This window comes from Erythrobacter sp. W36, assembly GCF_057364935.1.
The window spans coordinates 1,663,278-1,778,620 of sequence record NZ_CP200281.1 but is presented as its reverse complement, the minus strand read 5'-3'; the positions used below and the strand labels follow the sequence as shown (position 1 = coordinate 1,778,620).

Below are 115,343 nucleotides of genomic sequence, written 5' to 3'. Positions count from 1 at the left end.
CAACACTCCAAAAGGCATACAAGGATGCGCTGGCGACTGGCGAGGTGCAATACTGCATCCCTGTCTTGATGGCGATGCTGGAGCAAGCGTGGCTGACCGACTCTGAAGATCTCGCCGCCCAAGCGGTAAGCGGTTTGGACAGGATCGAGCCGTCGTGTTTCAGTCTGTGGGCGCGCGCTGAATACAATTTCTGGTGCGATCTAACCGGGGCATCTCCCAAGCATACCGATCATGAGGACGAGACACCTTTCGGATCAGCCATCCGGGGTGACTATTCTGAGGCCGGCATGCAGTTCGCGAGGCTTGGTGCGGATTATCTTGCCAATGTCTGCTTTGGTCTGTCGAATAGCGTGGAGACAGTGTCCGCGGGGCTGGCGGCGCTCAGTCGGCAAGGTGCAAAGGGCGCGACCACGCGATTAATTGATTTGCTTGAGCTCCGGGGCATCGCGCGTGAGGATATTACCTTGCCGCGCGGTCCCTACAGTGCGGCTCGCGAGAACGCATTTGGCTTAACGGCCAAGGAAATGATCGTTCTTGAACACCTAGCCAAGGGACTTAGCAACGCTCAGATCGCTGAGGAAATGTCCCGCTCACAGCGCACAGTTGAACATCACGTCTCTGCTATTCTGCAGAAACTCGAGGTGGAAAATCGGCTCGGCGTATTGTTGAAGTTGCGCGACGAGCCGTGGATCGTTGGTGAAACCGAATGAAGGTTTAAGCCATCCCCTAAAGCGTCCGCGGCTGCCCCATGAAATTTGGGTAGTGCGTTTCCCAAGAATGGGTAGCCGCCCCGATGACGCATCCAGCTGCGCCAATATCCTGATCTCCGCCACTCTTGGAATGGCATGAAAACGCGAATGCCGTGTTTTGGGGGAGACCGAAATGAAAATGATGCTCCGTGCTGCTTTATCTTTGGCCATCGCTGTGCCCACTGCCACGCCCGCCTGCGCTCAAGAGATCCCGCCGCTAAATCGCGAACGGTTTGAAAGCTCAATGCATGACCGACTGCGCGGCAACACGGTGGGCTATGCCTTCGCGCTGACTGGGCCAGTTAACATTCTGGCCGAGGGAGCAGATGGTTGGGCCCAGAAGCCCGGCGATGGCAATGTCCGCATGACGGTTCGGACGGCAAGTCATATCGGCTCCGTCAGCAAGCTGATTAGCGGCACAGGACTGCTATACTTGCTGCGCGAAAAGCCGATAGCCAATGGCACCGTAAACCAACAGCTTGATACGCCGGTTTCTGATCTGCTGCCCCAAAAAATGAAGCAGGCTTACAGGGCTCGTCTTGCTGGGATGACCCTGCGCACGCTGCTCATGCACAAATCGGGCCTCAACCGTGCACCAGGTGATGTCGGCTATTGTGACGGCGGAGCGCCAATTCCTGATGGGTGGGTCAACATAGATTATGGTCTGTCGCGCGGCGCGCAAGCGCCGGGCACCAACCGCAAGTACGACAATTGCAACATCTCGGTGCTGCGCTTCATCATCCCTCGCATAGCGTTTCCGGATCAGGCCGCCTCCATCGACCAGGCCCATGCAGGCAAGTCCGGCGCAGCATATGGCAAGGCAGTCGAGCCAGCTTACCGGTTTCTCTACACGACATTCATGTACACGCAGTTCTTCAACATTGTTTTTCGCGGCCCCATCCCAACCTGCAATCCAGCGCGAGACCGCGGCCCAGACAAATTTGCGAAATATTACTCATCGCTCGGCGATCAGGTCGGCGGCTTTGTTCAGCCGGAAACCTGCAATCCGCAGGGCAGCTATTACATGAGCGCTCGCCAGCTCGCGCGGTTCGCCCGGCAGATGGGCTTCACCAACACACTAGTCGGACGGCGCATTCGGAAGCGCATGATCGCGCCCGATGACATTGACGACCGGTTGGTGTTCAATCGGATCATTAGCGACACGACTTTCCTCACGGAAACAGGGAAACGCAACTGGGTCTATCACGGAGGATCGTTCCGAGGCGCATCGGCGGTTGTCATTAAACTGCCCGGTAGGCGCTATGGCGTGGCGATTTCGAACAGTGACGAAATCTCCTCAGGCGACCTCGCACAAGCACTGTTCAACGCCTACGTGGCCGCCACCAAAAACGCGCCGCGGCGCACCAACCGCTGAAACAGTCCCGCATGCCAACACGCAATTCGCGCTCCGTGAAAAAGGAATTCGCTATGACAATTCGATCGAAACTACGCGCTCGCACACAGGCCATACTTGGGTCGCTCATGCTCGCCGCATTGGCCGGGCCCGTGCAAGCGGAGGGCTACCTGCAACCCTTTATCGATGGGCGTAACAATCTCCACCGCAACATCGCAGGCAATGATCTCGATGCATTCGCCACTACCCTGCGTGAAAGCGGCCGCATCGCAATCGATATCGAGATGGAAAATATCGCCGAATGTACGAGCCTCAACAAACGGTGCCTGCGCTTTCACCTCGTCTCGGCGCCCAATCCTGACAGACGCGGCTGGGATCTTGTGGGAGGCGTGCCAAAAGACGCCTACAACGATCTTTGGCGTACCAATCGCGATAGAGATTACCGCCCGACTGACATCGAAGCGCTAACCAAACACGTCTCCAATCCAGGAGGCCGGGGCGGCGCGCATAAAGTCTATTACGCGGGGCTCTGGGTCGAGAACCGGGAGAACTTGGCTTGGGCATCATTTACGGAGATCGAGCGAAGCCGATTTGACCGGGAGTTCCGGGAGCGGGTCCGCAATGGGTCGATGGTATTGGTCGATCACCAGGCTAGCGGATTTAGCAACCAGAGAGTTGCAGCGATATTTGTGCGCCCGCGCGCCGAACATCGAACATCACGTTGGAAACCCACGCAGGCTGAGTATTCGGCCGATGCCGCCCGCGTCTTCGGACCCGGAGGCGGATGGCCGCTTTATATGAAACCGGGATCCCGGTTCGACATGACATTGCGGCAGGACGGCGTTCGCCAAGCGCGCGTCTTCACGGCTCTGAACGATCAGCAACTGGCGAACCGCCTTACCCGGGCGCGCAGGGACGGCTTTCAATTGGTCGATATCGAGCGAAACGGTAGCAAGTGGCTGGCAGTTTTCGTGCGACGTCGCGCAGAATAGTGGTCGCTTCGTTGAGAGCCACGTGACCAAGACCCGCGACAAAGAAGATCGCCATGCAGCTCATGCGAAAGTGTTGAAACGGCATGACTCTCCGGCGTAGATCACCACCGATTGGCTGCGACCTTACAAGGCTGCGATACGCGAGTTAGGAAAGACCGGAAAGCACGAGGTGAGGCGCTGGGCCAACAAAATAGCGGAGATTTCAGACCTAGCTTGCCAGCGAGGATAGGGAGTTATGCTTTTTAGTTCCGACAGATGAAGTCGCTAAAGAAACTCGCTTCAGTTCACGCAAACGTCCACAATCACCTCAAAGCCCAAAGCCACTCAGCGTATGGGAAACCTACAAGACCTTCCGTTCAGTCGCTTTGGCTGAATGATAGAATTTTTGGCCTGAGAACTTGCTGGGTAGGAAGAAGCTGTGGCCATGAGAGATAAGTTGCGATTAGACTAGCAGCATAGCTAATAGGCATTCGCACTTGTGCGTCATCGTCCTATTGCGTCCAGTGGCCGCTTCGAACGTGTACCCAGTTTGCGATCTTGGAACCGCTCAAAAATGTGGTACGTCGGACCAATTGCAATTTTAGCTTTGGGGCATTCATTCGCATGACAGGACAAGGTCAGCAGGTAGCGGTCAGTCAAACACAGGCCGCTCCGCCGAAGGTTGAATATTCGCTTTCGGGCGGGCTGCTGGCGCGATTGGCGGGCATGAAGGCCTCGCTGTCTTTCACTTCGTATCAGTCGGGCTTTCTCTACATGCTTGGCGTGGGGCCGCAGGGAGGGGCGCAATTGCATCAATCGGGGATGCCCAAGCCGATGGGCCTGTGCGCTGATGGGCCAGATAGCCTTGTTCTGTCCGCCGGGGCGCAAATCATTCGGTTTGAAAATGTGCTCAGCGAAGAACAGCGCATCAATCAGGTCTATGACGCCTGCTTTATGCCGCGCACCCAGCATGTCACAGGACAGCTTGATGCGCATGATGTTGGGGTGGACAGAGATGGCAGGATCGTGTTCGTCAACACGCGCTACAATTGCCTTGCGACTATTTCGCCGCGCCACTCGTTTAAGGAAATCTGGCGTCCGTCCTTCATAACCGATCTGGTCGATGAAGACCGCTGTCACCTCAATGGTCTTGCCATGCGAGATGGCAAGGCCGCCTTCGTTACCGCAGTGTCTAAATCGAACACGATTGATGGCTGGCGCGATCGCCGCGCGGATGGCGGCGTGGTGATTGATGTCGAGAAGAACGAGATCATTTGCGAAGGGCTTTCAATGCCGCATTCGCCGCGCTGGCACGATGGCAAATTGTGGGTGCTGAACGCTGGCACGGGTGAGTTTGGATATGTCGAAAAGCCGAAGGGCAAGGCCAAGATGGGCAAATTTAAGGCGCTCACATTCTGCCCCGGTTTCCTGCGCGGTTTGGCGTTTCACGGCGGGTTTGCCTTCGTTGGTTTGTCCCGTCCGCGCTATAAGAGATTTGAAGGGTTGGAACTCGACCAGCGGCTGAAAGACGCCGACAGCGAGCCATGGTGCGGCGTTCAGGTGATTGATCTAAAGTCGGGCGCCTGTGTCGATTGGTTCCGGATCGATGGGGATATTGGCGAGCTGTACGATGTCGAGCTGATCGAGGGCTATTCCTGCCCGATGACTGTCTCGCCCAGCTCGCCGGATGCAGGCACGCTGATTACGATCGAGGAAGGCGCCTAGCCCAGTTGACTGAGCACATCTGACCACGCGATTTAGTGAAATCCGTTTGCGCTTAGGATCGCCTGGACGACCGGGCGAACTTGATCGCCCATGAAGGGATTGGCGCGCTCAATCCCTGAGATGGTGACGGTCGGAAAGATACTGCGGATCTTATCAGCGATCTCGGCCGCTTCCTGTTTGTCTCCTGCGAGGAAGACCGCGCAAAGGGCAGTGACCATGATCATCAGGTCTTCATGCGGCACACTTTGCGCGCGCCGCCCCCATTCTGCGGCGGCCTGAATGTCGCCGAGATTGAATTGAGCAATCGCATGCGCCGCATAGGTGCTGTAGCGCATCGGATCGCGCGGGCTCAGCGCCAACGCGAGTTCGCCGTGTTTCATCGCCTCTTCATACGGGCCTGCAAAGGCGTGATGCGCTGCAACCTGCGTGTGGCCCATGGCATAGCTGGGTGAAAGATCAATCGCGCGTTCCAGCCATTCGGGCGCTTGATCACGCTGGGTGCTGAGCGATAGCGCTTTGCCCATCGCCAGATTAGCGGACGGGTCATCCGGATCGGCATCGACGGCCGCCTCCGCCGACTGGCGCATCAATTGCGGGGCGTCGCCTGGATCATGCAAGGTGCGTTGGAGCAGTAGCCACCAATAGGTGTGAGACAGCCCGGCGTGCGCCCGCGCGAAGTCTGGGTCGATGGAAACGGCGCGGGTGAAATAAGCCTGCGCGCGCTCGATATTGTTGATGCCCCGGCGATAGAGCAGCGATGAGCCCATGTGAAAGGCCTGCCATGCGGTCAGGTCTTTAGGCGCGGCAATCCTTAGTCTTTCCGCTTCATTACGCGGGATTTGCCGCTCAACCTCGTGCACAACGCGTCCGACGGCATGCTCCCGGATTTCGTGGACTGCGCGCGGATCAAACTCGAAGCGTTCCGACCACACGACGCTGTCATCGCGCGTATCGGACAGCTCAATCGCAACCACCAGCCTGTCTCCGCCCAGCTCGATCGAGCCGCTGACGCAGTAATCGACGCTCAGCGCCTTGCGCAGTTTGGATGGGGCGATGTTGCCATTGCCGAACTGAAAGCTGGTGCCCCGCGCAATCACGCGCAGCATATGCAGGCGGGCCAGCGCAGAGATAATGTCGTCCGGCAGCGCCTCGGCAAAGGAAGCGTTGGGCGAGCGTCCATCGCCGATGATCCGAAACGGCAGGACAGCAATCGATGGCTTCTCACCAATCAGTTCTGAGCGAGGCTCGCCGCTTTCGACGGTGGCAATGGGTGCCCGAACCGCCGCCTGCTGACGCACCATCTCCACTTCGGGGATGAGGCGCCATCCCTTGGCGTGGACGGTGGCGATAATCTGCCTCGGCTTGGCCGTATCGTTCAGGGCCGCGCGCAAGGTCTTAATCTGGCTTAGCAGCGCAGCGTTGGAAACTTGCCGTCCCTGCCACAGACTATCCACTATGACCGCTTTGGTCAGGAGCTGGCCCACGCCTTCTTGAAGGAACAGATAGAGCAGTTCCTTCGTCATCGGCTGCAAAGGGATTTCCGCGCCGTTCGTGTCTGTCAGTTCAAACCGATCGCTGTCATAGGCGAAGACGCCAAATCTGTAGATCAAACTGCTTTCCTCCCACAGCAATTCGGTGTGTCACTAGATCGTCTGTCGAAAGCTCGCAATTATCCTATTTCCGCTGCGTAAATGACATGTTACCTCGTGTAACCAGTAAGGGCGAAGTCAAAACGGGGTTTTTTGGGGGCAAGCTTGAGAGGAAGCGGCTCCGCACCTACCCCCAGACTGACTCGAATTGCGGCCTGAGGGGGCCTGGTGGGGCAATATGACTGATTTTGTGCGTAACGTTGGCGGCGAAGCTATCACTGACATCACCAGTGAGAATGAGCAGACCCGGCGCAGCTGGCTTGGTTTTGGCATGGTGCGCGGTGGGCGAATGACCAAATATCAGGGGAAGGCCGCAAGCTATTCCCCGCATCAGGGTTGGGCCCAGATGCTTCCCACCCCCGCACATGCTGCCGAGCCATCGTCATCAGTAGCAAGCGGTCTGGGATGGGCAAAGGCGCTACTTGGCCTGACGGTTGCCCCAATAGCGCTGATCGCATCGGGCGGACCGGCGCTGGCACAGGATGCATGTATTGAGGTTTCTCCCGGAGTTTTTGAATGCCAGGACAATGGCGCTCCTGCCGCGACGCAGCAGGATATATCCGGCTTCAATGCGATCATTACGATTGAAGATGGATTTGAGGTTGATGCCACTGGCGTCAACGTAAGTGGGCTTAATATTTTTGAATTTGGCGGCGATTTATCGGTTTCTCAAAGCGGTGGGACCAGCACCATAAATGGTGAACTGCGTGGCATCTACGCTGCGAATTTTGCACCCACGGGTTCAACGTCGATCACAACCGGCGGGAATGTGAGCGGTACGACTGATCGGGGTATTTTGGCTCGGAACAGCAATGCTACCGATTCGCTGACTATTGATAGCAGCGCTGGAGCTGTGTCGGGAGGGACAGATGGTATCTTTGCGAGAAATGAAGGATATGGTGTGCTGTCGATCACCGCGGCCGGTGTTGATGGCGCGGCAGATGACGGGATTTATGCTATCAATTTGGGCAGTGACCTGACGATTGATAGCAGTGCTGGCGCTGTATCCGGAGGGATGCAGGGGATTTCCGCGACCAATATTGGTTCTGGCACGCTCCGCATAACTGTTGATCAGGTGATGGGCGGTGTGGGCATTGATAGCGATGCGACAAGCGACGATACCATCATCACGCTTGCCTCTACCGCAACAGTTACCGGTTCGACTGGATACGGCATTGACGCGCGGTCAACCGGCGGTGCGATTACGGTGCAGGGCAGCTCCGGCGACGTCGTGGGCGCGACCGATGGCATGTATGTGCGATCCATGGGCGGCGAAATCAACGTCGACACTCTCGACAGTGTGACCGGCAATGCGGGCGACGGTCTCGATCTCGCCTCTGCTGGCGGCGCGATCAGCGTCAATGCGGCTAATGCAGTGCTCGGCACCGGCGGCGATGGCATTCGGGCGGATAGCGATGGCGGCGATATTACTATCACCGGCAATGGTCTGGTCGGCGGAATTGAGGGCACGGCGGGCGATGGTATTCGCGCTGATGCAAGAGGCGGCGCAGGCGGCGCAATCACTATCACCGGCAATGGTGACATCACCGGATCGGCCAATGGAATTTTTGCTGAGGCTGATGGTGCGGCTGGCCTGACCATCGATAGCGTTTCAAGCACCGTCGAAGGCGGCGATGACGGTATCATTGCCAACAATTATGGCGGCGTTCTGTCGATGACGACCGGCGATGTAGTGGGCACGGTGACCGATGGGATTGCGACCTATAACGCAGCGTCCGCCACCGATATGGTGATCGACACCAGCGGTGGCTCTGTCTTTGGCGGCGCGGTGGGGATTGATGCTGAGCACAATGGCACGGGTACCTCCACCATCATCGTGGGCACGGTCACTGGCGGCCGGACGGGCATCAACAATGTAACGAACAGCACAGGCGCAACGACAATCACGCTTGCCGCGGGAGCGGTGGTAACCGGTCAGAGCGCAGAAGGTATCCGCTCGCGTTCGGGCGGCGCATTCACTGTTCGCGGTTCTTCTGGCGATGTGGTTGGCGCGACCGATGGCATGTATCTGCGCACTGGCGGGGCGGATATCACCGTTGATAATCTCGACAGTGTGACCGGCCAAAACGGCGATGGCCTCGACCTTGGTTCAGCGGGCGGCGCGATCAATGTCAATGCGGTGGATACGGTGCTTGGCACCGGCGGCAATGGCATTCTGGCCGATAGCGATGGCGGCGATATCACCATCACCGGCAACGGCCTCGTCGGCGGGATTGAAGGCACGGCGGGTAGTGGCATCAATGCCGACAGCGATGGCGGCGATATTGCGATTACCGGCAATGGCGATGTCAGCGGCAGTAACTATGGCATTTTTGCGCGCTCGGCCTTTGCGGGGTCGATCACAATCGACACCAGCACGGGCAGCGTCACCAGCGGAATCCGCAACGGCATTCGTGCACAGACCCTTGGCAGTGGTGCGCTCTCCATCACAACCGCTGATGTGACGAGTAACGGCGCCGAAGGCATTTTTGCGCGCAACGATGGCACAGACCTGACGATCGACACCAGCGCGGGTAGAGTGACGGGCGTCCGTGGCATCTTTGCGTCCAACATCGGATCGGGCGCGCTTTTGCTCACCACGGCGGATGTGACCGGGAACAATGATGCCGGAATCCTTGCGGTCAACTCTGGCGCGAGTTTGACGATCGACAGTAGCGCCGGAAGCGTCAGCGGCGAAATCAGAGGTATTGATACGCGCAATTTTGGATCGGGCGTGCTTTCGCTGACTACGGCGGATGTGACTGGTGTCAGCTCTAATGGCATTTATGCGGTCAACGCTGGCATGGACGCCGACCTGATAATTGACAGCAGCGCGGGCAGCGTCAGCGGCGCAACGGGGAAGGACTCTTTAAACCGTCGTCTTTCGGGTCTCTTTGTTGATCAGCTAAGCGCTGGTACGCTCAACATTACGGTCGATCAGGTCCGTGGCGGCATTGGCATTGATGTTGATGCGACAACGGGCGATACCACGATCACGCTGGCTTCGACCGCTGTTGTCACCGGTCTGGTTGAAGCCGGGATCGATGCGCGGTCCACCGGCGGTGCGATTACCGTTCAAGGCAGCTCTGGCGATGTCGTGGGCGCAACCGATGGCATGTATGTTCGCTCAGCGGGTGGCGACATTACCGTTGATACGCTCGACAGTGTGACCGGCCAAAACGGCGACGGTCTCGATCTCGCCTCCACTGGCGGCGCGATCACGGTCAATGCGGTGGATACGGTGCTCGGTACCGGCGGCTTTGGCATTCGGGCCGATAGCGATGGCGGCGATATTACGATCACCGGCAGCGGGCTGGTCGGCGGGATTGAGGGCACGGCAGGTAGCGGCATTTACGCCAATGCCACTGGCGGCGTAGGCGGCGCGATCGCCATCACCGGCAATGGCGACGTTACCGGCAGTAACTCCGGCATTAATGCTCTCACCGATGGCGCGGGTTCGATCACGATTGACGCCAGTACAGGCAGCGTCAGCGGCGGCGGTGGCATAGTTGCGACCAACAACGGGGCGGGTGCACTTTCGCTGACCACGGCAGATGTGACGGGTACCAATTCTTTTGGCATCAATGCGCGCAATTTAGGCATGGACCTGACGATTGATAGCAGTGCGGGCAGCGTCTCTGCTGACAGCTTCGGTATTGGTGCGACCAACTTAGGAACAGGCGCGCTTTCGCTGACCACAGCGGACGTGACTGGGAGCAATAGCTCCGGAATCGCTGCGTTTAATACTGGCACGGACCTGACAATCGACACCAGCGCGGGCAGTGTTACCGGGGCGACAGCAACGCCCTTTCTCGGACCAACTTTCTCCGGCATCTACGCTAATCAGCAAGGCACTGGCTCGCTCAACATTACGGTCGATCGGGTCAGCGGCGGCGTAGGAATTGACACCTATGCAAGGGCGGGCGCGACCACCATCACTTTGGCACCGACCGCAGCCATCACCGGGCTGACGGGCGTCGGGATCGATGCGAGGTCGACCGGCGGTGCGATTACCGTTCAAGGCTCCTCTGGCGATGTCGTGGGCGCAACCGATGGGATGTATGTGCGCTCTGCGGGCGGCGACATCACGGTTGATACTCTCGACAGCGTTACCGGCAATGCGGGCGATGGCCTCGACCTTGGTTCGGCGGGCGGCGGGATCAATGTGCATGCGGTTGATGCAGTGCTCGGCACCGGCGACAATGGCATTCTGGCCGACAGCGATGGCGGCGATATTACGATCACCGGCAGCGGGTTGGTCGGCGGGATTGAGGGCACGGCAAGTAGCGGCATTTACGCCAATGCCGCGGGCGGTGCAGGCGGCGCGATCACTATCACTGGCAATGGCGATGTCAGTGGCAGTAATTACGGCATTAGTGCTCGCACCGATGGTGCGGGTTCGATCACTATTGACACCAGCACGGGCAGCGTGACTGGCAATACCCGCGGCATTGGCGTATTTAATAGCGGCAACGGCGCGCTTTCGATCACCACGGCCGATGTGACCGGGAGCAATGACACCGGAATCCTTGCGTTCAACTTTGGTACGAGTATTACGATCGACAGCAGTGCGGGCGGTGTCAGCGGTAACTCCTTTGGCATTTTGGCGACCAATAGAGGCCCCGGCGCGCTTTCGCTGACCACAGCGGACGTTACAGGCACGAGATATGACGCGATCTATGCCAACAATTACGGTACGGACACCGACCTGACGATTGACAGCAGCGCGGGCAGCGTCAGCGGGGAACAGGGACGGACCTCTCGGGTCGCCGCATTTCGGGCATCCGCGCAAATCAGCGAACCACTGGAAGCCTCAATATCACAGTCGATGAAGTCAGCGGCGGTGTTGGTATCGACGCCAATGCAACTACTGGCGCGACGACCATTACGCTTGGCTCAACCGCTGTTGTGACCGGTCTGGTCGAAGCCGGGATCGACGCGCAGTCCACCGGCGGTGCGATCACAGTTCAAGGCAGCTCCGGCGATGTCGTGGGCGCGACCGATGGTATGTATGTGCGCTCCATGGGCGGCGATATTGCGGTCGACACTCTCGATAGTGTGACTGGCAATGCGGGCGACGGTCTCGATCTCGCCTCTGCTGGCGGCGCGATCACGGTGAATGCGGTTGATACTATCGTTGGAACGACCTTGGGTATTAGGGCCGATAGCGACGGCGGCGACATTACCATCACCGGCAATGGTCTGGTCGGCGGGATCGAAGGGACCACAGGTCTTGGCATCTTAGCGCAGGCGGTTGGTGGACCCGGCGGGAACATCCTTATCGCTGGCAATGGCGACATTCGCGGCGGTGGCATCACTGCCATCACCAATGGTGCAGGTTCGATCAACATCGACACCAGCACCGGGAGCGTTGCCGGCGATATCTCTGCGAACAACATGGGCTCGGGCGCCCTATCGGTGACCACGGCGGATGTCACGGGCAACGCAACGAACGGCATTAGCGCGCGCACCCTTGGCACTGGCCTTACAATCGACAGCAGCGCGGGCAGCGTAAGCGGCCGCGAGCGAGGTATTGAAGCGAGCAACAATGGGTCAGGCGCGCTTTCGATAACGACGGCGGCCGTAGCGGGGAGCAATTTTGAGGGTATTCTTGCTCTTAACGGGGCCTTGGCCACTGATCTGACCATCGACAGCAGCGCGGGAGATGTCAGCGGCGCTAGTGGGGGCATACTCGCGGTCAATCAGGGGACTGGTGCGCTTTCGGTGACCACAGCCGACGTCACGGGCACCAATTCCCAAGGCATCACTGCACGCAACTATGGGACAGACCTCAGTATTGATAGCAGCGCAGGCAGCGTCAGCGGCGCAAGTCGTGGCATTTATGCGCGTCAAGGCGGCACCGGCGATCTAACGATCACTGCGAATGCAGTGAGCGGGACGGATTACGGTATTGTTACCCGGCAGTATGGTGCCGGTGCTCAGTCGATAAACGTGTCCGGCGATGTCACTGCGACAGCCAATGCCGGTATCTTTGCCAACACCAATGGCAGCGGGCTGACAATCACCACTCAGAGTCAGGTGTCAGGCCTCAACACTGGCATTGATGCTAGAAACAATGGCACTGGTGCGCTCACCATAAACGCGAATATTGTGACGGGCACTAACTCCGCTGGGATATTCGCCCGCAATGGCTACAACGGGGCTGGCATTGTTGCCGGCACTGATTTGACCATCACTTCCAGCGGTGCAGTGACCGGTGCGCAAGGCATCTACGCCTCCAACAATGGCACTGGCGCGCTTACCATCACAACTGCCGATGTAACGGGCACGACTGGTGACGGCATCTTTGCTCAGAGCAATGCCTCGGCAAGCGGCGACTTGACGATCAACACTCTTGGCGGCGTTGTCGAAGGCGCCACAGAAGGAATAGACGCGCGCAATTACGGGACCGGTTCCGTAATGGTGACAAGCGCCAGTGTTAGCGCTGGTCAATATGACGGCATTCAAGTGATCAATGCAGTGACTGGCGACGGCGTGTCGGTCGATGCGACCGCAGGGCTAGTGAGCGGCGCGGTTGAGGGCATCGATGTTCGCCAGTCCGGCGCTGGATTGGTTTCCGTGGCCACTGGCGATGTCACTGGTGCATCCAGTGACGGCATCTTGGTTGTCTCAACAGCCACTGCCACGGGCGACATCGAGGTCAACTCCAGCGCAGGCTCCGTCTATGGCGCGACCGAAGGCATTGATGTGCGCAATGACGGCAGCGGGGCGGTCTCTGTTACCAGCGCTGACGTTACTGGCGGCCAATATGACGGTATCTTGGTCGTCAATGGAACGAACGGCGGTGCGGTTTCAATTGATAGCTCTGGTGGAGCGATCAACGGCACAACGGACGGCATTGATCTGCGAAACAATGGCACGGGTGCGGCCTCGATTGTCACGGGACGCACAGTGACGGGCGGCGTCAATGGCGTTCTTGCATTCAACTATGCGGGTGCGACAGATTTGACTGTCGACTCAAGCCTTGGTGCGGTGACCGGCGGCAATGCTGGGGTCTTCGCGGTGAATCAGGGTTCAGGCTCTATCGCAATTACCACGGCCGATATCGAGGCGACTGCCGGAAACGGGATTGTTGCAAGCAACAGTGCTGCTGGTGCTAACCTTGCCATAAATACAACTGCGGGATCGGTATTGGGCGCCAATATTGGTATCAATGCAGGCAATTCGGGCAGCGGTTCGCTTTCCATTGTCACAGCTAATGTGACTGGCAACGGCTTTGATGCGGTGTCTGCCAGCAATTCCGGCACAGACCTTACGATCAACACGAGCCTTGGTGCGATTGCAGGCGATAATCGCGGGGTTCAGGCGGTAAATTCCGGCACCGGGATATTGGCGATTACGACAAGCGACGTCTCAGGCCGCTTGGGTAGCGGCATTGAGGCGCTGGCTTTGGGTGCGGATCTGAATATCGACAGCTCAGCCGGAGCCGTGACTGGTGGTACTCAGGGCATTTCAGCCTTGCAATTCGGAACAGGCAATCTGACGATTATCAGTGCCGATGTTACTGGAGCTAATGGCGCCGGGGTTCAGGCGACGACAAGCCCAACGGCTCAAGCACTTTCGATCGATACAACTGCCGGCAGTGTTAGCGGCACTACGAGCGGGATTTACGCCAATCACTACGGCTCCGGCACACTCGCGATCACAGTCGATGACGTTACCGGCGGCACCAATGGTATCGCGGCGCGGGCGGCCACTGGCGCAACGGTCATTACGCTAGCCTCTACTGCAGATGTCGTTGGCACGAATGCACAGGGCATTGTGGCAGGCTCGACCGGTGCGGCGGCAAACATCACGGTTCAGGGCAGCTCTGGTAATGTCACCGGCGGTACCGATGGCATTGATCTCGACACGATGGGCGCGGATATTCTCGTTCAAAACCTCGACAGCGTGACCGGCAATGCAGGCGATGGCGTGGACCTCGCCTCGGCAGGGGGCGCAATCGACGTAAGCGGGGTGGATGCGATCCTCGGCACCGGGGGCAATGGCATTTACGCTTACAGCTTGGGCGGCGATGTCTCGATCCAGGATGTTGGCACCATTGGCGGTGTGAGCGGAACGGCTGGAGCGGGCATTCTGGTCGATACACGCTTTGGTACGGGCACGGGCGGCGTCGATATCGGCACGAGCGGGGCCATTGGCGACATCACTGGCTCTACCGAAGCCATTTTCGTGCGCGGCGGCGGTACGGGTGCGATCGCCATCGACAGCGCTGGCGGAACCGTAACTGGTGGTGACAATGGCATTCGGATATCCGGCGGCCAAGGGCAGGTATCAATCACCAGTGGCGATGCGAACGGAATTGCGCGCACGGGTGTTTACGCGCGTACCTATGGCACTGATCTGACGATTGACACCAGCGCAGGGACGGCAACCGGCGGTCTTTATGGCATCTATGCTCGCAATGCTGGTGCTGGCTCTACGACGGTAACAACCGGAAATGTCGAGGGCACGAATGGTGCCGGGATCCGCGCGATAGGGGCGGCAACGTCTACTGACTTTGCAATAGACAGCACAGGCGGATTCGTAACCGGCGGCCAAAATGGCATTACGGCCAGCCATGGCGGTACTGGCTCGCTTGCGATCGCCACCGCTGATGTGACTGGCACGAGCAATATTGGCATCTTCGCCAGCACGTCGGCCACGACGACAGATCTGACGATCGACAGCTCAGGCGGCGATATCACCAGCGGCAGCCGGGGTATCAGCGCAAGCCATAATGGTAGCGGTAATCTGCTGATCAATGCGCGCGGTGTAACCAGTGACGATTCTGGCATTTTTGCTTCCAATGATGGTGCCACGCTAGCGATCTCGGTGTCAGGCGCCGTGTCCGCTCTCAACACCGGTATCGAGGCGCTCAACTACGGCACGGGTGCGCTCAGTATTGATGCGAATGCGGTGACTGGCACAGGCCGGGCCGGAATTATCGCCGCCAACGCTGCGACCGGCACCGTTCTGTCGGTAAGCGCGGCAGGCGCGGTGGAAGGCGGCATTGGCATCAGCGCGACCAACAGCGGCGCGGGTTCGCTGTCGATTACTGGCGCTGATGTGACCGGCACAAGCAGTTTGGGGATTTTTGCCTCGAACTCGGCCTCCGGGTCAGACCTCACAATTGACACCAGTGCGGGCGACGTTTCAGCTGCCACGACCGGGATCTACGCGCGCCAGGATGGTGCCGGGGTTCTTGATATCAGCGCAGATGGCGTCACGAGTTCTGACTTTGGCATCTTAACCCGGCAGACGGGCGTTGGGGCGCAGACAATTACAGCAGCGGGCGACGTCATATCGAGCGCGAGTACGGCCATCAGCGCAACTGGCACTGGCGATAGCCTGTCGATCACCACTGCTGCACTGGTCTCTGGAGACACAGGCGGCATCATTGCGCAGAACGATGGCACGGGTGCGCTGACGATCAGCGCAAATGAAGTGACCAGTGCAAATGGGACTGCGATTAACGCGCGCAATGGCAGCTTCAGTACCGCTGCAGGCACCGATTTGACTGTCCTCGCGACCGGGCCTGTCACAGGTGCATCTGGCATCCTTGCTACAAACGCGGGGACAGGTGATCTCTCGATTACAGCTGCAGATGTGACGGCGATGGCCAACACCGGCGTCTACGCCAGAAACCTTGCATCGGCTGCGAATATCACAATCGATACAAGCGGCGGCGCTGTTGATGCTGAACGGTCGGGCATAGTCGCAGTCAATGATGGCAGCGGATCGTTGATGATCACAACTAGTGATGTCGCCGGAAACAGCAACTTCGGCATTTATGGCCGCAGCTCTGGCACAGATCTAACTATCAACAGCGCAGCCGGCAGCGTCCTTGGCGGCAGCGCTTATTACGGAGCAATTTTTGCCAGCAACACTGGCACGGGCGCGCTCACCATCACCGCGGCTGATGTGACAGGCACGGGCGGCGACGGTGTGACCGCGTTCAACACGGGCACCGATCTGACGATTGATAGCAGCGCGGGCACAGTGAACGCCGCTGGCAATGGCATTCGCGCCACCAACGAGGGCAGCGGCGCTTTGAGTATCGCGGCGGCGAACGTCACGGCCATGAATGGTGACGGCATCAATGCCTCTGCTGAGGGAACGGACCTCACAATCGATACCGCAACCGGCACGGTCATGGCCGGGGCCAACGGGATCATCGCCGAGAACACAGGCTCTGGGACAACGTCGATTTCCGTCGGTACGGTCATGGGTCTTGCCGGCGCCGGTATCAGCGCGACCAACGGTGCGAACACCACCGGACTTAGCATTACGACATCTGGCACGGTGACGGGTTCGACCATTGGTGTTTACGCCAATAACAGCGGAGCCGGTCCCAACACGATCATCAACACCGGCGTCATCACAGCAACAACCGGCGAGGCTATCCGCGCCATTGGCGCGGCGGCTGATATCGCCAACATTGGTCAATTGCTCGGCTTTGTGTCGGTGGACAGCGGCGATGATGTGCTCACCAACTCCGGCACATTCCTGGCTGAAGGTGACAGCGATTTTGCTGCGGGCAACGACTTGCTGACCAACAGCGGTATGTTCGCTGTCAGCACGCTTGGTCCAGTGTCTTTGCTGGGCCTTGAGAGTTTCGCGAACATCGGCACAGTGTCTCTGGTCGATGGCGCGCTCGGCAATAGCCTCACAATCGAAGGCGATTTTGCTGGTTCCGGCGATTCATCGCTGGCGTTGGATGTCGATTTTGAGGCGGGGACCTCTGATGTGCTGTTTGTTGGCGGGGCAGCGAGCGGATTGACCACTATCGCGCTCAACCCGACCGGTGGATTGCCAACAACCCTGCTCGACGACATCTTGGTTGTTGATGCAGGGGCTGGCAGCGCGGATGGAGCGTTCGCATTGCCGGGCGGACGTCAGATCATCGGTTTGTTGCAATTCGATGTGGTGTTCGACGCTGACCTTAACGATTATCTCTTGGCCAGCGCCCCGTCGCAGGCGGTCTTCCAGACCGGCAATATCGCCGAGGGAACCCGCAATTTGTGGGTCCCATCAGCGGACGCTCTGAGCCAGCACCTCAGCAACCGACGCACGGGCAACCGCGCCGACGGCGGATATCTTGGCGGTGGAGGCGATCGGACGATTGAGGCCTGGTTCACCGGCGTCGGCAGCCAGTTTAGTCATGACCGCTCTTTCACGACGACCTTCAACATGATCTCGACCGATATCGACATTAGCTATGATCAGGACTTCTTCGGCTTCCAGGCCGGCGTTGACTTCGGCAATGATGTCTTCCGCTATGGTGTGACCAGCGGCTATCTCAGCAGCACGCAAAACTTTGTCAGTCTGGCAGATCGGATCGACTACCAAGTCATCAATATCGGGGCTTACTTTGCGATCGATACGGGTCCGTTCTACGCCAATGCTCTGGCCAAATATGACGATGTGAATGGCAATTTCACCAGCACATCAGGCTTGTTTGGAGCAGACATTGACGGTTCCGCTTTCGGCCTGCGCGGAGAGCTCGGCGCTTTGCTCGGCGATCGCAGCGGCTTCTTCGTTGAGCCCAGCGCTGGGCTGTCTTTCACCACATCAAGCGTGTCGGACTTCGACACCGATCAAGGCGCGTTCCAATTCAATGAAGGCGACTCTCTGCTCGGGAACATCGGGGCAAGGATCGGCAGCGGGCTGGACTTCGGTGAGACGTCAGGCGCGGTCTATGTCGGCGCGCGCTATGTCCACGAATTTGAGGGCGATGACAGCGTAACCTTCCTGAGCGGCACGCAAAGTATCGACTTCGATAACGGACCGGTTGAAGACTATGCCCAGCTGTCCGCTGGACTTGCCATCGGCGACAGTGATGACGCGGTCAGCGGAACATTCGAAGGCCAGGTGATCACTGGCAGCACTGTCGAGGGATACGGCGCAAGCGTGAACGTTCGATTCAAGTTCTGAGCGGGCGTTTTCGTAAAGACTGACCCGCCAGATTTGCAATGCTTGGCGGCTAACCTATGATTGCGCCACGCGCAGGGGCCCTTTTGTTTCGAATTTGGTCGGGCCCGCGCTTGGGAGACAATTATCCATAACGACACCGTCAGCGACGCGAGCGCGTCAGCCAGCGCGCCGATTGCGCCACCACTTGTTGATCTGCCAATTAAGACACACGATCGCGGTTTCTACGACGGCTTCAGCCGGGCGGTAACGATCCCGTCAAAGATTATCGTCTCCTTGATCATCATGTGGGCGATTTTCTTCCCGGCAAAGGCGCTCGCCACTCTGGGGGCGGCTAACACGTCGATCATTGCGCTGTTTGGCGGCTGGTACATCTATCTGGTTGCGGCCTTAGTCGTGGTCTGCACCGTGTTAGCGCTGATCCCGCAATCGGGCAGTTTGCGGCTCGGCGCGCCGGACGAGAAGCCAGAATTCTCGCGTTTCTCCTGGTTCGCCATGCTGTTTGGGGCTGGCATCGGCATTGGAATGCTGACCTTCTCCACTGGAGAACCGCTGGCACACTTTGCCAACAATCCAGACATTATACGCGGTGATATTGAGCCGCTGTCAGCCGAAGCGGTGCGGCCTGCCTATCTCTACACCTTCCTTCATTGGGGCTTTGGTGCGTGGTGCACCTATGCGCTGGTGGGCCTTGGCATTGCCTATGTCGCGCACCGGCGTGACCTGCCGCTGACTATTCGCTCCAGTCTTGCTCCCTTGTTCGGCAAGGTCATGTCAGGCCCGGCAGGTCATATCGTCGATGTTGTCGCGGTGGTCGCGACCATCCTGGGGGTGGCCTACACGCTTGGCTTTGGTGTCGAGCAGTTTGTGGCGGGGCTCTACCGAATTGGCATGGGTGACTGGTTGATGACGGCTTAGCGACGACGGCGCGCTGGCGGCATCAAATGCCGGGATCATCACCGCCCTATTGGTATTGGTCGGTGCTTCGACGGTCAGTGCTTTGTCTGGCGTTGGACGCGGGATCAAATGGCTTTCCAACCTCAATATGGGGCTGTCTTTCGCGCTCTTGGCGCTGTTCGCGACTGTTGGGTCTGGCCTGTATGGATTGAAACTGCTGGGCGTTGCGACGTGGGATTATGTCATCACATTGCCGCAGCAATCGCTCGCGCGCTTCATCTCCGATGGCAGCGAAGTGGGTGACGCGTTGGTCTCTTGGCAGCTGGGCTGGTCCGTTTCCTATTGGGCGTGGTGGATTGCCTTTGCTCCGTTTGTCGGCATGTTTATCGCGCGGATTTCGCGGGGCCGAACACTGCGCGAATATGTGCTCGGCGTGGCGATAGTGCCTTCGCTGATGTGCTTTGTATGGATGGCATTGGTGGGTGGCACAGCCATCGATCTGGAACTGAGCGGCGCAGCGGATGGAGCCATTCTTGCGGCTCCCATGGCGGATCAGCTCTACGCCACCTTGGCTGCGATGCTGGGTGATGGAGCCGCGTTGATCGTGTCAGGCCTGGTCGTCGTGCTGCTGATGACATACCTGATCACCTCGGCTGACAGCGCTATCCTGATCGTCAACACGATCAACGGTGCAGGCGAAGATGAAGGATCGCGCCGTTACCACATCTTCTTTTGGGGTATTGCGCTGGCGTTCGTCGTTGGATCCATGCTGATCCTCGGCGGGATCGAGGCGATCCGCATCACCATGATCATCGGCGCATTGCCGTTCTCATTTGTGGTTCTGTTGATGATGATCTCGATCGTGAAGGCGATCGTTTTTGACGTTGTGCGTAAACATCACGGCGTGCCCACTACTGCAGAAGCGTGCGAGGAATGGAATGAGAAAGTAATGGCAAAAGAATAACTTGCCTTATAGACCGATCGGAATCAAGAGTAAATCGATCGATATTTGCCATAACTTAAAAAAATCGAGTATAGAAGTGCAGTATAGATCTAAGAAATTGAGAATAAAAAACTTAAAACTATAAGTACGCAGTTCTTATTTCATAAAATTCATTCTATATTTGACCATGTTGTTATTTTGCAACATGGCGTTTCTAAGTCCTGAAAATTTAACCGCTAGCTGTGGCCGAGCTTTGGATCGCTTGTTACCAGCCCCCTCAAGAGCGCGAAGTCTTTCTGACTGCGCTATTTTACTGACTCAGCGGCCCATCCGGGCATCGCGGGTCACCTGATGTCTATAGGGGACAAGCATAATGGTTAAGTTCGCAAGGCGCGCCTCAGTGAGCGCGCTGGCAATTGCTGTCGCATCACCGGCGGTCGCACAAGATGCACCGGCAGGCGAAGCGGAAGAAGCGCGCGGCGGGGTTCCAACGATTGTTGTAACCGCGCAAAAGCGCAGTGAAGATCTGCAGGATGTGCCGGTATCGGTCTCCGCTATCGGTGAAGAGCAGCTCGATGAGCTGAACATCGATACTTTTGAAGATTATCTGGATCAGTTGCCGACGGTCACCGCTCGACGGCAGTGGCCCGGGCCAAAGCACGATCTACATTCGCGGTCTTGCATCAACCACGCCAAACCTCTCGGTTGCTGGTGTCGCAGGCCTCGCTCCAAACGTGGCGCTCTATCTCGACGAGCAACCGCTTGCACAGCCTGGCCGCAACCTCGACGTTTACGCCGCTGACCTTGAGCGCATCGAAGTGCTCTCTGGCCCGCAAGGCACTCTCTTCGGTGCGAGCTCGCAGGCAGGCGTCGTCCGTTTGATCACCAACAAGCCTGACCTCAGCGGCTTTGACGCTGGGTTTTCTGGCGGCGTGTCTTTCACCAAAGGTGGCGAAGCGAGCTACAAGGCCGAGGCGATGGTCAACGTGCCAGTGACCGATACGTTTGCTTTGCGCGGCGTGGTCTTCCTTGATGACCAAGGCGGTTATATCGACAACGTCGCGGGCACTCGCAATGTCAGCGAAAGCGCGCGTTTCCGTCCATCGGGAACGGTCCGCTCAAACGGTGTTCCGGTTAATGCCAATCGCGGCGGTTTCCAAGCAGGCGCCGATCTGTCGGCTGTCACCTTCATCGATGCTGACAATGCTGGCCTGGTCGAAGACAATTTCAACGACACCCAATATTCCGGCTTCCGCGCGAGTGCGTTGTGGGAAGTGACGCCTGACTGGAAAGTCACATTGTCGCATACGCGCCAGAGCGTTGAATCCGATGGCGTGTTCTTTGCCGACCCAGAGCTGGGCCTCGACAATCTCGAAATTCAGCGTTTCGAAGATGATCGCCTAGAAGACAATTTCTCGAACACGAGCTGGACGGTCGAAGGCCGCTTGGCGATGCTCGATATCGTTTACACCGGTGCTTACACCGACCGTGAGACAGAGCAGCGGGTCGACTATTCCGACTATCTGTTCGTTGGTCAGTACCTGCCGTATTACATCTGTGATGGCTCGGTCAGCTACCCTGGTGCAGCCGCACCAAGCGGAACGTGCCAGGCGCCAAACCTGTTTGTCACCTCAGACAGCAACACCACCGTGTTTACGCAAGAACTGCGCTTTAGCACTCCAGCGGAAAACCGCTGGCGCGTGACGGCGGGCGGGTTTTATTCCGATCTTGAGCTGCAAGAGCGCAACGACTTTGCCTATCCAGGCAATGTTCTGGCTCAGCCATTTGGTCCATTTGCACCGAACTTCCCGCAAGCCGGCTTTATCTCTGAAGAAGGTCCGTTCCCAGCGAGCACGATCTTCCGCAACGATATTCGCAGGACCGATGAGCAGTTTGGCATCTTTGGCGAGGCCAGCTTTGACCTCGTCCCAGACCTGCTGACCGCGACATTCGGCGCGCGCTATTATGATGTCGAAGTTGATTTCGAAGGCAGCGCCAACGGCTCGTTCTGTAACTCAGGCGCAGCCGAAGACGCGAACGCATTCGGCACCAATATCAACGATCTGTATGATGGCGACGGACAGTTCACCTTCATCGGTTCTTGCAACGCTGCACTTCGTCAAACCTTCACTCTGGGCGATAGCATTGCCGAAATCGAAGCCGCGGGCCTTAGCACCGCGCAAGCAACGCAAGTGTTCAACGCGCTTCAAGCGCCAGACGTCGCCAAGACCAGCGGCACCATCTTCAAAGGCACACTGACCGTGACGCCGAACGAAGACATGCTGTTCTATGCGACCTATTCGGAAGGCTTCCGTCCTGGCTTGCTCAACCGTCCCGGCGGTGCGCAAGGCGCCAATGGCTTTACGGTCCCGTTTGAGCTCGAGACCGATGAAGTTCAGAACTATGAATTCGGTTGGAAGCTTGACTTGGTCGACGGCCAGCTGCGTTTCAACGGCAGCGCGTTCTATGTCGACATCAGCAATCTCCAGACGACGATTTTTGATCCGAGCATCACCAATCTGTTCTTCTCAGACAATGCCGCCAATGCAGAGATTTATGGCTTGGAGGCGGACTTCACCGTCGCTCCATACGCAACGCCCGGTCTGACAATTGCTGGTGCTTTCTCGGTGCTCGACACCGAAATCACTGAGGTTCTCACACCGACAAATGACGTGCTTGCCGGGACAAACCTGGCATTCGCGCCATCATTCCAAGGCAATTTGCGGGTCCGCTACGAATGGGATCTCAATGACACTTTGGGCGCTTACATTCAGCCTCAAGTGAGCCATTCGGCATCCAAGCTGACCGACATTATCGAGATCAACAAGCTTGAGCTCGACAGCTACACATTGGTTGATCTGGCGGCGGGCGTGACTTCCGACAATTGGAAGTTTGAGATCTATGGTGAGAACCTGTTCGATGAGCGCGCCGAGATTTCCGGCAACTTCATCAATGACCGGGCTCGCATCACCACCAATCGTCCACTGACGGTCGGAATGCGGATCTCCTACGACTATTGATCTGACATAATCAGCAAGACAATGCGGCGGGAATGGATCTTGGTGGGTTCATTTCCGCCGCTTTGCTTTTGGGCTCTGGGCTTATGCGGACAGGATTTGTAAGGCGGTGAAATGGCGACACGCGAAGAGCTGCTGAAAACCGCGCAAGAAGCGCTGCAACAGGGCCGCTTTGAAGAAGGGTTGGCGCACGCAAACTCAGTGCTTGCTGACAAGCACGAAGATGGCGACGCGCTGTACGTGGCCGCTGTTGCATGCCGATATCTTGGGCGCTTGGATGATGCAGCGAACCATTTGAGGCAGCTGCATGCCGCCATGCCGGAATATGGCCGGGCCTGGCAGGAAGAGGGGCATTTGGCGCTTGCTCGCGGGCAGAACGAAACTGCGCTTGCCGCCTTTGCCCGCGCCACTCGGTTTAACCCGGCGCTTGAGGCCAGTTGGCGCGAACAAGCACGCATCGCCAGCGGGGCAGGACGCGCTGCCGAGGCTGCCGCTGCGAGCGCTCAGCAGCAAAGGCTCGCCACACTGCCGCGCGAGCTGATTGCGGTTACCAATCATTTGGCGGAAGGGCGCGTGCTACGCGCGGAAGAGATCTGCCGATATTTCCTGCGTTCCAATCCGCGCAATGTTGAGGGGATGCGTCTGCTCGCCAAGATCGGGCTGGAGCTGGGCATTCTGGATGATGCGGAGTTCTTGCTCGAAAGTGCGGTCACGTTTGAGCCGGACAATATCCAGCTGCGGTTGGATTATGTCGACGTGCTGCGCCGTCGGCAAAAGTTTGAGCGCGCGCGGGAAGAAGCGGAGGCGCTCCACGCCAGTGACTCTGACAATCCGCTGTTCCAATCGCGGCTCGCCATTGAAAGCATGCAGACGGGCGATTTTGACCGCGCCTTTGAGCTGTTCGAAGCGGTGCTCGCCAAGCTCCCTCAAGACCCGGCTACGCTGACCAGCATGGGCCATGCTCTAAAGACCAAAGGGCGCAGTGAAGACGCGATTTCGCGATACCGCGCAGCCATTGCGGCGAAGGGTGACCACGGCGATGCCTATTACGCGCTCGCCAATTTGAAGACTTACCGTTTCAGTGATGATGAGCTCAACGCGATGAGCGATCAGGTCGCACGCCCGGACCTCGCTTTTATGGACCGGGTGCATTTATCTTTCGCTCTGGGCAAAGCGCATGAGGATCGCGGTGAATACCAAGAAAGCTTTGCCGCCTATGCGCAGGGCAATGACCTGAAACGCGCGCAAACCCGTTACAGCGCCGATGCGATGACCGCCGAGCTGGCGAAGCAGCGCGAGCTGTGCGCGGCAGAGTTGTTTGAGAAACATGCGAGCGCTTACCACGATGCGCCAGACCCGATCTTTATCCTTGGTCTGCCGCGCGCCGGATCAACCTTGCTCGAGCAAATCCTGGCCAGCCACAGTCAGGTTGATGGGACGCTGGAGCTGCCGGATATCCTCGCGCTCGCGCACCGGCTGCGCGGCCGCAAGGCTGGGCAATCGCTCTATCCAGCTGTGCTGCATGATTTGAGCGGTGAGCAATTGGCGAAGTTTGGCGAGGAATTCATCACCAACACCCGCGTTCACCGGCAAGGCGCACCGTTCTTCATCGACAAGATGCCTAACAATTTTCGGCATATTGGCCTGATCCATCTGATCCTGCCCAATGCCAAGATCATTGATGCGCGGCGCGATCCGATGGATTGCTGTTTCTCTGGCTTTAAGCAGCTGTTCGCTGAGGGGCAGGAGTTCACCTATGGCCTGACAGAGGTTGGGCGCTATTACTCCGACTACGTCGAGCTAATGGACCATTGGGACACGGTACTGCCAGGCAGGGTTCTGCGCGTTCAGCACGAGGATGTTCTCGATGATCTCGAAGGGCAAACGCGGCGTATGCTCGAATATTTGGGGCTGCCGTTTGAGGAGGCCTGCCTCGACTTTCACAAGACAGATCGCGCCGTGCGCACAGCCAGCAGCGAGCAGGTTCGCCAGCCAATCAACCGCAAAGGGCAGGGGGCCTGGAAGCCGTTTGAGCCCTACCTTGGCGACCTAAAAAGCGCCCTAGGAAAGGCGTAGACGATTACGCGGCTGCGGGTTTGGCAGCTAGCGTTTGAGCCGCTTCGGCGGATTTCAGAAATTCCACAAAGTCGGCCCAATCCATCGGTTTGCCGATTTCCCAGCCTTGCACATAGTCACAGCCGAACTCGGCGAGAGCCTCGATTGTCGCTGCGTCTTCAACGCCCTCTGCGACAATGTCGAACGAGAGCGCATGCGCCAGATCGATGGTGGATTGGACCATGATCCTGTCCGCGCGGTTGGCGACGAGATCGCGTACGAAACTCTGATCGAGCTTGATCTCTTGCGCGGGGAAGCCCTGCAGATAGTTGAGGGTTGCCTGACCCGTCCCATAGTCATCGATGGAAATGCGTGCACCGGCATCGGTAAGGCGCCTTAGTGTAGTCTTAGCCAGCTCTGGATCAGCCAGCGGTGCGCTCTCTGTTACTTCTAAGGTGATGCCAGATGCGCCTTTGCGATGCGCCTCCTCCATCATCGCGATTGCGCTATCGACGAAGGCGGCATCGGAGAGCAATTGCGCGGAAATGTTGACGGCCAATTGCACTGGCCGCCCGGCTTCATTGGCCTCGCGGCTGCGCTCCAGCGCCTTGGCGAGGACAAACTTCGTGAGGTCACTGACCTGGCCTTTAGTCTCCAAAATCGGGATGAAGTCAGCGGGTGAAATACGCCCCAAAGTCGGGCTGTCCCAGCGCACAAGGCATTCTGCGCCGTAGATTGCCCTGTCAGAAAGCCGCATTTTCGGTTGGAAGACAACGTGGATCGCATCGGTTTCCATCGCGTCGTCGAGTTCACCCAGAATTTGCTGCTGGAATTGCGCCTCATCCTGAAGGCCTAGCGCGCTGGTAGACCAGTCAATGCCGCGCCGGCAGGGCATATTCCGCCGCCGTCACAGCATCTGCGATGGAGCCTTGCGAGCTGCCGAAGAAAGCCTTGATCTTCAGCCGCTTCTCATCGAGATCAAATGGCGCCGCGAAGGAGGATTGCACCGACGCAAAGTGCTCTTCGAGCGCATCTGCGTGATCTTTCGGGACAAACCAGGCGAACATCGCGCGATCAAGTCGGTAAACCTGCTCTGACGCGGCGAGCGACGACAGCCGCTTGGCAATCTTGCGTTCGATGCGCGGGAGATCGGAACCAGAGACAATTGCCTCAATCTGCTCAAAGTCATCAATTCTCGCAACCGCAATCGCCCGGTTTGGTTGATCGGCAAGCTCAACTTCCAGCGCGCGGCGGTTCGGAAGACCGGATGCCCCATCCGTGCGCCGCGCACGGCGCAGGTTGAGCGCTGATGTGATCAGTCTGTGCAGTCCTACGAATGCGCCAAGCAAGATCATGATTGGGAAAAGTTGGATGTAGGGAAGCGCGAATTGATCAAAAGCGAGCGCGATGCCAGCGATCGTTGCTCCGATAACAACAGCGCCAAAGGCCACGCGAGAACGCCCTCTGGAAAGCGTGCGAAGCATGACCGCCAGAGCCATTGCAGCAATGGTCAGAGGCAGCCACGGTCCGCTGTCGCTGCGCATGCGATTTTGCAGCAAGGTTTCAGCCGCTTGCGCTTGGATCACGACACCGGGTCGAACCCCGAATAGGGCGGTTGGATAGCGGTCACCCAGCTCAATCGCTGTCGCGCCCACCATGATGCGTTTGCCGAATACCTGTTCGCGCGCGACTTTTCCCTCGAGCAAATCGACAAAGGAAATGCGCGCGATAGTGTCGGGATCGATCGCTTGGTCGACGCGGAAATACTGATCGATACGCCCATGTTCTTCTGCAACCATGCTGGCGATGGATGGGCGCGGGACGTCATTGGTAGAAACGCCGTAAGGGTAGAATTCAATGCGCCCATCAGCGTTTGGAAGCACATTGACGGCTGAGAGGAATGCGTGCTCACGAAACTCGGGCAGCGGCAAGGCCTCTGTGACATTCTCGCCGTCTTCGCCTTCCTTCGCCCGGTTTTCTTGGCGGAAGGTTGGTAGGACGACGGATCCACCCAGTTTTTTAAGCGCGCTTGCGAAAAGCGCGTCTTGCTCAGGTGATGAGCGCGACGAGAAATCGACATCGAAGGCGATTTGTTCGGCGCCCAATCGGTCCAACTCTAAAATGGCATCGGCATAGAAGCGCCGCGGCCAAGGCCATTGGTCGAGTGCCTGGATAGAGCGTCCGTCGATTTCGAGGACAACAATTTCACCGGATGCTTCGCTGATGCGTAGTTGGTCGCGGTTGTCGCGCAGCGTTTCTTCTGCGTTACTCGACAGCCCGCTCAGTATTGCGAACGATGCGATGAACAATGCAATCACAAAGGCAATCGCACGCGCGGCATTGCCCTGCATTGTGACCGAGGCATTGGCTAGCCGCACGCAAATACTCCAATTGGGCGGCTGAATGCCGCTCAGAAGTGAATGCGTATAATCAGAAAGGGTTTAAGCGAGGTTTCACTCGCGTTTGCCGGGAAAATCAGAGCTTTGGAGAGGTAAACGCCAATGCGGCTGGCTTAGTCGTTATTGCCTCGACCTTGACCAGGTCCGTTGCCGCCATCGCCACCCTCACCACGCTCGCCGCCTTCATCCGCGTCGTCGTCGTCATCGTCATCGTCATCGTCGCCGTTATTGCCTTGGCCGCGTCCGCGCTCGCCGCCTTCGCCGCCTTCACCGCGCTCTCCCGCATCGTCGTCATCGTCGTCATTGCCGCCCAGACCCAGGCCGAGGTCAGCACCAAGGTCGACTTCTTCGTTATCCGAGTCATCGTCTGGACCGCCAATGCCCGCATCGAGACCGACATCGTCACCATCGGAGCTGGGGCCGCCATTGCCGTTCCCATTGCCGTTGTTTCCGTTGCCGTTTCCGCCGCCGTTACCGTTGCCGATGCCATTGGCATTGCCATTGTTACCGCCAGAATTGCCGTTTCCGTTTCCGTTGCCAGGACCGTCGTCGTCGCTGTCGTCATTGTCTGAACCGAGGCCCAGATCTGCGCCAACGTCTACTTCTTCACTATCGGAATCATCAGCCGGGCCGCCCACGCCAGCATCGAGGCTTACGTCTTCGTCGGCGGCATCGTCTTCGGAGCCGTCATCGCCGGAGTCATCATCGCCTTCGCCAGCAGAACTTGCAGCGCCCATCCCTAGGTCAACGTCGTCATCGGAGCCGTCATCGTCGGAGTTAGGGCCGCCATTGCCGTTCCCATTTCCATTGTTCCCGTTACCGTTTCCGCTTCGGCGTTGTCATTGCCCATTCCATTGGCATTGCCATTGTTGCCGTCGGAATTGCCGTTGCCATTCTCGGCGCCAAGGTCCAGATCAATGTCGGTATCGGTCTCTTCTGCTGCTGGAGCCGCTTCGCTGCTATTGTCCTGAGTGACGAATTCGGTCGCCCCGCTCTCGCCATCTCCTGGTTCTGAGATGACAAAGTCCTGGACCGCGCTGCTTTCTGCTTCACTGCCGCTATCGATTATGTCGTCGTTTGCGCCTTCATAACTATCACCGTCTCCGCCAGACGCGGCGCCAATAGCGACCTGCAGTCCTGGAGCAGTCGCGCTCGCGCGGCCGGGGCCGTTTTGAGTGGTGGGTCCGGTCGCAACAGGCCCGGCGAATGGCCGATCACGGCTTACGTTGTCTGCTCTGGGCGCACGCTCAGAATTACCGCCAGCGCTGGCGATGCGTGTGGCTGGCTCTGCTGCTCGGCTGGCTCAGTGCGGGCACAAAACTTGGGTTGCCCCGCACGGTCGCTTCTTCCGCGCTGGGGCCATCGGGATCGTTCGAAATGACGATCAGATCACCGATCGCATCCGCTTCAACCAGCCCGACAAGGCCGGGGGTAAGCAGGGCTGCTTCCAGATCATCTCCGGTTGTGACTTCGACTGCACCTTCGGTTACCTGAACGCTGGTGCCATCATCGCCAACCGAGACATTGAACGTCGTGCCCTTGACCACAGCGGCCATGTACGGCGTCTCTACGCCAAAGTGCGGGGTGCTCTTCTTCTCGATCTTAAATAGCACATTGCCGAGATATTGGAAGATTTGCGTAACCGGACCGGCCTTTTCAGGCTCTGCAATGCGGATATGCGCCTTGGGCGAGACGACAAGGTATTCCTTGCCGCGCACCAATACAGCGCGGGCGCCCTTGCCGGTGCGGATCACATCGCCTTCGTTAAGGCGGCTGTCCTTGCGGGCTTGAATGACCTTGTCACCGCGCGTGATCGTGACCGACCCGCTGGCCTCTGAAACGCTCCAACCACTGCTGGCAATAGCGCTGGTGCTGGCCATCAAGGCGGCAACCAATATGGATTTCTTAGCAAGGCGGATCATTGGTTAGTCTCAAATAAGATTACAGTTCAGTGCAAGTATGCCTTTGAACCGCCGCCTCTAAAGGAGTGCTGAAGCGAGGTAGCTAACATTTCCCTAATTTCCCCTCGGGTAAGGGTTTATTAGCGCGCTACGGCTAGGCGCACGCCTCCATTCAGGAGGTTTCAATGCGTTTAACCAAGGCAGTTTTGTTGGGTGCATGTCTATGCATCACAGCGCCTGCGTTGAACGCGCAGGAGACCGCCAATCCGCCGCGGATCGCAATGCTCTCCGTTATGCAAAGCGGTGATGAAGTGCTGTACGGGCAGGGTGAGCAGCCCGCCGAAGAGCAACAAGCCAATCAAATCGGCGCGATTGTCATTCTCGGCAATGAGGCGATCGACGATGCGCGCTATCAAGCGGTCGTCGAGGGATTTTTTGGCGAAGAGCGCAGCGAAGAGGTGCTGGCTCAGCTGACCAAGCAGATCGCCGATCTCGCGAAAGAAGAGGGCTATGCCTATGTTAAGGCGGACGTGCTTGAGAATGACAATGGTTTTGGCGTCGTCCAGATCGCGGTCGATGAGGGCCGCGTCGATGCAATCGAGATCAATGGCTACGACAATGCTCAGGCTCGCCGAATTCTGAACCGCCTTCAGGGCCGACCGGTCAAGCAAAGCGATTTGGAAGCGGCACTGCTGCTGGTCACCGACATTCCTTCAGTGCGATTGAAGGACGCCAAGATCTCGCGCCGTGATGGCCGCGCCATTCTGGTCGTCAACCTTGATCAGCAAAAGGATCGCTATCAAATCCAGGCGGACAATTACGGCACGCGTTCGTTCGGTCCGTACCGCGCAGTAGCCTCCACCCGTCAGACCGATGTGCTCAACTCTTCGGATCAGCTTTACGCTGCCCTGCGGATCAATCCTGTCGATCCAGAAGAGTTGCTGTTTGTTTCCGGTTCTTACCGGGCACAGGTCAACAGCTCTGGCCTCACTGCAGGGATCAATGGCTCGATTGGCTCGACTTCGCCAGAGGGACCATTTGGTGACAGCGATGTAAACGGGGACTCGTTGAGGGCAGGCATATCGCTCGATCAACCGATCATCAGGTCGAAGGATAAGAGTCTGTGGGTCAATGGCAATGTTTCGTACATTGCAATCGAACAGGACGAGCTGGGGCAGATGCTGCGCGATGATACGATCGTTACCGCATCGATTGGCATCACAACGCAATGGGCGGTCGCTGGCGGACGCGTTCGCGCCGGGGCAAGCCATGTTCGCGGGCTTGGTATCTTGGGCGCAAGCAGGCGCGGTGATCCACTGGTCTCGCGCAGCGATGGCGACGGGGTCTTCTCCAAGGTGTCGTTCTGGGGCGATGCGCGTTTGCCGGTTGCTGGCCGCTTTGATGTCTATTTCGCAGCCGGGGGCCAGATTGCAGACCGTCCGCTGCTAGCCCCGCAAGAGATGGCGCTGGGCGGGCCGTTCCGCACGCGCGGATATGATTTCAGCGAAGTTCTTGGCGATGAAGGCGTCTATGGCCTGGCAGAACTGCGCTATCGCTTTGCGCCCGACAAATTACCTTTCGACTTTCTCCAGTTCTACGCCTTTCTCGATGGCGGCTACGTCACGGATATCGGCGCTGGCGTGGGAGAGGGCTCACTGTTCTCAGCCGGGCCAGGCGTGCGCGGCCGCATCGGACCGGTCGGTTTTGAGATCGAAGGCGGCTTCCCATTGGGCGGCAGCGCAGAGCGCGGCGATGACAACTCACCGGAGTTGAACGTGCGCGCCGGGATCAACTTCTGAGCGCACAACGCAGGCTTTCTTAAGCTGATCGGTTGATAATTGGCCGCTGCGTTCGCATCTGTAAGATATGGCTAAAGTCACAGTTTGGTTTGACGGGGCATGTCCGCTGTGCACCCGAGAGATTGCATTGATGCGGCGCATGGACACGTCCAAAGCGGTGGAGTTCGTCGATGTTTCGGGGGAACCGGGCGAGGCCGTCTGCCCAATCGATCAAGCGCAATTGCTCGCGCGGTTTCACGCCAGCGAAGACGGGCAGTTGCTTAGCGGCGCTGCCGCTTTCGCTGCAATGTGGCGCGCGATCCCGCTCTTCCGGCCGCTGGGCCTGCTCGCTCGCAACCGGGTTGTGCTCAGCATTCTGGAACGGCTTTATGTCCAGTTCTTGAAGGCGCGCCCGGCCTTACAGCGCTTTTTTGAGTAGAGCCGATCAAGCAAAAACCATTTGCTTCAAGCTCCTCTTCGCCCCAAGCTCGCGATCAAAGAATGATCGGGAGAGGGTTGAGCGATGAGCTATTTCGGAGCGATGCAGAACGAGATTTATAACGCCGGGCTGCAAGGCATTTTGCCCGAGTTTCCGGTTGATTTTGCGACGCTGGAAAAGCGCGCGCATGAAGCGCTTGGTCCGTCATTGACCAATTATGTCGCGGGCGGGTGCGGCGATGAGCACACACAAGACAGCAACTCATCCGCCTTTCATCATTGGGGCATGATCCCGCGCATGATGGTCGACGCGCAGGAGCGGGACCTCTCGATTGAGCTGTTCGGCATGAAGCTGCCAACCCCTCTGTTCATGGCGCCAATTGGGCTGACGGGAGAGGCGACGCAGGACAAGCATGGCGATATCGCTGCGGCGCAGGCGTCGGCTGCGACAGGCGTGCCGCTGTGCGCCTCGACGCTGGCGAATGACAGCATGGAGGATGTGCATAGCGCCTGCGGTGACACGCCAGGCTTCTTTCAGCTTTACACGCCGCGTCACAAAGGGCTCGCCGAGAGCCTGATTGGCCGGGCTGAGGCCGCTGGATACAAAGCTCTGGTGGTCACGCTCGACACATGGGTGACGGGCTGGCGACCGCGTGATCTCAACGCCTCTAACTTCCCGCAATTGCGCGGCAAGGTGCTGCACAATTACTTCTGCGATCCGGTGTTCCGTTCGCTGCTTGAAAAGCCGCCTGAAGAGGATCCCAAGACCGCGATCATGACTTGGGCTGCGACCTTTGGTCAGGTGCTGACCTGGGACGACATGAAATGGCTGAAATCGGTGACGAAGCTGCCGATTGTGCTGAAGGGCATTTGCCACCCGGATGACGCGAAGAAGGCCGTGGATACTGGCGCTGACGGGATCTACTGCTCCAATCACGGCGGTCGGCAGGCAAATGGCGGGATCGCAACAATCGACCTGCTCGAAGACGTGGTGCAGGCCTCTGGCGGCGTGCCGGTGCTGTTCGATAGCGGCATTCGCTCCGGCACAGATGTGGTGAAGGCTCTGGCCTTGGGCGCGACCGCTGTCGGTGTCGGCAGGCCTTACACTTATGGGCTGGCCCTGGGGGGCGCGAAGGGCGCAGAGTTTGTGCTGAGGTCGATCCTGGCCGAGGCAGACTTGCTGATGGCGGTGAACGGTTACCCAACTTTGGAGGCCGTTCGCGCGGCGGGGGCTCAGCGGGTTTAGACCGCCTTTTACCCGAGCTTAAGCAGCGTGACCGGCTGAGAAAGCCAGTTCTCGCAGTTATTTATGCGAAAAATACGACTCTGTTTCCAGATTATTAGGTGTTAGCCCTTAGACAGCTAAACATAGCGATTCGAGGCAATCGCCTCTTGGGGAAGCAGAAATGGAAATACCGACGATCAGGTCGAGTGGCCCAGATGCGATGGGCCGGACGGTTCAACTTCAAGACGAATATTCGCGCCGAGCGCGTTGGGGCCGGATCAAGCCGATGGAAAGCCACGGTCCAATGCGCCGCATTCTTTCGCGCATCGTTCCCATTCTCGACTGAGGCCAAACCGGCTGAGTTCAGCCCGCTTTGCCAACTGTGACGAGCTTCGTCTCCGTGTATCCGAGATAGCCTTCTACGCCGCTTTCTGAGCCAAATCCGCTGTCGCCGACGCCGCCAAATGGGGTTTCGGGTGAAGACACAGCCAGGTGGTTGATTGCCACCATTCCCGCGCGCAAATTTTGACCCAAGAAATGACTTTCATCCAGCGAGCTGGTGAAGGCATAGGCGGCTAAGCCATAGCGAAGTGCGTTGGCCGTCTCGACCGCATCTTCGAGCGTATCATAGGGCACAATCCCAGCGATCGGGCCGAACGGCTCTTCCGTCATCAGCCGGCTGTCCATGCTGGGGTTTGCCACCACTGTGGGCTGGTAGAAGAAGCCGCTGCCATCAATTGCAGCGCCTCCGGTTACGATTTCTCCTTTGCCGCCGCCAAGATCGCCGAGCGCATGCGCCATGGCCGGGACGCGGCGTTCATGCGCGAGCGGTCCCATTTCGACGCTTTCATCCGCGCCCGCATCGCCAACTTTGATCTGAGCAGCGCGGGCCGCAAATTCGCTGACGAACTTGTCGTACACGCCGCGCGCCACGAGGAAGCGCGTTGGCGATACGCACACTTGCCCAGCATTGCGGAATTTGCCCGCAACACAGGCGGCGAGACTGCGCTCGAAATCTGCGGTTTCGCTGATGATGACCGGTGCATGCCCGCCAAGCTCTGGCGTAAAGCGTTTCATGTTCTGCGCAGCGAGCGCGCCGAGATGTTTGCCGACCGCCGTTGAGCCAGTGAAGCTGATCTTGCGGGTGATTGGGGAGGCGATCAAATGCTCTGACACAGGGCCGGGATCACCGTAGACTAGGTTGATGACGCCCTTTGGCAGTCCGCCATCGACCAGTGCCTCGACGTGCATTTGCGCAGATGCCGGGGTGTCTTCGGCGGGTTTGAGGATCACCGAGCAGCCAGCAGCCAGCGCTCCGCCCAACTTGCGCGCTGCCAGGTTCACAGGGAAGTTCCATGGAGTCAGCAACACCGCTGGGCCGACTGGCATATGAAGCACTTGCTGAGACAAAAGGCCGTGATGGCGCGGCGGCACCAGACGGCCGCCTTGGCGCTTGGCCTCCTCAGCTAGAAAATCGATCACATCGCCAGAGACCACCACTTCGGGTAGCGCCTGTGCGCGCGGCTTGCCCATTTCAGCGGTGATGATATCGGCGATTTGCGGCGCGCGTTCGCGCAGGATTTCGGCGCCGCGGCGCAATATATTATAGCGCTCAATACCCGGCGTGTTGCTCCAGATTTTGAAGCCTTCATCAGCTGCTGCGAGCGCTGCATCAAGCTGCTCGGTCGAGGCCTTTGGACATTGGCCAAGCACCGACTCAGTGGCCGGATTGGTAACAGCCATCGTACCATCGCCGCCGTCCGTAACCCACTCGCCGCCGATCAGCATTTTGATTTGAGGATAGGCGGTCATAGCAATTCTCCAGGCTAATAAACGCGCGCCAATTGCTGCGCGGTGATGTGCGGGCGCAGTCTCACCAAACCCAGCGAAGGAAAGCAAGCATGTTTGTTTCGATTGTAACTTTGTTGCGCGTCGCCTAAGGTCGAGTCGAACCCAATGTACCCATATTCCCCCAGGAGTTCGGCATGCTTGTTGGCGTCCCTAAAGAAATCAAAACTCATGAATATCGTGTCGGTCTGACCCCAGAGGCGGCGCGTGAATACATTGCCGCTGGCCACCAAGTGCTTGTCGAAACCGGCGCGGGCCTAGGCATCAGCAAGGATGACGATGTCTACCGCGCTGCGGGCGCACAGATCGCGGCTGATGCCTCTGAAGTGTTCGCCAAAGCCGACATGATCGTGAAGGTCAAAGAGCCTCAGCCAAGCGAATGGGTGCAGCTGCGCGAGGGACAAATCCTCTTCACTTATCTGCACCTCGCGCCCGATCCCGATCAAGCGCGCGGCCTGATGGAAGCGGGCGTATCAGCGGTTGCTTATGAGACTGTGACCGACCGTCATGGCGGGCTGCCATTGCTTGCCCCGATGAGCGAAGTTGCTGGACGGCTTTCGATTGAAGCGGCCGGCATGGCTCTGCGCGCGAACAATGGCGGGCGCGGCACTTTGATGGGCGGCGTACCGGGCGTTCTGCCAGCGAAAGTGGTTGTGCTAGGCGGCGGCGTTGTTGGAACGCAGGCGGCCCGCATGGCCGTGGGCATGGGCGCGAATGTCGAGATTTTCGATCGCTCGCTACCTCGCATCCGCCAATTGGACGATATGTTCCAAGGGCGCGCGACGACGCGCTACTCCACCTCTTCCACGATCGAGCAAGCGATCACTGACGCGGACGTCGTGGTCGGCGCGGTCCTGATCCCCGGCGCCAGCGCGCCGCATTTGGTCACGCGCGAAATGCTGGGCCTGATGAAGAACCGCGCGGTTCTGGTGGATGTGGCGATCGACCAAGGCGGCGCGTTCGAAATGTCAAAGCCGACAACGCATGAGGCCCCGACCTATGAGGTTGATGGGATCATCCACTATTGCGTCGCCAATATGCCCGGCGCGGTGCCGCTCACCTCGAGCTATGCGCTCAACAATGCGACCCTGCCATTTGGCTTGGCGCTCGCGAATAAGGGCGTGGCTGCGTGCGAAGAAGACCCGCATCTCGCGCCTGGCCTTAATGTCCACCAGGGCAAGATCGTGAACCAAGCAGTGGCGGACAGCCTCGGTTTCTGACCCTAGCCTAGCTGACAGGTTCAGGCCGCCAGGATTTGACCTTTGCTGGCGGCGGCGAGGGCTTAAACTCGGTTTCGCTTAGTGCGGCGATGGCGCGCTCTCGGTCCGCTTCGGTGAAATCGCCCGAGGTGAGGCAGAACTCGACGGCATTGCCGCTCGGGTCGGTGGTGTAGATCGATTTGCACCAATTGTGGTCGATCTCAAACACGGCGAGGCCCGCCGCCTGCCACTTCTTGCGCCACGTGGTCAGTTCTTCGTCGGAACTGACTGAAAAGGCGTAGTGATTGGTCATTGGCGGCAGTTTCGCGGCCTTGTTGAGATCGAAGATATAGTCTTCTGCGCCGGGGCCATCGTGGAGCTCCCAAAACGCGATGAAGCAGCTGTCATCGCCGCCGATCCGATAGAAGAAATGCTTGCCCCAGCCGCCCGACATGATCGGGGCAACTTCGACTTTGACCAGCTCAAAACCCATCACACCTTCATAAAATTCGTGGGTCGCCTGCATGTCTTTCGCGGCGAGTGCGAGGTGGTGGTAGGGCATCAATCGTCCTCCGGTTTATCGACCATTGTCATGACGTCGGCGGAATTGCCATCGGGCGTGGGCACTTCGACCACGCGCTCCTCAACATCGTCATATTCCAGCCGCAGCGCGCGGCTCATCACGGCGTGCATCATATAGGTGCAGGTGATGTAGGTCAGCTCGAGGATTTCCTCGTCGCTCAATTGCGCTTTGAGGCTTGCGAACACGCCATCGGGCACGCGGCCATGCTGCAGCACGAGGGCATCGGTGTATGCGAGCACCGCGCGCTCCGCCGGACTGAAGCAATCGGCGACAGACCAAGCTGGGATCGCCTCAATCTGCTGTTCTGTCAGGCCGGCATCGCGGGAGGCCTTGCAATGCTGAGAGAAGACAAACTGCGAGCCGACCACATAGCCTGCGCGCGTCTGGCCCAGCTCGCGCAGCTTGGGGTCGATCTTGCGTTCAGGCGAGCGGTAGAACTGAAAGCCCTCGGTCGTGTGTTTGAAGGCATCGGGCACGATGTTGAACACCGTCCACCAATTGCCCGGTGTCCCAGTTGCGGTTCCCGGCTGCTCGACAGGATCGCGGTCACCGAACAGCAGATTGAAGATTTGATTGGCAAAGGGGTTTTCAGCCTCACGGCCAGCTTGTTTCAGACGGGGCATTGCCGGATGGTCTCCTGATAGCACCGCCCCTGTTCTAGACAGGATGAGGATTTGCTCAAGCGAGCGGCGCGCATGGAGTAGAGAGTTGCAAAAAACTGAACATATGCTGCCGCGAATCCGATGTTTATTCCGGATCAGAACGGGCATTTGAGCGTTGAGTAAAGGAAGCATGTCTGAACATGGTCGCAGCGCGCGGGGGAGACTCAGCTCCTCGGTTGCCAAGCGGCTCTACGGAAGTGGTAAATGAAACACCTGAACACCGCACCTTTGGTTCGCCAAGTGAACCTCGACGCAGAGCTGGATATCCATGTCGCGCCGGTCACAACCAGCGACAAGGTCGCCTTTGCCTTTGTCAAAATGCTGCGGTTCTTTGCCGATAAGTTCTTCGCCACCCGCTATGGCCACCGCGCCGTTGTGCTGGAGACGGTGGCGGCAGTGCCCGGAATGGTCGGCGGCCTGTGGCAGCACCTCAAGGCGCTGCGCTACATCCGCGATGATGAAGGCTGGATCCGCACTTTGCTGGAAGAGGCAGAGAACGAACGGATGCATCTGATGACCTTTATCAAGATCGCTGATCCGAACCGGTTTGAGCGTATGCTGATCATGGTAACTCAGCTGATCTTCTACAATTTCTATTTCTGGCTCTATCTGTTTGCGCCGCGCACGGCGCACCGGGTGGTGGCCTATTTCGAGGAAGAAGCGGTCTTCAGCTACACCCAATATCTCGCCGAGGTTGATGCTGGGCGGCATGAGAATGTGCCAGCCCCTCAGATTGCCATCGACTATTGGCAATTGCCGCAGGACGCGCGGCTGCGCGATGTGATTATCGCCGTTCGTGCGGACGAGGCGGAGCACCGCGACGTCAATCACGACTTTGTGACTGTGATCGACAACAAGCGCGCTGACTGATCTGCGCGCTTGACGCGGGCCCCGCGCTGGTGTTGCGTTTCTCTCGATTTGAATGAGAGAGACGCACCATGAAAACCAGAGCCGCCGTTGCATTTGAAGCCAAAAGGCCGCTTGAGATTGTCGAGCTGGATCTGGAAGGGCCGAAGGCGGGCGAGGTTCTGGTCGAGATTATGGCGACCGGGATTTGCCACACCGACGCCTACACTCTGGACGGGCTGGATAGCGAAGGTCTGTTCCCCAGCATCTTGGGCCATGAAGGCGCCGGGATTGTGCGAGAAGTTGGCGCAGGCGTGACCTCAGTTGTGCCCGGCGATCACGTCATCCCGCTCTACACGCCGGAATGCAGGCAGTGCAAAATGTGCCTGTCTGGCAAGACCAATCTGTGCAGCGCGATCCGTGAGACGCAGGGCAAGGGTCTGATGCCGGATGGCACTTCGCGGTTCAGTTATAAGGGCGAGACGATCTACCATTATATGGGTTGCTCGACGTTCTCTAACTTCACGGTTTTGCCAGAGATCGCCGTCGCCAAGATCCGCACCGACGCGCCGTTTGAAAGTGCGTGTTATGTCGGCTGCGGGGTGACGACAGGTGTGGGGGCGGTGACCAATACGGCTCAGGTGAAGCCCGGCGACAATGTCGTCGTGTTCGGCCTTGGCGGCATTGGCCTTAACGTGATCCAAGGCGCAAAGATGGCTGGCGCTGACCGGATTGTGGGCGTCGACCTAAACCCAGCGAAACGCGAGTGGGGCGAGAAGTTCGGCATGACCGATTTCGTGAACCCCAAAGAGACTTCTGACGTGGTTGGCCATCTGGTGGAAATGCTGGACGGCGGCGCGGACTATTCGTTTGATTGCACGGGCAATACCGAAGTCATGCGCCAAGCATTGGAATGCTGTCACAAGGGCTGGGGCACCAGCATCATCATCGGCGTAGCGGAAGCTGGCAAAGAGATCGCTACGCGTCCGTTTCAGCTGGTGACCGGGCGCAATTGGCGCGGCACGGCCTTTGGCGGGGCGAAGGGGCGGACCGATGTTCCCAAGATTGTCGACTGGTACATGCAGGGCAAGATTGCGATTGATCCGATGATCACTCACACCCTGTCACTGGAAGAGATCAACAAGGGTTTTGACCTGATGCACTCTGGCGAGAGCATCCGCAGCGTGGTGGTGTATTGATGGCAAGCGAAACCCCAAGCAAGATCAATCTGGCCGACAAGTTTGCGGGCTTCTCTGAGCATTGGGCGCCGCGTCTTGCCGCGCGTTACAATGGCAATGAGGTGCGCCTCGCAAAGGTTGATGGCGAGTTCCATTGGCACAAACATGACGACACCGATGAGCTGTTCCTGGTGGTCGAAGGCGCGCTTGAAATGGAGTTTCGAGATCGCACAGAGCACCTGTCCGCAGGGGAGATGATTGTCGTCCCGCGCGGCGTCGAACACCGTCCCTGCGCGCGGCAGGGCGAGGTCAAGCTGGTGATCATCGACGCCGAAGGCACGGCGAATACCGGCGATGAGGCAACGGCATTTACCCCGATCGAAGTTTGACGGTTTGAAAGAGCAGCGGCGGTGTTATCGCCGCGCTCTGAAGTAGGAAAGCGGCTTTAGACCGCCACGACGTTCTGCTCGATCGCGCCAAAGATCGAGTGGTTGTCTTTATCGCGCATTTCGATCTTCACGCTGTCGCCGCTTCGCATGAAGCGCGTTGTCGCCTCTCCATTTGCAATCGTTTCGATCATGCGGATTTCTGCGATGCAGCTGTAGCCAAGACCGCCTTCGGCAACCGGCTTGCCCGGGCCGCCATCTGCGCCCTTGTTGCTGACCGTGCCAGAGCCAACGATGGAGCTAGGCGCATAGGCTGCGGGTCTTGGCCGCATGGGCGACGAGCTGGGCTAGGTTGAAGGTTGCGTCCTTGGCTGCTTCCGCACGGCCAAACGCCTCGCCATTGTAATCGACCATCAAGGGCAGGTGAATGAGGCTGTCCGCCCATGCATCGCCCAGCTCGTCCGGTGTGACTGCAACCGGTGAGAACGCACTGGAAGGCTTGGATTGGAAGAAGCCAAAGCCCTTGGCAAGCTCGCCTGGGATCAGCCCGCGAAGGCTCACATCGTTCACCAGCATAATCAGCTTGATGTGACCGGCGGCATCTTCGGCTGACACGCCCATCGGTACATCATCGGTCACCACGGCGACCTCGCCCTCCATGTCGCAGCCCCAGGCTGGATCGCCCAGCGGGATGTTAGCGCGCGGCGGCAGGAAGCTGTCAGAGCCGCCCTGGTACATCAGCGGATCGGAGTAGAAGCTCTCTGGCACCTCGGCGCCGCGCGCTTTGCGCACGAGCTCAACGTGGTTGATGTAGGCGCTGCCATCGGCCCATTGGTAAGCGCGCGGCAGAGGCGAATGCGCCTCACGCTCGTGAAAGCGCTCGCACGGCACGGCCTGATGCTCAACATCGGTGGCGAGCACTTCCAATTGCGGGGCAATCCGTTCCCAATCGTCCAGCGCAGCCTGCATGGTCGGCGCGATGTATCCCGCCGCACAGCAGCGCGTCAGATCCTTCGACACAACGACCAATTTGCCATCGCGGGTGCCATCATTGAGCGTTGCTAGTTTCATGCGGAGTTCTCCGGGTTGTCGGGTTGATTGTCTGGGTGGGCACGCTGAAACGCGGGCAGGGCAAGGCACGCCGCCTCGATCTGAGCGATGTGCCCATGTGCATCGATATCGTATTTGAAGCGCCGAGCGTTGTAGACTTGCGGCAGCAGCACGGTCTCGAACAGGCCCGGCGCATCGAGCAGGAAGTCGCCCGTATCAAGCTGAGCCAGCCGCGCTTCGACTGGCGCCAACGTGCGCGCCAGCCAATGGCGATACCAGGTATCGATCGCGTCTTGCGATTGGCCATACTCGTTCTTGAGGTACTTCAAGATCGGCAGGTTGAGCGGCGCGTGCAGCTCTGTCGCTATGGCATAGGTCAGCTCGCGCACGGTGTAGCGCGCCTCAATATCGCGCGGCATCAGCGGCTTGAAAGGATAGGCCTCGTCCAGCCATTCGAGCAGCGCCATGCTCTGCGCGCGGTCGCGGCCATCAGCTTCCAGCATGGGCACAGAGGCGAACGGATTGCGGCTGGTGAATGCCTCGCCCTTTTGCTCAGAGGTGAGCAGGTTCACAGGCACATTCTCATAGCCGAGACCCTTCAGCTCCAGCGCGATGCGCAGGCGGTAGCTGGTTGAGCTGCGGAAGTAGCCGTAGAGCTTCATTGCGTCCTCGTCATTGCGAGCGGCGAAGCCGCGCGGCAATCCATTGACTGCAATTTTGGCGCAACTCGGACCATGGATCGCCGCGCTCCCTGCGGTCGCTCGCGATGACGCATCCTATTCATCCGAACGCCGCGATGCCGGTGACCGCGCGACCCAGGATGAGCGCATGGACATCATGCGTGCCCTCATAAGTGTTGACCGTCTCGAGGTTCACTGCGTGGCGGATCACCTGGTATTCTTCCGAAATGCCATTGCCGCCATGCATGTCGCGCGATTGGCGGGCGATGTCCAAAGCCTTGCCGACATTGTTGCGCTTGATGATGCTGATCATGTCGGGTGCAAAGCGCCCTTCGTCCATCAGGCGACCAACCCGCAGGCTCGATTGCAGGCCCATAGCGATGTCGGTCATCATGTCTGCCAGCTTCTTCTGAAACAGCTGGGTCGCGGCGAGCGGCTTGCCAAACTGCTTGCGATCAAGGCCGTATTGGCGCGCGGCATGCATGCAGAATTCCGCTGCGCCCATCGCGCCCCAGCTGATGCCGTAACGCGCGCGGTTGAGACAGCCGAACGGGCCCTTCAGGCCTTGCACATCGGGCAGAAGAGCGTCGGCGGGCAGCTTCACATCGTCCATCACGATCATGCCAGTGGTCGATGCGCGCAGGCTGATCTTGCCTTCGATCTTGGGCGCGGACAGCCCCTTCATCCCCTTCTCAAGCACGAAGCCGCGAATGCCGCCGCCATGCTCTTCGCTCTTCGCCCAAACAACGAACACGTCGGCAAAGGGCGAGTTTGATATCCAGGTTTTTGAGCCATTGATGACGTAACCATCGCCGTCCTTCTTCGCGACGGTCTTCATACCAGCAGGGTCGCTGCCTGCGTCTGGCTCTGTCAGGCCGAAGCAGCCGATGAGCTCGCCAGAGGAGAGGCCGGGCAGGTACTTGCGCCGCTGCTCCTCTGATCCATAGGCGTAGATCGGGTGCATCACGAGGCTCGACTGGACGCTCGCCATAGAGCGATAGCCGCTGTCCACGCGCTCAATCTCGCGCGCGATCAGGCCGTATGCGACATAGCTTGCGCCAACGCCGCCATATTCCTCTGGAATGGTCGCGCCGAGCAGCCCGGCCTGACCCATCAGCGGGAACAGTTCCGGCGCGGCGGTCTCATTGCGATAGGCCTCGATCACGCGCGGCTGCAGCTCGCTCTGCGCGAACGCATGGGCGCTGTCGCGGATCATCCGCTCGTCCTCGGTCAGCTGCGTTTCGAGATCGAAGGGGTCTTCCCAATTGAAGGGCGCCATTTCGGCCATTAGTTACTCCTGAAACCAGTTTCGAGTTCTCTTGCAGGCTTCATGTCGCCTTGCAAGCTTTGCGTTGCGCGCCCGCTGAGGTGGAACACATACGCTCTTTTCGAAAGTGTGACTTTTGAAAATTGCATCTGTTTATCAGATATTTGCAAGGGCTAATGTCCAACAAAGTGTGACTTTTGGCGATTTTGGTGTTCCAGCCCGGTGTTGAAGGGTGTGCCAACCTTAGATGCAATGCCGTTTGTAGGACAGCATGCGGCTGCATTTCTGCTCATACCGTCGGCCTGTTCGCGACCAGATCATCGACCACGCTTGGGTCGGCCAATGTCGAGGTATCGCCCAAGCTGCCCATATCATTCTCAGCGATCTTGCGCAGGATCCGCCGCATGATCTTGCCGCTGCGGGTCTTGGGCAGGCCGGGGGCAAATTGTAGTACATCAGGTGTCGCAATCGGGCCGATTTCCTTGCGCACCCATTGCACCAGCTCGCGCCGCAAATCCTCGCTGTCGTCGGTGCCCGCATTGGTGGTGACATAGGCGTAAATGCCTTGTCCCTTCACATCATGCGGCATGCCAACCACGGCGGCCTCAGCGACCAATGGGTGCTCGACCAGCGCGCTTTCCACCTCGGCGGTGCCCATGCGGTGGCCAGAGACATTGATCACATCATCGATCCGGCCCGTGATCCAGTAATAGCCATCTTCGTCGCGGCGGCAGCCATCGCCGCTGAAGTAATAGCCCGGATATTGGCTGAAATAGGTGTCAAAGAAGCGCTTGTGATCGCCGTAAACGGTGCGCATTTGCCCCGGCCAGCTGTCGGTAATCACCAGCGCGCCAGAGGCCGCGCCGTCCAGCAGAGTGCCTTTTTCCGCATCGACCAAAGCGGGCTGAACCCCGAACATTGGCGTGCTGGCGCTGCCGGGTTTCAGCGCGGTTGCGCCGGGCAGGGGGTGATCATCGCGCCCGCCGTCTCGGTCTGCCACCAGGTGTCGACTATCGGGCAGCGGCGCTCGCCTACGACGCGGTGATACCAGTCCCACGCCTCTGGATTGATCGGCTCACCAACTGAGGCGAGTAGCCGCAAAGAGGAGCGATCCGTCTTTGTCACATACTCATCGCCTTCGCGCATCAGCGCGCGCAGGGCGGTGGGCGCGGCGTAGAAAATCTCGACCTTGTGCTTGTCGATGACGTTCCAGAAGCGCGAGTGGTCGGGATAGTTCGGCACGCCTTCGAACATCACCTGCGTCGCGCCGTTCAGCAGCGGACCGTAGACGACATAGGAATGCCCGGTGACCCAGCCGACATCGGCGGCGCACCAATAGATTTGGCCCGGAGTGTAATCGAACACATATTCATGCGTCATGCTGGTCCACACGGCATAGCCGCCGGTTGTGTGCAGCACGCCCTTGGGCTTCCCAGTGGAGCCGGAGGTGTAGAGGATGAACAGCGGATCTTCTGCGTCCATCACCTCTGGCTCGCACTCATCGCTCGCTGCGGAAATGGCGTCATGCCACCAGATGTCGCGCCCTTCGGTGAAACCAACATCACCGCCGGTGTGCTTCAGCATAATGACGCGGCTGACATCGACCTTTTCCAAGGCCGCATCGACATTGGCTTTGAGCGGGACTTTCTTGCCGCCGCGCAGGCCTTCATCAGCGGTCAGGACAATGTCGGATTGGCAATCGGATATGCGGCCCGCCAGCGCATCTGGAGAGAACCCTGCAAACACGACCGAGTGCACCGCGCCGATCCGCGCACAGGCGAGCATCGCAATCGCTGCCTCTGGCACCATGGGCAGATAGATCGTGACCCGATCGCCTTTTTCGACGCCGTTTGATTTCAGCACATTGGCAAAACGACAAACCTCGCGGTGAAGTTCGCGGTAGGTGAGGGTGCGCCCCGGCGTGCTGGGATCATCCGGTTCCCATATGATCGCGGCGGTGTCGCCGCGCTCCGGCAAATGCCGGTCGAGCGCATTAGCGCAGATGTTGAGCTTCCCGCCCAGGAACCAGCCGATGCGAAAATCGGCCTCGTTATAGCTTACGTCTTTGACGGTTTCGAATGGCTGGATCCAGTCGATCCGCTGCGCTTCCTCGCGCCAGAACCCGTCAGGATCGCTGATCGAGCGGGCATAATGAGATTGGTATTTGGCTGCGTTGAACTTTGCGTTTGTCGCCCATTCGTCTGGCACAGGAAACAGGTCTTGGCTCACGTATCGCTCTCCGTCTTTTATGACGGGTAGGGATAAGCGAAGCGGAGGCGTGTGGGAAGCGCCGCGTGAGCGGATACGCGATTTGGCGCGATTATTGGTCTTCGAGAATCTTCACAACCGTGCGCAGCATTTCATTGGGCGGGCAGGGTTTCAGCAACGTCGTCGCCTCGGGAAAGCGCTCTTTCACTTCATCACGAGTAAACTGGCCAGAGTGGAAGATGATCGGCACGTCTTCATCGCGCAATTTCTGCGCGAGCGGATAGACGATGCCGTCATCCAATTGCACATCCAGGATTGCCAAGTCAGGCTTGTTCTTCTGAAAAGAGAGCATGGCTGAGGAGATATCGGTGTGCGGACCGGCCACTTCGAACCCGGCTTCTTGCACCGTTTCGCAGAGGTCAAAACCAACGATTCGCTCGTCTTCCGCGACCAAAATCCGTGCCTGAGTCATTGCCCTCTCCTATTTACATATTGCTATGTAACACAGTTTGGACAAATGTTTCTCATTTATTTCAACCGTTTTGGCCGAACTTGTCGGAAAAGCCCGCTTGATCGCCAGCGGCAAGCAGTTTTGCCTGCTCCACCCAGCTGTCCCGGCGGATGCGTCCTTTGAAGCGATCGAGCTGCGCATCGACCCGGTCGATATCGGCCTCATCCCAGCTGGCGATCTCGGCGAAAGTCGTCACGCCAAGCGTATTCAGCAACGCGGCGAGCTTCGGTCCAAGGCCCTTGATCTGGGTCAAATCATCCGCTGCACTAGAGGATGGCGCGGGAGCGGGTGCAGGCGATGGGGCGGGCGCAGGAGCAGGCTCAGGTTCCACGCCAGGAATATCGGCCTCCCCGGCGGGCTCGCTTGGTGCTTCGCCCAGAACTGGCGGAGCGGGATCTTCTTGGATCAGCGGTGCGACTGGCTCCGGCGCAGGCGTTGGTTCAGGGATGGGCGCTGGCTCGGGCTCCGGCTTCACTTCGGGCACCGGTACGCCTGTATCTTTGACCGCAGCCTTCGGCGCATCGATGAGCGCTTGATTGCGGGCCGTCGGCGCAGCGCCTTCATCCAGAACATCTTTCGTGTCTTTGCCGACAACCGATGCCTTGCGGTTCGCCGACAGCCAGAAAAACGCCAGCAGCAGCACGACAATCGCGACAATCAGAATGACGGGCCAATTGGCCTCAAAGAACTCAGGTGTCATCTCTCAATCCTATGAATTACCAGTTTGCCCGTGCGCCATAGCAGCGACGCTTCGCGCATTCCAAGCGGTCATCACAAGTTTTGAAAGATTGGTGCGCTTCAGCCGCCCACATTCTTGCGGAACAGCAGGCGGTCTTCCTCGCCAAATCCGCGGCGCCAGATGACCCACCCGAACGTCAGCAGGATCGCTGGGATACCGAACAACAGTTCGGCCCATTCCGGCAGCCATGTGGCCGCAGTGCCCACGACGACGGCGGGCGCGGCGGCCCAGACCAAGGCCCAGCGCCAATTGCTGACCGGGGCTTTCAATAGCTTCTTCAGCAGCAGCGCCTTAACCAGGCTCGCGCAGCCCAATGCGATCAGCAGCGCGAGCGCTGCACCGGCGGCTTTGAACGGCTCGGAAAATCCAAGGTGCTCGACCCCTTTGATAATCCCAATGGTGAGCGCGGCCTGCAGCGCGATTGTGCCGACCGAAATCAGCAGGTTCCGCTTGCGCGCAATATACACCAGAACGCTTTCCGATACGACCGCCATAGCCGCGGCAACCTCTGCGGCGAGCAGGAAGGCCAATGCGCCAGTGCCGCCAACATATTGCGGTCCGATGAGGCCCATTACGCCTTCGCCCGGTACGCCAAGCGCAAGGGCAATCGCGGCCTGAGCGGCGATGATCCAGAAACCAACTTGGCGCACTTGCGCAGCGATTGCGGCGTAGTTTTTGCTCTTCAGGTTCTTGGTAATGACCGGGCCCAGCACTGGCTCAAAGCTGGTCTTGAGTTTCTGCGGCAGGCTCGCGATCTGCTGAGCCATGTAATAGACCGCGACGGCGGCGGGCGAGGCGAAGAAGCCGAGGATGAAGATATCGACCCGGCGTGTGCCCCATTCGACAGCGTCTGCGCCCATCAGCGGCAGAGCGCGGGCGGTGACTTTCCACATGTAGCGCGGGCGCGGACGCCAACCGCTAGGCAATCCATAGCTGCGCAGGAAAGACCAGGCAGCGGTCAGCAGCGCGGCGTAAATCGAGCAGATAAACGCAAGCGCGAGGCCAGCCTCGCGGAATTCGAATATGCCATTGTAGAGCGGCAGGTAGAAGAACACGCCCGCCATGATCGATATCGTCCATGGTTCCACCACAGCGCGCGCGCGCACCGTGGTGGCGATGTCATATTTATAGGCTTGCGCGGCCAGCAGAATTTCCGTGAGCGCAAAGGCTGGGATCGCCGCGATCAGCCAGATGTCATATTCGCTGTTCATCCCGTTCGGGAACATCACGACCGGGAACATCCATAGGAACAGGCCGGCAAATGCAGAAAGGATCAGCGCAATCAGCATCCCGTCGAACACCAGGTTGACCTTGGCTCGCTCGGCCTCGGGGCCGTCGCCATCTGAGCCTTCGGTCAGACGCTGAGCCAGCCCGCGTTTTTCGCCGAGAGAACAAACCAGCCCGAGAATTTCGATCAGGACAAGCGCAGAAGCGAAGCGTCCGACCGCGTCAATTCCGTACAGCCGCCCAGCGATAAACAGGAAGGGCAGGCGGGCAACCAGCCGCAGGATGAAGCCAAAGAAATTGGTCCGACCGCCTTTGGCCAGCGCCTGCATATCGGCGTTGTCATCGCCGGGTGTGCTGGCTGCTCCGCTGGCTGGCGGCGAAGATGAGGCTGGGGGTAGGCTCAAGCCTGATGGTTCCTGTTCTCGCGTTCTTGCTCCGCCTTTAGCGGACGAGCGAGCAGGCTGGCGACTGCGGTGCGCGGGCTTTCCCCGGCGAGGATTGCGTTGACGGCGATCACGATGGGCATGGTGATGCCGCGTTCCTCGGCAAGACGCTTGAGAACCGGCGCGGTGTGCGCCCCTTCTGCAACGGTGCGGCGATCCGCCATCAGATCCGCGGCGGCCCCGCCTTCGCCAAGGGCCTTGCCGAGCGAGAAATTGCGGCTGGAGGTGGAGGAGCAAGTGAGCACCAGATCGCCCAGTCCGCACAGCCCGGCGAGCGTTTCAGCCTCTGCGCCCAGCGCCTCGCCAAACCGCAGCATTTCGGCATAGCCGCGCGCGATCAGGGCAGCGCGGGCATTCTGGCCCAGCGCCAGGCCGTCGACCACGCCGCAGGCAATCGCGAGCACGTTCTTGATTGCGCCGCCGATCTCTGCGCCGGTCACATCATGGGTGAAATAGGGGCGGAAGGATGGACGAGCGATTTCGGGTGAGAGGCGCTCCCACTGCGCATTGCCGCCGCCGCACGCGAGTGTGACCGCCGTGGGCAATCCGTCTGCGACCTCATGTGCGAAGGTGGGGCCGGATAGGACGGCGATGTCGCTGTCTGGACAGGCGGCTTTGGCAACCTCATTCATCAGCTGGCCTGTGCCCGCATCAATGCCTTTGGAGCACAGCACCAAGTCGCGCGGCGCCTTTGGCAATTGCGACAGAACCGCGCCGAGGTTTTGCGCCGGGGTCACCGCCAGGACTGTGTCCAGCTGAGCCAATTCGCCAAGATCATTGGTCGCGCGAATGCTGGGTGAAAGCGTTGCTGATGGCAGGTATAGCGCGTTGCGATGCTCTGAATTGATCGCATCGACCAAGTCCGCCTCATAGGCCCACAGCAGCACATCGCGCCCGTCGGTGCTGAGCATTTGCGCCAGAGCCGTGCCCCATGCGCCTGCGCCAATCACGCCAATCGTGGAAAGAGCCGTCATTATGCTTTCACTCCTGCGCCGCGCGCCTTTTCCGCCTCTGGATCAAGCGGCCAGCGCGGACGCGCCTTGAAATCGAGCGGATCAGATTGCTCCAGCGGCATGCGTTCGCACCCGGCCCAAGCGATCATCGCGGCGTTATCTGTACACAGCGCCAAGGGCGGCGCGGCAAAGCGCATGTGATGTTTATTGGCGAAGGCTTCAAGCGCAGACCGGATCGCAGTGTTGGCCGCAACGCCGCCGGCAACCACCAGGGCGGGGGGCGTTTCCAGGTCTTTGAGGGCGTGGTCTAGTCGGTCGATCAGGCAGTCGATTGCTGCCTGCTGGAAGCTCGCGGCAATGTCTTCGACCCGGTGCTCCGCGCTGTCATAGGCGCGCAAAACCGCGCTTTTGAGGCCAGCGAAGGAGAAATGCGGTTCCTTTGATCCCTTGAGCGGGCGGGGCAGAGTAACGGCGGAGGCATCGCCGCGTAGCGCGAGCTTTTCCACCTTCGGCCCACCGGGATAACCGAGGCCCAATATCTTGGCAGTCTTATCGAACGCCTCACCCAAGGCATCATCAATCGTGGTTGCAAGGCGGCGATATTCGCCAACGCCTTTCACCAGCAGGATTTGGCAATGCCCGCCCGATACGAGCAGCAGCAGATAAGGAAAGCTGAGTTCTGCATCGGCCAGGCGCGGGGAGAGTGCATGCCCCTCCAGATGATTGACCGCGATCAGCGGTTTGCCAGAGGCCATCGCCAGCGCCTTTGCACTGACCAGGCCGACCATCACTCCGCCGATCAGTCCGGGGCCAGCGGTGGCGGCAATCGCATCGACATCCTCCAGCGTCATATCCGCGTCCGCCATCACGGCCTCCAGCATTGGGGCAAGGCGCTCTGCATGCGCGCGGGCGGCAATCTCTGGCACGACCCCGCCATAGGGCGCGTGCTCCGCCTCTTGGCTGGCAATCCGCTGAGCAATGATTGTCCGGTCGCCGCGCACCACGGCAACCGCCGTCTCATCACAGCTGGATTCGATGCCTAGCACGGTCGGGTCGTCGGGTATGATTGACGGCAATTCACTCATGCGGCTTTTCCTTAGTCGCTTAGGTGGTTAGAGCAAGCATGCCTATGAGCCAGCCTAACGATCAGAGCAGCGCGGCAGATGCCGCAAACCCCATCAAGATGCGGCTTGGAACGCGCGAATCTCCGCTTGCGATGGCGCAGGCGTATGAGACGCGTCGGCGGCTGTGCGGGGCGCATGGCTGGAGCGAGGAACAGGTCGAATTGGTGCCGGTGCGTGCTAGCGGCGACAAGATCCAAGACCGCCCGCTGGCCGATATCGGCGGCAAAGCGCTGTGGACCAAAGAGCTCGATCAATGGCTAGGCGAGGGGCAGATCGATGCCGCGGTGCATTCGCTTAAAGATGTTGAGACGATCCGGCCTGATAACTTTGTAATGGCGGCGTTTTTGCCGCGTGCGGACCGCCGCGATGTGCTGATCGGGGCGAGCACTATTGCGGCGATCCCGCCGGGGTCCAAAGTGGGCACCAGCGCGCCGCGACGGGCTTCCCAATTGCTCAATCAACGCCCCGATCTTGAGGTGGTGATGTTTCGCGGGAATGTCGCGACCCGGCTGGCGAAACTGCAGGCGGGCGAGGCGGATGTGACCTTCCTCGCGGCAGCTGGATTGGAGCGTTTGGGCGAAACCGGCGTGGGCACTCCGCTGGAGACTGGCGATTGGATCCCGGCGGCCTCTCAGGGCGCGATTGGGATTGAGTGTGCGGCAGGTAATGAGGCCGCCTTGAAGGCTGTTGCTGCGATTGATCATGCGCAGACCCGCGCTGAAGTTTTGGCGGAGCGCGCGCTGCTGGAGGCTCTTGGCGGCACCTGTCACAGCCCGGTCGCGGTGCTGTGCGAGGCGGATGGAGACAGCATTTCCATGCGCGCCGCCCTGTTCAGCCCCGATGGTGCTGAACGTGTTGAGGGCGAGGCGCGCTTTGCGATTGGTGATGATGCTGCGGCAAAAGCGCTGGCGGCGGACCTGCTGTCATGCGCGGGGCCGGGCACACGTCCGCATTTTGGCGGCGCTGGCTAGGCCGGATGTGAGCCGCCCATGAGCGCCAAGACGATCATTGCGGTTCGGCCAGAGCCTGGACTGTCATCAACGCTTAGGTTGGGCGAGGAATCGGGCTTGCTCATTCAGGGCTTCGCGCTTTCTGAAGCAGAGCCAGTGACATGGGAAATGCCCGATATCGGCCAAATGCAGGCGTTGCTAGTCGGCAGCGCCAATGCCTTTCGTCATGGCGGTGGCAAGCTTAGCGAGCTCACACATTTGCCCGTTCATGCGGTGGGTCAGGCAACCGCGGAAGCTGCGCGTGATGCGGGTTTCAAGGTGGCGCTTTCTGGCGAGGGCGGTTTGCAACATGTGCTGGACACTGTTGCCGTCTCCCCGATCCATTACCTGCGCCTCGCAGGGGAGGAACGGGTCAGCCTAACGCCGCCCGAGGGCGTCACAATCACCGAAAAAGTGGTCTACCGGATGCATGAAATTGCAATGACCAATGAGCAGGCAAAGCTGTTGGCTGATCCCGCGATCGTGCTGCTTTATTCGGTGTCCTCAGCGCAGCATTTTTCCAAAGAATGCGACCGCTTAGGCCTCGACAAGTCTGGCATTTCGCTGGCTGCACTCGGCCCGCGTATTCTGGCTGCTGCTGGCTCCGGATGGGCCGATACCCGCGCTGCTCCGCGCCCCAGGGACGCCGAATTGCTGGCCATGGCGCAGGACATGTGGCAGTAGCGGCGTAAATACGTAAGCGGCTCAGCCCCCAGAACGGGCCGCGCACAACGGATCGCAGAACGGACTACAATGGAATCGAAATTCGGCAGTCGCCGCAAAAGCGGCTCAACCAAGGGAATAATGCTGGCCGCTCTGTTCTCCTTCGTCGCCGGAGGAGCCCTGATCGGCTACATCGTTTGGTACAATGCCAATAACGAAATCACAGCAGTAGAGGCGGCAGATGAGCCCGTCGCGGTTGCCAGCCCGGAAGAAACGCCGGGGCTGGAACTGCCCGCTCTACCCACGCCGACCACTGAGGAAAGCGAAGCGGCCATTGAAGAGCAGGTTGAGGCCGTTGAAGGTCTCGCTGAGCAGCAAGGCGGCCTTGATCAGCGTTTGGCAGCAGCGGAGCAGCGCCTTGCGCGGCTTGACCTGCAAGCGCAGGCGGCGGCTGGTAATGCGGCTCGGGCCGAGGGCCTGCTGATTGCCTTCGCGACGCGCCGCGCGATTGAACGCGGTGCAGAGCTGGGCTTTCTGGCCGATCAATTGCGTCTGCGCTTTGGCGATAACTGGCCCAATGCAGTGCGCACCATCATCTCATTTTCGCGCCGCCCAATCACGCTCGATCAATTGCTAGCGCGGCTTGAAGGGCTTGGCCCTGATCTGGCCGAGCCTGACGAGGTATCCTCCTGGGCTGACATTCGCCGCGAGTTCAGCGAATTGTTCGTAATCCGCCGCGAAGACACGCCGTCCCCTCAGCCAGAGCGCCGCTTGGACCGGGCCCGCCTGTTTCTGGAAAGCGGCCGGGTCGATGCAGCCATTGCCGAGGTGCAAAACCTGCCCGGCGCAGCAAGCGCAGAAAACTGGATCGCGGATGCGACCCGGTTCAGCAATGCGATGGATGCGCTCGACACGATTGAAACCGCCGCCGTGCTTGAGCCGCGCCGTCTGCGCGATGGCGCCGGCAATGCGGTGGAACAATTAAGCCCGGTTGAGGCGACCAGCGAAGATTAAGCGCGCAGCAGCTCTGGCAGTTCGCCGGAGACGCCGCGTGCCTCGTCCATAAACCAGTGTTTTAGCGCGCCGCTGCGCTGCACCCCGGCCATGCCCAATCGCCGCACGGCAGAGGCCGCTTTGCCCGGCACGCCGAACAATCGCGTCAGCCCATCGGTGGCGGTCGCGACCATAAAGGCATCAAGCCCGCGCCAGTTTTCATAGCGCATCAGGCTTTGATGATCGCCGGGATCAAGCCCGATCCGGCGCCCTTCTTCAAGCACCTCAACCAAAGTCGCGGCATCGCGCAGGCCAAGGTTGAGGCCCTGTCCGGCAATCGGGTGAATGCCATGCGCGGCATCGCCGACCAATGCCAGCCGCTCGCCGGTGATTTTAGCCGTGTGGTGAAAGCCCAATGGCCAGGATGAGCGCGCACCCGTGCTGGTGACCGCGCCAAACATTGCGCCCATGCGCTTTTCCAGCTCCGCCAGAAACGCGCGGTCGGACAATTTCAAAAAGCCTGCGGCGTCATCCTCGCTGATGGTCCACACTAGCGAGGATCGGTGGCGTCCTTGCTCGTCGTCCAGCATCGGCAGCAATGCGAATGGCCCGGCGGGATAGAATATCTCCCAAGCGACATTGTCATGCGGCTTTTCGTGCGTGAGCCCGGCGATGATCGCGCGGTGGCTGTATTCCCAATTCGCGACCACCAGCCCGGCCTCTGACCGGGTGGGGGAACTGCGCCCCTCGGCGGCCACCATCAGGCTGGCTTTCAGCTTTGTGTCATCGCTGAGCACCACGGCGACGCCAAATTCGCTGCGCTGCCGCTCGGCGATCTCTGCCTCGGACACCCAATTGATCAGCGGCTCTTTCGCCGCCGCCTCAAACATCGCTCGGCGCAGGCTGAGATTGGGCAGCATCCGCCCCAGCGACCCCTCGTGCGGCTCGGGTTGAAAGTCGATCCGCCCCGGCTTCATTTGGTCGGTGACGGCAATGCTGGCTATCGGACACGCCAAGGGCTCCAGTGTCTCCGCCAGGCCAATGTTGCGAAACAATTGCCAGCTGGCGGTCGAGATCGCGGTGGCGCGGTCGTCAAACCCTTCCTTCAGCAGGTCGTCGGGATTAGCGCGGTCGACGACATGGCTGGAGAAGCCCTTTCGCGCAGCGGTCAGCGCCAAGGTCATGCCGACCAGCCCGCCGCCAAGGATCAAAAGATCGCGCGTGTCATTCGTCATTCTGCCTGCCTCTATGAAACCTATGCCGCTTTGATTGCGAATAGTGTTCGACAGTCCTAGAGGTTCGACCGTGATAGACGCAAGAATGTTCCCGCTACCAAAGCTATGGTTTGCTGCACTGGTGCTTGCGCTGCTTGCATTTGCGGCTGCCGTCTCGCCTGCACACGCCCAAGATGGCGCGATCCCGGCAGAGGCGCGTTTTGGCGATGAGAACATCAGCGTGGAGCTGCGCGCGGACGGTCTGCCGACAGCGGGCGAGGAATGGCTGCTCGCCCTGAGGTTCACGCCGGATCCGAACAGCAATGAGGAATGGCACGGATATTGGTCCAACCCCGGTGATGCGGGGCAGGGTATGCAATTGCGGCTGAACCTGCCGGACGGCTGGGAGATGGGCGAGCCGCTCTATCCCGTGCCAGAGCGGTTTGTTCAGCAGCTGGTCGATACCGAGCTGATGAACCACATTTACAAGGGCGCTTACACGGTTCTGGTGCCGATCCGCGTGAGCGGCGCGGTCGACAACACCACCCGCGAGCCGATCACCGGCTTTGTCGAATATCTCGCCTGCACCGATAAAGTTTGCGTGCCGCAGGATGCGGTTTTGCGCGAAAGCCAAGGCGGCGATTTTGCTCGCTGGCGCGCAGAAATTGCGCCGCTGCTGGATGCCGAGGCTAGTTTTGCCGTTGAGGGCACGAACCTGCGCTTGGCGATACCGCTGCCTGCTGAGGTGAGCCTTAGCGATCCACATATTTTCATCGAGAACACGCAGCTGGTTCAATATTCGGTCGCGCAAAATTTCCGCCGCGATGGCGACATGGTGAGCGTTGAGATTACACTGTCCGACTGGGTGGAAGAGGGACAGCCTGCGGACGGCGTGAAAGGTATCTTGTCTTTCGGCAATGGCGCTGGGGTCAGGTTTGAAGCGAGTGAAGGTCAGGTCGCGCTCACGGGCGAGCGGATCGTCACGTCTTCCGCGCCGCAGACCCCGCCGCTCTGGACCCTCATCCTGGGCGCATTGGTGGGCGGGTTGATCCTCAACATCATGCCGTGCGTTTTCCCGATCCTCAGTCTTAAAGCGATCTCGCTTGCACGCGCTGGCGAGAGCGAGGCCAAGGCGCGCTCCGAGGGGCTCGCTTACACTGTTGGGGTCGTGCTGGCCTGCGTTGGGCTGGGCGCGGTGATGCTCCTGCTGCGGGCTGGCGGGGAGCAAGTGGGCTGGGCATTCCAGCTGCAAAGCCCCGGCGTTGTCATCGTGCTGCTGGTGCTCGCCAGCGTGATCACCGCGAATTTCGCAGGCGTCTTTGAGCTTCCCTCCATTTCGATCACGCGCGGCGGAGAGCCAGCCAGCGCTTTCGCCACAGGCCTTCTCGCGGCCTTCGCGGCGACCCCATGCACTGGGCCGTTTATGGCGGCGGCTTTGGGTGCGGCTCTGTTGCTGCCCGTGCCGCAGGCGCTGCTACTGTTTGCGATGCTGGGGCTGGGCTTGGCCTTGCCGTTCCTGCTGATCGGCTTTGTGCCTGCTCTTCGGCGAATGCTGCCCAAACCCGGCGCGTGGATGGAGCGTTTCCGCAGGATCATGGCGATCCCGATGGGGCTGACCGCGCTCGCGCTGATCTGGTTGACGGCGCGGCTGGGCGGGCAAGGCTTTGCGCTGTTCGCGCTGGTTGTCGTGTTCGGCCTGATTGTTGCTTTGCTGGTGGTTGGCCGCTTGCAGCGCGCGGGCAAAATGGCCTGGCCTGCCTTTGGCCTAATCGCCGCGCCGTTTGTGATCTTCGGAGCCTTCGCCTTACCCGCCAGCTTTGCCGCGCCCGTGACAAACCTCACCGAGGAATCGATCCACTCGCCTCAGGCTTACAGTGCGCAGGCACTGGCCGAAGCTCGTGCTAACGGGCAGCCGGTGTTCCTATGGTTCACCGCCGATTGGTGCGTGACTTGCAAAGTGAATGAGAGCGTCGCGATTGAGCGCGAGGCAACCCGCGAGGCGTTTGAAGCCGCTGGCGTGGTCACCATGGTCGGCGATTGGACACAGCGCGACGAGGCGATCACCATGTTCCTGTCAGAGCAAGGCGCGGCGGGCGTGCCGCTGTATCTATGGTACGAGTCGGGAGCGGAGGCGGAGCAATTGCCACAAGTGCTGACCCCAGATCTGCTTAAGGAGCGGGCTGAGCGGGCTCGCTAGTCTCTGACGCGGTTTCCTCGATAATCGCGTTATCAACCTCGCCCTCGAGCGGTTCCAACCGGCCGCCTCGGCAGCCAGTCACCAGATCAACCGGCAGCGGGCTGGGGTTGAGCGTCACCATGCCAGCACCCGGCACGGTCAGTGTCACTTCCTCTGGCCCGGTCAGCGGCTCCCAATCCTGATCAACCGCCGGGTCTTCGCCGCGCCACAAAAAGCCGGTGTTGGTCTCGATCGCATCGACCTTCATGCGGCCAATCTCATCATTGCCAACAAAGGCCAGGATCGCGCCCGCGCTCTCGTCCGCCGCGGCATAGCGGGTGACGCGCAGGTTCGGATCACCTTCAGTCTCAACGCATTCGAGCGATACCAAAGGCGCTTCGCCGGGCTTGCCATAGATGATCCGCCAAGGGGTCGCGCTCGCGGCCCAAACCGCGCCCTCGATATCTGGGGAGTCGAGCGGTTCAGAAGGGCCCCGCGGCATTTCGGCAGGCATATCGCGGGCAATATCCGCATCGGTCGGCGGCGGCTTGCACGCGGTAAGGAAAGCGCAGAATGCGGCAATGCCAGCCAAGGTACAGTATGGCTTCATCAAGCTTCTATCCGAGATAATCCGCACAAAGCTCTCCCCCAGAAAGCGAGCCGGTAACTTCGGCAAGAGAGTCTTCGTGAAACCCAGGTAAGGACGACCATGCATAGAATTTCTCGTTGGATGTCACTCTAATTGCCTCGAACTCGATCTCGTCCAGGAATTCTTTCTCCGAAAGTGAAGGTGAACCGTCTCGGTTCCGATCAAGAATCGCGTAGAACTCATCAAAGACAGCTGACTTTATTCGGTTTTCCCAATCTGGTTGGTTTTCCCATAGAACTCGCGCTTTGACCGCAAGTTTGGCAGCTTTCTCCATATCAGGCTCAGGGCTGCCCTCATACAATCCAAGTGTGATCTTTACCTTGTGCTTAGCCCCATAGACGGGTCATGTGAAATGAACCGCCTGAATAGCTGCGTATGTAACTAAAAGTACCAAGATATTCGTCGATTAACGTGATGGGATGGGTCTGATCGCGCTCGCTGATCCGATCCATTTTCCAATCGTGAATTAGGAAGTACAGGTTATCAAAATAGTGCCCGATAAAGGGGATATGGCGAAGTCTCGTCACGGCTTCCCGCCCATAAATTTCGCGCGTTTCTTGCCGTAGCGGGTCTTGCGCGTGCCGGGGCGGCCAGCGTCGGAGCGGCCAACCTTGGGGGCTTTCTTCTCGTCATCGGGTAGGCCCAGCTCGTCATTTTCGAGCCTGCGGATTTCGTCGCGCAGTCTGCCTGCTTCCTCAAATTCGAGGTTCGCGGCGGCATCGCGCATCCGTTTTTCAAGGTCTTCGATATAGGCGCGCAGGTTGTGGCCGACGAGATTGTTGACCTCTTCATCGCCGGTATCGACAGTCACGCCATCTTGAGCGGCGCTGTGCGCGACAATGTCGGCAATATCGCGCTTGATCGTTTGCGGCGTGATGCCGTGTTCTTCGTTGAAGGCGCGCTGCTTATCGCGGCGGCGCTCCGTCTCGGCCATGGCGCGTTCCATGCTGCCAGTGATCCGGTCGGCATAAAGGATAACCTTGCCATCGACATTGCGCGCGGCGCGGCCAATCGTCTGGATCAGCGAGGTCTCGCTGCGCAGGAACCCCTCTTTGTCAGCGTCCAAAATCGCAACCAGCCCGCATTCGGGAATGTCGAGCCCCTCACGCAGCAGGTTGATCCCGATCAGCACATCATAGACGCCGAGGCGCAGATCTCGGATCAGTTCAATCCGCTCCAGCGTCTCCACATCAGAGTGCATATAGCGCACGCGCACGCCCGCCTCGTGCATGAATTCGGTGAGGTCTTCTGCCATCCGTTTCGTCAGCGTGGTGACGAGCGTTCGGTAGCCTTTCTTGGCCACCGCTAGGCATTCCTGGATGCAGTCCTGAACTTGGTCCTCGACCGGGCGGATCTCGACTGGCGGATCGATCAGTCCGGTGGGGCGGATCACTTGTTCGGCGAAAACGCCGCCAGTTTGCTCCATTTCCCAGCCGCCGGGTGTCGCTGACACAGCAAAGGTTTGCGGGCGCATCGCGTCCCATTCGTTGAAGCGCAAAGGGCGGTTGTCGATGCAGCTCGGCAAGCGAAAACCGTGTTCAGCCAAAGTGATCTTGCGGCGGTGATCGCCTTTCGACATCGCGCCGATTTGCGGCACGGTCTGGTGGCTTTCATCGACAAACAACAGCGCGTTTTCCGGCAGATACTCAAACAAGGTGGGCGGCGGCTCACCCGGCAGGCGACCCGTGAGAAAGCGGGAATAGTTCTCAATCCCGGCGCAGCTGCCGGTCGCCGCAATCATCTCAAGGTCGAAATTGGTGCGCTGCTCCAGCCGCTGCGCCTCCAGCAATTGGCCTTCTTCCTGCAACTCAGCAAGCCGGTGCTCCAGCTCAAATTTGATCGCGGCAGCCGCCTGTTTCATGGTCGGGCCGGGCGTCACATAGTGCGAGTTTGCATAGACGCGAACCTTGTCGAGGTTTGCGCCTTTCTTGCCCGTCAGCGGATCAAATTCGGCGATCTCTTCGATCTCATCGCCAAAGAAGCTGATGCGCCAGGCCATGTCTTCATAATGCGAAGGATAAAGCTCCAGATTGTCGCCGCGCACGCGGAAAGTGCCGCGCTGAAAGGCGGCATCATTGCGCTTGTATTGAAGGGCGACGAGCTTGCGGATCAGTTCGCGCTGATCGACGGTCTCGTCCTTCTTGATGTCGAAAATCATCGCCGAATAGGTTTCCACCGAGCCGATACCATAGAGGCAGGAGACCGAAGCGACGATGATCACATCATCGCGTTCCAGCAAGGCGCGGGTGGCCGCATGGCGCATCCGGTCGATCGCCTCGTTCACCGAGCTCTCTTTCTCGATATAGGTGTCAGAGCGCGGGACGTAGGCTTCTGGCTGGTAATAGTCGTAATAGGATACGAAATACTCGACCGCATTCTCCGGAAAGAAGCTTTTGAACTCGCCGTAAAGCTGCGCGGCGAGGATCTTGTTGGGGGCCAGGATCAGCGCGGGGCGCTGCGTTGCCTCGATCACTTTCGCCATGGTGAAGGTCTTACCCGACCCGGTCACGCCCAGCAGGGTCTGCGTCTTTTCGCCTGCTTTCGCGCCCTCCACCAGCTCTGCGATGGCCGTGGGTTGGTCGCCCGCGGGCTCATATTCTGAGATGATTTTGAACGGCCTGCCGGGATCGCTTTTTTCAGGACGATCAGGGCGGTGCGGGGTGAAATCCCCAGAGGTGTCGGGTTCTTCTAACCCTCGGCGGATGATAAGACCTTGGCTCATGGGTTCGGGCAGTCCCTGATCGCAGTATGGGAGTTCTCGACAAGGAACGCCGCCCCGGTCGGGCTGGTTGCCCGAACAAGCGAAGTGACGCTGTTCGAGGGCTCCCATACTGCGACCGCAAAGCGGCGGGCCAATTTGGCCTTCTCACTTCGTTGCTCGTCAATCACTATGGTTATCCATGGTTCATTCCTCGCGCCTATTGAGAAGGCCAAATTGACTCCGTCAGTGCGTGTCTGAACCCATGAGCCAAGGTCAAGTTCGGACATGCAAAGACATATGCGGCGCGGATGCGCGCTTGTGAAGTGGCGCTCTGGCAGATAGCACCATGAATAGTCTTTCTGGAGGGAATTTGGATATGAAGCGGATTGTAAGTGTGTTGGCGCTCGCCGGAGCGATTGCAGCGTGTTCTGGGCCAACCGATGCCGATGCGGATGGTGACGGCGTGGTGTCGAACGAAGAGATGGCCGAAGTGTCTGGTGAGGCAATCAAACCAAAACCAGGGCAATATCGCTCCACCACCAAGCTGATCAATGTTGAGATTCCCGGCGCGCCGCCAGAAGCCATAGAGATGATGAAAGGCGGCATGGATAACCAGACATCCGAGAGCTGCCTAACCGAAGAGGATGCGGAAAAAGGCTTTGAGGAAATGGCCAAGGGTCCGCAAGGTGACGATTGCGAAACCACTAAATTCGTGATGGATGGCGGCAAGATCAGTGCCGAGATGAGCTGCAATGCGGCGGGCCAAGGGCCGATGAAAATGACCCTGGATGGCACTGGCACAGAAACCAGCATGGATATGACCATGTCGATGGAAGGCAATATGGCCGGCATGGGCGATATGAAGATGACGATGAACATCGCCAGCGAACGCATCGGTGATTGCCCAGCGGGCTAAGCCGCTTTGAGGCCATGATCTGTGAGCCGTGGCAGAGCGGTGGTGGGGCGAAAATACGCTTCACCAAGCGTTCACGCGCGCAGCTTAATTTGCGGGAGTGAAGATGATTTCGCTCCGTAAGTCTCGCTGCTCTGCCAAGGGATTTGTTCTAAGATTATGGCCTCACTCGCTACTCTTGCCGAATTGAAATCCTCGCTGTGGACGCGCGATGAGTTTGCGCGCCGGATCGCACTGGCGCGCCAGCCAGAGGAAGAGCGAGCACCGCGGCCCAGCCTGCGGCAATTTCTGGGTGAGGCTGAGGTGCTGGCCGAAGTGGTCAATCGCCCGCGCCGCAAGATTGCAATTGAGCGCGCCAAGCATCCGCGCACGATCATGGTGCTGCCCGGTTTTATGACGCACCCGCTCCGCATGCGTTTCATGGCGCGGCAATTGGAGCGTGCAGGTCACACCGCGAAACGCTGGGGCCTGGGATTTAACCTGGGTCCGAGCGAGGAAAACCTCGCCAGCCTAGAGAAGCGCTTGCTCGATTTGAGCAAGCGCGCCGGAGAGCCGGTTGTCCTGCTCGGCTGGAGCCTCGGCGGGATATTTGCGCGCGAGCTGGCCAAGCGCCAGCCCCAAGCGGTGGCTAAAGTGATAACGATGGGATCTCCGTTTTCTGGTGATCCGCGGGCCAACAATGTCTGGCGCGCTTATCAGTTCGTGACCGGCCATTCGGTCGATGATCCGCCAATTGATACGGAGTTGGGCGAGAAGCCTCCGGTTGAAACCATTGCCTTGTGGAGCCCGCGCGACGGGATGATCGCCCCGCGCGCCGCCTGCGGCACAGCAGAGGAACGCGACCGCGCGGTTGCCCTGCGCTGCACCCATATCGGCTTTTCTTATTCGGAAGAGGCGATTTCTGCCGTTCTTGAGGAACTCAATCGCGATTGAACCTTTGCTTGTGAGACTGCGCAATAATGCTTAGCATCCTTGCATAGCGCGCAATTCTTAGGGGTAATCGGTTCTGTCAGCTTCCCAATTTGATGAGATGTTTGACCCCGATGGGGCGCCGCGTCCGGCCTATGCTGATTATTCATCATGGTATGGCGAGCAGAAGAATGACCTTCTGCGCCGTAAAGCCAAGGATGCGGATGAGAGCTTTCGCCGTACCGGGATCACCTTCAACGTTTACGGTGAGGATGAGGCCGAAGAACGCCTGATCCCGTTCGACATGGTCCCGCGCATTATCACAGCGGGTGAATGGCGGCGGCTGACCAAGGGGATTGAGCAGCGTGTGCGCGCGCTCAATGCCTTCCTTTATGATCTGTACCACCGGCAGGAGATCATTCGCGCGGGCCGCCTGCCAGAGCGGCTGCTGCGCAATAATGACGCATGGCTGCCCAATATGGTCGGCTTCACCCCGCCGGGCGGGATTTACACGCATATCGTCGGAATTGATCTGGTACGCACCGGGCCGGATGAGTTTTTCGTGCTTGAAGACAACGCACGGACCCCATCGGGCGTGTCTTACATGCTCGAAAACCGCGAGACGATGATGTCGATGTTCCCGGATCTCTTCTCCCGCATTGGGGTGGAGAGCGTGTCGAACTATCCGCGCCGCCTTGCGCGTAGTCTGGCCGCATGCGCGCCGGAGGGCACCAAAGGCAAGCCAAACGTCACGGTCCTGACGCCGGGCATCTACAATTCTGCTTACTTCGAGCACGCCTTTCTGGCCGATCAGATGGGTGCCACCCTCGTTGAGGCGAGCGATCTGCGCGTGGTCGATGGCAAGGTGCAAATGCGCTGCACCGATGGCTATGCTCAAGTGGATGTGATCTATCGCCGGGTGGATGACGATTATCTCGACCCGCTGACTTTTAACCCGGACAGCGTGTTGGGCATTCCCGGCATCATGGACGTCTACCGGGCGGGCAATGTCACCATCGCCAATGCGCCGGGCACGGGCGTGTCGGACGACAAGGCGATCTACAGCTTCATGCCGGAAATCGTCGAATTCTATACCGGCGAGAAGCCGCTGCTGCCCAATGTGCAAACCTGGCGCTGCGCCGATGATGACAGCCTGGCCTATGTGCTCGACAATCTGGACGAGCTGGTGGTGAAAGAAGTCCACGGCTCTGGCGGCTATGGGATGTTGATCGGGCCGACTGCATCGAAGCGCGAGATCAAGAAATTCCGTGCCAAGCTGGAGGCTAACCCGGAAAACTACATTGCTCAGCCGACGCTGGCCTTGTCGACCTGTCCGATCTTCACCCGCAAGGGGCTTGCACCGCGTCACGTCGATTTGCGCCCGTTCGTGCTGGTGTCGCCTGATGGCATCGACATCACGCCGGGCGGTTTGACCCGTGTAGCCCTCAAAGATGGCTCTTTGGTGGTCAATTCCAGCCAGGGTGGCGGCACCAAAGACACTTGGGTCCTGAAGGACTAGGGGCGGGGAACGGCACGATGTTAGGACGCACCGCCAATGGCATGTTTTGGATGTTCCGCTATCTGGAGCGGGCCGAAAACACTGCGCGGCTTTTAGAGGCGGGGCTGCGCATGGCGCTGACCCGGGACACCGCGACGGCCGAGGAAGAATGGCGCTCTGTCATCGCGACCTCTGGTCAGCGGGCAGCCTATGAAGCCTCGCATGAGGATTACACTGGGCAGCAGGTGTGGAACTTCATCCTGCGCGACCGCGATAACCCGGCCAGCGTGCGCGAAATGTTCGGCGCGGTGCGTACCAATGCACGCATGGCGCGGACCAATATCTCCAGCGAAGTCTGGGGCGCGGTCAATGAGAACTGGATGGCGCTGGAAGACGCGCTGAGACGCCCGGTCGGGCAAAATTCCGTCGGCGATGTGGTTGCCATGATCCGCCGCGCGGGCACGCTGGTGCACGGCGCGGTGGAGGGCTCAATGCTGCGCAATGAAGCCTATCACTTCGCCCGCGCGGGCACCTTTATCGAACGCGCCGAAAGCACGGCGCGCATCCTCGATATGAAATACTATCTGCTGCTGCCAACGCTTGGCCATGTTGGCTCGCGGATTGACAGCGGGCAGTGGGAGCAAGTGCTGCGGTCCGTCGCCGGGGCGAGCGCCTACACCTGGCTTCATGCCGGACGGATCGAAGCGCGCGGGATCGTCGAATTTCTGGTGCTGGATGACCGCTTCCCGCGCAGTCTGGCCTTTTGCCGCAGCGCGCTGCGCGATCAATTGGCGGCCTTGGCCCGCATTCACGGGCGCGAAGGCGAGTGCAATTCGCTAATGCGCGAGGCCGATATGGAGATTGCCGATATCACCGTGGACCAGATATTCGACCAGGGCCTGCACGATTTCCTGCTGAGCTTCATGCATAGCAATGTCGCGATCAGCACTGCGATTGCCAGCGATTACAGGTTCCACCACTGATGCGCCTCTCAATCCGCCACACCACCCGCTACAGCTTCACTGATCCCGTGGTCCATGCGCTCCAGAGACTGCGTCTGACGCCGAAAGAGACGCAGGGTCAGAAGATTCTCGATTGGCAGATGGAATATGAAAACGCGCATAGCGAGCTGGAATATGATGACCAGCATTTCAACACCGTCACGCTAATCGCTCTGGAACCCGGCGCTCAGGAAGTCAGTGTGACCTGCCGAGGCGTGGTGGAGACGGAGGACAATGCTGGCGTTATCGGGCGCCACTCAGGACATTTGCCGCTGTGGAGCTTTTTGGGTCAGACCAAGCTGACCAAGCCGGGTCCAAAACTGCGCGCGCTGGTGCGCGAAGTGGACACGGGGGAGGGCGATGGTCAGAGCGACAAGCTCAATTTTCTCCACGCACTCTCCGCAGTCATTCGCGATCAGGTCGCCTACCGCACCGGTTCAACTGGGGTCAGCACGACCTCAGAAGAGGCGATTGAGGCGGGCGAGGGCGTGTGTCAGGACCATACGCATATCTTCCTTGCCGCTGCGCGCATGGCCGATATTCCTGCCCGCTATGTCAGCGGATATTTAATGATGAACGACCGGATCGACCAAGAGGCGAGCCACGCCTGGGCTGAGGCGCATATTGATGGGCTGGGCTGGGTCGGATTTGATATCTCCAACGGGATCAGCCCCGATCCGCGCTATGTTCGCGTCGCCACTGGCCGGGACTACCGCGACGCTGCGCCGGTCACCGGGATCAGCTTTGGATCGGCCCAGCAATCGCTCAAGGTCGAAGTCGCCGTGGAACAGCAAAGCCAGCAATAGGCGCCCACACAATATCGCTTTGCCGCGTGAGGCAAGTCAGCTAATTGCGCGCTCTCATAACCATAAGAGAATCATATGACATATTGCGTTGGCATGGTGCTGGACCGCGGCCTGGTTTTGATGAGCGACACGCGCACAAATTCGGGCGTCGACAACATTTCGGTGTTCCGCAAGATGTTCCATTGGAGCGTTCCGGGCGAGCGCATGATTACCGTCATGACCGCTGGCAATTTGGCCACCACCCAAGCCGTGATAGGCAAGCTGGAGGAACGCACCAAAGAGCCGGACGAGCGCGAAAACACTCTGTTCAAATCGCCGACCATGTTTCAGGTCGCCTCCGACATCGGCAAGCTGCTGCGCACGACAATCGAAGAACGCCAAAGCGCCAATGGAGATCGCGGGCGCGGCAAGTTTACCGCCACCATTATCGTCGCTGGCCAGATCGCAGGCATGGAGCCGCGATTGTTCATGATCTACCCAGAGGGCAATTTCATCGAGGCTAGCCTCGACACGCCGTTCTTCCAGATTGGTGAAACAAAGTATGGCCGCCCGATTATCCTGCGCGGATATGACCGCGACATGAGCTTTGAAGATGCGGTGAAATTGCTGATGGTGTCGTTCGACAGCACGCTCAAGGCGAACTTGTCAGTAGGGCTGCCACTTGATCTGATGGTGATTGGCCGCGATGACTTTGCGCCCACGCATCAGCACCGGATTACGCATGATGATCCCTATTTCGACTCGATCTCATCGAGCTGGGGCGATGCGCTCAAATCGGCATTTCACTCTTTGCCAGATTACAGTTTCGGCCCGAAAACCTAGTGATTTGACCTGATCCGCGAAAACACTGAGCGGCCACACAAGCTGTTGCATCCATTTTGGACCTCGGTCCCCTCCGAGCCAGTTCAGGTCTACTCGACAACGGACCAAACTCGGGATGATTCCATATGGGGAAGTGCGCATTCATTATGAATGACACGCAAAGCCATCCTCCACTTCATCGACTCTTCCAGCCGTCATAGGGCGGAATTGTCTCGCGCAGGGTTCGCCTTAGGGCACCACTGCGAAGTCTATGGCGATCTGAGTGATCTTTCGGCGCATCCGCCGCGAGATGGGATCATAATTGCTCGCGATGCGATCGAGGAAGGCGGTGTTGCCATGATCCTCGAACGGCTCAGCAAGCTGGGCGTTTGGCTACCGCTGATCGCGGTTGAGGAGCAGCCGCGACCGGGCCGCATTGTTGAGGCGATTAAGGCAGGTGCGCTCGACTATTTATCCATGCCGCTCGACCCAGAACGGTTCTCGCGCTGTCTCACCCGAATTGAGAAAGAGGCCGAAGTGTTCGGCGCGGCTCGCCGCCGGATGATCGAGGCACGCAGCCGCATTTCCAGCCTTTCGAACAGGGAACGCGAAGTGCTCAATTGGCTGGCCGAAGGCAGCAGCAACAAGGTGATCGCAAGAGAGCTGGATATCAGCCCGCGCACCGTCGAAATTCACCGCGCCAATATGATGAGCAAGCTGGGTGCAAGGCACGCGGCCGAGGCTGTACGCCTGAAGATAGAGGCGAAGCTGGAGCCGGAGATGCCGGTCGAATAGGCGCGGCGGGAACGCTAGCTGGATTCAGGACTGCGGCGGCTGCCGCTTCTTAAGTCGCTGACGCAGTCGGCTTAGCGGCAGAAGCTGCCGTCTGTGCCCTCGACGTGGAAATGGTCTTCGTGAGCCCGGTTATAGTCGGGCCCGAGAACGGTTCCGAAGCGCTTGCAGGCGCTCTTGTGCACGACCCGAAGGAACTCGCGTTCCGCTGCGCTGCCGCGCGACCAATCGCCTTGCACGCTGATGCGGCGGCCGTCTTTCAATACGAAGCCGGAGATGTCGATCGCCTCCGCGCGGGCATGGGCGGAGCGGCGCGAGGTGCCGGCGACATTGCGGCATGAGTACGATCCCATGGTCTCGATCCGTTCAAGTCCGCTGCCCAGAATTTGCCGGGCTGCTCGGTCAACGCCGAACCTAGCCCATCCATTAAAGGCGCTGGCTGTGCGGCATTGCACCGGGCCGATATTGCTTATTCCAAATCGCGAGCGGTCACCCGCCAGAGCGGAGAGCTGCACAGTGCCAAGCTTGCTGCATCCCGGCGCGCCGTAGGCATCAGGCAGAGGATCAAAGCGGACACCCGATGCGCTGAGCTGCGCAAAGCAGGTGCGGTCAGCGGTTCGGTTTGAGATGTCGCCCTGCGTTGAGCTAACGGGCGGTTTGCTGCCCGTGCGCGATGGCGAGCCATTCGATGAGGGCAATATGCCGCATCCCGCCAAAGCGGCCGCGCTCGCGGCCAGGATCACGGCGCGCGTGGCGGCCGTAAGGCTGGGTTTGCGGCTAAGCGGAAGGTTGAGAGGAGCTGAGGTGCGTTTCATGGTCCCGCATGCATGCCGCAGATATAGTTAACAACGCGCTAACCATACTGGCTTTGGCAATCGAATGGAGCTGACGCCCATGCAGCCCGCCGTGGGATTTAGCTGCCTTGTCGCAGAGCTGGGGACACTGGCCGCGAGCTTACGGCAATTCGTCCGCCACCTGCTCCCACAATTCGATCTTGATGCCGTTTGGATCGAGCAGCCAGGCAAATTTGCCATATCCTTCGTCAGCCGTATCGAGGATGTCGACGCCCTTCTTCTTCAGCTTGGCGACGAAGCCATCGAGATCATTCACTCGAAGATTGATCATAAAGCCGTTCTTGCCCGGCTTGATATATGTGCCATCGGCAAAATGGCTGATCAGGGAATAGGGGTTGTTTTTCGGCTCTTCGGCCCAGGCCAGCTGTGGCCCATATTCGCCGTCCAGACCCAAAGTGTCGCGGTACCACTCGCGCGTCGCCGCCGGATCTTCGACCACGTAGAACACCCCGCCAAGGCCGGTAATCCGCGGCTCGTCTGTTTCTGCCATCTCGCCCTCCATCATTGTCTTGAGGGGCGAGCATAGGAAGGTGAACCCCAGCGGTCTAGGGACGGCTCGCGATGAGGCGGTACGCGCGGGCTGGGCAGCAGCCCTGACTCAGAAGCGTGTCGTGAACTCAATCAAGCCCTGGGGCAGGGCATCCAGCAAGGCGATCTCGATCACTTTGTCGAAGCCCGTGAGCACCATAACGCCAACCAGCAGCAGGGTTATTCCAAACAGAGGCTTGCCGTATTTCGCGAGCGTCATCATCGTCTTGCGGCGCTCTCCAATGGCTTTGCGTGAGCCGTAGGCGAATGCGAGGATCGAGGTTGCGACGCCCAATCCAAAGACGAAGAAAATGAAGAAACTCGCGAGCAAATTCTGCCCTTGGCTGGCCGCCGCGATCGCGACGCCCAGTGTTGGGCCAACGCAGGGTGCCCAAACGATGCCGAGCAGCAGGCCGATGGCAAACTGTCCGCCTGCACCATCGCCGCTTAGCTTGGAGAGGCGCTGATTGCCGAAGTTTGAGATCGGCGCGGCGGCGGCACTGATCGCCACCTGCGCTTGCGGGACCAGCAGAACGACCCCAGCTACCGCCAACAGAGCGCCAGCGAACAGGCGGATGGCCTGCTCATTGATCCCGATGGAATATCCAAACGCGATCACGGTGAAGCCAAACAGGGTGAAGCTGGTTACCAGACCCGCCGCAAGGGCGAGGGGGCCAAACTTGCTCTTGCCCAGGGCTGATGCGACCAAGATCGGCACCAGCGGCAGCACGCAAGGGTTCAGGATCGTCACCAGACCGGCGACAAAGGATAAGAGCGTGCTGCCTAGCATGGCATTGCCTTCAGCTTTCTGTGATGCGCGCGCGGCATTGGCCGCGCGCAAACGCAGTGGATTAGAGCGCTTTCAGAATTGCGCTGCGCAGGCGAGTGCGGTTCGTTTCCGCGATTGTGCGGGCAACTTCCTTTTCGCCTTTGAATACGAGAACGGTCGACTGACGCGGGATGCGGTGCTTGCGCAGGAACGCCTTTTCATCGTCGAAGTTCACTTTGACGAATTGTACGTTGCCGCTTGCCTTCTCACTGCGAAGTTCATCGAGGATCGGGGCCTGAGCGCGGCAGGTCGGGCACCAGTCAGCATAGACATCAACCACGATGGTTTTGCCTTTGCCCTGCGCCATGGCAAATTCTGCCGCGTCATAGGTCTGCCAGCCGGACGTGTCAGACTTGGCAGAGAGTTGCATCGCACCAATGGTGATGGCGCCAATGGCAGCGATAAGGGCAAAGAAACGCATCATTTTTGTGATCTCCAAAACGGATTATCGGCAGAGTTGCCGACGGGTCGTAATGGAGTTCGCCGCCCCGCCGTGCTTGGTTACACAAAAGGCAAAAGTTTTTTCACGCGCATAAAAAGAGCCCCGAGCGCGATATGCGCCCGGGGCTCTTATGTGCTTAAAACTGGGCTGAGCCTAGGCTCGGCCTGCAAGTTTTGTCTTAGAATTCAGCAACCAGACCGACGGTGCCAACGGCGCCGCGCGGATCAGCAACCCGGCTGTCAAAGCCGCCATTGGTTGCCACGCTAGGTGCAGTCACACCAAAGACGTTGCGAACACCAGCAGTCAGCGTGACGGCTTTGTCGCGGTCAAACAGCTCGTTGATCGCGAGGCTGTATTGAACGTCGACCCGGAAATCGCTGTCGATGTCTGCTCCGCCGTTTTGATCGTCGAGATAGCTGTCGATGTAACGGCCAAAGACGTTGAAGGAGTGCGCACCCGCTTCAAACTGGAGACCAGCGTTGAAGCGCAATTCCGGCGTTGGTGAGCCGAAATTGGTGAAGTTGCGGTTTCCGGTGCCGTCGATTTCAGGTCCGCCTACAGATTCCTGCAGGTCGTAGCTGAGGACATAGTTGCCTTCGAAGCTCGGAGTGATCCGAGCAGCGCCTACGTCGATCGCATAGCGGATTGAGAAATCAATCCCTGAGGTTTCGACGCTGGCGGCATTCGCATAGCTGTTGTTGACCTGGATGATCGTACCAGCGGGACTACGGATGATGTTCGGGCCGTTTGGATCGGCATTAACCAGAGCCTGCGCAGAGGTTTGAACAATCGCGTTTTGGAAATCGAAATTGTAGTAGTCTGCGCTGATTTCGAGGCCGCTGATTGGCTGGAGTGTGAAGCCCAGGTTGTAAGCGGTTGAGTCCTCTGGAACCAGGTTCGGGTTACCAACCGCGCGAACGGCGACAAATGCGTTGCCCGCGAGTGGGTCGGAGACCTGTTGTAGCGTCGTTGACTGACCTTGCTGTTGGAAGGTCGATGGCGCGCGGAACGAGGTCGAGAACGACCCACGCAGGGAGAGCCAATCGGTTGGACGCAGCAGCAAAGCGATCTTTGGATCGAGTGTGTCGCCGCCATCGGTGCCGTAATCTTCGAAGCGAAGAGCCAGCTGAAGGTCGGCCCAATCGGTGATCGGAACAGCGAGCTCGCCGAAGATCGCATAGACGTCTTGCGCACCGGCGAATGCTTGCTCACCGATAAGGAAGGCAAAGCCGTCGTTTTCGGAGATATCGTCGAACGTCGCGGAAATCCGCTGTTCGCGATATTGCATGCCGATCGCGATGCCGATTGGTCCCGCTGGAAGTTCAGCGATCTCACCCGAGACATAGCCTTCTGCAACGAACAGTTCCGCATCACGGTTAGAAACCGCGAATTCGGTGATGTAGTCGAGCAGCGCTGCATTGGTGTTGCCACCGCCAGCCAGAGCCGTTGCGAACGGATTGAAGAAGGTGCCGTCAGCAGGAATTGTTGCGCCATTGGCCGTCAGGAACGGGTTGGAGGCGGTACAATCAAGGCCGGTCGCGGCGTTGAACGCTGGAACCGCGTTGAAACCGCGAAGTGCACAAGCGAAGCGGTCACGAACAGTGTCTTCGGTGTTTCCGCTAAAGTCATTATCCGCAAACGTCAGGTTTACGTTCCAGCGACCGTTCGAAAGCAGACCAGATTCAAAGTCACCTTCCAATGTGGAGGAGAGCCGCAGGGTTTGCGATTCAAACAGCGCCGGAGAAACTTCGCCGCCATTACCGCTGGCGCGGCCGAAGAACACGACGTTCGCGCCAAACGGGTTGTCTGGGTTGAAGGTTGGGACAACGGCTTGGCCAAGTTGCAAGAACGGGAAGGTTGGCGAGTTGCCGCGCCGCGCCGTGTTGTCCGCATAGCTAACCTCTGCCCTGAAACGGACAGAGTCAGAAAGGTCTGCCTTAGCCGAGACATAAGCGGTCAAGCGCTGTTCGTCTGGGACAAGGTTGAAGAACTCACCAAAGTCGAAGCCACAAAAGCCAATGCCAGCTGGCAGAAGCGGGGCCGCAGCGGCGCTAGCAGGAAGCGGAATACCGCCTGCACCGGCGCAACCTGGATCGAGCGTTGGAGCACCGGGAGGGGCTCCGGGTACGCCGAAGAATGCACCAGGGTTACCGAGCGCTGAGGTGTCATTGGCCGGTACCGACAGGCGGCGCTCAGCGGTGGTGAGCGGTGAGCGATCAACATAGCTGATTGCGCCAACCAGGTTGAGGCTGCCAAATTCAGCGCCAGCAAGCGCCTGAATGTTGTACTCGCTGTAATTGCCGGTGCTGAGGTGCTCTGTGTATTCGCCAGAGACCAGCAGGCCTTCGTAATCGTCGCGGGTGATGAAGTTCACCACGCCGGCGACCGCGTCAGAACCGTAAAGCGAGGATGCGCCGTCTTTCAGGATTTCCACGCGCTCAACCGCGATCAGCGGAACGAGCGAGCTGGTGTCGACGAAGTTGATGCCGTCGTTGGTTGGCGATGCCGACAATGTCTGACGCTTGCCGTTGAGCAGGATCAGTGTCGAGGCAACGCCAAGGCCGCGCAGGTTGATGTTTGATGTGCCGGTCGTGCCGCCTTGGGTGAAGGCGTCCGGATTGTTCTGTGCGCCGCTGTTGATTGTCAGCGACTGAGTGATTTCACCGATGTTTTGCGCGCCGATATCTGCGATCGCGCCGCTATCAACGGTGGCCAATGGGGACGCCAGGTCAGCTTGAGACTGACGACGAATGAATGAACCAGTGACGATAATTTCGTTATCATCGCCGCTTTCGACAGCAGTGTTGTCGCTGGTGACTGTCTCTTGCTGCTGCGCAAGAGCTAGCGTTGCCACACCGATGGCGGCAATCGCACAAGACAATTTGAACAAGGTCTTAGAGCTTTTCATAACAGGGGGTCTCCTCTCTCTCACGTGCTTTAATACGCGCAGATTGAGCGAAGGGAAGAGTCCGCAGGTTTCGTGATGCAAATTTTCACGCACACGAATGCACAGATTCAGTTTTGATTCCTGAACCTATTTTGAAAAACGTCTAAATACAACAGGTTGGGTGATGTTGGTCGCACCCTCCCGAGCTGTAGCAAATCTGCAACAGCTTAGGCGGCATCTTTCTTGCGCTTCAGCTTCTTGCGCTCATGCGGGCACAAAGAAGATTTGCGAAGGCGGATAGATTCCGGTGTCACTTCAACCATTTCATCGTCATCGATGTAAGCAATCGACTGCTCCAGGCTCATCCGCCGAGGCGGTGTGAGGCGGATCGCGTCATCCTTGCCGGACGAACGAACGTTAGAAAGCTGCTTCGCCTTCATCGGATTGACTTCAAGGTCATCCGGCTTGGCGTTTTCGCCGATCACCATGCCCTCATAGACTTTCACGGTTGCTCCAACAAACAGCTCGCCGCGTTCTTCAAGCATGTTGAGCGCATAGGCGTTGGTCTCGCCATTGCCGTTGGAGATGAGGACGCCGTTATTGCGGCCACCAACAGCGCCTTTGTAAGGGCCGTATTTCTCAAACAGACGGTTCATAATGCCTGTGCCGCGCGTGTCGGACAGGAATTCGCCGTGATAGCCGATGAGTCCGCGCGACGGGGCAGAAAAGGTGATGCGGGTCTTGCCCGCGCCTGATGGACGCATTTCGGTGAGGTCGGCTTTGCGCTTCTGCATTTTCTCAACGACGGTGCCGGAGTGCTCGTCATCCACGTCGATAACGACCGTCTCATATGGCTCCATGCGCTGACCGTCTTCTTCGCGGAACAGCACCTTCGGGCGCGAAATGCCGAGCTCAAAGCCTTCGCGGCGCATGGTCTCGATCAGAACGCCGAGTTGCAGCTCGCCGCGGCCAGCAACTTCAAAGCTGTCCTTATCGTCGCTTTCGGTGATGCGGATCGCAACATTGGTCTCTGCTTCGCGTAGCAGACGGTCCCGGATCATCCGGCTGGTTACTTTGCTGCCTTCAAGTCCGGCCAGCGGGCTGTCGTTAACGGCAAAGCGCATCGCGAGGGTTGGCGGGTCAATTGGCTGCGCAGCGATTGGCTCTTTCACCGCAGGATCGGCGATGGTGTTCGAAACGGTTGCTTTTTCAAGCCCGGCCAGCGCGATAATGTCACCAGCCTCCGCGCTCTCAACGGGAACGCGCTCCAGGCCGTCAAAGCTCATCAACTTGGTCGCGCGGCCAACCTCCACGACATTGCCGTCGACATCAATCGCGTGGATCGGATCATTGACCTTAAGGCCGCCCGATTGGACGCGGCCGGTAAGAACGCGGCCCATGAAGTTATCGCGGTCGAGCAGCGTCGCGAGGAAGCTGAACGGACCGTCGGTGTCGAGGCCAGGGGCGGGCACATGCGCGATGATGCGCTCAAACAGCGGGGCGAGGGTGCCTTCGCGGGCCTCTGGATCTTCGCTGGCATAGCCATCGCGGCCTGAGGCGAACAGCACTGGGAAGTCGAGCTGTTCGTCGTTCGCATCGAGCGAGACGAACAGGTCAAACACTTCGTCCAGAACCTCTTGGCCGCGGCCATCGGGGCGGTCGACCTTGTTGACGACAACAATCGGCTTCAGGCCGAGTGCCAGCGCCTTGCCGGTGACGAATTTGGTTTGCGGCATTGCACCTTCTGCGCTGTCGACCAGCAGGATAACGCCATCGACCATGCTGAGAATACGCTCAACTTCAGCGCCGAAATCGGCGTGTCCGGGGGTGTCGACAATGTTGATGCGGGTGGTTTCGCCATTGGCGCCGTCCCACTCAACGCTGGTGCATTTCGCGAGAATGGTAATGCCGCGCTCTTTTTCCAGATCGCCGGAATCCATCGCGCGTTCTTCGATCCGCTGGTTCTCACGGAAAGTGCCAGACTGGCGGAAGAGTTGGTCGACCAATGTGGTTTTGCCGTGGTCGACGTGCGCGATGATGGCGATGTTGCGCAAGGCGCGAGCTTGAGAGGCGGACATTGAATAACGCTTTCGAATAAAGGCCAGCGGCAACACCGGATGGCCAGAAACACAGAAATTGGCGGACACTGGCGCCCAATTGACGCCCCAAAATCCCGCCTATTTTATAGTAAGACATGTGCTGCGATGCAGCATTGCTGGCGCGCCTAGCGCAGGCTCGCCGTTACGGCAAGCGATTGACACGCGAAAAGTCATCGCAGTGCAGCAATTTTGCACTGTGTCGCCGATGCCACACTGGCTGTTGCAACCCACCGTTTAGTGGGGTTTCTCGCTTGTGGCACCGCGGGCACTGCCCTATCTGTGTGCAGGATTGGCAGGGATGTTAACGTATTTGGAGATACGTCCTGCCTGAATTTTTGGAGAGGAGTTCCTATGCGTTCGAATTCGACCGGCTCTGCCGAGCTTACAACGTCTTGCCCTGATGACAGGTGCAGCAGCAATCGCGCTTGGCGCGCCAACAATGGCCGCCGCGCAAGATCAAGAAACTGATGCTGTTGATGCACCTGACGCATCATCATCAAATCAGATCATCGTTACCGCATCCAAGCGTGAGCAAACGCTGCAAGAGACGCCGATCTCTGTTTCGGTGACCTCTGGCGAGACCCTTCAGAACGCGCAAATCCGCGACGTCCTTGACCTGCAAACTGTCACCCCGTCACTTCGGGTCAGCCAGCTGCAGACATCGTCCGCATCCACCTTCATCATTCGCGGTTTCGGTAACGGCGATAACAACTTCGGCATCGAGCCATCGGTTGGCGTCTTTATCGACGGCGTATTCCGCTCACGCTCTGCCGCTGCTTTGGGCGATCTTCCCAATGTTCAGCGTATTGAGGTTCTGAACGGCCCGCAATCGACATTGTTCGGCAAGAACGCATCAGTCGGCGTTATCTCGGTGGTCACGCGCGAGCCTCAGTTTGAATTCGGCGGCAGCGTCGAAGCTGTTTACGGCAACTTCAACACCGTCGTTCTCAAAGGCGATGTGACGGGCCCGCTAACCGAGAACATCGCATTCTCGCTCGACGGTAACTATCAGCGCCGCGACGGTTATTCGACGATCGTCAACCTTGATGAAGAGCAAAACAACCGCGATCGCTATGCGGTCCGTGGCCAGCTCTTGCTTGAACCAACACCGGATCTCAAAATCCGCGCAATTGTCGACTATTCGGAAATTGACGAAGTGTGCTGCCAGGTTGGCACATTGGTCTCTGGCCCGGTTTCCGGCGCGATCAATGCCGTGGGCGGCCAAATCGGCGCTCCAGCAGATTTCTTCGACCGCGAAGCGTTCCTGAACTTTGTGCCGACCAACCAAGTCGAAAATTACGGCGCCTCGGTCCAAGTGGATTACGAGTTTGGCGCGATCTCGCTGACGTCGATCACGGCTTACCGTGAGCTGCGCAACTTCTTCCTGTCCGACATCGATTACACCAGCGCATCGCTGGCAACCGAAACGCGGGATCAGGCGGTTGATACCTTCACGCAGGAATTCCGGATCACGTCCGATTTTGACGGTCCGATCAACTTCCTGCTCGGCGGTTATTATTTCGACGAGTCCATCTCGCAAGACAGCGCGATTCAAAATGGCGCGGACATCCGCGACGTTTTTGAATTGCTTGCAGGTGGGAACCCAGCAGATGTTCTTTCCGGTGCGCCCAGCGTGTTTAACGGCGTTGAAGCTGGTCTCGGCCTGCCGCAGGAAAGCATTTTCTTGACGCCGCTCCTTTCGGAAGAAACATTCCGCATGGAAAACACATCGTACTCTATCTTTGGTACGGTTGATTTTGAACCGACAGACGGCCTCGTCTTCACTGCAGGCTTTAACTACACCGACGATTCCAAGGATTTTGCGCTGAGCCAGCTCAGCCCCGATCCACTGGGTCAGGTTAACCTAGTTGATGCGTTCATTACACTCGCGACAGCAGGTGGCGTTACCACGCGTGATCAATTCCAGGCCTTGCCGCAGGCTAACCAGGATGCGCTTCTCGGACTGGCTCTGACGCCTTGCCCTCCCGGCGTGACCACTGGCTGTAACCCATTTATTTTGCTGCAAGGCTTCCAGTTCCAGCCGCCGTTCCTCACTATTCCGAACGCGGTTGAAGATGGCCGGACCAATGATGACAAACTGACCTATCTGCTGCGCGCCGCGTATCAGGTGTCAAACGAAGTCAATGTCTACGCCAGCTACGCAACCGGTTTTAAGGCGAGCTCGGTAAACCTCTCGCGCGACAGCCGTCCGTCGAGCGCTGACTTTGTTGCTGGCCCAGGCGGTTCGACTTTCGCAGCGCCATCATCGCCGATCCTTGATGCTGGTTTGGCCCTTCCAAACCTGTCTTCTGGCTCACGCTTTGCCGGTCCAGAGGAAGCAGAAGTCTACGAGATCGGCGTTAAGGGCCAGTGGGATGGCTTCGGCTTTAACCTCGCTGTGTTCGACCAAACGATCGAAGGTTTCCAAAGCCTCGCCTTCACCGGCACCGGCTTTGCGCTTCAAAACGCTGGTCAGCAATCGGTTCAGGGTCTTGAGTTCGATACGACTATCGTACCGACCGATGGCCTGGTTCTGACATTCGCGCTGACTTATCTCGATCCACTGTTCGATGATTTCCCGGGCAGTGTTCTGGGTGATCTGACGGGTGTTACCCCTGCTGGTATCCCAGAAATCGCAATCGCAACCAGCGCGACCTATACCCACGAGTGGGACAGCGGCATGCGCCTGATCACTCGCGTCGACTACAACCACGAGAGCAACACGCCGATCAACAACGGCCTGCCGACTTTCAACGCAGCTTTGGGCAACACCCAAATCTTCAACCGCGAAGTTAATCTCGTGAATGCTTCGATGACACTGGCGCTGAACAATGGTCTGGAAGTCGGTGCGTTCGCGCGTAACCTGACCGATGATCAGTACATCTCGACTGTGTTTGACGGCGTCGCACAGGCGGGCACGGTTTCGGGCTATCCGAACCAGCCGCGCACTTACGGCGGCGTCGTACGCTTCAAGTTCTGATCCCAGCGGATTAAATTGAACACATGGAAGGGGGCTCGCAGCAATGCGGGCCCCTTTTTCATTGCGCTTACTACCTAGGTATGGTGCAAATGGCGCGCGTCCCGCGGACTGGGGCCAAGTTGAACTTGAGGGGATCACTTACATGGAATGGATGATTTTACCGCTAAAACGCTATGCCGATTTTCAGGGCCGCTCTCGGCGCAAAGAATATTGGATGTTCGCGTTGCTCAACCTGATCATCAGCGCGGTGCTGATCGGCCCGTTCGTCTTTTCGATGATGTCGGCATCTTTCGCAGCGAGCACGAGCGGTGATCCGATGGCGGAAGCAGCAGCAATCGAAAATGCGCTGTCTGGCGGCGGGATGATGAGCACATTGCTGCTTGGCCTGTTCGGCATCTACGCACTTGCGATTTTCATCCCATCCATCGCAGTGGTCGTACGCCGCTTGCACGATCGCGATATGTCAGGTTGGTGGTATCTCGGCGTCATGGTCGCGAGCCTGATCCCATTCGTTGGCTTTTTGGCCAGCATCGGTTTCTTGGTGCTTATGTGCCTTCCGGGTACGGTCGGACCCAACCGCTTTGGTCCAGACCCAAAGAATCCGACCAGTTCTTCAGTCTTCGAATAAAACCATACAAATTTGGAGAAGGGGGGCTTGCGCGGTGCAAGCCCCCCTTTTTCTTTGCCTAAAGCTCTCTCAGTGCTTGCGCTGGCTTAGCGCGAAGCAGCGGCAATGAGCCGCCCAGAGCGAATGCCAGCACCATAAACAGGCCGACGCCGAGCACGCTCAGCACTTCGCCCCAGGCTGGCAGCCAGTCGAACTCGAACAGCTGGGTGATAATCACCCAAGCGAGCGCTGAGCCGAGGCCGAGTGCGACGAGTGCCAAGAGGCCGGCAAGCAGCCCATATTCTGCAAGCTGCATCAACAGCACCTGCTTACGGCTCGCGCCGAGGACACGCAGGATGACGGTGTCTCGCATTCTTGCAGCCCGCGCAGCCGCAATCGCGCCCATTAGGACGGCGAGCCCGGCGAGCACTGTTACGGCAGCCGCCGCCAATGTCGCGAGGCCAACTTGCTGCAGGATCGTACGGGCTTCGGTCAGTACGTCCTTTACTTCGACGACGGAGCTTGATGGGAACTCTCGCACCATCGCGCGCAGCAATTCGCCGCGCCCCTCATTGCCAGCCGAGGCAGGCAGCTCAATGGTCGCCGCGAGATTGTGCGGGGCGTCGGAAATCGCGTTTTCTGAGAATACGAGCGCATAGTTGAAGCCCATGCTTTCCCAATCGATTTCGCGGATATTGGCGACGGTGACGGTCCGCTCAATACCGAGCACGCCAATGGTAAGCTTGTCACCGATGCCAAGGTCAGCGCCCTCAGCCAATTGCGCGTCAATCGAGACCAGCGGGTCGCCAGAATGGCCTTTGTCCCACCATTCACCTTCGGTCAGGCTGTTACCAACCGGCAATTCGTCGGCATAGGTAAGGCCGCGCTCGCCCCGCAGCGCCCATGCGCCCTCTGGGATTTCTTCAAGGTCCGCGACGCGCTGCATCGCGTCTTCGGGACCAAAGGCGAGGACGGATCCGCGTAAAGTCGGCACGGCGCGAATATCGGAGCCGGGGAACTGCTCTTCGATGAGGCCGCGGAAGGTCTCTTCTCCCTCGCGCGGCACATCGAGTACGAAATAGTCCGGCGCTTCTGCGGGAACGCGGCTTTGGATATTGCCATCAATCGCGCTTTGAACGGCAGCGAGCAGGACAAAGGCGGCCAAGCCAAAGCCAAGCGCGGTGACCAAAGAACCCGTTGGCGCGCCAGGGCGGTGCAGATTGGTGACTGCACTGCGCAGCAGCGGATTGCTGGGCCGGGGCGCACTCCGCGCGAGTTTCTGTATTGCGATGCCCAAGGCTCCGAGTGCGAGCAAAGCGCCGCCCGCGCCAAATAGAAAGCCAGCGGTTAGGACCAGCTGATTGGTGCTGACCAGGGCTAGGATACAGACCGCAGCGATGCCTCCGCCTGTCCAAAGCAGCGGCCGCCAATCGGTGTTCGACAGCGGCGTGCTGGAGCGCATCAGCGCCATCGCCGGGAATGTGCGAGCCCGCAAAAGCGGAGCCGCGGCAAAGGCGAACGCGACAAGCAAGCCATAGGCGGCAGCGAGCAACAGCGGCGCAGGTTCGATCACAAAGCCAGCTTCCACCGGCAGCAGGCCCTCAAGAGCGGCGCCCAACACTGGGGTCACCAACACGCCCACGGTCAGCCCGGCGGCACTGCCAATCAACGCGGCGACCGCGATTTGCATGGCGTATATGCGGACGATGTCGGTCGACGATGCACCTAGCACCTTGAGCGTCGCGATGCTCCCTCTGCGAGCTTCCAGGTACGACGAGACGCCCCCTGCAATGCCGATCCCGGCAATCACCAAGGCGGCGAGGCCGACGAGTGTAAGAAAGTCGCTCATGCGCTGAACAAAGCGGTCTGCGCCGGGCGAAGCGCGGTCGCGGGTGCGGAAGTCGAAACCCGAATTGGGGAAGGCTTCGGTCAGCTCTTCTTCAACCTCGCCGGGATCGCGCGCCTGGTTGGCAAAGGCGACGCGGTATTTGCTTTCATAGAGCGAGCCCGGCTCCAGCAAGCCCGCACGGCCCGGCACGTCTTCTGCGACAATGATTGTCGGCCCCAATTGGAAGCCCTCGGATAAGCGGTCAGGCTCGTTTTCAATGACACCAGCAGCGACCAGATCGACCGTGCCGACGCGGAAGGTTTCGCCGACAGCGATATCGAGCCGGTCCATCGCGCCTTGCCCGAGATAGGCGTTATTGCCCGTTGGTGCGCCGGTCGCACTGCCATCATTTAGAGTGAGCGTGCCATAGAGCGGCCATTTCTGGTCGACCGCCTTGAGCTCAACCGGCGCAGCGTTTTCGCCGCTGGAGGCCATGGCTTGCAGGCGGGTGCCGCCCGATATCTCACCATATTCGCCAATCGCGCTGAGCTCTTCCGCATTGAGGCTGCGCTGCCATATTTCAATTTCGAGATCGCCGCCGAGCAGTTCCTGCCCGTTGGACTCCAGCTCGCGCTCAATCGCCGCTGTCAGCGTGCCGATCGCCGCGAGAGCCGCCGTGCCGAGGAATATGCACACCAGCAGCAGTCGCAGGCCGCGAAAGCGCGCATTGAGATCGCGCCGGGCGATCCGCCAGGCTCCACCCCAAGAAAGCGTGGCTGAAGTTTCCGCAGCGCTCACGCGGCAGAGACCCCGGGGGTGTTCGAGGTATCAGACGCAATGACGCCATCTGCCATAGTGATCACCCGCTCGCATCGTTCGGCGAGCTTCGGATCGTGGGTGATGATCAGCAGTGTGGCGCCGGTTTCTGCGCGGCGCTCAAACAGCAGTTCGACGATCTCTTGGCCGGTCGCCGCATCGAGATTGCCGGTTGGCTCATCCGCGAAGATCAGGTTTGGGCGGGGCGCAATGGCGCGGGCAATGGCCACGCGTTGTTGTTCACCGCCAGACAATTGCGTGGGATAGTGGCCGATGCGGTGACCGAGGCCAACCGCTTGCAATTCCGCTTCTGCCCGCTGGCGAGGATGCTCGCCGCCCGACAGCTCCATCGGAGTGGCCACGTTTTCTGCCGCCGTCATGGTTGGGAGCAGGTGGAATGCTTGCAGCACGATCCCGATCCGCCCGCGCCGAGCGCGCGCCAGGCCATCCTCATCAAGGTTGGCAAAATCCTCGCCTGCCACCTCAAGTGTGCCGCTGGTGGCCCGCTCCAGCCCGGAAAGCACCGCCATAAGCGAGCTTTTCCCAGAGCCGGATGGGCCAAGAAGCGCAACGACTTCGCCGGTGGCAATGTCGAGGTCGATACCGCGCAGGATATCGACCGGCGCTTGGGCCGAACCGAGGGTGAGTTTAAGGTTACGTGCGGAGATCGCGAGAGAAGGGTTTTTCACAGGGTCCAGATGGCATAGGGGTGGGTTGCAAACAAGATACTGAAGTCGGAGGCTCATAGATGCGCATCAGCGTTTGGTCGAAGAAACCGCTAAAACTGGCAGCACCCTTACTGGTGCTGGCTCTGGCGGCATGTGGCAGTGAGGCTCCTGATACGGTCGCTGCTGGCGCAGCCAGCGGTGATAGTCCCATTGCTAACCCACAAGCGGGCACTCCAGTTCCCGTTGAAGGCCCTGAACGGCGCATTGTCGCGTTTGGCGATAGTCTGTTCGCTGGCTACAATGTTGCCAAAGACGACAGCTATCCGGCGAAATTGCAGAATGCTTTGCGCGCAGCTGGTGTTAATGCGGTGGTCGCCAACGCGGGCATTTCAGGCGACACCAGCTCTGCGGGGAGGCAGCGGCTTTCTTTCACGCTGGATGCGCAGGAAGAAAAGCCGGACCTGTTTATCTTGGAGCTGGGCGGGAATGATTTGCTGCGCGGGATCGAACCGGATGAGACGCGGGCAAACTTTGTCGCCATGCTGGATGAGCTGAAAGCGCGCGAGATCCCGGTTCTGCTAATGGGAATGCGCGCTCCGCCCAATTATGGCCCGGAATATCAGGCTGAATTTGACGGCATGTATGGCGACCTTGCGCGCGAATACGGCGCGGCGCTGATCCCGTTCTGGCTGGAGGACATCTATCAAGAGCCGGACCTGTTCCAATCGGATCGGATTCACCCGACCGAGGAAGGAATTGATCGCTTGGTCGCGGCGACGTTGGATCAGGTCTCTGCCGCTTTGCCGCAGGACGAAGAAGCGAGCAGCGCGGCGAACTAAAGCCGCTCTAACGTACCCTTGCTGACCTGCCAGATGGCGGCCTCTGCTGTGATCTCTTCAAAGGGCGATAGTTCCGTGCCGGTCATCCAGACCTGTGCGCGGCCTTGCCCCAAACGTTCAAACAAAGCTGCGCGGCGCACTGGATCAAGGTGAGCGGCGACTTCATCCAATAGCAGCACCGATGGCCGTCCTTCAGCGGCCAGAACGCCGTGTGCCAATGTGGTGGCGATCAGCATCGCTTTCTGTTCGCCAGTTGAGCAAGAGGCGGCAGACTGCCCAGAGCCCGCCATAACCACGTCAAGCTCATCACGGTGCGGCCCGGTGAGCGCGCGGCCAGCGGCTCTGTCGCGCCCGCGCTGCCTACCAAGCTCATCGCAGAGCGCCTGCGGTTCCATTGGGCCGCCGGGGCGATATGTCAGGACGGGCCGGGCGAAGGGCTGAGTGGGAAGGGCGGACAGCTCCACGCCCAGCGCCTCGATAAGAGCCATGCGATTACCGGCAACAGCGGCGCCGTGCTGAGCGGCTTGAGCCTCAATCGCATCGAGCCAGCGCGCATCGCCGCGCTCTTCGAGCAGTTTGTTGCGCTCGCGCAGGGCCGTTTCCAGCTGAGAGACGGATTTGGCATGGCCCGGCTCTATCGCCAGCGTCATACGGTCGACAAAGCGGCGGCGCGCGCCGGCTGAGTCCATAAACAGGCCGTCCATCGCCGGGGTTAGCCAGGAAATCGCCAGCCATTCGCTGAGCGCACTCGCGCTCGCATCGGCGCCATTGATCCGCACAAGGCGGCGGCGCGGCTGGTCAGGCTCTACATATGTGCCGATCCGTGCGCTGACGAGGCCTTGCTCGGTCAGGCTCGCGCCAATTGCAAAGCCGCCTGCGCTTGGCCCGTCAGCATTCTGCCGAGCCAGCTCTGTCAGAGCCGCTCGCCGAATGCCGCGACCCGGACTGAGCAGCGACAGCGCCTCTAAGATATTGGTTTTGCCAGCACCATTGTCGCCGACCAAGAGATTAAACTTGGCGGTCTTGGAAAGCTCACTGCCCGCATGGTTGCGGAAATTTTCGAGGGAAATCTTCTCGAGCGCCATAGAGCGCGCAGGGTTAGCATGGGCGCGCAGAATGGCCATGAAAATCCACCGAAAAGCCTAAATCCTAATAGGTGGTGAAAATTCCCAACCTTTCGGTTTGATGAACATGAAGTTAAAACTTGTAAATTCCAGAAACGGCAGAATTCCGCCGTTTTTCGAGTTTGGCACGGCTCCTGCAAAGTGTTTGGCATCCAGTGAGACAATCTCACCAGGAACGAAACAAAGACCAAGGAGACCAACAATGTTCGCTACCGATACTTCAGACCGCCTCTTCGCCGCCGCTTTCTCACTCGCCATCTCGGCAGTGTTCATGGCCACAGCGATCCTCCCAGCCAGCCCACAATTGTTCGCTTAATTCCAAGCCGAACGTTTCATCAAAAGGACCACATCATGTTTAGCAACGACATCGCCTCCCGCCTGATCGTAGCCGCTTTCTCAGTCGCAATTTCATCCATCGTAATGGCCAGCGCGATTGTCCCCGGCTCACCTGGAATGTTTGCATGATCTTCTGATCAGACAGCAACCAACTCATCAATCTAACTAAAGGAAACCCAATCAAAATGTTCGCTTCAATTGACCTTAGTAGCCGAGTGTTTGCAGCCGTCTCGGCCCTCGCAATCTCCGCTGTATTCATGGCCACGGCGATTATCCCAGCCTCTCCTGCACTTGCGCTTGGAGTGATGGCATGAACAACGTAACCAACTCGCCAAATGGCAAGCCACCGCGCGCTGGATTTCGCCTGGACAAGCACAATGGAAAACTGATGGGCGTTAGCGCCGGCATTGCAAACTACACCGGCATCGATCCAATCATCGTTCGGATTGGCTTTGTAGCCGCAACACTTCTCGGCTTTGGCCTGACCATTCCGATCTACATCGCGGTTGGACTGATCGCCGACTGATACGCAGCGACGACAAGCGGATGACCCGGTTTTTCGGACCGCTGAGTATCGAAGTTAAACAAACCGGGAGGGGCCAAACGGCCCCTCTTTTTGTATCTGGACCTGAGCGCCAGGGGCTTACCGCCATGAGCAGAAAGCCCCATCACCCATCACATCGCTGAGATACCGCCGTCGAGCTTGATTTCTGCTCCGGTCATAAAGCGGCTTTCGTCGCTGGCGAGATAGAGAACAGCATTGGCGATATCATTCGGCTCACCCACGAATTTCAGTGGAATTTGCCGTGCGAGCTTATCGAGCAGCACATCCTTTTCGATCCCGGCATGCTGCGCGGTTCCATCAAGGATCGGTGTATCGACAAAGGTCGGGTGCACCGAGTTACAGCGGATTTGCATGTTCTTCTTCGCGCAGTGGAGCGCGATCGACTTGGAAAGCATCCAAACGCTTGCTTTTGAAGCATTGTAGGCCGAGCATCGTGTCGCTCGCGATAAGACCCGCGATGGAGCTGATATTGATGATCGAACCTGGCGCGTGTTCACGCATCAGCGGCAAAGCCTTTTGACAGCCGTGAAAGATGGAATCGACATTGATCGAGAAGCAGCGCTTCCAATCGTCAAAATCGCATGTCTCAATATTGCCCGCGACACCGATCCCGGCATTGTTGACCAGCACGTTGAGGCCGCCCAATTCCTCGCGAGCCGCATCGACCGCGGCCTCCCAAGCTTCCGGGTCGGTGACGTCGTGGCTGATACCAAAGGCATGGCCAGAACCGACTTCAGAATTGATCAGAGCGGCGGTGTCCTGCGCGCCTTGCCCGTTGATATCGGTGCACAATACACGCGCGCCTTCTTGAGCAAGGCGCATGCTGTGCGCCCGGCCAAGGCCCTGCGCCGCGCCAGTTACCAATGCGAGCTTACCCTCTACGCGTCCGGGGCGGGTGGTTGGCATGTCATCAATCCTCTCAAGTCATTTATTTTGTTAGAAGCCCGCTCATCATGAACAGGGATATGCGTACATCGACCCCATGCCCGGCTGCTCGCCAATCGGCAACGAAGCGCGGCAATTCGCTCAGCGCAACGCGGTGGGTGATGATATTCTCGCTGTCGGTGCCGCCGCCAGCGCTGACTTTTTTGAGGCCATGCGCGCGCAGTAGAGTGAAGCATTCGCTGACCATGCCGGGTGAGGAATAGAACTCGCCCAAGTTTTCCATGCGCTCAGCGGTGTAGCCGGTTTCTTCTTCGAGCTCTCTCAGCGCGGCGTCTTCTGCGGCTTCGCCTTGCTTGCCTTCATCATCGCCGACGAGGCCCGCGGGGATCTCAAGGCAGAACTGACCGAGCGGGACGCGGTATTGGCTGACCAGAATAACGTGAGGCTCGCCGCTAGGGTCTGTGTCGATGGCGATGATCGCTGCGGCGCGGATGCCGCGTGAACGCCCGACATATTCCCACCGGCCGCGGCGTTTGGCCGTGATGAATTTACCTTCCCACATGACCTCTTCGGGCTTGTCCGCGTCCATATCGCGAACAAGGTCAGCAGTGTCAGGGATTTCGAATCCGGGGGTGTCAGCGCTCATGGCGGCTATGCTTAGACTTCGATCAAGCGGTCGGGAAGCTCGTTCTCGTCATCATCGGCGCGCTCAAAATGCTCGGACAGCACCTGTCCAACATCGCGCACACCGGCCGCCATACCCTCAGCGATATGACCTTGCCTGATTTCAACCAGCATATCGGCCATCGCCTCGCCCCAGATCTCGGCCGGGACTTTCTCCGCGATTGGCTGGTCCGCGACGATTTCTGCGCGGTGCTCTCGCATCGATAGGTAGATCAGGATGCCTGTGTGGCCATGGGTGCGAGCCTCTGCGCCAACCTTGAAGTGTTTGACCGCCTGGCCATGGACGCGCGCGGTTTTGACCGGGCCGGGGATCAGCGCAAAGCGCAGCGGGTCCCACAATTGCACGGCCCAAGCGATCACAAATGTGATGAGGCCGAGCGCGATTGTCATGCTGGCCAGCTCACCCGTGCTCCATTCATGACCCCATCCGCCAAACAGGCTGTCCCAGAAATCCAGGAAAGGCTGGGGCAGGGCGGCAAACAGGCTCATCGCCGTGAATGACAATGCTGCGGCCCAAAACAAAGAGATGTCGGAATAACCGTCGGACCGGTCCGCGAGGACGGTCAGGATCTCGCCCGAGGTGGTGAGCTCCGCTTCGCCGACCGCGTCTGAGACGATTTTGTGCTGCGCTTCAGTAAGGTAGCTCATCGATCACCATCCCCCAGAGGCGCCGCCGCCTCCAAATGAACCGCCGCCGCCGGAGAATCCTCCGCCAAAGCCGCCGCCGCCACCACCGAAGCCGCCTCCACCGCCGCCGCCGCTCATTGCGCCGCGAACGATCGCGCTGCCAACTTCCCATAGGATGATGTCGCCGACTGTGTCGCCAAGATCACGATCGCCGCCGCGCCGTCCCCAAGGGCCTTTGCCCTTCTTCGCGCGGTATTTGCGGCGCCGTCCACGTCCGCGCAAAATGGGCAGGACGAAGAAGAAGAACATGAAGCCCAGCCAGATCAGCGCGCCCACAGGAAAGCCGCCATCGTTCTGGCTTTGCTGGCGCGATTGGCTGGCCTGCTGCGCGACAAGAGCGGCCTCGTCTGGTGGCAATTGCAATTGTTGGACGATCGAATTTGTCCCAGCGACGATGCCGCCGGGATAATCATCTTGCTTGAAGCGTGGGATGATCTGGTTCTGAATGATCAAAGAGGACAGCGCATCAGTCAAATAGCCTTCAAGGCCATAACCGACTTCGATCCGCACCTTCCGATCATTGGGCGCAACAATCAGCAGCGCGCCGTCATTGCGCTCCGCATCGCCTAGGCCCCACTCGCGGCCTAGCTGATAGCCAAAATCACTGATGTCATAGCCTTGGAGGTCTGGGATGGTGGTGACCACCAACTGTCGCTGAGATTGCGTCTCTAATGCTTCCAACTGAGCGTTGAGCTGAGCCTCCACATCAGCGGGAATAATGTCTGCCGCATCAACGACCCGCCCGGTCAGCTCAGGGAATTCCTGAGCAGCCAAAGGGCTCGCAAGCAGCGCAAGGAACGCCGCAAAAGCGGTGAGGATGGGGCGAAACACTTTTGCGATCAGTCTGACGTCAGGTCCAGCTCTGGCGCTTCTTCTGCGCCTTCAGTGGTAGCTGAGTATGGCACCAGCGGCTCTGCGCCGTGGATGATGTTCGCACCGATTGTATCAGGGAAGGTGCGGATCGTGGTGTTATACTGGCGCACCGCTTCATTGTAATCGCGCAGTGAAACAGCGATCCTGTTTTCCGTGCCTTCAAGCTGGCTTTGCAGGGTGATATAGCCCTGCGTTGAGGTGATCTGCGGATAGGCTTCAAAACTGGCGAGTAGACGTCCAATCCCTTGGCTCATTTGGCTTTGCGCAGCGGCAAATTCTTCCATCTTTGCGCCATCGGCAAGGTCATCAGTCGTGACATTCACGCTGGTCGCCTTCGCGCGGGCCTCGGTTACCTCGGTTAGGATGGCGCGCTCGTTTTCAGCAGCACCTTGAGCGACTTCGGCGAGGTTGGGGATCAGGTTCGCGCGGCGCTGAAACTGAGCCTCGACATCGGCCCATTTGGCTTTCGCATTTTCTTCAGCGGCGGGCACCGAGTTGATGCCGCAAGCAGCGAGACCCAAAGAAGCGGCCGCGACCAGCGCAAAGCGGCGAATATTCCTAAAATTCATGAATGTCCCTTTCCCTCGCGCAGCCAGATCGGCGCGCGCACCATCAATAAGTGTGTCCTGTACTATAGATATAGCACACCTAAGCTCGCTTTCAAGCGGTGGACGGACGGCGCAGGACGCTTGGCAAGGGCTGAATTTGCTGCGAAATAGCGGGTGAATTCGGGTCTAGGGAGAAAATAAGATGTTTTCGGAATTCAAAGATTTTATTGCTAAAGGCAACGTCATGGAATTGGCCGTTGCGGTCATTATCGCAGGCGCATTTGCGGTCATAGTCGCATCGATGACCTCTGATCTGATCATGCCGATCGTCGGCTTGATCTTCGGCGATGTTGATTTCAGCAACAAATACATCGTTTTGTCGGGCGAAGTCGATGCAGGCATGAGCCTGGAGGCAGCGCGCGAGGCGGGCGCCAATGTTCTCGCCTGGGGCGCGTTTGTCACTGCGGTGATCAACTTCGTGATCCTCGCCTTCATCATCTTCCTGCTGGTTCGCTACGCTGAAAAAGCAAAAGCGAAGTTTGAAAAGCAAGAAGAAGAGGCAGCGGAAGAGGCCGGTCCAAGCGAGATCGATCTGCTCACGGAAATCCGCGACGCGCTGAAAAAGTAAGGTTGCTGTGTTTGGGTGCGCTCGGGACTTCGGTCCCGAGCTTGCCTAGCCACCCGCGCCCTCCACCCTTCCACCCGGATGGTATCCCGCTAGGCTCCGGGTGGAAGGGTGGAGGGCGCGGGTGGCTAGGACTGCCACAAACTAAGCATACACTTCACATTAAGCGGGCAGGGTCTATATAGGTCCTGCCCGTTTTTGCGGGATATGGCGATAAATTGCTGCGTATAATAGATGCAACGGACCCGGGGGCAGTACCCGGCGGCTCCACCATAACTCTCGGTTTTCACGAGGTTTTTGATGGGGCCGAACTAGGATCGACGTGTGTTGAAAGGCGTAGTTTTTGCCCGGGTTGAGAAACCCCGTAAAAGGCTCATTTTTATAAGTGCAAACGATAACGAAGCACTCGCAATCGCAGCGTAATGTGACGGCTTAACGGCCTGAATTTACAAAGCTAAAGCGCGGTTGGACCCACCGGGCAACAGAAGCGGATTCCGGGGGCCCGGGGGGCCTAGCAACAGAACCCCCCACCTTTTCTTTCATAGATGTATATATGGCGCGGCGTATGCGCGTTGCGAGCGCGTTTCTACCGCTTCAGATCAATCGCTCGGTTGGCGAGTAAAGCCTGCCGTCACTTTATGGCTGCGATGCAGAAGCTGCGTTTGCTTTTGAGGGTGAAGGCGGACGTCGGCCATTTATCACGAGGCGAATGATTACCTCGGCCTTAGTCCTCCTAACGTTCGACAAAGTGGGTTTAGTCTGGCTAGACCTTTTGGATACTTCGACGATAATCCGAAGGCGTTTCACCGGTGACGGCCCGAAACTCTCTGTTGAAACTGGACTTCGTCCGAAAACCAGCGTCAAACATGATTTGGGTGATTGATAGGTTCGCATGTTCGCGCAGCAATTGTTGCGCAATCTCGACCCTTTGGCGGTTCATATGGCGAGAGTAGCTTTCACCAAACTTTCGGTTAATCGCTTCTGAGAGAAGGCGGGTTGGCACGCTGAGTTTTTGGGCAACGACCCGCAAGGTAGCGCCTTCTTGCGCATACAGTTTTTCTGCTCTGACTAATTCCTTGAAGCGCTCAATACATGCTTGATAATCTTCGTCCCGATACGTTCCTTTGTTTTGAGCAAATGCCCTGTTTGGTATTTCATACATCCAATCGAACAGGGATGGTCGACGCAGTGCAGCCAGAAGCGCGTGCCCGATCAAGGCGAAATCGATACACAACAGGAATAGAAGCGCAGGTGATTGAGACATCCCACGGCCACTTTGTACTTCTAGAAAGATAGCTAACTCGCCTGCGGATGATGCCGCGAGTATGATGGCGGTGACCACGAGCCAGCGAAAGACCAGTGCTGCATCGTCTCCGAGATGCGAAAATTGCGGTATTCCCAATCGCGCCTTCCAACCGAGCAGCGCTGCATATGCAGTGAAGCTGGCAATAATCGCGTAGTCGATCTCGATTAGAATAGTTTGGAGTGCCATTTCTGCGCCGACAAACAGTGCTGGGACAAAATGCAGAATGTGGCGAAAACGTATTTTGAATTCCGTATCGACAGCGCTGACAAAATATAGCCACGCCATTGGTCCGAAGGTCATCGCCAAAGCGGGCCGCATAAACATCCACCAGTGATCATGCCCGTACTCAAGCGCGACGACCAGCAAACCCATTTGCGCAGATAGTACGAAAAAGGATGCAGCCAATACGGTCGGCGTGGTGCGCGGCGCCGTCCGAAGGGTCCAAAGGTGACATGTGAATAGGAAGCAGACGAACGACACTGAAAAGGCAAGTAGCTGCATGATGGAATCCATATTCCGCTCCCTTCCAAGATCAGCGACCTAAAACGCGTTTGGAGACCACAAAACATGTCCCAAAAAGCGCTTTCGGTCGATTGCTAGCCGATCTTCTCGTAACTTTCGATTCTCAGACTAAAGAACAATGAGGATGGATCTATGAGAGTTGTTTGGGTTGCGATTGGGTTATCGCTCTTTACCGGCGCATGTGTCTCCAACCCAACCGACGCTGCCTATGCCGATTTGTTAATTCGAGACATTACCATTGTTTCGCCTGAACGTCAGAGCCCTTCAGCACCCAGTAGTGTCCTTGTTCGCGATGGCCGTATTGTTGAAATTTCAGACCAATCGCTGCCAGACGAATCTGCCGAGAATGTAATTGACGGCCGAGGGTTGTATCTCACTCCGGGTTACATTGATGCGCATGTTCATCTCGCAGCAATTCCAGGGATGCGGTTTGACCAAGAGCGTGCAAATCCCGAAGTCAGCGCACAGGCCCGCGCACAATTTCCGCGGAGTTATCTATATCACGGCTTCACAACCTTGATTGACTTGGCCAGCGACTCAGATCTCCCGCGTGGATGGAACGACGTTCCGGTTGGGCCGACAGTTCATTATTGCGGTGCAATTACCATCCAGGACGGATACCCATCTGCACATATTCCGAAACCACTGCGCTATGAAGTTGGACCAGATTTCATCTTCGATCCTGAACGTCCGGAGGAATTTCCGGCTGGCTACAACCCCGCAGATCAATCCCCGAAGTCATTGATCGCACAGATCGCGGCCAGCGATGCGATATGCGTCAAATCCTACTTTGAGGCAGGTTTCGGCGGGCAGAATCTTTGGCCGACCCCATCGAAAGACATCCTGCGACAGATCAAGCTTGAATCGAACAAGCACAAATTACCGTTATTGCTTCACGCGAATTCCGAAATGGCGCAGTCGATTGGAGTTGCCACTGGGGCGGACGCCTTCGTTCATGGAATGTGGTCTTGGAAAAGCGATCACACCAATCTCACCGAAAGCGTTCGGGGTGTTCTGGATGGAGTTATTGCAAAGGAGATTGCTTGGCAGCCTACTATTCAAGTCCTCTATGGTGAGCGCGATCTTCATGATCCGGATTACCTTGCTAAGCCAGCACTCAAACATGTTGCACCAAAAGCCTTGATTGACTGGTACGCAAGCGAAGAGGGCCAGTGGTACAAGGAGAAGATGGCCGCGCTTCCGTATTTTCGCGAGTATCTGGATACCGGAAGCTGGCAGGAAATTGATGGCGAGGGCATTGAGCGGGTCAACGCGGCCTTCAAATATTTGGACGAACACGGTGGAATTCTCATGTTCGGATCCGACACGCCAAGTGACGTAACCTACGCTAACCCGCCCGGACTTAACGGCTGGCGGGAAATGGAACGATGGCTGGAGAACGGCGTATCTCCTGCCAAACTGTTCAAAGCTGCAACGTTGGATAACGCCATTTTCTTCGGCCTAGACGATGAGATCGGCACAGTTGAGATCGGCAAGCGTGCTGACCTCCTTATCCTTGGTGGCAACCCATTGGAAAATGGCGAAGCTCTCAACATGATCCAGGCCGTAATTGTAAAGGGGCGCGCAATTGAACGGCATTCTCTCTCGGCCATCAACAAGGAGTAAGATCGTTACCAAGATATAAGTCGACCAGCACCTTTGTTGAGCTTTTCGGAACTATCAATCGGCCTGAACTTGGGGCGTGCGGTCAGTCTTAACCTTCAGCCTGTTCAACCGCCTCACGCTCCCGCTCAGCCTTCTCGTATTTCAAGCAATCAAGAATTTTCGCCCCGGCCAAGAACACAGCGCCGGTGGTTGCCAGGAACAGCAGCTGGCCGCCCCATCCGGGGTATTCCTGCAGATAGGCGGCGCCGCGCGATGTCGCGCCGAGTGCGAGCGCGTAAATGATCACGAAGGCTTCGAACCTTGTCTTGATGACAAACAGCCTTCCGATCTTACGCAGCATGGTTTCTCCGCCGTTAAACACTTCGCATTTTTGGGTGCAAGTGCCGTGCCAGCAACGCTTTTTTGCGCGGCCGATTGGTTAACGATTGGAGAAGTGTAAGCATGCCCGACGCAGCCGCCAAGCGCGTTAACTTTGTTTAACCAAGTTCTGTGAGTTCCAGCGCGGTGAGCAGTGCCGCTCTTGCGGCGATCACCGAGCTCGCAAGGGTTTCGCTGCCAATATCCGCTGGGTCGATTTGCTCAGGCCAATTGGTTTCGATCACACCCGCCATCATGTCGGCTTTGCTCTCGCTCATGAGGAAGCGCGGATCAACGGTCGCCGGATCGCACACGACGCGCAATCGCAGGCAGGCGGGGCCGCCGCCATTGGCCATGCTTTGACGCACATCGACGGGTATGACTTCGCGGATTGGCCCATTGCTGGCGAGCATATCCTCACACCAAGCCCAAACGCTGGCGCTTTCACGGCATTCCTCTGGTACGATCAGAGCCATGCCGCCACCCGGCTGGGTAACCAGCTGAGCGTTGAACAAATAGGTGCGGATCGCCTCAGCGAGGCTCACGGCACTGCTCGGCACCTCGACCACTTCGAGCGCGGGGAAGGCGGCGCGCATCGCTTCGTAGGCGCCTTGCTGATCGGCGAAGGCCTCCGCATGGGTGAACAGCACGTGCTCGTTCGCCACTGCAACGACGTCATTGTGGAACGCGCCGGCTTCGATCGCTGCCGGATTTTGCTCAATGAAGACGCAGGCGTCTGGGTTTAGAACGTGGAGGCGGGCAACAGCGCGGCTGGCTTGTTCATGCTGGCGCGCCGGGAACTTTCCACCCGGACGGCCATAGACGAACACTTCCACGCCTTTGCTGCCATGCCCTTCGCATAGGCGCATGTGGTTGGCCGCGCCTTCATCGCCAAAACTTGGTGGGACGGCGTCATGCACCGCGAAATGCGCGCTGTTACCAAAGGCGATGTCTAGCATGCGTCTCGTGTGGGGCCATTCCTGCGCCCGGTGCAGCATGGTGACGAGATTGGCGGGTGTCAGATGACATTTGCCATCGGCGGTGTCTGGCGCTGGGCTGACCGTGGCAGCATTGGCTGTCCACATGTTGGAGGCTGACCAAGCCGCAGCGAGAAGCTGGCGCGGGGTGTCCTCATCCACCGCCAGTTGCTGGGTGAGAGCATTGTTTGGCCGGGGCAGGGGGAGCAGGAAGCCTTGATGCCCAAACCGCGCAAGGTTGCCACGCATCTTCTCTAGGCCTTGGAGCGCTGCGGCGCGGGGGAAAGAGACATCGCCGCCGTGGCTGGCACTGGCGATATTGCCAAGGGACAGACCGGCGTAATTGTGGCTCGGCCCGACGATGCCGTCGAAATTGACCTCAACCAGATTGCCATCTGTGCCGCTCATCGCGCTACGCTCCACACGGTGTCGTCTGTGCTTACATCGAGTGTGTCGGCGGCGACGGAGTCGATTTCGATTGAACCATCTTCAGAGGCTGATCGAACGCCGTAGCATGCGCGGAAATCGCTCAGCGAGCCGGAGGCGATAAGGGCTTTCTCGCCCTCGGTGTTCTCGACGCCTGCAATTTTCGCTGGGGCCGATCCGGCAACGCTTTTCACCTGATCGGTCTTCGCGATCATGCTGGGCCCGCCGTCGAAGATGTCGACATAGCCCTCATAGGCAAAGCCCTCCTTCTCCAGCATCCGCATGGCCGCGCGGCCAGTGGGGTGGGGTAGGCCGATGACCTTCTTCGCTTCATCGTCGAGCATGGCGACATAGACCGGATGTTTGGGCATCAGATCGGCGATGAATTGGTTGCCATTGATGGCGTTGAAATAGTCCGCCTCTTGAAAGCCCATTCCGAAAAAGCGCCCGGCGACGCCGTCCCAAAATGGCGATCCGCCGCGTTCGTCAATAATACCGCGCAGTTCCGCCAGCACCCGGTCGGCGAAGCGTTTGCGGTGCATTGCCATGAACAGATAGCGGCTGCGCGCGAGCAGCAAGCCAAGCCCGCCTGCGCGCTCATTGGGGTGGAGGAACAATCCGCCGACTTCGCTTGATCCTTCCAGATCGGTCACAAGGCTGAGCATCTCTGCGCGAACTGTGCGATCCAATTCCTGACTGTATTGGGTCAGCGTGTTGAGGCGGTAGGAATAGAACGGCCATTGCTGCCCGACCTGCGTCATCAATTGGCAGGTCCCGCGCACGGCGCCGGTGGCGACATTTTCGAGCACCAAGACGAAGGTCTCATTTGTCAGCTCGTCGCCGGTGTTGGCGAACGCTTTGGCTGAGGTTTCGAGCTTGGCGGCCAGCGCGTCACGGTCAGCGGGAAGGTTGGTGAACCCGCCTCCGGTCAGCTTTGCCATTTCGTACAAATGCTCAAGATCGGACGTGCGCGATGCGCGCATGCGAAAGGTCAATGCATGTCTCCAGCAGCAATGCGAGAAAGAACGAGAGCGGATAGAGCGGCGCGCTCTGTCAGGCTCGAAACGATAAGAAACTCATCGGGTGAATGGATGCTGCCGCCGCGCACGCCCATGGTGTCGACCACAGGCACGCCGCAGGCGGCAATGTTATTGCCATCGCACACGCCGCCGGTCGATTTCCAGGCGATTTTCTGGCCAAGTTGTGCGCCGCATTTCTGCACCAGATCGAACAGTTTTTGTGCGCTTTCATCCACGGGCTTGGGCGGGCGAGTGACGCCGCCGTGCCGATGCGCGGACACTTCGTGATCGCTTTCAATGCTGCGCAGCAAAGCGTTGAGATTATTGTCGAAGCTTTCCATCGCCTCTGTGCTCTTTGGGCGAATGTTGAAGCGCAGGACGGCGTGGTCCGGCACGACATTATTGGCCGCTCCGCCTTCCAGTTTTGCGGGGTTTACGGTGATGTCTTCACGCTCCATCGCTTTCAGTCGAAGGATCAAGTCCGCCGCTGCAACAATCGCATTGCGACCCTCATGCGGATTACGGCCCGCATGGGCTGATTTGCCGGTTATGATGATGGAGTAATTCCCCGTGCCGCCGCGCGCGTGCGCCAATGTTCCATCAGGCAGAGCCGCCGGTTCAAAAGTGAGCGCGGCGAGCTTTCCGCGCGCCATCTCGGCAATCAAAGCAGAACTTGCAAGAGACCCGGTTTCCTCATCGGAATTGATCATCACATCATAGCCGATCGCTGAGGAGCCTGGCATCGTTTCAAACGCCATGAGCGCATGGAGGATAACCGAAATTCCGCCCTTCATATCGGCCACGCCCGGACCATTCAGCACGTCCTCCTCCAGCCAGGTCAGGTTCTGAAACGAATGCTCTTTGGGAAAGACCGTATCCATATGCCCGGTCAGCAAGATGCGCGCGTTGGCCTGTGGGCGAACCCGCAGAACCATATGTTGACCGTTGGGCTTTTCAAACTCGCTGCCATCAGCGGCAATGGCGGTGACGGGCGCTGGATCGATGAGTTCAACTTCACCGGGCAGGGCGGAGAAAGCGTCGGCCAGTTTGCTAGCCTGCTGCGCAAGTCCTTCGATATTGCCGGTGCCAGTGTTGATTGCGCACCAGTCTTGCACTTGGGCGAGCATTGCGGCGGCATCAAATTTTTCAAGAATTTCGCTTGTCATTGATGACTGCTCTAGCGGCGCGGACGCGATCATCCAAGCGGTGGTTTTGAAGTGTGGCTTTCACCCGTTGCAATCCGCATTGGCTTTGGCCATAGGCTGGGGCGTCCTCCTCCCCAGGAACCTATATTGATCTGTTCGCGGCCCCTGCGCTGCGCGTTGGAGTGTTAGAGGACTTATGAGCAATTTGATTACCCGTGCCGGGCTGTCTGTGGATGAGCGGCTGGCGACCTTCCTGGAAAGCGAAGTGCTTGGCCCGCTGGGACGGGATGTGGACGCCTTTTGGCAGGGTTTTGCGGATTTGCTGGCTGAATTTGCGCCGCGCAATGCTGGGTTGCTTGCCAAGCGCGAAGAACTGCAATCTCAGATCGATGCTTGGCACGATGCACGCAAAGGGCAGCCCCATGATGCGGGCGCCTACAAAGCGTTTCTCCAAGAGATTGGCTATCTCGTCCCAGAACCCAGCCCGTTCAAAATCGGTACGCAAAACGTCGATCCTGAAATCGCAACCATGGCGGGGCCTCAGCTGGTCGTGCCGATCCTCAATGCACGTTTTCTGCTGAACGCAGCCAATGCGCGCTGGGGCAGCCTGTATGATGCGTTTTACGGCACGGATGCGCTTGATGCGCCGCCAGCGAAGCCAGGCGGTTATGACCGCGCTCGCGGCGATGCAGTGATTGCTCGCGGCCGCGCATTTCTGGATCAGGCGCTACCGCTGGTTGATCAAAGCTGGGCGGATTTAGCCGATGAGAACGACGGCAAGCTGCAGGATGAAAGCCAATATGTCGGCAAGACTCAAAAGGGTCTGCTGTTCCAAAACAACGGCCTGCATATCGAAGTCGTGTTCGATGCCGCCTCGTCAGTCGGCCAGACGGACAAGGCCGGCATTGCGGACATCAACGTCGAAGCCGCTCTGACCACGATTGCCGATTGCGAAGATTCCGTCGCGGCGGTGGATGCTGAGGACAAACTGCTAGCCTATCGCAATTGGCTGGGCGTGATCCGCGGCGATTTGCAAGAGAGCTTTGAGAAAGGCGGCAAGACACTGACCCGCAAACTGTCGGGAGACAAGGCTTACAGCGACCGCGATGGCAATGCTCAGAGCCTATCCGGGCGCAGCCTGATGTTTGTGCGCAATGTTGGGCACTTGATGACAAATCCCGCGATCCGCCTGCCCGATGGCGGCGAAATTCCGGAAGGCATCATGGATGCCGTCTTCACCAGCGCGATCAGCACGATTGATGTCGAAGGCCAGGCGAAATACGGCAATTCAAAATGCGGCTCGATCTATATTGTGAAGCCCAAGATGCACGGGCCGGAAGAATGCGCTTTCACCAATGATCTGTTCAACGCGGTTGAGGATTTGCTCGGCCTGTCGCGTCACACAATCAAGGTCGGCGTGATGGATGAAGAGCGGCGCACGAGCGCGAATCTCGCCGCCTGCATCCAAGCGGTGAAGGACCGGATCGTGTTCATCAACACCGGCTTCCTCGACCGGACAGGCGACGAAATTCACACCAGTATGCGCGCTGGGCCGACGATGCGCAAAGGCGCGATGAAAGGGTCAGACTGGCTCATGGCCTATGAGGCGCGCAATGTTGCGATTGGCCTTGCTTGCGGTCTCTCTGGCAAGGCTCAGATCGGCAAAGGCATGTGGGCTGCGCCTGATTTGATGGGGCAGATGATGCAGGAGAAGATCGGGCATTTGCGCGCAGGGGCGAACACCGCCTGGGTTCCTTCTCCGACCGCTGCGACGCTGCATGCGCTGCATTATCATCAGGAAAACGTGTTTGAAATCCAGCAAGGGCTGGGCGAGATCCCTAGCGTCGACACCCTGCTTCGCATCCCGCTCGCGGAAGGCACCAATTGGTCCGACGAAGAGCTGCGCGATGAGCTGGATAACAATGCGCAGGGCCTGCTTGGTTACGTCGTGCGTTGGATCGATGCGGGTGTAGGGTGCTCCAAAGTGCCGGACATCAATGATGTTGGCCTGATGGAAGACCGCGCGACCTTGCGCATTTCATCTCAGCATATCGCCAATTGGCTCCTACACGGTGTCGTGACACAGGATCAGGTGATGGACAGCCTGACCCGCATGGCGGCCAAGGTTGATGCGCAGAATGCGGGTGACCCGACCTATGTTCCGCTTACCGGAAATGAAGACGGCGCAGCGTTCTCAGCAGCGAAAGAGCTGATCTTCAAGGGTGTGGAACAGCCCAGCGGATACACGGAGCCGCTGCTGCATCAGTGGCGCTTGGCAAAGAAGGCGGGCTGAGGTCAGCCAGCGAAGGCGCGGTCAGCTATGGTGCGTCACCAGTCGGCCCCGCTTTCGGCCCATCTGGATGTTGCAGGCCTGAGCCACAGGTCCGGTGTTTCTGACCTGCTCGCCAGCGATCTGGACCAGGGCATGCTCGCCAATGCTGCGTTCAAACTCGATCCCGCAGGCATTGTCGTTTGACCAGATGACCGTGCAATAAATCTCCTCAGAGCCGAGCAGCAGCATGCCGGATACGCCGGTGGCTGGCGGATTGTCGGTTTCCAGCTTCGCTCCATTGTCGGAGATATTGGCCATACGGCACGCGCGCTCTCCGCTGGTGGTGCGAAATGTCGCTGGAATTTCCACGGCAAAGCGGCCCGAGCGGCGCTGATCAGTATGCGCCGCCTGCTGGCGTTTTTCGAGAAAGCTCATGGCGTTTCTTACCTGTCTGTCCGGATGGTTCGTCCGGTAACGGTCTCTTGCTCAGCGTGATAGGGTGCAAAATCCCTCTAACGCGTTGGCAAGCTTGGTTACGCCAAATTAACCAGCGTCACCGCCCAGTTTCCTCGCAATGGCGACAAACTCATCAACGCTCAGCGTCTCGGCGCGGCGCGTTGGGTCAATGTCGACGTGCGCCAACGCGTCCAGTGCGCCCGGTACGCCTTTGAGGCTCTGACGTAGCATCTTGCGACGCTGTCCAAAGGCAGCCTCCGTGATGCGTTCGAGTGTTCGCGGCGCAACGCCTTCTGGCGCGGCGATGGGCGTGACGTGGACAATCGCGCTCATCACTTTGGGCGGCGGGGTAAAGGCGCTGCGGTGCACCTTGAGCGCGAGTTTTGCCTCGGACCGCCACTGCGCGAGCACGGCCAAGCGGCCAAAGGCCGACCCGCCAGAGGGCGCGACAATGCGCTGGGCAACCTCTTGCTGAAACATCAGTGTGAGCGAGCGCCAAAGCGGGGGCCACCGCGCGCCGCTTAGCCAGTTCACGAACAAGGCGGTCCCGACATTATAGGGCAGATTGGAGGCAATATGATACGGCTCCCCGCCCATGATCTCATTGTGATCAAGCTTCATCGCATCGCCTTGGATGACGCTGAGCTTGCCCGGAAATGCATCGCTGAGCTCGGCGAGGGCTGGCAGGCAGCGATCATCCATCTCGATTGCCGTCACGTTCGCGCCTGCGCGCAGCAGAGCCCGTGTCAGCCCGCCAGGTCCGGGGCCAATTTCCAGCACGTTTTGTCCGCTCAGATCACCGGGGATCGCCGCGATCCGGTCCAGCAATTGCTCGTCGAACAGGAAGTTCTGGCCGAGTTTCTTTGACGCGCTAAGCCCGTGAGCCGCGATCACCTCTCTAAGCGGTGGGAGATCAGGCATTGGGGTTGCGCGCCGCCGCGCACTGCGCCGCCATTTGCATGGCCGCGATCATTGCGCCCGGGTCGGCGACACCTTTGCCCGCAATATCAAATGCTGTGCCGTGATCGGGCGAAGTGCGAATGATCGGCAGGCCGAGGGTGACGTTCACACCCTCATCGAATTCCAGCGCCTTCAGCGGGATCAGAGCCTGATCGTGATACATGCACAGCGCCGCATCATAGCCTGCCCGGGCGCGCGGCGTGAACAAGGCGTCGCCCGGATGCGGGCCGCTTACATCGACACCGCTTTCGCGCAAGGCATCGATAGCGGGCGTGATGATCCGGGCTTCCTCATCGCCAAACTTGCCGTCTTCACCGGCGTGAGGATTTAGCCCAGCGACAGCCAAATGCGGGCTGGCAATGCCAAAATCGCGCGCCAATGCTGCGGCGACGATTTGCCCTTTATGCTGGATCAACTCAGACGACAGCGCGGTGGAGACTTCGCTCAGCGGAATGTGCACCGTCAGCGGCACAGTGCGCAGCGACGGTCCGGCCAGCATCATCACCGCGTCATAGGGTGAAAGCCCGCAAACAGCGGCGAGAAATTCGGTCTGGCCGGGAAAATCGAAGCCGACCTTAGCCAATTGCGATTTTGCCACGGGGGCCGTGACTAAGGCAGAGGCTTTGCCGAGCAGGGCCATCCGTGTCGCTTCGGCAAGCGAGTGCATCGCGAGCGCTGCGCCTTGCTCATCCGGCTGGGCGGGCCGATAGTCGCAATCCTCGCCGACCAGAATGGGCAGGCCATCTGAGAATGCCTCAATCGCTTCGGACGTGTCTCCGATGGCAATAACCGGACAGTCCGCACCCACCGCTTCAGCAGCGGCACGAACCACGTCAAAGCCGCCGACAACGAAGAACGGTGCGATGCCGCGTTCCGCACGGCGCGCCCAACAATGCGCGATCAGTTCTGGCCCGATCCCCGCCGGATCGCCCAAGGAAACGGCGAGGGGAAGCGCAGCAGAACCCACCTAAGCTATGCTCAGTTGTATTCGATGTACGCGTCGTTGCGCAGATCTCGCAGGTAACGCTGAGCACGCTTGTTAATGCGCTCTTCCTCAATCTGGTTCATCACCGATTGAACGGTCGGGCTGCCCGCAACCTGCGGATCATCGCGGCCGCACAGCATCAGGACGCGCACGCCCTCTGTGATAGAGCCGAATGGCGGCGTGGACTGGCCAACTTGCAGGTTGAGAATGATGTTCTGCAATTGCTGAGGCAGCTGGCGAGCAGGGATCTGCTCGTTGGAAACCACCGAAGCGCCCAGAACATCGCGTGCCGAGTCAGCATCCGCGCAGCCGCGCAGACCCTGAACAAATGTACCGAATTGCTCGACACGGCCTGCGGCCTGTTCTTCAGTCGTGCCTGGCTCGAACGTGATCGAGATTTGCTTGAGGCTGAGCAGCGCTTCCAATGGATCGGCGGTCAGAACCTGACGCTTTTCGATCAGGTACATGATCGTGAAGCCGCCTGGAATTTCGAGCGGGCCAACCAGCTGGCCGGGCTGCATTTGCTGCGCGGCTTCGGCCATTGGGCCGGGCAAAGTGCCAAGGCGCAGGAAGCCGGTGTCGCCGCCCACAACTGCTGTGGTCGCTTCGGAATATTGGCGCGCATAGGCGACGAAACTGCCGCCTTGCTGCAATTGCTCGACAATCCGCTGCGCATTCTGGCGCACCGCTTCGCGGTTTTCAGAGGTGGCCGACATGTAAATTTCGCCGAGGCGATATTCATCCGTGCCGCGATCCGCCTCCAGGCGTTTCAGCACTTCGCGTGCTTCCTCTTCAGAAACGTTGATGAACGCGTTGACGTTGCGGCTGAGCACTCGCTGCCAAGCCAATTCGCCGGTGATCTGACGCTTCAGCGATGCCGGCGAGGAGCCAATGCTGCGCAGGTAAGTGTCCATCGCGCTTGGGTCTTGGCCAAAGTTCTGTGCGGCCAATTGCGCATAGGTCTGGTTCACCTCAGCTTGATCGACTGGCAGTTCGAGCTTGGTTGCTTCCTGAATCTGCAGCGTTTCATCGATCAAATTGCGCAGCACCTGGCGACGCAGGCGCGCGAGTTCTTCTTCTGAGACCTGGTTTTCAGCGGCTGCCGTGACCAGAGCCACGCGCTGATCAATATCCGTGCCGGTGATGACAAAGTCGTTCACGATCGCGGTCGCGGTGCGCATATTTGGGTTGGAGCTGCCAAAAATGGTCACGCTGTCAGGTATGCCGAATGGATTGGCTGGAGCAGCAGCTTGCGCGAGCAGGGTAGCTGGCGCCGCTGCAAGACCTGCCAAAGCCGCCGGAGCGATGAGTTTTGACCAAAATTTGCGTGTCACGTGTAAATCCCGATTTTAATCTAAATATGTTTTGGTTTCCGCAGCTTACACCCTGGTAAGGCTCGCCGCGCAACCATCTGCCTCGCTTGGTGCCAGCTCATGGCTTAACCATGGCTGAGCGCGGTTTTGCGCCAAGCACCGCGTCCTCCCGTATTTGGGCCGAATAGCCGCTTTTTCGCGCTGTGCCAACGGCTTCGGCGCACTCCTCAACGGCTTATCTAAACCCAAGGTTTCTGAGGCTGAAGAACAGCTGGAATGTGTTGCCACGCGCCGCGTCGCCAGCGGTGATGAAATCGCGCCGCCAGGTTAGGCCAAACTCCAGCTGCTCATCCTGATAGGCGACGCCGAGGCGGGTGCGGATCGGTTCAAACCCATCGGGCGAGAAGGTTGGGTCTTCGTCTTCATTGGTGAGGTTGAACACCCCAGAGCCAAACACCGACCATCTGCGATCAATCGCCACGCGCACTGCCGCGCGGGCTTCCTCGCGGTCTTGCAAATCCTCGAGGTCCTGAATGTCGCGGTCGAGCCTGAGATAGCCGAGCTCGACATAGGTGCGCTGGCTGCCGATAGTCGTGTCGACCTCGTTGCGCCGGATCGCAAGATTGTCTTTGTCGAGCCGGTAGCGGTGGGTGAACTTCACAAAGTCGCGGAACCGGACCTCGGTGCGCCCGACAAAGTCGGAGACGCGCTCGGACAAGCCAGTGCCATCTGGGAAGATGTCACGCGCGGCATCGAAGCGGTAGGACTGACCGATCGTGGATTTAATCCGCCAGCCGGGCCGTTGCAGCTCCCAATCGACGCCCCAGGTCACGCGAACGCCGTCTTCGACCCGGTCGTAGCCCGGAAAACGGTTGAGCGCGAAGAGGTTGGAATCCTCCAAGTCGATCGCGCGGGAATCCTCGTTGGGAACCGCCAGATTGCGGATCGGCGGGCTCGCGACAACTTGGACGCGCGGTTTCAGCACTTGCGTGCCGCCAAAGGCTTCGCCGACGAAGGGCCATTCCACATCAACCGCTGCAATCGCGATAGCCCGAGCGGTCCAGCCAGGGTTGCCGCGATAAATCTCCGTCGCGGTGAGTAGGGTCTGGTCGGTGTGATAGACATCGCCGCGAGCAAGCGCGCTCAGCGTAACGACTTGGCCAAGGTTGGTCAGCCGCCGCAAATCCCACCGTGCCCCAGCAAAGGCGCGCTGCGTGTCTTGTCCGTCCTTGCGCAGCAGGCTGAGCGAGTTGAACTGCAATTCCAGCTCGCCGCCGGCAATCGGGTCCGCAATCCGGCGGCGGTAATCAATCGCCGGCAGAGCGACGGGCACCTGCCCTTGATCCGCGCCAATGCGCAAAGTCTGCGTCGCCCAGCCGGCGATGGAGAGGTAGGAATCGTTGTCGATCCGCTCCAGATTGATTGTTGAGCGCAGCCGGTCATCACGGCTGAGGTCATAGCGGCGCAGGAAAGTGCGGTCGCTAGCAAGCCGGATCGAACCCGTCAGGCTCCACTCTGGTGAGAATTGGAACTTCCCATTCGCATCCAAGTAGCCGCGCGGATCACTGGAGCTCGCCAGCGTTCCGTCATTGCCCACAATCCGGCGAGAATGCGTCGCATAGCCAGTGATCTGATACGCGCCTTTGCCGGTCAGGTGACGCCATTCCGCCGACACCATGGGCGCAACGTCGGTGTAGACAAACCCGCCAAGGGTCAGGTCTTTGTTCTCATCGATCCGCCAGTAATATTCAGTCGACAGCTCCAGGCCGTTGCTCTGCGAGATCTCGTACGTCTGGCACGAGAAAGCCGGAAACTGGCTGGCCATCGGTGCGGATCGCAAGGCCGGGCAAGGGAAGGATGCGCGCACCAAACAATTCAAGCACGGCGCCGCGAAATCTGACCCTCGTATCCTCAGGGTCGTATGTCACCCGGTCAGCGGTGATCCGCCAGCTGGGGTTGTTGGCGCAGTCTTCCTGATCGGCAAGCGCGCAGGCTGTGTACGCCGCATCGCTCAGCACGATCGTGCCGTCATCCCCGCGCTCACCAGATCGCGCGGCCAGACGTCCAGCCGGCCCTCAGGGCAAGCAGTAGGTCTTCCATTGCGCCTGCTTCAAAAGTGTCGGTTAGCTCGACGCTTTCGGTGAACAGCTGGTTGCCGCTTTCATCAACCAAGCGCACGTTGCCGCTGGCGAGGATTGTACCGGCACTGCGGTTCCAGCGCACTTTGTCAGCGCGAACGGATCGATCATCGCTGCGCAGGACAACATTTCCGCGCGCGGTAACGACATCGGCGGTGTTGTCATAGGCCAGCTCGTCAGCCTCAAAGTCGATGCGATCGCCGATCTCCGAAGCCTGGGCATCCGTTGGATCGGCTTCCGAGACCGGCTGAATCGGTTGTGGTGGCGGAGCGGTTTGGGCAAGCACTGGCGCAGACAATGACAACGGACCCGCCAGCAGCATAGCAATCGCTGCTGGACGCATCCGGCATAACACCTGTGTTGAAGCCGCGGCGCGCACGCCGTACCTGAAACCTCCCGACATGGCTTGCCTATCGCACCGCTCACGCCTAATCGCAATCGCCATTCCGCCACCTGTCGACCATAGCTTTCGCTTGGCGGCCAAACTGGCTTAAATTCCGGCTTTGGCCGGAGGCACAACCCGGAGTTGTTATGCAAATCGAATTCAGCGCCCAATCCCCATCCGATGTTCGCTTGATTGCTCGCATTGTTAATCAAGGCGATTCTCTAAGCGATCTTGATGCGGCGCTGGCCGACGGCGCACATGCGGCTCGTTTCGCTGGGCGGGCTGGCCAGGTTTTTGAAGGCTTTGCGATGGACAATGGCGCGCTGCGCCGCGTTGCACTGTCCGGAGCGGGAGAGGCATCAGCCGAGGCGCGCCGCATGCATGTTGAGCGCGCAGGCGCTGCGCTGGTCGCGAAGTACCTGACCTCAGGCGAGACCGAGATGGTGCTCGATCTGGGCCATGCGGATTTGTCCGGCGAAGAGGCAGCAGCCGTTCTTCTGGCAACCCGTCTGCGCGCATGGCGGCACGACAAATACCGCACGACGCTGGCGGAGGAAAAGAAAGCGACCCTGAAAAAGGTCATTGTCATCAATGCGCCGGACGGCACCGAGGCGGCTTGGGTCGCGGCAGAGGCGCTAGCCAAGGGCACCGAATTCACGCGCAAGCTCGTCGCAGAGCCCGCCAATGTCCTCTATCCAGAGAGCTTTGTTGCTTTGTGTGAGGAAGCCTTCGTGGGCACTGGCGCTGAACTGACTGTGCTGGACGAGGCCGAGATGACGAAGCTCGGCATGGGCGCACTGCTTGGTGTGGGCCAAGGTTCAGAGCGCGAATCGCGCATCCTCGCCATTCGCTGGAATGGCGGCAAGGAAGGCGAAAGGCCGACCGTGTTTGTCGGCAAAGGCGTGACCTTCGACACGGGCGGTATCTCACTGAAGCCGCCAGGCGGCATGGAAGATATGAAATGGGACATGGGCGGCGCTAGCGCCGTTGCTGGCGGCATGCTGTCCCTGGTCAGCCGTAAGGCGAAAGCCAATGTGATCGGCGTGCTCGGCCTCGTTGAAAACATGCCCGATGGAAAGGCTCAGCGTCCCGGCGATGTTGTGACCACCATGAACGGTCAGACGGTTGAGGTGATCAACACCGACGCGGAAGGCCGTCTGGTTCTGTGCGACGCGCTGCATTGGGCGCAAGAAGAGTATGATCCTGCGCAAATCGTCGATTTTGCGACGCTGACCGGAGCGATGATCATTTCGCTTGGCCATGAGCATGGCGGTGTATTTTCCAACGATGATGCATTGGCTGACAAGCTGCTGGCAGCGGGCAAGAGCAGCGGTGACAAGCTGTGGCGCATGCCGATTGGCCCGGCTTACGACAAGCTGATCGATAGCCCGATTGCTGACATCAAAAACGTGGGCCCGCGTCCCGCGGGTTCGATCACGGCGGCGCAATTCCTTCACCGCTTCATCAAAAAGGGCACGCCGTGGGCGCACTGCGACATCGCCGGCATGGTCTGGGCGGACAAGCCGGGCCACAGCTGGGATAAAGGCGCAACCGGCTATGGCGCGCGCCTGATCGATCAGTTCGTGGCGGATAACCTCGAGGGATAGGAGCGCAGCTCATCCCAAAAATGCGCAAGAAATCTGATCTGCCGAGCAAGATCTGCGCGAGTTGCGGCCTCCCATTCACTTGGCGCAAGAAGTGGGAGCGAGACTGGGACAATGTTCTCTATTGTTCGGAACGTTGTAAACGTTCCAAAGTGAAGTAACTCAGCCACCCACGCCCTCCACCCTACCACCCGGATCGTATCCGAAAATTTTCCAGGTGGTAGGGTGGAGGGCGTGGTTGGTTTAGCTTAGGGCAAGACTCATGAAAGTCGATTTTTGGCAGCTATCGCGTGACCCGGTTGAAAAGGTCGTGGCGCTGATCGCCGGGCGGGTGCTCGGCTCTGATGAGCGGATGCTCGTGGTGGCTGAGGATGCTCACCGCCGCCAAGAAATCTCGCGCGGACTTTGGAAGGCCGGGCCGGAGAGTTTCCTCGCCAATGGTGAAGCATCGGGCGAGGGTGCGGATAAGCAACCAATCTTACTGTCCGACAAATGCGAATCCCCGAACAGCGCCAGCCACGTCGTGTTTGCAGACGGTGAATGGCGCGATCCAGCAGGCTTTGAACGCGCGTTTCTACTGTTTGATGAAAGCAGCCTCGAAGCCGCGCGGGCCACATGGCGCTCGCTCGATGGGGCAGAGGGGCTGGAGCGTTCATTCTTCCGCCAGGACGATGGCAAATGGGTGAAAGTCGCCTGAGCGCTTGCTTTGAGCGCAGGCTCAGCAGATGGTGCGCGCTGGTTTAAGGAGATCACTATGCGCCGTTCCGCCTTCATCATCGCAATCACTGTGCTGCTGTCCGCTTGCGGGTCTGACGCATCGGGTGATCAGGCAGAGGCAACTGGCGAATATGCGATTGATGCGGAGACCGGCGAGGCGCGCATGACAATCGAAACGGAGAATGGCTCTTCGACTGTCCGCTCCGGCGAAAATGTGCCGGTCGAGCTGCCCGATGGCTTTTCGGTCTATCCCGGCGCAGCGGTGATCAACAACACCAATTTCAAAGATGCGGAAACCTATGGCTCCATGTTGGTGATGGAGACGCAGGACAGCCCTGAAGAAGTGGCAGCGTTCTATCGCAAGCAGGCCGAGGACGTCGGCATTCCGATCGAGTTCGAGATGGACAGCGAGGGCGCGCAAATTCTCGGCGGCAAAGACGGTACAGGCCGCACGATTACACTGAATGCAACGCCCGAAGCTGATGCCACCATGGCTCAGCTGCTCGTTGGTTTTGATCCGGCGATGGCGGGCGACTGAGCCCACTTCGCGCAAAAGCTTAGCTCAACTCGCAAGAGCAGGCTTGCAGCTTCGTTGCGGCGCGGCTAGGGCGCGCGCCAGAAATCATACTGTGAAGTCTTACTTCGCACCCTCTTTTCAGCGGACCAAAACTGGCCGCTTCTTACATCAAGGATATTCATCATGGCGGTTACCCGCACTTTTTCGATCATCAAGCCTGACGCAACCCGCCGCAACCTGACCGGTGCGGTCACCGCAATGCTCGAAGGCGCTGGCCTTCGCGTTGTCGCATCCAAGCGCATCCACATGAGCCGCGAGCAGGCAGAAGGCTTCTACGCTGTTCACTCAGAGCGTCCGTTCTTTGACGAACTCGTTGAGTTCATGATGAGCGAGCCAGTGGTCGTACAAGTGCTGGAAGGCGAAGACGCTGTGAAGCGCAACCGCGACATCATGGGCGCAACCAACCCAGCAGAAGCCGACGCGGGCACGATCCGTAAGGAGCACGCGCTCTCAATCGGTGAAAACACCGTCCACGGTTCGGACAGCGACGAGAACGCGAAGATCGAAATCGACTTCTTCTTCAGCGCAGACGAAATCGTCGGCTAATTCTCTGCTAGCAATGGCTGAACAAAGAGGGCTGCTCCGCGAGGGGCGGCCTTTTTTGTGCGCTCAATCCTTGGGTGCCTGTGCGAAAGCAGCCATTTGATCGGCATGGGCCGTGTGATGCCCGCTTTCATTGCTCGCCATTTCGCGCTGCATCGCGAGCAGCGCCTCTCCGGATAGCTCAATGCCGAGCGCTTGATAGGTCCGAGCGATTTCCCGCTCCCAATCATCGCCAAGCGCGGCAAATTGCAAATGCGCGACCGGGCCATCCCAGTTCTCTAGAGCTTCCTTCATACGGGCATCGCGCAGGTCGAGCTTTCGCTGCCATTCCTGCTCGATCCAATCGAGGTCACAATTGTCGCACTGTATGGCCATTTGATTGGCGACAATAGACACGGCGCTGCGCAGCACATCCTCGCTGTCACGCTGCGCCACGACCAGTCTGGCATCCGGAAACTCTGCCAGCAATGACGGCAAATCCTCAGAGAACTGCGGCACTTTCATAACCCGCGGGCGGTCGGCGAGATTGCGATGCGCTGCGTCAGTGCGGAGGATGCGGGCAAACTCGCGGTAAACCGGGCCTGCATCACGCGCCTCGCTCCACGCGCTATAGCTCGGGATATGCCACTGCGTTTGATAGGTGGAATGGTTGAGCGCGCAAGCGAGCCAGCCGAGTTCTTCCTCAACCCGGCCAGAGCTCATCGGATGCAGCGCATCAATCCAGGGGTTGAGCCGCCGCGCAATCGTAAGATTGAGACCGCCCCACAGGCGGCGCGCATGCAGCTTGCTCGGCACCGGGTGCCAACTGTCGCAAAAGCGGGTGGAGGAATGCGCTGGATCAGCGGCGAGCAAGCGGTGCACACGGGTGGTGCCGGATCGCATGTGACCAATAATGATGATCGGCGGCGCGAGCGCGGTTTCAGTGAGTGCAGGCTTAGCCGACCACAATGCGCCGAATTGCAGGCGCTGTTTGATCACGCGCACCAATTGGCCGTGCGCCATTGCTCGGCCGAGCGGGTTGAGATCCGCCTCTGCAACCACGCTTGCAGTCAGCTTTTCCAACCTCAAGCGAAAGTCAGCGACATCTTCCTCACTGCGGCCTGCGCGCTCATAAGCGTCTGCATTGTCGCCGAAGCTCTTGGCCGCGATGGCCCAAAGCTTGTTCGCCTCGATCGCTGGCTCAGGCAGCCACCCTTTCGACCATGCGCGGCCCAAAAAGGCGCTGGAGCGGTCGACCAATCGGGTGCGATCAAGTGGGGACGTGCGCGGCTGCATGACTGCGGCTGAGCTAAAACATGTCCGCTGCATCTTGCAGCTTGGTAAGTCGCGCAGGAGCAACCGAGCGCCAGCTGCGCGTGAGCCATTCAGACACGCTTTCCCAATCGACTTCCGACCGGTTCAAGATCACGCCGACCCAGCCGCTCGCGCCGTAAAACGCTGGCTTGTAATAAGCCTCCGGCTGAGCTTCGACGAGGTCCATCAGCTCGTCCATTCCGCTGGTTTTGACGAGCAATGCGATGTGTTCACTGCCGTGATGACGATCGCTGAAATAGGCGAAATATTTGCCGGATTTTTCGCTGCCCACCCGAAAACCAGGGGAGCCATGGCTCTCGCGCTCATGCGTCTCGGGCAGGGCCAAGGCCAGCGCGCGGACCCGCCCAAACAGATAGGCCGGATCATTGCCGCGCGACACATAATCGCTCACCGCGCGTGGATAGAGCTGGTGCTCGGCGAGCTTCACCTTTTCGGCCAATGTGTCCGATGTTTCATCCGGCGCGATCCGAACTTTGACTTGCGCGAGCACTTCGCCAGCATCGAGCTCTGGCACAACCAGATGCACACTTGCTCCGCCATGGCTGTCGCCCGCTTCGATTGCGCGGGCATGGGTATCCAGCCCCTTGTATTTGGGAAGCAAGGAGGGGTGGATATTGATCAACCGTCCCAGCCAGCGAGTCACAAATTCGTCCGATAGGATCCGCATGTAACCAGCCAGAACGATGTAGTCTGCGTCAGCTTTGTGCACCGCGTCTTCCATCGCTGCGTCATGGCTCTCGCGGCTGTGGCCCTTATGCGAATGGACGAATGTGGAGATGCCCTCCAATTCGGCGAGCTTCAGCCCTCCGGCATCCCCTTTGTTGCTGGCAACCAGCACGATCTCAAAGGTCGAGCCGGGGAGCCTGCTGGCATAGAGCAATGCGGCCATATTGGTGCCGGTGCCCGAAATGAAGACTGCAATTTTGGCCTTTTCAGCCACTATGCGTCGCGTCCCAATCTGCGGTGGCTGACCATACGCCAGCGGCGCCTATGACGGTACAGCCGCGCGGACCGTCGGCAATTTCGCCTATGTTCAGCACCGTTTCGCCTGCGGCCTCGAGGCGCTTGGTCACGTCTTCCACATCATCCGGATCGACCGACAGGACCATGCCCACGCCGCAATTGAATGTGCGCGCCATTTCGGCTGGCTCGATGTGTCCTTGGGCCTGCAAGAAAGCCATCAAGCGGGGCTGAGGCCAGTTTGCGGCATCTACCATCGCATGCGCGCCTTCGGGCAGGATGCGCGGAATATTCTCCAGCAAACCGCCGCCGGTGATATGCGCAAGACCATTGATCAGCCCTTCGCGCACCAGCGGCAGCAGGCTCGCGACATAAATGCGGGTCGGCTCAATCAATGCGTCAATCAGCAACCGTTCTTGATCAAATATGGCGGGCCGATCGAGTTTCCATTCGAAGTCTTCGGCCAGCTTGCGGACCAGAGAATAGCCATTGGAGTGCACGCCTGAGCTTGCAAGGCCGAGCAGCACATCGCCCGGTGCGACTTTCTCGCCCGTCAATTGCTCGCCGCGCTCAACCGCACCCACGCAGAATCCAGCAAGGTCATAATCGCCCGGTGCATACATGCCCGGCATCTCAGCGGTTTCCCCGCCAATCAGCGCGCAGCCCGCTTGCTTACAGCCGTCGGCGATCCCGGCGACAACACGCTCTGCAATGCCGTTCTCCAGCTTTCCGGTGGCGAAATAATCGAGGAAGAACAGAGGCTCCGCGCCCTGAACGATCAAATCGTTGACGCACATGGCGACAAGATCGATGCCGACCGTGTCATGGCGATCATGCTCAATCGCCAGCTTCAGCTTAGTGCCAACACCGTCATTGGCCGCGACCAATAAAGGGTCTTCATAGCCAGCCGCCTTCGGGTCGAAAAACCCGCCGAAGCCGCCCAGCTCACTTGTGGCGCCGGGCCGTGCGGTCGACTTGGCCAAGGGGCCGATTGCTTTGACCAAAGCATTACCGCCAGCGATCGAAACGCCGGCTTGCTCGTAAGTATATGGGGAGTTCTTGCCACTCATGGTGATCGTTTAGCCATTCGCGCTTGGAATTCCACTCGTCTTTCGGCAAAAGGCGCAAGCTTTTCCCCGATGAGAATGCTTTCTGCCTCGAACGGCCCTATGCCGACCGCTCAGCCAACGCGCTGGAACCGTGCCTTTTCAAGGGCTTTGGCGGTGATTGGCGTGTTTGCGCTGTTGAGTGTCGGATTGGCAATCGCTCTGGCTCAGGTGTCTGGGAATCGCGGCATCGCGCCGACGGCCTCGTCGAGTGACATTGATGTGCGCGGCATCGAAGTCGATGTGAAGGGCGACACTGGTGAGGAAGCGCGCCAAGAAGCTTGGAAGCGGGCGCAGCGGCTGGCTTGGGAGAAGGTCAACGGGCCATCGGTCTCCGACAGCCAGCTTAACGCCATGGTTTCTGCCATTGTGATCGAGCGCGAACGGATCGGGCCGAAACGCTACATTGCGACCCTTGGCGTGATCTTTGATCGCCAGCGGGCGGGGCGATACCTTGGCGGGCAAGCACAAAAGCGTAGCTCGGCCCCAATGCTCGTGATGCCGGTCTCAGTCTCTGGCGGTGCCTACACTGTGTTTGAAGTGCGCAACCCGTGGCAAAGGGCTTGGGCGGAATACAACCCGGGCACCAGCCGGATCGATTATGTCCGGCCCAGCGGCGCGGGCGGCGATTCGCTGCTGCTCAATTACGGCCAGGTCAGCCGCCGCAGCCGCGCGTGGTGGCGTGCCGTTCTCGATCAATACACCGCCGCTGATGTTCTGGTGCCAGTCGCGAAGCTGGAGCATCAATATCCTGGCGGGCCAATCGAGGGCACGTTTATTGCACGCTACGGCCCGGACAGCACGTATCTCGACGGATTTTCGCTTATGGCGGAAAACTCAAGAGAGCTGCCCGCGATGCTGAGCCAAGCGGTTGAACGCTTTGATGATATTTTTGAGCAGGCTTTGGTCGACGGTAAACTGCGCCCCGATCCCACCCTGCGCCTTGGCGGCTCGGGTCAAGTAGATCCCGCGCTGCAGCGTCTGATCGAGATTGGCCGCGCGATCCGTGCTCGTGAAGCCGCTGTGGCTGCTCAGGCTGCGAATCCGGGTGCTGAGACCACAACGCCGACTGATACGCCAACGCCTGAGGCAGCGGTCGTGAACAGCTTCGTTGTGCAATTCGCGACGCCTGATGCGGCCAGCTTCGATGCGGCTATCGGGGCCGTTCGCGGAGCCGCGCGGTGTGCGCGGCACAGCCGTGACCAGCACAGCGATCGGCGGTACGTCGGTGATGCGAGTTAGCTTCGGCGGCGATTTGAGCCAGCTTGCCGCTGCCCTACGGGCGCGCGGCTTTACCGTGCGTCAGGGCGCAAACGCACTCGCCATCAGCCGCTAAAAGCGGCAAAGCTGCTACCCAATGTCACAAATCGCACTCCCGCTTGAGACACGCAGTCAGGGTGATCCAGCCCGGATTATCGTTGGCAATGCCAATGCTGGCGTGGTGGAGGCCTTGTCTGACCCCTCCAGCTGGCCGTTCCGTACAGCTGTGCTCACCGGTCCGCCGCGCTCCGGCAAGAGCCTGATCGGGCGCTGGGCGTCAGCGCAGGGCATAACAGTCGTCGATGGGGCAGACAGCGAAGACGAGACCGAGCTGTTTCACCGCTGGAACGCGGCGCAGGAAAGCGGCGCTCCGCTGCTGCTGATCGCCAATGCTCAGCCCTGGAACATCACTTTACCGGACTTGCGCTCGCGGATGGGCGGTTCGTTGCAGCTGGAAATCGGCGAACCGGATGATGAAATGGCGGCGGAACTGATCCATGCGATTGCAGAGCAGCGTAGCCTGTCATTAGCCGATGGAGCGGCGGAGTATTTGGTCCCGCGCGCGGTGCGCAGCTATCAAGCAATTGAGCGACTTGTGGTCGCAATTGATCGGATCAGCCTTGAACGTCAGGTGCTGACCACCATGTCGGTTTGGCGTGACGCGCTGGAGGCAACACATGGTCCAGATCAGCATCGGTTGCTGTGATGGAATTTGCAAAATCAGCGCGTTTGGCCGAAGGAGTAGAGCATGTTTGATCGGCTGAAATCATATTTGGACTCGGTCCATGCGCGCGATCCTGCTCCGCGATCTCGCTGGGAAATCCTATTGTATCCAGGGGTTTCTGCGCTGTTCTTCCACCGAATTGCGAGCTGGTTTTTCGACGCGAAACTGTATTTTATCGCGCGGCTCGTGAACCATTTTTCGCGGTTTTTGACAGCCATCGATATCCATCCCGGCGCAAAGATCGGCAAGAATTTCTTCATCGATCACGGCTTTACAGTGATCGGCGAAACAGCCGAAATCGGGGACAATGTGACGATTTATCAATGCGTCACCTTGGGCGGAACCAATCCCACGAATGGCGAGGGCGGCAAACGCCACCCGACCCTATGCGACAATGTGATTATCGGGTCCGGCGCGCAGATTATCGGGCCGATTACGGTGGGCACACGCGCCCGTGTTGGCGCGAACGCTGTGGTGACTGACGATGTGCCGGACGGCGCAACGATGGTCGGTCTGAAGGCTCGCTCCACGCTTGTGCTTAGCCGAAGAATGGATCAAAGAGTTCACGCCCTATGGTACCCCCAATTGCGAGGATGCCGAGGGTAACCGTGTCGATTGTATCGAGAAGCTCGAGGGCGAAATCGCGGCTTTGCGGGCTGAAATGAACGCGCTGAAATCAGGCGTGCCGATCCAAGATCAAGACGCGCATGAGCCAGAGCCGGTTGCCAAGCGCAGCGGAACCGACCGCGCATGAGCGCAAGCACCGCAGCGGGAGGTTCTGTTGTTGCCTTTCCTGGCCGCGCACAGGGGCAGGTTGGCTTTGAACGCGAAGAATTGCAGCGCATCCTCGATCTCTATGGCCGCATGGTGGCCGCCGGGGAATGGCGCGATTACGCGATGGATTTTGATAAAAACGCAGCGATCTTCTCGGCCTTTCGCCGAGCCGCTGAGCGCCCACAGGCACGGATCGAAAAGCGCCCAAGCCTGCGCAACAAGCAGGGGATGTGGACGCTGTTTGGTGAGCACGGCCAAACACTCAAACGCGGGCACGATCTGGCGAACGTCCTCGCCCCGGTTGAGCGGCGACTTGTGAAAGCGGTCGACGAATAGAGCGAGCTTAAACGCTCGAAACGCGGTGAACACGTCACCAGTAGATACAAAAAGCCCGGCTCCTCCCAATGGAAAAGCCGGGCTTTTGTTTGCGCATAAAGCGCTGGTCTTAGCTGCGAGCGCTGCTTGGGCCAGTGCCAGTTACCTTTTGCATCGCCTTCAGGATTGCGCCTGATTGCTCGTTGCCTGACTGCGGTGCAACCAGGTTCGAGAAATCGCTGATGTCGTCCCAGCGGGCAGCAAAGCCTTCAACGGTGCGCTCTTCATCGGTGAGCCACACAGCGTCGTTCATAACAGTCCACGCAGAGTGGAAGCCGCCAGCGCCAGCGCCGACGATCGCGTTGGTCGGTGCGTCTTCGCTTACCAGGAACAGGGCTGCTGGAACAACGCTTTCAGGCGCGAACAGCTTGAAGGCTTCTTCAGGGAAGAGGTCTTCAGTCATGCGAGTGCCAGCCACTGGTGACAGGGAGTTGCAGCGAATGTTGTACTTTGCGCCTTCGAGTTGCAGCGTTTTGGTAAGGCCAGCGAGGCCCAGCTTGGCCGCGCCGTAGTTTGCTTGGCCAAAGTTGCCGAACAGGCCGGTGGAGCTGGCGGTCATCAGAACGCGGCCATAGGCCTGCTCGCGGAATGTTTCCCAGCATGCCTTGGTGACAAAAGCCGAGCCGGTGAGATGAACCTTGAGAACGAACTCAAAGTCGTCCGGGGTCATTTTGGCAAATGTCTTGTCGCGCAGGACGCCAGCATTGTTGATGAGAACGTGAACGCCGCCCCATTTTTGCTTGGTGTCGGCGACCATCTTTTCCATCTGGTCATATTCAGTGACGCTGCCGCCATTGGCCATGGCTTCGCCGCCAGCCGCTTCGATTTCAGCAACAACTTCGGCAGCCGCGTCTGATGTGCCGGTGCCGTCGCGTGAACCGCCAAGGTCATTGACGACAACCTTCGCGCCGCGCTTTGCCAGCTCAAGCGCGTAAGCCTTGCCCAGGCCTCCGCCTGCGCCGGTTACGATGGCTACCTTGTCTTTAAAATCGATGGTCATGGCTTGTATCTCCTGCGAGTGGTGTGGCGCGGTTTACGCGCGCGTAAAGTTTGTGTGGGCGCTGCGTGGCAGTTTCTTTGCTGCGATGCAACACCGCTGGTCTGGGATATCGCGTGCCGTAAGGGCAGGGCGAAGGCCTTAAAGCGATTCCAAGGCAGAAATCAGGCCGTGGAACGAGATCAATGACGGCATTTCCGCCCAATTCATGGGGCGGTTTGTCGCAATAACCATAGGCCGCGACGATCACTGGCACGCCAGCGGCCTTTGCTGCGGCGACATCGTAAGAGCTGTCTCCCACGAACGCGAAGGTAGACGAATTGCAGGCCTTTTTCGCGGCCAGCACAGGCTCCGGATGCGGCTTTGACAGATATGTGCCGTCTGGGCCTTTGCCCATGCTGTCGCCGCCGATGATGGTTACGAAGCGCTCGGTCAGGCCCAGCGTGCTCAGGATATTGGTCGCAAACTCCTCAAACTTGTTGGTGACGACCGCCATTTTTATGCCGCGTGCGGCGAGCTCGTCCAGGGCTTCGATCACCCCGGGGTAGGGGCGTGAGTACACCGCGTTGTTCTCGGAATAGTAGCGCAGCATCACCTTGTAGAGCCCTCGAAACTCTTCCTTTGGCAATCCGCCCTGGGCGTCGATTGCGCGCCCCAGCATGATCTTTGCGCCGCCGCCGATCAGGTCTTTTGAGCTGTCCACTGGCACTGGGTCGAAACCGCCCAGCTCCAGCGCGTGATTAACCGCTGTGCCCAA

General features: G+C 59.0%; 91 protein-coding genes, 1 other RNA gene and 5 pseudogenes (2 of these 97 cut by a window edge). 46 read left to right on the top strand and 51 right to left on the bottom strand.

All coding sequences use genetic code 11. From position 1 onward, the window contains the following. The 4 genes from AC0V6U_RS08665 to AC0V6U_RS08650 all read left to right on the top strand — a co-directional run. Window positions 1–710, top strand: partial view of an ATP-binding protein gene (locus tag AC0V6U_RS08665; protein ID WP_472642772.1) — the 3' end only. 1,951 nt of this gene lie to the left of the window's left edge; the window shows 710 of its 2,661 coding nt (coding positions 1,952–2,661); the start codon falls outside the window, past its left edge; its stop codon occupies window positions 708–710. Between the two features lie 172 nt (window positions 711–882). Further along, window positions 883–2,124, top strand: coding sequence for a serine hydrolase domain-containing protein (locus AC0V6U_RS08660; RefSeq protein ID WP_472642771.1), 1,242 nt, complete (start codon window positions 883–885; stop codon window positions 2,122–2,124). A 53-nt stretch (window positions 2,125–2,177) separates the two neighbouring features. Beyond that, complete coding sequence (locus tag AC0V6U_RS08655) at window positions 2,178–3,095, top strand: hypothetical protein (RefSeq protein ID WP_486169428.1); 918 nt, start codon at window positions 2,178–2,180, stop codon at window positions 3,093–3,095. Window positions 3,096–3,698: 603 nt separating this feature from the next. Beyond that, window positions 3,699–4,799 carry a TIGR03032 family protein gene (locus tag AC0V6U_RS08650; RefSeq protein WP_472642769.1) on the top strand — a complete coding sequence of 367 codons (1,101 nt, stop codon included), beginning with the start codon at window positions 3,699–3,701 and terminating at the stop codon, window positions 4,797–4,799. 32 nt (window positions 4,800–4,831) lie between these two features. Here the strand turns inward: AC0V6U_RS08650 and AC0V6U_RS08645 are convergent, their stop codons facing one another. Beyond that, window positions 4,832–6,409: a winged helix-turn-helix domain-containing protein gene (locus AC0V6U_RS08645; RefSeq protein WP_472642768.1), complete on the bottom strand. Its 1,578-nt coding sequence runs from the start codon at window positions 6,407–6,409 to the stop codon at window positions 4,832–4,834. Window positions 6,410–6,626: 217 nt separating this feature from the next. On the opposite strand from AC0V6U_RS08645, the gene AC0V6U_RS08640 reads away from it, so the two are divergent. From AC0V6U_RS08640 to AC0V6U_RS08615, 6 genes are all read left to right on the top strand, one after another. After that, the gene (locus tag AC0V6U_RS08640) at window positions 6,627–11,360 is read left to right on the top strand and encodes a beta strand repeat-containing protein (protein ID WP_472642767.1); all 4,734 of its coding nucleotides are present in this window, start codon (window positions 6,627–6,629) and stop codon (window positions 11,358–11,360) included. Then, on the top strand, window positions 11,357–18,385 hold the full coding sequence (locus tag AC0V6U_RS08635; RefSeq protein ID WP_472642766.1) for a hypothetical protein: 7,029 nt from the start codon (window positions 11,357–11,359) through the stop codon (window positions 18,383–18,385). Before AC0V6U_RS08640 ends, AC0V6U_RS08635 begins: the two co-directional genes overlap by 4 nt. 60 nt (window positions 18,386–18,445) lie before the next feature. Beyond that, window positions 18,446–19,300 (top strand): BCCT family transporter, encoded by an 855-nt coding sequence (locus AC0V6U_RS08630; protein WP_472642765.1) that lies wholly within the window; start codon window positions 18,446–18,448, stop codon window positions 19,298–19,300. A gap of 55 nt (window positions 19,301–19,355) precedes the next feature. Next, window positions 19,356–20,243 carry a BCCT family transporter gene (locus tag AC0V6U_RS08625; RefSeq protein WP_486169427.1) on the top strand — a complete coding sequence of 296 codons (888 nt, stop codon included), beginning with the start codon at window positions 19,356–19,358 and terminating at the stop codon, window positions 20,241–20,243. Window positions 20,244–20,818: 575 nt separating this feature from the next. Further along, on the top strand, window positions 20,819–23,242 hold the full coding sequence (locus AC0V6U_RS08620) for a TonB-dependent receptor (RefSeq protein ID WP_472642763.1): 2,424 nt from the start codon (window positions 20,819–20,821) through the stop codon (window positions 23,240–23,242). Between the two features lie 111 nt (window positions 23,243–23,353). After that, complete coding sequence (locus AC0V6U_RS08615) at window positions 23,354–25,315, top strand: sulfotransferase (protein WP_472642762.1); 1,962 nt, start codon at window positions 23,354–23,356, stop codon at window positions 25,313–25,315. A 4-nt stretch (window positions 25,316–25,319) separates the two neighbouring features. Here AC0V6U_RS08615 and AC0V6U_RS08610 read toward each other — a convergent pair whose 3' ends face one another. The 4 genes from AC0V6U_RS08610 to AC0V6U_RS08595 form a co-directional block, all read right to left on the bottom strand. After that, window positions 25,320–26,189 (bottom strand): EAL domain-containing protein, encoded by an 870-nt coding sequence (locus AC0V6U_RS08610; protein ID WP_472642761.1) that lies wholly within the window; start codon window positions 26,187–26,189, stop codon window positions 25,320–25,322. Further along, the gene (locus AC0V6U_RS08605) at window positions 26,167–27,672 is read right to left on the bottom strand and encodes a CHASE2 domain-containing protein (RefSeq protein WP_472642760.1); all 1,506 of its coding nucleotides are present in this window, start codon (window positions 27,670–27,672) and stop codon (window positions 26,167–26,169) included. The genes AC0V6U_RS08610 and AC0V6U_RS08605 overlap by 23 nt, the downstream gene beginning before the upstream one ends. A gap of 134 nt (window positions 27,673–27,806) precedes the next feature. Continuing rightward, on the bottom strand, window positions 27,807–28,430 hold the full coding sequence (locus tag AC0V6U_RS08600) for a hypothetical protein (RefSeq protein ID WP_472642759.1): 624 nt from the start codon (window positions 28,428–28,430) through the stop codon (window positions 27,807–27,809). A gap of 516 nt (window positions 28,431–28,946) precedes the next feature. Beyond that, complete coding sequence (locus AC0V6U_RS08595) at window positions 28,947–29,615, bottom strand: FecR domain-containing protein (protein WP_472642758.1); 669 nt, start codon at window positions 29,613–29,615, stop codon at window positions 28,947–28,949. A gap of 221 nt (window positions 29,616–29,836) precedes the next feature. Here AC0V6U_RS08595 and AC0V6U_RS08590 point away from each other — a divergent pair, with 221 nt between their 5' ends. The 4 genes from AC0V6U_RS08590 to AC0V6U_RS08575 all read left to right on the top strand — a co-directional run bounded on the left by AC0V6U_RS08590 (window position 29,837) and on the right by AC0V6U_RS08575 (window position 33,381). Beyond that, complete coding sequence (locus AC0V6U_RS08590; protein ID WP_486169426.1) at window positions 29,837–31,393, top strand: ShlB/FhaC/HecB family hemolysin secretion/activation protein; 1,557 nt, start codon at window positions 29,837–29,839, stop codon at window positions 31,391–31,393. A 67-nt stretch (window positions 31,394–31,460) separates the two neighbouring features. Next, on the top strand, window positions 31,461–31,811 hold the full coding sequence (locus AC0V6U_RS08585; RefSeq protein ID WP_472642756.1) for a thiol-disulfide oxidoreductase DCC family protein: 351 nt from the start codon (window positions 31,461–31,463) through the stop codon (window positions 31,809–31,811). A gap of 84 nt (window positions 31,812–31,895) precedes the next feature. Further along, a complete protein-coding gene (locus tag AC0V6U_RS08580; protein WP_472642755.1) occupies window positions 31,896–33,056 on the top strand; it encodes an alpha-hydroxy-acid oxidizing protein in 1,161 nt (386 codons plus the stop codon). 160 nt (window positions 33,057–33,216) lie between these two features. After that, window positions 33,217–33,381: a hypothetical protein gene (locus AC0V6U_RS08575; protein ID WP_472642754.1), complete on the top strand. Its 165-nt coding sequence runs from the start codon at window positions 33,217–33,219 to the stop codon at window positions 33,379–33,381. A gap of 17 nt (window positions 33,382–33,398) precedes the next feature. Here AC0V6U_RS08575 and AC0V6U_RS08570 read toward each other — a convergent pair whose 3' ends face one another. Beyond that, the gene (locus tag AC0V6U_RS08570; protein WP_472642753.1) at window positions 33,399–34,847 is read right to left on the bottom strand and encodes an NAD-dependent succinate-semialdehyde dehydrogenase; all 1,449 of its coding nucleotides are present in this window, start codon (window positions 34,845–34,847) and stop codon (window positions 33,399–33,401) included. A gap of 173 nt (window positions 34,848–35,020) precedes the next feature. Here AC0V6U_RS08570 and ald point away from each other — a divergent pair, with 173 nt between their 5' ends. After that, entirely contained in the window at window positions 35,021–36,103 is a 1,083-nt protein-coding gene (gene ald / locus AC0V6U_RS08565) for an alanine dehydrogenase (RefSeq protein ID WP_472642752.1), read from the top strand. Window positions 36,104–36,110: 7 nt separating this feature from the next. Here the strand turns inward: ald and AC0V6U_RS08560 are convergent, their stop codons facing one another. Together AC0V6U_RS08560 and AC0V6U_RS08555 are read right to left on the bottom strand one after the other, a co-directional pair. Next, window positions 36,111–36,644, bottom strand: a complete 534-nt coding sequence (locus tag AC0V6U_RS08560; RefSeq protein WP_472642751.1) for a VOC family protein — start codon at window positions 36,642–36,644, stop codon at window positions 36,111–36,113. Then, window positions 36,644–37,288 (bottom strand): carboxymuconolactone decarboxylase family protein, encoded by a 645-nt coding sequence (locus AC0V6U_RS08555; protein WP_472642750.1) that lies wholly within the window; start codon window positions 37,286–37,288, stop codon window positions 36,644–36,646. The genes AC0V6U_RS08560 and AC0V6U_RS08555 overlap by 1 nt, the downstream gene beginning before the upstream one ends. A 243-nt stretch (window positions 37,289–37,531) precedes the next feature. Here AC0V6U_RS08555 and AC0V6U_RS08550 point away from each other — a divergent pair, with 243 nt between their 5' ends. From AC0V6U_RS08550 to AC0V6U_RS08540, 3 genes are all read left to right on the top strand, one after another. Next, entirely contained in the window at window positions 37,532–38,197 is a 666-nt protein-coding gene (locus tag AC0V6U_RS08550; RefSeq protein WP_472642749.1) for an alternative oxidase, read from the top strand. 68 nt (window positions 38,198–38,265) lie between these two features. Next, window positions 38,266–39,372 carry an S-(hydroxymethyl)glutathione dehydrogenase/class III alcohol dehydrogenase gene (locus tag AC0V6U_RS08545; protein WP_472642748.1) on the top strand — a complete coding sequence of 369 codons (1,107 nt, stop codon included), beginning with the start codon at window positions 38,266–38,268 and terminating at the stop codon, window positions 39,370–39,372. After that, window positions 39,372–39,740, top strand: a complete 369-nt coding sequence (locus AC0V6U_RS08540; protein ID WP_472642747.1) for a cupin domain-containing protein — start codon at window positions 39,372–39,374, stop codon at window positions 39,738–39,740. Before AC0V6U_RS08545 ends, AC0V6U_RS08540 begins: the two co-directional genes overlap by 1 nt. A gap of 56 nt (window positions 39,741–39,796) precedes the next feature. Here the strand turns inward: AC0V6U_RS08540 and AC0V6U_RS08535 are convergent. The 9 genes and pseudogenes from AC0V6U_RS08535 to tsaD form a co-directional block, all read right to left on the bottom strand. After that, a pseudogene (locus tag AC0V6U_RS08535) lies at window positions 39,797–40,808 on the bottom strand (fumarylacetoacetate hydrolase family protein). Next, entirely contained in the window at window positions 40,805–41,449 is a 645-nt protein-coding gene (gene maiA / locus AC0V6U_RS08530; RefSeq protein WP_472645739.1) for a maleylacetoacetate isomerase, read from the bottom strand. The pseudogene AC0V6U_RS08535 and the gene maiA overlap by 4 nt, the downstream one beginning before the upstream one ends. A gap of 118 nt (window positions 41,450–41,567) precedes the next feature. After that, on the bottom strand, window positions 41,568–42,746 hold the full coding sequence (locus AC0V6U_RS08525) for an acyl-CoA dehydrogenase (RefSeq protein WP_472645738.1): 1,179 nt from the start codon (window positions 42,744–42,746) through the stop codon (window positions 41,568–41,570). 277 nt (window positions 42,747–43,023) lie between these two features. Then, a pseudogene (acs, locus tag AC0V6U_RS08520) lies at window positions 43,024–44,963 on the bottom strand (acetate--CoA ligase). A gap of 91 nt (window positions 44,964–45,054) precedes the next feature. Continuing rightward, entirely contained in the window at window positions 45,055–45,414 is a 360-nt protein-coding gene (locus AC0V6U_RS08515) for a response regulator (RefSeq protein ID WP_472642746.1), read from the bottom strand. Between the two features lie 61 nt (window positions 45,415–45,475). Further along, entirely contained in the window at window positions 45,476–46,153 is a 678-nt protein-coding gene (locus tag AC0V6U_RS08510; RefSeq protein WP_472642745.1) for a hypothetical protein, read from the bottom strand. 98 nt (window positions 46,154–46,251) lie between these two features. Beyond that, complete coding sequence (locus AC0V6U_RS08505) at window positions 46,252–47,748, bottom strand: lipopolysaccharide biosynthesis protein (RefSeq protein ID WP_472645737.1); 1,497 nt, start codon at window positions 47,746–47,748, stop codon at window positions 46,252–46,254. Between the two features lie 71 nt (window positions 47,749–47,819). Further along, window positions 47,820–48,836 carry an NAD(P)H-dependent glycerol-3-phosphate dehydrogenase gene (locus AC0V6U_RS08500; RefSeq protein WP_472642744.1) on the bottom strand — a complete coding sequence of 339 codons (1,017 nt, stop codon included), beginning with the start codon at window positions 48,834–48,836 and terminating at the stop codon, window positions 47,820–47,822. Next, a complete protein-coding gene (gene tsaD / locus AC0V6U_RS08495) occupies window positions 48,836–49,900 on the bottom strand; it encodes a tRNA (adenosine(37)-N6)-threonylcarbamoyltransferase complex transferase subunit TsaD (protein ID WP_472642743.1) in 1,065 nt (354 codons plus the stop codon). The genes AC0V6U_RS08500 and tsaD overlap by 1 nt, the downstream gene beginning before the upstream one ends. A 98-nt stretch (window positions 49,901–49,998) precedes the next feature. Here tsaD and hemC point away from each other — a divergent pair, with 98 nt between their 5' ends. The 3 genes from hemC to AC0V6U_RS08480 all read left to right on the top strand — a co-directional run bounded on the left by hemC (window position 49,999) and on the right by AC0V6U_RS08480 (window position 52,605). Continuing rightward, window positions 49,999–50,910 (top strand): hydroxymethylbilane synthase, encoded by a 912-nt coding sequence (gene hemC / locus AC0V6U_RS08490; RefSeq protein ID WP_486169538.1) that lies wholly within the window; start codon window positions 49,999–50,001, stop codon window positions 50,908–50,910. Between the two features lie 18 nt (window positions 50,911–50,928). Next, a complete protein-coding gene (locus AC0V6U_RS08485) occupies window positions 50,929–51,612 on the top strand; it encodes a uroporphyrinogen-III synthase (RefSeq protein WP_472642742.1) in 684 nt (227 codons plus the stop codon). Window positions 51,613–51,681: 69 nt separating this feature from the next. Continuing rightward, entirely contained in the window at window positions 51,682–52,605 is a 924-nt protein-coding gene (locus tag AC0V6U_RS08480; protein WP_472642741.1) for a hypothetical protein, read from the top strand. Here AC0V6U_RS08480 and AC0V6U_RS08475 read toward each other — a convergent pair. Beyond that, entirely contained in the window at window positions 52,602–53,819 is a 1,218-nt protein-coding gene (locus AC0V6U_RS08475) for an FAD-dependent monooxygenase (RefSeq protein ID WP_472642740.1), read from the bottom strand. The genes AC0V6U_RS08480 and AC0V6U_RS08475 overlap by 4 nt on opposite strands. Window positions 53,820–53,904: 85 nt before the next feature. Here AC0V6U_RS08475 and AC0V6U_RS08470 point away from each other — a divergent pair, with 85 nt between their 5' ends. Further along, on the top strand, window positions 53,905–55,995 hold the full coding sequence (locus tag AC0V6U_RS08470; protein ID WP_472645734.1) for a protein-disulfide reductase DsbD family protein: 2,091 nt from the start codon (window positions 53,905–53,907) through the stop codon (window positions 55,993–55,995). Here AC0V6U_RS08470 and AC0V6U_RS08465 read toward each other — a convergent pair. The 3 genes from AC0V6U_RS08465 to uvrB form a co-directional block, all read right to left on the bottom strand. After that, window positions 55,967–56,584, bottom strand: coding sequence for a hypothetical protein (locus AC0V6U_RS08465; protein ID WP_472642739.1), 618 nt, complete (start codon window positions 56,582–56,584; stop codon window positions 55,967–55,969). The genes AC0V6U_RS08470 and AC0V6U_RS08465 overlap by 29 nt on opposite strands. A gap of 7 nt (window positions 56,585–56,591) precedes the next feature. Then, window positions 56,592–56,924 (bottom strand): hypothetical protein, encoded by a 333-nt coding sequence (locus tag AC0V6U_RS08460; protein ID WP_472642738.1) that lies wholly within the window; start codon window positions 56,922–56,924, stop codon window positions 56,592–56,594. A gap of 222 nt (window positions 56,925–57,146) precedes the next feature. Continuing rightward, the gene (uvrB, locus tag AC0V6U_RS08455) at window positions 57,147–59,345 is read right to left on the bottom strand and encodes an excinuclease ABC subunit UvrB (protein ID WP_472642737.1); all 2,199 of its coding nucleotides are present in this window, start codon (window positions 59,343–59,345) and stop codon (window positions 57,147–57,149) included. A gap of 355 nt (window positions 59,346–59,700) precedes the next feature. On the opposite strand from uvrB, the gene AC0V6U_RS08450 reads away from it, so the two are divergent. The 7 genes from AC0V6U_RS08450 (at window position 59,701) to AC0V6U_RS08420 (ending at window position 66,047) form a co-directional block, all read left to right on the top strand. Next, window positions 59,701–60,240: a DUF3617 domain-containing protein gene (locus tag AC0V6U_RS08450; protein ID WP_472642736.1), complete on the top strand. Its 540-nt coding sequence runs from the start codon at window positions 59,701–59,703 to the stop codon at window positions 60,238–60,240. 156 nt (window positions 60,241–60,396) lie between these two features. Then, complete coding sequence (locus AC0V6U_RS08445) at window positions 60,397–61,170, top strand: esterase/lipase family protein (RefSeq protein WP_472642735.1); 774 nt, start codon at window positions 60,397–60,399, stop codon at window positions 61,168–61,170. A 97-nt stretch (window positions 61,171–61,267) separates the two neighbouring features. Then, window positions 61,268–62,665, top strand: a complete 1,398-nt coding sequence (locus AC0V6U_RS08440; protein WP_472642734.1) for a circularly permuted type 2 ATP-grasp protein — start codon at window positions 61,268–61,270, stop codon at window positions 62,663–62,665. A 17-nt stretch (window positions 62,666–62,682) separates the two neighbouring features. Further along, window positions 62,683–63,627 carry an alpha-E domain-containing protein gene (locus tag AC0V6U_RS08435; protein WP_472642733.1) on the top strand — a complete coding sequence of 315 codons (945 nt, stop codon included), beginning with the start codon at window positions 62,683–62,685 and terminating at the stop codon, window positions 63,625–63,627. Next, window positions 63,627–64,451 (top strand): transglutaminase family protein, encoded by an 825-nt coding sequence (locus AC0V6U_RS08430; RefSeq protein WP_472642732.1) that lies wholly within the window; start codon window positions 63,627–63,629, stop codon window positions 64,449–64,451. Before AC0V6U_RS08435 ends, AC0V6U_RS08430 begins: the two co-directional genes overlap by 1 nt. Before the next feature lie 75 nt (window positions 64,452–64,526). Further along, entirely contained in the window at window positions 64,527–65,273 is a 747-nt protein-coding gene (locus tag AC0V6U_RS08425) for a proteasome-type protease (protein ID WP_472642731.1), read from the top strand. A gap of 150 nt (window positions 65,274–65,423) precedes the next feature. Then, entirely contained in the window at window positions 65,424–66,047 is a 624-nt protein-coding gene (locus tag AC0V6U_RS08420) for a response regulator transcription factor (protein WP_472642730.1), read from the top strand. Between the two features lie 71 nt (window positions 66,048–66,118). On the opposite strand, the gene AC0V6U_RS08415 is transcribed toward AC0V6U_RS08420, so the two are convergent. The 6 genes from AC0V6U_RS08415 to typA form a co-directional block, all read right to left on the bottom strand. Next, window positions 66,119–66,859 (bottom strand): extensin-like domain-containing protein, encoded by a 741-nt coding sequence (locus AC0V6U_RS08415; RefSeq protein WP_472642729.1) that lies wholly within the window; start codon window positions 66,857–66,859, stop codon window positions 66,119–66,121. A gap of 139 nt (window positions 66,860–66,998) precedes the next feature. Continuing rightward, entirely contained in the window at window positions 66,999–67,388 is a 390-nt protein-coding gene (locus AC0V6U_RS08410; protein WP_472642728.1) for a VOC family protein, read from the bottom strand. A gap of 108 nt (window positions 67,389–67,496) precedes the next feature. Further along, window positions 67,497–68,216, bottom strand: coding sequence for a cytochrome c biogenesis CcdA family protein (locus AC0V6U_RS08405; protein WP_472642727.1), 720 nt, complete (start codon window positions 68,214–68,216; stop codon window positions 67,497–67,499). A 61-nt stretch (window positions 68,217–68,277) separates the two neighbouring features. Continuing rightward, window positions 68,278–68,679, bottom strand: coding sequence for a thioredoxin family protein (locus AC0V6U_RS08400; protein ID WP_472642726.1), 402 nt, complete (start codon window positions 68,677–68,679; stop codon window positions 68,278–68,280). A gap of 196 nt (window positions 68,680–68,875) precedes the next feature. Further along, window positions 68,876–71,605, bottom strand: coding sequence for a TonB-dependent receptor domain-containing protein (locus AC0V6U_RS08395; RefSeq protein WP_472642725.1), 2,730 nt, complete (start codon window positions 71,603–71,605; stop codon window positions 68,876–68,878). 206 nt (window positions 71,606–71,811) lie between these two features. Beyond that, window positions 71,812–73,662 (bottom strand): translational GTPase TypA, encoded by a 1,851-nt coding sequence (gene typA / locus AC0V6U_RS08390; RefSeq protein ID WP_472642724.1) that lies wholly within the window; start codon window positions 73,660–73,662, stop codon window positions 71,812–71,814. A 460-nt stretch (window positions 73,663–74,122) separates the two neighbouring features. On the opposite strand from typA, the gene AC0V6U_RS08385 reads away from it, so the two are divergent. Together AC0V6U_RS08385 and AC0V6U_RS08380 are read left to right on the top strand one after the other, a co-directional pair. Continuing rightward, window positions 74,123–76,663: a TonB-dependent receptor gene (locus AC0V6U_RS08385; RefSeq protein ID WP_486169425.1), complete on the top strand. Its 2,541-nt coding sequence runs from the start codon at window positions 74,123–74,125 to the stop codon at window positions 76,661–76,663. Between the two features lie 142 nt (window positions 76,664–76,805). Next, the gene (locus AC0V6U_RS08380; protein ID WP_472642722.1) at window positions 76,806–77,291 is read left to right on the top strand and encodes a DUF805 domain-containing protein; all 486 of its coding nucleotides are present in this window, start codon (window positions 76,806–76,808) and stop codon (window positions 77,289–77,291) included. Between the two features lie 58 nt (window positions 77,292–77,349). Here AC0V6U_RS08380 and AC0V6U_RS08375 read toward each other — a convergent pair whose 3' ends face one another. Further along, window positions 77,350–79,896, bottom strand: coding sequence for an ABC transporter permease (locus AC0V6U_RS08375; RefSeq protein ID WP_472642721.1), 2,547 nt, complete (start codon window positions 79,894–79,896; stop codon window positions 77,350–77,352). Next, complete coding sequence (locus tag AC0V6U_RS08370; protein ID WP_472642720.1) at window positions 79,893–80,603, bottom strand: ABC transporter ATP-binding protein; 711 nt, start codon at window positions 80,601–80,603, stop codon at window positions 79,893–79,895. The genes AC0V6U_RS08375 and AC0V6U_RS08370 overlap by 4 nt, the downstream gene beginning before the upstream one ends. A 59-nt stretch (window positions 80,604–80,662) precedes the next feature. On the opposite strand from AC0V6U_RS08370, the gene AC0V6U_RS08365 reads away from it, so the two are divergent. After that, the gene (locus AC0V6U_RS08365) at window positions 80,663–81,421 is read left to right on the top strand and encodes an arylesterase (RefSeq protein WP_472642719.1); all 759 of its coding nucleotides are present in this window, start codon (window positions 80,663–80,665) and stop codon (window positions 81,419–81,421) included. Here AC0V6U_RS08365 and recF read toward each other — a convergent pair. Beyond that, window positions 81,418–82,506, bottom strand: coding sequence for a DNA replication/repair protein RecF (gene recF, locus AC0V6U_RS08360; protein WP_472645733.1), 1,089 nt, complete (start codon window positions 82,504–82,506; stop codon window positions 81,418–81,420). The two genes, AC0V6U_RS08365 and recF, sit on opposite strands and share 4 nt — an antisense overlap. A gap of 57 nt (window positions 82,507–82,563) precedes the next feature. After that, entirely contained in the window at window positions 82,564–82,818 is a 255-nt protein-coding gene (locus AC0V6U_RS08355) for a hypothetical protein (RefSeq protein ID WP_472642718.1), read from the bottom strand. Between the two features lie 373 nt (window positions 82,819–83,191). Between AC0V6U_RS08355 and AC0V6U_RS08350 the strand changes: the two genes are divergently transcribed. After that, a complete protein-coding gene (locus tag AC0V6U_RS08350; RefSeq protein WP_472642717.1) occupies window positions 83,192–83,407 on the top strand; it encodes a PspC domain-containing protein in 216 nt (71 codons plus the stop codon). 149 nt (window positions 83,408–83,556) lie between these two features. On the opposite strand, the pseudogene AC0V6U_RS08345 reads toward AC0V6U_RS08350, so the two are convergent. The 5 genes and pseudogenes from AC0V6U_RS08345 to AC0V6U_RS08325 form a co-directional block, all read right to left on the bottom strand. Beyond that, a pseudogene (locus tag AC0V6U_RS08345) lies at window positions 83,557–84,352 on the bottom strand (SDR family oxidoreductase). 22 nt (window positions 84,353–84,374) lie between these two features. Beyond that, window positions 84,375–84,977 carry an NUDIX hydrolase gene (locus AC0V6U_RS08340; RefSeq protein WP_472642716.1) on the bottom strand — a complete coding sequence of 201 codons (603 nt, stop codon included), beginning with the start codon at window positions 84,975–84,977 and terminating at the stop codon, window positions 84,375–84,377. 11 nt (window positions 84,978–84,988) lie between these two features. Further along, complete coding sequence (locus AC0V6U_RS08335) at window positions 84,989–85,663, bottom strand: TPM domain-containing protein (RefSeq protein WP_472642715.1); 675 nt, start codon at window positions 85,661–85,663, stop codon at window positions 84,989–84,991. A gap of 3 nt (window positions 85,664–85,666) precedes the next feature. Beyond that, a complete protein-coding gene (locus AC0V6U_RS08330; protein ID WP_472645732.1) occupies window positions 85,667–86,542 on the bottom strand; it encodes a TPM domain-containing protein in 876 nt (291 codons plus the stop codon). Beyond that, the gene (locus AC0V6U_RS08325) at window positions 86,542–87,144 is read right to left on the bottom strand and encodes a LemA family protein (RefSeq protein WP_472642714.1); all 603 of its coding nucleotides are present in this window, start codon (window positions 87,142–87,144) and stop codon (window positions 86,542–86,544) included. The genes AC0V6U_RS08330 and AC0V6U_RS08325 overlap by 1 nt, the downstream gene beginning before the upstream one ends. A 181-nt stretch (window positions 87,145–87,325) precedes the next feature. Here AC0V6U_RS08325 and mscL point away from each other — a divergent pair, with 181 nt between their 5' ends. Then, a complete protein-coding gene (gene mscL / locus AC0V6U_RS08320; RefSeq protein ID WP_472642713.1) occupies window positions 87,326–87,751 on the top strand; it encodes a large conductance mechanosensitive channel protein MscL in 426 nt (141 codons plus the stop codon). Between the two features lie 149 nt (window positions 87,752–87,900). Beyond that, window positions 87,901–88,244, top strand: a transfer-messenger RNA (tmRNA) gene (gene ssrA / locus AC0V6U_RS08315). Between the two features lie 267 nt (window positions 88,245–88,511). On the opposite strand, the gene AC0V6U_RS08310 is transcribed toward ssrA, so the two are convergent. Next, the gene (locus AC0V6U_RS08310) at window positions 88,512–89,567 is read right to left on the bottom strand and encodes an AraC family transcriptional regulator (RefSeq protein ID WP_472642712.1); all 1,056 of its coding nucleotides are present in this window, start codon (window positions 89,565–89,567) and stop codon (window positions 88,512–88,514) included. Window positions 89,568–89,708: 141 nt separating this feature from the next. Between AC0V6U_RS08310 and AC0V6U_RS08305 the strand changes: the two genes are divergently transcribed. After that, window positions 89,709–91,202: an amidohydrolase family protein gene (locus AC0V6U_RS08305; RefSeq protein ID WP_472642711.1), complete on the top strand. Its 1,494-nt coding sequence runs from the start codon at window positions 89,709–89,711 to the stop codon at window positions 91,200–91,202. Between the two features lie 88 nt (window positions 91,203–91,290). Here the strand turns inward: AC0V6U_RS08305 and AC0V6U_RS08300 are convergent, their stop codons facing one another. From AC0V6U_RS08300 to AC0V6U_RS08285, 4 genes are all read right to left on the bottom strand, one after another. Next, on the bottom strand, window positions 91,291–91,542 hold the full coding sequence (locus tag AC0V6U_RS08300) for a hypothetical protein (protein WP_472642710.1): 252 nt from the start codon (window positions 91,540–91,542) through the stop codon (window positions 91,291–91,293). 136 nt (window positions 91,543–91,678) lie between these two features. Next, window positions 91,679–92,944: an N-succinylarginine dihydrolase gene (locus tag AC0V6U_RS08295; RefSeq protein WP_472642709.1), complete on the bottom strand. Its 1,266-nt coding sequence runs from the start codon at window positions 92,942–92,944 to the stop codon at window positions 91,679–91,681. Further along, window positions 92,941–93,957 carry an arginine N-succinyltransferase gene (locus tag AC0V6U_RS08290; RefSeq protein ID WP_472642708.1) on the bottom strand — a complete coding sequence of 339 codons (1,017 nt, stop codon included), beginning with the start codon at window positions 93,955–93,957 and terminating at the stop codon, window positions 92,941–92,943. Before AC0V6U_RS08290 ends, AC0V6U_RS08295 begins: the two co-directional genes overlap by 4 nt. After that, a complete protein-coding gene (locus AC0V6U_RS08285; RefSeq protein ID WP_472642707.1) occupies window positions 93,954–95,147 on the bottom strand; it encodes a hydrolase in 1,194 nt (397 codons plus the stop codon). The genes AC0V6U_RS08290 and AC0V6U_RS08285 overlap by 4 nt, the downstream gene beginning before the upstream one ends. A 175-nt stretch (window positions 95,148–95,322) precedes the next feature. Between AC0V6U_RS08285 and AC0V6U_RS08280 the strand changes: the two genes are divergently transcribed. Then, window positions 95,323–97,419 carry a malate synthase G gene (locus AC0V6U_RS08280; protein WP_472642706.1) on the top strand — a complete coding sequence of 699 codons (2,097 nt, stop codon included), beginning with the start codon at window positions 95,323–95,325 and terminating at the stop codon, window positions 97,417–97,419. 21 nt (window positions 97,420–97,440) lie between these two features. Here the strand turns inward: AC0V6U_RS08280 and AC0V6U_RS08275 are convergent, their stop codons facing one another. From AC0V6U_RS08275 to AC0V6U_RS08255, 5 genes and pseudogenes are all read right to left on the bottom strand, one after another. Beyond that, the gene (locus tag AC0V6U_RS08275; RefSeq protein WP_472642705.1) at window positions 97,441–97,833 is read right to left on the bottom strand and encodes a PilZ domain-containing protein; all 393 of its coding nucleotides are present in this window, start codon (window positions 97,831–97,833) and stop codon (window positions 97,441–97,443) included. Window positions 97,834–97,941: 108 nt separating this feature from the next. After that, window positions 97,942–98,775 (bottom strand): 16S rRNA (adenine(1518)-N(6)/adenine(1519)-N(6))-dimethyltransferase RsmA, encoded by an 834-nt coding sequence (rsmA, locus tag AC0V6U_RS08270; RefSeq protein WP_472642704.1) that lies wholly within the window; start codon window positions 98,773–98,775, stop codon window positions 97,942–97,944. Next, a complete protein-coding gene (gene pdxA, locus AC0V6U_RS08265) occupies window positions 98,768–99,781 on the bottom strand; it encodes a 4-hydroxythreonine-4-phosphate dehydrogenase PdxA (RefSeq protein ID WP_472642703.1) in 1,014 nt (337 codons plus the stop codon). Before pdxA ends, rsmA begins: the two co-directional genes overlap by 8 nt. 11 nt (window positions 99,782–99,792) lie before the next feature. Next, complete coding sequence (locus tag AC0V6U_RS08260) at window positions 99,793–101,133, bottom strand: peptidylprolyl isomerase (RefSeq protein ID WP_472642702.1); 1,341 nt, start codon at window positions 101,131–101,133, stop codon at window positions 99,793–99,795. Window positions 101,134–101,347: 214 nt separating this feature from the next. Beyond that, window positions 101,348–103,572: pseudogene (locus tag AC0V6U_RS08255) on the bottom strand (LPS-assembly protein LptD). Between the two features lie 209 nt (window positions 103,573–103,781). On the opposite strand from AC0V6U_RS08255, the gene AC0V6U_RS08250 reads away from it, so the two are divergent. From AC0V6U_RS08250 to ndk, 5 genes are all read left to right on the top strand, one after another. After that, window positions 103,782–105,242, top strand: a complete 1,461-nt coding sequence (locus tag AC0V6U_RS08250; protein WP_472642701.1) for a leucyl aminopeptidase — start codon at window positions 103,782–103,784, stop codon at window positions 105,240–105,242. Between the two features lie 20 nt (window positions 105,243–105,262). Then, window positions 105,263–105,400, top strand: a complete 138-nt coding sequence (locus AC0V6U_RS08245) for a DUF2256 domain-containing protein (protein ID WP_472642700.1) — start codon at window positions 105,263–105,265, stop codon at window positions 105,398–105,400. Between the two features lie 101 nt (window positions 105,401–105,501). Next, complete coding sequence (locus tag AC0V6U_RS08240) at window positions 105,502–105,936, top strand: DNA polymerase III subunit chi (RefSeq protein ID WP_472642699.1); 435 nt, start codon at window positions 105,502–105,504, stop codon at window positions 105,934–105,936. Between the two features lie 57 nt (window positions 105,937–105,993). Further along, window positions 105,994–106,494, top strand: coding sequence for a hypothetical protein (locus tag AC0V6U_RS08235; protein ID WP_472642698.1), 501 nt, complete (start codon window positions 105,994–105,996; stop codon window positions 106,492–106,494). Between the two features lie 162 nt (window positions 106,495–106,656). Further along, a complete protein-coding gene (ndk, locus tag AC0V6U_RS08230) occupies window positions 106,657–107,079 on the top strand; it encodes a nucleoside-diphosphate kinase (protein ID WP_472642697.1) in 423 nt (140 codons plus the stop codon). A gap of 63 nt (window positions 107,080–107,142) precedes the next feature. Here ndk and AC0V6U_RS08225 read toward each other — a convergent pair whose 3' ends face one another. From AC0V6U_RS08225 to purM, 3 genes are read right to left on the bottom strand one after another with little or no spacing between them, the layout of a single operon-like run. Then, window positions 107,143–108,351 (bottom strand): sulfotransferase family protein, encoded by a 1,209-nt coding sequence (locus AC0V6U_RS08225; protein WP_472642696.1) that lies wholly within the window; start codon window positions 108,349–108,351, stop codon window positions 107,143–107,145. Window positions 108,352–108,364: 13 nt separating this feature from the next. Further along, window positions 108,365–109,330, bottom strand: a complete 966-nt coding sequence (gene purN / locus AC0V6U_RS08220; protein WP_472645672.1) for a phosphoribosylglycinamide formyltransferase — start codon at window positions 109,328–109,330, stop codon at window positions 108,365–108,367. Next, complete coding sequence (gene purM / locus AC0V6U_RS08215; RefSeq protein ID WP_472645671.1) at window positions 109,323–110,420, bottom strand: phosphoribosylformylglycinamidine cyclo-ligase; 1,098 nt, start codon at window positions 110,418–110,420, stop codon at window positions 109,323–109,325. The genes purN and purM overlap by 8 nt, the downstream gene beginning before the upstream one ends. A 69-nt stretch (window positions 110,421–110,489) precedes the next feature. Between purM and AC0V6U_RS08210 the strand changes: the two genes are divergently transcribed. The 4 genes and pseudogenes from AC0V6U_RS08210 (at window position 110,490) to AC0V6U_RS08195 (ending at window position 113,550) form a co-directional block, all read left to right on the top strand. Then, window positions 110,490–111,698 (top strand): heavy-metal-associated domain-containing protein, encoded by a 1,209-nt coding sequence (locus AC0V6U_RS08210; protein WP_472645670.1) that lies wholly within the window; start codon window positions 110,490–110,492, stop codon window positions 111,696–111,698. Window positions 111,699–111,813: 115 nt separating this feature from the next. Next, entirely contained in the window at window positions 111,814–112,422 is a 609-nt protein-coding gene (locus AC0V6U_RS08205) for a P-loop NTPase family protein (RefSeq protein WP_472645669.1), read from the top strand. A gap of 42 nt (window positions 112,423–112,464) precedes the next feature. After that, a pseudogene (epsC, locus tag AC0V6U_RS08200) lies at window positions 112,465–113,194 on the top strand (serine O-acetyltransferase EpsC). After that, window positions 113,191–113,550, top strand: coding sequence for a DUF2794 domain-containing protein (locus tag AC0V6U_RS08195; protein ID WP_472645668.1), 360 nt, complete (start codon window positions 113,191–113,193; stop codon window positions 113,548–113,550). Before epsC ends, AC0V6U_RS08195 begins: the two are co-directional and overlap by 4 nt. A 109-nt stretch (window positions 113,551–113,659) precedes the next feature. Here AC0V6U_RS08195 and AC0V6U_RS08190 read toward each other — a convergent pair whose 3' ends face one another. Together AC0V6U_RS08190 and AC0V6U_RS08185 are read right to left on the bottom strand one after the other, a co-directional pair. Beyond that, window positions 113,660–114,589, bottom strand: a complete 930-nt coding sequence (locus tag AC0V6U_RS08190) for an SDR family NAD(P)-dependent oxidoreductase (RefSeq protein WP_472645667.1) — start codon at window positions 114,587–114,589, stop codon at window positions 113,660–113,662. Further along, a protein-coding gene (locus AC0V6U_RS08185) for an HAD-IA family hydrolase (protein WP_472645665.1) crosses the window boundary here: on the bottom strand, window positions 114,573–115,343 show its 3' portion. Its footprint extends 69 nt past the window's final position; 771 of the gene's 840 nt are visible here — the last part of the coding sequence; its start codon lies off the right edge, out of view — the gene reads right to left on this strand; the stop codon is at window positions 114,573–114,575. Before AC0V6U_RS08185 ends, AC0V6U_RS08190 begins: the two co-directional genes overlap by 17 nt.

What these genes read in the sequence shown, in the direction of transcription:
- AC0V6U_RS08195 (WP_472645668.1), top strand. Translation starts at nt 113,191, where the DNA reads ATGAGCGCAAGCACCGCAGCGGGAGGTTCTGTTGTTGCCTTTCCTGGC.
- AC0V6U_RS08285 (WP_472642707.1), bottom strand. Translation starts at nt 95,147, where the DNA reads ATGACAAGCGAAATTCTTGAAAAATTTGATGCCGCCGCAATGCTCGCC.
- AC0V6U_RS08300 (WP_472642710.1), bottom strand. Translation starts at nt 91,542, where the DNA reads ATGCTGCGTAAGATCGGAAGGCTGTTTGTCATCAAGACAAGGTTCGAA.
- AC0V6U_RS08210 (WP_472645670.1), top strand. Translation starts at nt 110,490, where the DNA reads ATGAGAATGCTTTCTGCCTCGAACGGCCCTATGCCGACCGCTCAGCCA.
- AC0V6U_RS08610 (WP_472642761.1), bottom strand. Translation starts at nt 26,189, where the DNA reads ATGCCCTGCCGGCGCGGCATTGACTGGTCTACCAGCGCGCTAGGCCTT.
- AC0V6U_RS08355 (WP_472642718.1), bottom strand. Translation starts at nt 82,818, where the DNA reads ATGAACACTGCCGAGATGGCGAGTGAGAAAGCGGCGGCGAAGAGGCGG.
- hemC (WP_486169538.1), top strand. Translation starts at nt 49,999, where the DNA reads ATGCGGCTTGGAACGCGCGAATCTCCGCTTGCGATGGCGCAGGCGTAT.
- AC0V6U_RS08510 (WP_472642745.1), bottom strand. Translation starts at nt 46,153, where the DNA reads ATGACACCTGAGTTCTTTGAGGCCAATTGGCCCGTCATTCTGATTGTC.
- ndk (WP_472642697.1), top strand. Translation starts at nt 106,657, where the DNA reads ATGGCGGTTACCCGCACTTTTTCGATCATCAAGCCTGACGCAACCCGC.
- AC0V6U_RS08570 (WP_472642753.1), bottom strand. Translation starts at nt 34,847, where the DNA reads ATGACCGCCTATCCTCAAATCAAAATGCTGATCGGCGGCGAGTGGGTT.
- AC0V6U_RS08400 (WP_472642726.1), bottom strand. Translation starts at nt 68,679, where the DNA reads ATGATGCGTTTCTTTGCCCTTATCGCTGCCATTGGCGCCATCACCATT.
- AC0V6U_RS08505 (WP_472645737.1), bottom strand. Translation starts at nt 47,748, where the DNA reads ATGCAGGCGCTGGCCAAAGGCGGTCGGACCAATTTCTTTGGCTTCATC.
- AC0V6U_RS08280 (WP_472642706.1), top strand. Translation starts at nt 95,323, where the DNA reads ATGAGCAATTTGATTACCCGTGCCGGGCTGTCTGTGGATGAGCGGCTG.
- ald (WP_472642752.1), top strand. Translation starts at nt 35,021, where the DNA reads ATGCTTGTTGGCGTCCCTAAAGAAATCAAAACTCATGAATATCGTGTC.
- rsmA (WP_472642704.1), bottom strand. Translation starts at nt 98,775, where the DNA reads ATGCCTGATCTCCCACCGCTTAGAGAGGTGATCGCGGCTCACGGGCTT.
- AC0V6U_RS08450 (WP_472642736.1), top strand. Translation starts at nt 59,701, where the DNA reads ATGAAGCGGATTGTAAGTGTGTTGGCGCTCGCCGGAGCGATTGCAGCG.
- AC0V6U_RS08515 (WP_472642746.1), bottom strand. Translation starts at nt 45,414, where the DNA reads ATGACTCAGGCACGGATTTTGGTCGCGGAAGACGAGCGAATCGTTGGT.
- AC0V6U_RS08325 (WP_472642714.1), bottom strand. Translation starts at nt 87,144, where the DNA reads ATGAATTTTAGGAATATTCGCCGCTTTGCGCTGGTCGCGGCCGCTTCT.
- AC0V6U_RS08650 (WP_472642769.1), top strand. Translation starts at nt 3,699, where the DNA reads ATGACAGGACAAGGTCAGCAGGTAGCGGTCAGTCAAACACAGGCCGCT.
- AC0V6U_RS08420 (WP_472642730.1), top strand. Translation starts at nt 65,424, where the DNA reads ATGACACGCAAAGCCATCCTCCACTTCATCGACTCTTCCAGCCGTCAT.
- AC0V6U_RS08350 (WP_472642717.1), top strand. Translation starts at nt 83,192, where the DNA reads ATGAACAACGTAACCAACTCGCCAAATGGCAAGCCACCGCGCGCTGGA.
- AC0V6U_RS08235 (WP_472642698.1), top strand. Translation starts at nt 105,994, where the DNA reads ATGCGCCGTTCCGCCTTCATCATCGCAATCACTGTGCTGCTGTCCGCT.
- AC0V6U_RS08310 (WP_472642712.1), bottom strand. Translation starts at nt 89,567, where the DNA reads ATGGATTCCATCATGCAGCTACTTGCCTTTTCAGTGTCGTTCGTCTGC.
- AC0V6U_RS08500 (WP_472642744.1), bottom strand. Translation starts at nt 48,836, where the DNA reads ATGACGGCTCTTTCCACGATTGGCGTGATTGGCGCAGGCGCATGGGGC.
- AC0V6U_RS08190 (WP_472645667.1), bottom strand. Translation starts at nt 114,589, where the DNA reads ATGACCATCGATTTTAAAGACAAGGTAGCCATCGTAACCGGCGCAGGC.
- AC0V6U_RS08245 (WP_472642700.1), top strand. Translation starts at nt 105,263, where the DNA reads ATGCGCAAGAAATCTGATCTGCCGAGCAAGATCTGCGCGAGTTGCGGC.
- AC0V6U_RS08305 (WP_472642711.1), top strand. Translation starts at nt 89,709, where the DNA reads ATGAGAGTTGTTTGGGTTGCGATTGGGTTATCGCTCTTTACCGGCGCA.
- AC0V6U_RS08275 (WP_472642705.1), bottom strand. Translation starts at nt 97,833, where the DNA reads ATGAGCTTTCTCGAAAAACGCCAGCAGGCGGCGCATACTGATCAGCGC.
- AC0V6U_RS08540 (WP_472642747.1), top strand. Translation starts at nt 39,372, where the DNA reads ATGGCAAGCGAAACCCCAAGCAAGATCAATCTGGCCGACAAGTTTGCG.
- AC0V6U_RS08575 (WP_472642754.1), top strand. Translation starts at nt 33,217, where the DNA reads ATGGAAATACCGACGATCAGGTCGAGTGGCCCAGATGCGATGGGCCGG.
- AC0V6U_RS08440 (WP_472642734.1), top strand. Translation starts at nt 61,268, where the DNA reads ATGTTTGACCCCGATGGGGCGCCGCGTCCGGCCTATGCTGATTATTCA.
- AC0V6U_RS08410 (WP_472642728.1), bottom strand. Translation starts at nt 67,388, where the DNA reads ATGGCAGAAACAGACGAGCCGCGGATTACCGGCCTTGGCGGGGTGTTC.
- AC0V6U_RS08365 (WP_472642719.1), top strand. Translation starts at nt 80,663, where the DNA reads ATGCGCATCAGCGTTTGGTCGAAGAAACCGCTAAAACTGGCAGCACCC.
- AC0V6U_RS08445 (WP_472642735.1), top strand. Translation starts at nt 60,397, where the DNA reads ATGGCCTCACTCGCTACTCTTGCCGAATTGAAATCCTCGCTGTGGACG.
- recF (WP_472645733.1), bottom strand. Translation starts at nt 82,506, where the DNA reads ATGGCGCTCGAGAAGATTTCCCTCGAAAATTTCCGCAACCATGCGGGC.
- AC0V6U_RS08465 (WP_472642739.1), bottom strand. Translation starts at nt 56,584, where the DNA reads ATGAAGCCATACTGTACCTTGGCTGGCATTGCCGCATTCTGCGCTTTC.
- AC0V6U_RS08435 (WP_472642733.1), top strand. Translation starts at nt 62,683, where the DNA reads ATGTTAGGACGCACCGCCAATGGCATGTTTTGGATGTTCCGCTATCTG.
- AC0V6U_RS08395 (WP_472642725.1), bottom strand. Translation starts at nt 71,605, where the DNA reads ATGAAAAGCTCTAAGACCTTGTTCAAATTGTCTTGTGCGATTGCCGCC.
- AC0V6U_RS08660 (WP_472642771.1), top strand. Translation starts at nt 883, where the DNA reads ATGAAAATGATGCTCCGTGCTGCTTTATCTTTGGCCATCGCTGTGCCC.
- AC0V6U_RS08405 (WP_472642727.1), bottom strand. Translation starts at nt 68,216, where the DNA reads ATGCTAGGCAGCACGCTCTTATCCTTTGTCGCCGGTCTGGTGACGATC.
- AC0V6U_RS08385 (WP_486169425.1), top strand. Translation starts at nt 74,123, where the DNA reads ATGGCCGCCGCGCAAGATCAAGAAACTGATGCTGTTGATGCACCTGAC.
- AC0V6U_RS08600 (WP_472642759.1), bottom strand. Translation starts at nt 28,430, where the DNA reads ATGGGCGCTGCAAGTTCTGCTGGCGAAGGCGATGATGACTCCGGCGAT.
- AC0V6U_RS08335 (WP_472642715.1), bottom strand. Translation starts at nt 85,663, where the DNA reads ATGAGCTACCTTACTGAAGCGCAGCACAAAATCGTCTCAGACGCGGTC.
- AC0V6U_RS08550 (WP_472642749.1), top strand. Translation starts at nt 37,532, where the DNA reads ATGAAACACCTGAACACCGCACCTTTGGTTCGCCAAGTGAACCTCGAC.
- AC0V6U_RS08240 (WP_472642699.1), top strand. Translation starts at nt 105,502, where the DNA reads ATGAAAGTCGATTTTTGGCAGCTATCGCGTGACCCGGTTGAAAAGGTC.
- AC0V6U_RS08585 (WP_472642756.1), top strand. Translation starts at nt 31,461, where the DNA reads ATGGCTAAAGTCACAGTTTGGTTTGACGGGGCATGTCCGCTGTGCACC.
- AC0V6U_RS08470 (WP_472645734.1), top strand. Translation starts at nt 53,905, where the DNA reads ATGTTCCCGCTACCAAAGCTATGGTTTGCTGCACTGGTGCTTGCGCTG.
- AC0V6U_RS08655 (WP_486169428.1), top strand. Translation starts at nt 2,178, where the DNA reads ATGACAATTCGATCGAAACTACGCGCTCGCACACAGGCCATACTTGGG.
- AC0V6U_RS08340 (WP_472642716.1), bottom strand. Translation starts at nt 84,977, where the DNA reads ATGAGCGCTGACACCCCCGGATTCGAAATCCCTGACACTGCTGACCTT.
- AC0V6U_RS08475 (WP_472642740.1), bottom strand. Translation starts at nt 53,819, where the DNA reads ATGACGAATGACACGCGCGATCTTTTGATCCTTGGCGGCGGGCTGGTC.
- AC0V6U_RS08380 (WP_472642722.1), top strand. Translation starts at nt 76,806, where the DNA reads ATGGAATGGATGATTTTACCGCTAAAACGCTATGCCGATTTTCAGGGC.
- AC0V6U_RS08415 (WP_472642729.1), bottom strand. Translation starts at nt 66,859, where the DNA reads ATGAAACGCACCTCAGCTCCTCTCAACCTTCCGCTTAGCCGCAAACCC.
- AC0V6U_RS08555 (WP_472642750.1), bottom strand. Translation starts at nt 37,288, where the DNA reads ATGCCCCGTCTGAAACAAGCTGGCCGTGAGGCTGAAAACCCCTTTGCC.
- AC0V6U_RS08640 (WP_472642767.1), top strand. Translation starts at nt 6,627, where the DNA reads ATGACTGATTTTGTGCGTAACGTTGGCGGCGAAGCTATCACTGACATC.
- AC0V6U_RS08615 (WP_472642762.1), top strand. Translation starts at nt 23,354, where the DNA reads ATGGCGACACGCGAAGAGCTGCTGAAAACCGCGCAAGAAGCGCTGCAA.
- AC0V6U_RS08205 (WP_472645669.1), top strand. Translation starts at nt 111,814, where the DNA reads ATGTCACAAATCGCACTCCCGCTTGAGACACGCAGTCAGGGTGATCCA.
- AC0V6U_RS08595 (WP_472642758.1), bottom strand. Translation starts at nt 29,615, where the DNA reads ATGATCCGCCTTGCTAAGAAATCCATATTGGTTGCCGCCTTGATGGCC.
- AC0V6U_RS08425 (WP_472642731.1), top strand. Translation starts at nt 64,527, where the DNA reads ATGACATATTGCGTTGGCATGGTGCTGGACCGCGGCCTGGTTTTGATG.
- purM (WP_472645671.1), bottom strand. Translation starts at nt 110,420, where the DNA reads ATGAGTGGCAAGAACTCCCCATATACTTACGAGCAAGCCGGCGTTTCG.
- uvrB (WP_472642737.1), bottom strand. Translation starts at nt 59,345, where the DNA reads ATGAGCCAAGGTCTTATCATCCGCCGAGGGTTAGAAGAACCCGACACC.
- mscL (WP_472642713.1), top strand. Translation starts at nt 87,326, where the DNA reads ATGTTTTCGGAATTCAAAGATTTTATTGCTAAAGGCAACGTCATGGAA.
- AC0V6U_RS08545 (WP_472642748.1), top strand. Translation starts at nt 38,266, where the DNA reads ATGAAAACCAGAGCCGCCGTTGCATTTGAAGCCAAAAGGCCGCTTGAG.
- AC0V6U_RS08485 (WP_472642742.1), top strand. Translation starts at nt 50,929, where the DNA reads ATGAGCGCCAAGACGATCATTGCGGTTCGGCCAGAGCCTGGACTGTCA.
- maiA (WP_472645739.1), bottom strand. Translation starts at nt 41,449, where the DNA reads ATGAAGCTCTACGGCTACTTCCGCAGCTCAACCAGCTACCGCCTGCGC.
- AC0V6U_RS08225 (WP_472642696.1), bottom strand. Translation starts at nt 108,351, where the DNA reads ATGCAGCCGCGCACGTCCCCACTTGATCGCACCCGATTGGTCGACCGC.
- AC0V6U_RS08560 (WP_472642751.1), bottom strand. Translation starts at nt 36,644, where the DNA reads ATGCCCTACCACCACCTCGCACTCGCCGCGAAAGACATGCAGGCGACC.
- tsaD (WP_472642743.1), bottom strand. Translation starts at nt 49,900, where the DNA reads ATGAGTGAATTGCCGTCAATCATACCCGACGACCCGACCGTGCTAGGC.
- AC0V6U_RS08525 (WP_472645738.1), bottom strand. Translation starts at nt 42,746, where the DNA reads ATGGCGCCCTTCAATTGGGAAGACCCCTTCGATCTCGAAACGCAGCTG.
- AC0V6U_RS08250 (WP_472642701.1), top strand. Translation starts at nt 103,782, where the DNA reads ATGCAAATCGAATTCAGCGCCCAATCCCCATCCGATGTTCGCTTGATT.
- AC0V6U_RS08430 (WP_472642732.1), top strand. Translation starts at nt 63,627, where the DNA reads ATGCGCCTCTCAATCCGCCACACCACCCGCTACAGCTTCACTGATCCC.
- AC0V6U_RS08480 (WP_472642741.1), top strand. Translation starts at nt 51,682, where the DNA reads ATGGAATCGAAATTCGGCAGTCGCCGCAAAAGCGGCTCAACCAAGGGA.
- typA (WP_472642724.1), bottom strand. Translation starts at nt 73,662, where the DNA reads ATGTCCGCCTCTCAAGCTCGCGCCTTGCGCAACATCGCCATCATCGCG.
- AC0V6U_RS08295 (WP_472642709.1), bottom strand. Translation starts at nt 92,944, where the DNA reads ATGAGCGGCACAGATGGCAATCTGGTTGAGGTCAATTTCGACGGCATC.
- AC0V6U_RS08580 (WP_472642755.1), top strand. Translation starts at nt 31,896, where the DNA reads ATGAGCTATTTCGGAGCGATGCAGAACGAGATTTATAACGCCGGGCTG.